The sequence below is a fragment of the Sphingopyxis sp. LARHCG72 genome, from assembly GCF_052871675.1.
In genome coordinates this window covers 113,682-226,369 of record NZ_JBIXJU010000005.1, presented here as the reverse complement: position 1 = coordinate 226,369, position 112,688 = coordinate 113,682, and the positions used below count along the sequence as shown (strand labels likewise).

At 65.1% G+C, this 112,688-nt stretch carries 109 protein-coding genes and 3 tRNA genes (2 of these 112 cut by a window edge); 54 read left to right on the top strand and 58 right to left on the bottom strand.

Annotated features, from left to right (window positions below; translation table 11 throughout):
* Positions 1-994, top strand: partial view of a ribonuclease R family protein gene (locus tag ACIPPQ_RS13315; protein WP_446544557.1) — the final stretch only. The gene continues 1,325 nt to the left of window position 1, outside the view; only the last 994 of its 2,319 coding nucleotides appear in the window; its start codon lies off the left edge, out of view; its stop codon occupies positions 992-994.
* A gap of 6 nt (positions 995-1,000) precedes the next feature.
* On the opposite strand, the gene ACIPPQ_RS13310 is transcribed toward ACIPPQ_RS13315, so the two are convergent.
* Positions 1,001-1,783: a helix-turn-helix domain-containing protein gene (locus tag ACIPPQ_RS13310; protein ID WP_446544556.1), complete on the bottom strand. Its 783-nt coding sequence runs from the start codon at positions 1,781-1,783 to the stop codon at positions 1,001-1,003.
* 118 nt (positions 1,784-1,901) lie between these two features.
* Between ACIPPQ_RS13310 and ACIPPQ_RS13305 the strand changes: the two genes are divergently transcribed.
* Complete coding sequence (locus tag ACIPPQ_RS13305) at positions 1,902-2,291, top strand: hypothetical protein (RefSeq protein WP_446544555.1); 390 nt, start codon at positions 1,902-1,904, stop codon at positions 2,289-2,291.
* A gap of 9 nt (positions 2,292-2,300) precedes the next feature.
* Here the strand turns inward: ACIPPQ_RS13305 and ACIPPQ_RS13300 are convergent, their stop codons facing one another.
* On the bottom strand, positions 2,301-2,753 hold the full coding sequence (locus ACIPPQ_RS13300) for a universal stress protein (RefSeq protein ID WP_327454899.1): 453 nt from the start codon (positions 2,751-2,753) through the stop codon (positions 2,301-2,303).
* 175 nt (positions 2,754-2,928) lie between these two features.
* On the opposite strand from ACIPPQ_RS13300, the gene ACIPPQ_RS13295 reads away from it, so the two are divergent.
* From ACIPPQ_RS13295 to ACIPPQ_RS13270, 6 genes are all read left to right on the top strand, one after another.
* A complete protein-coding gene (locus ACIPPQ_RS13295) occupies positions 2,929-4,242 on the top strand; it encodes a pyruvate dehydrogenase complex dihydrolipoamide acetyltransferase (RefSeq protein WP_446544554.1) in 1,314 nt (437 codons plus the stop codon).
* A complete protein-coding gene (locus ACIPPQ_RS13290) occupies positions 4,242-4,550 on the top strand; it encodes a hypothetical protein (protein WP_446544553.1) in 309 nt (102 codons plus the stop codon). Before ACIPPQ_RS13295 ends, ACIPPQ_RS13290 begins: the two co-directional genes overlap by 1 nt.
* A gap of 25 nt (positions 4,551-4,575) precedes the next feature.
* Complete coding sequence (gene lpdA / locus ACIPPQ_RS13285; RefSeq protein WP_446544552.1) at positions 4,576-5,973, top strand: dihydrolipoyl dehydrogenase; 1,398 nt, start codon at positions 4,576-4,578, stop codon at positions 5,971-5,973.
* Between the two features lie 21 nt (positions 5,974-5,994).
* Entirely contained in the window at positions 5,995-6,594 is a 600-nt protein-coding gene (locus tag ACIPPQ_RS13280) for a hypothetical protein (RefSeq protein ID WP_446544551.1), read from the top strand.
* Positions 6,591-7,211, top strand: a complete 621-nt coding sequence (locus ACIPPQ_RS13275) for a phosphatase PAP2 family protein (protein WP_446544550.1) — start codon at positions 6,591-6,593, stop codon at positions 7,209-7,211. Before ACIPPQ_RS13280 ends, ACIPPQ_RS13275 begins: the two co-directional genes overlap by 4 nt.
* Positions 7,212-7,284: 73 nt before the next feature.
* Positions 7,285-8,619 (top strand): Xaa-Pro dipeptidase, encoded by a 1,335-nt coding sequence (locus ACIPPQ_RS13270; protein ID WP_446544549.1) that lies wholly within the window; start codon positions 7,285-7,287, stop codon positions 8,617-8,619.
* A 4-nt stretch (positions 8,620-8,623) separates the two neighbouring features.
* Here ACIPPQ_RS13270 and ACIPPQ_RS13265 read toward each other — a convergent pair whose 3' ends face one another.
* Positions 8,624-9,403, bottom strand: a complete 780-nt coding sequence (locus ACIPPQ_RS13265) for a tyrosine-protein phosphatase (RefSeq protein ID WP_446544548.1) — start codon at positions 9,401-9,403, stop codon at positions 8,624-8,626.
* A gap of 2 nt (positions 9,404-9,405) precedes the next feature.
* On the bottom strand, positions 9,406-10,209 hold the full coding sequence (locus tag ACIPPQ_RS13260) for a crotonase/enoyl-CoA hydratase family protein (RefSeq protein WP_446544547.1): 804 nt from the start codon (positions 10,207-10,209) through the stop codon (positions 9,406-9,408).
* Between the two features lie 51 nt (positions 10,210-10,260).
* Between ACIPPQ_RS13260 and ACIPPQ_RS13255 the strand changes: the two genes are divergently transcribed.
* Both ACIPPQ_RS13255 and ACIPPQ_RS13250 read left to right on the top strand, forming a co-directional pair.
* The gene (locus tag ACIPPQ_RS13255) at positions 10,261-11,400 is read left to right on the top strand and encodes an acyl-CoA dehydrogenase family protein (protein ID WP_446544546.1); all 1,140 of its coding nucleotides are present in this window, start codon (positions 10,261-10,263) and stop codon (positions 11,398-11,400) included.
* A complete protein-coding gene (locus ACIPPQ_RS13250; protein WP_446544545.1) occupies positions 11,397-12,098 on the top strand; it encodes an acyl-CoA dehydrogenase family protein in 702 nt (233 codons plus the stop codon). Before ACIPPQ_RS13255 ends, ACIPPQ_RS13250 begins: the two co-directional genes overlap by 4 nt.
* Before the next feature lie 4 nt (positions 12,099-12,102).
* Here the strand turns inward: ACIPPQ_RS13250 and ACIPPQ_RS13245 are convergent, their stop codons facing one another.
* From ACIPPQ_RS13245 to ACIPPQ_RS13220, 6 genes are all read right to left on the bottom strand, one after another.
* Positions 12,103-13,233: a CaiB/BaiF CoA transferase family protein gene (locus ACIPPQ_RS13245; RefSeq protein ID WP_446544544.1), complete on the bottom strand. Its 1,131-nt coding sequence runs from the start codon at positions 13,231-13,233 to the stop codon at positions 12,103-12,105.
* 17 nt (positions 13,234-13,250) lie between these two features.
* Positions 13,251-14,501, bottom strand: a complete 1,251-nt coding sequence (locus tag ACIPPQ_RS13240; RefSeq protein ID WP_446544543.1) for an acetyl-CoA C-acetyltransferase — start codon at positions 14,499-14,501, stop codon at positions 13,251-13,253.
* 24 nt (positions 14,502-14,525) lie between these two features.
* A complete protein-coding gene (locus ACIPPQ_RS13235; protein WP_446544542.1) occupies positions 14,526-15,308 on the bottom strand; it encodes an SDR family NAD(P)-dependent oxidoreductase in 783 nt (260 codons plus the stop codon).
* 12 nt (positions 15,309-15,320) lie between these two features.
* Positions 15,321-16,526, bottom strand: a complete 1,206-nt coding sequence (locus tag ACIPPQ_RS13230; RefSeq protein WP_446544541.1) for an acyl-CoA dehydrogenase family protein — start codon at positions 16,524-16,526, stop codon at positions 15,321-15,323.
* Positions 16,523-17,617 (bottom strand): acyl-CoA dehydrogenase family protein, encoded by a 1,095-nt coding sequence (locus ACIPPQ_RS13225; RefSeq protein WP_446544540.1) that lies wholly within the window; start codon positions 17,615-17,617, stop codon positions 16,523-16,525. Before ACIPPQ_RS13225 ends, ACIPPQ_RS13230 begins: the two co-directional genes overlap by 4 nt.
* 109 nt (positions 17,618-17,726) lie before the next feature.
* Positions 17,727-18,908, bottom strand: a complete 1,182-nt coding sequence (locus tag ACIPPQ_RS13220) for an acyl-CoA dehydrogenase family protein (protein ID WP_446544539.1) — start codon at positions 18,906-18,908, stop codon at positions 17,727-17,729.
* A 121-nt stretch (positions 18,909-19,029) separates the two neighbouring features.
* Between ACIPPQ_RS13220 and ACIPPQ_RS13215 the strand changes: the two genes are divergently transcribed.
* The gene (locus ACIPPQ_RS13215; protein WP_446544538.1) at positions 19,030-20,010 is read left to right on the top strand and encodes an NAD(P)H-dependent flavin oxidoreductase; all 981 of its coding nucleotides are present in this window, start codon (positions 19,030-19,032) and stop codon (positions 20,008-20,010) included.
* A gap of 114 nt (positions 20,011-20,124) precedes the next feature.
* On the top strand, positions 20,125-21,216 hold the full coding sequence (locus tag ACIPPQ_RS13210) for a flavin reductase (RefSeq protein WP_446544537.1): 1,092 nt from the start codon (positions 20,125-20,127) through the stop codon (positions 21,214-21,216).
* A gap of 6 nt (positions 21,217-21,222) precedes the next feature.
* Here the strand turns inward: ACIPPQ_RS13210 and ACIPPQ_RS13205 are convergent.
* A tRNA-Ser gene (locus ACIPPQ_RS13205) sits at positions 21,223-21,312 on the bottom strand.
* Between the two features lie 147 nt (positions 21,313-21,459).
* Between ACIPPQ_RS13205 and ACIPPQ_RS13200 the strand changes: the two genes are divergently transcribed.
* From ACIPPQ_RS13200 to mazG, 10 genes are all read left to right on the top strand, one after another.
* Positions 21,460-22,521: a lytic murein transglycosylase gene (locus tag ACIPPQ_RS13200; protein ID WP_446544536.1), complete on the top strand. Its 1,062-nt coding sequence runs from the start codon at positions 21,460-21,462 to the stop codon at positions 22,519-22,521.
* 13 nt (positions 22,522-22,534) lie between these two features.
* Positions 22,535-23,494 carry a septal ring lytic transglycosylase RlpA family protein gene (locus ACIPPQ_RS13195; protein ID WP_446544535.1) on the top strand — a complete coding sequence of 320 codons (960 nt, stop codon included), beginning with the start codon at positions 22,535-22,537 and terminating at the stop codon, positions 23,492-23,494.
* Between the two features lie 11 nt (positions 23,495-23,505).
* A complete protein-coding gene (locus tag ACIPPQ_RS13190; protein ID WP_446544534.1) occupies positions 23,506-24,468 on the top strand; it encodes a D-alanyl-D-alanine carboxypeptidase family protein in 963 nt (320 codons plus the stop codon).
* A 75-nt stretch (positions 24,469-24,543) separates the two neighbouring features.
* On the top strand, positions 24,544-25,167 hold the full coding sequence (gene tmk / locus ACIPPQ_RS13185) for a dTMP kinase (protein ID WP_446544533.1): 624 nt from the start codon (positions 24,544-24,546) through the stop codon (positions 25,165-25,167).
* Positions 25,164-26,144: a DNA polymerase III subunit delta' gene (locus ACIPPQ_RS13180; RefSeq protein WP_446544532.1), complete on the top strand. Its 981-nt coding sequence runs from the start codon at positions 25,164-25,166 to the stop codon at positions 26,142-26,144. The genes tmk and ACIPPQ_RS13180 overlap by 4 nt, the downstream gene beginning before the upstream one ends.
* A 38-nt stretch (positions 26,145-26,182) precedes the next feature.
* The gene (gene metG, locus ACIPPQ_RS13175; RefSeq protein ID WP_446544531.1) at positions 26,183-27,766 is read left to right on the top strand and encodes a methionine--tRNA ligase; all 1,584 of its coding nucleotides are present in this window, start codon (positions 26,183-26,185) and stop codon (positions 27,764-27,766) included.
* A complete protein-coding gene (locus ACIPPQ_RS13170; RefSeq protein ID WP_446544530.1) occupies positions 27,766-28,542 on the top strand; it encodes a TatD family hydrolase in 777 nt (258 codons plus the stop codon). The genes metG and ACIPPQ_RS13170 overlap by 1 nt, the downstream gene beginning before the upstream one ends.
* A gap of 13 nt (positions 28,543-28,555) precedes the next feature.
* Complete coding sequence (locus tag ACIPPQ_RS13165; RefSeq protein WP_446544529.1) at positions 28,556-29,320, top strand: MBL fold metallo-hydrolase; 765 nt, start codon at positions 28,556-28,558, stop codon at positions 29,318-29,320.
* Positions 29,317-29,493, top strand: coding sequence for a hypothetical protein (locus tag ACIPPQ_RS13160; protein WP_294029530.1), 177 nt, complete (start codon positions 29,317-29,319; stop codon positions 29,491-29,493). The genes ACIPPQ_RS13165 and ACIPPQ_RS13160 overlap by 4 nt, the downstream gene beginning before the upstream one ends.
* 62 nt (positions 29,494-29,555) lie before the next feature.
* On the top strand, positions 29,556-30,329 hold the full coding sequence (mazG, locus tag ACIPPQ_RS13155) for a nucleoside triphosphate pyrophosphohydrolase (protein WP_446544528.1): 774 nt from the start codon (positions 29,556-29,558) through the stop codon (positions 30,327-30,329).
* Here mazG and hflX read toward each other — a convergent pair.
* The 7 genes from hflX to dusB all read right to left on the bottom strand — a co-directional run bounded on the left by hflX (position 30,313) and on the right by dusB (position 39,533).
* Positions 30,313-31,596 (bottom strand): GTPase HflX, encoded by a 1,284-nt coding sequence (gene hflX / locus ACIPPQ_RS13150; protein WP_446544527.1) that lies wholly within the window; start codon positions 31,594-31,596, stop codon positions 30,313-30,315. The genes mazG and hflX overlap by 17 nt on opposite strands.
* Positions 31,597-31,655: 59 nt before the next feature.
* A complete protein-coding gene (hfq, locus tag ACIPPQ_RS13145; RefSeq protein ID WP_414713281.1) occupies positions 31,656-32,159 on the bottom strand; it encodes an RNA chaperone Hfq in 504 nt (167 codons plus the stop codon).
* A 118-nt stretch (positions 32,160-32,277) separates the two neighbouring features.
* Positions 32,278-33,657, bottom strand: a complete 1,380-nt coding sequence (gene ntrX, locus ACIPPQ_RS13140) for a nitrogen assimilation response regulator NtrX (protein WP_446544526.1) — start codon at positions 33,655-33,657, stop codon at positions 32,278-32,280.
* Positions 33,647-35,938 carry a sensor histidine kinase gene (locus tag ACIPPQ_RS13135; protein WP_446544525.1) on the bottom strand — a complete coding sequence of 764 codons (2,292 nt, stop codon included), beginning with the start codon at positions 35,936-35,938 and terminating at the stop codon, positions 33,647-33,649. The genes ntrX and ACIPPQ_RS13135 overlap by 11 nt, the downstream gene beginning before the upstream one ends.
* Before the next feature lie 93 nt (positions 35,939-36,031).
* Positions 36,032-37,450, bottom strand: a complete 1,419-nt coding sequence (locus ACIPPQ_RS13130; RefSeq protein ID WP_446544524.1) for a sigma-54-dependent transcriptional regulator — start codon at positions 37,448-37,450, stop codon at positions 36,032-36,034.
* Complete coding sequence (locus tag ACIPPQ_RS13125) at positions 37,447-38,538, bottom strand: two-component system sensor histidine kinase NtrB (RefSeq protein ID WP_327454833.1); 1,092 nt, start codon at positions 38,536-38,538, stop codon at positions 37,447-37,449. Before ACIPPQ_RS13125 ends, ACIPPQ_RS13130 begins: the two co-directional genes overlap by 4 nt.
* A complete protein-coding gene (gene dusB, locus ACIPPQ_RS13120) occupies positions 38,535-39,533 on the bottom strand; it encodes a tRNA dihydrouridine synthase DusB (RefSeq protein WP_446544523.1) in 999 nt (332 codons plus the stop codon). The genes ACIPPQ_RS13125 and dusB overlap by 4 nt, the downstream gene beginning before the upstream one ends.
* A 94-nt stretch (positions 39,534-39,627) precedes the next feature.
* Between dusB and ACIPPQ_RS13115 the strand changes: the two genes are divergently transcribed.
* Positions 39,628-40,806: a bifunctional 2-C-methyl-D-erythritol 4-phosphate cytidylyltransferase/2-C-methyl-D-erythritol 2,4-cyclodiphosphate synthase gene (locus ACIPPQ_RS13115; protein ID WP_446544522.1), complete on the top strand. Its 1,179-nt coding sequence runs from the start codon at positions 39,628-39,630 to the stop codon at positions 40,804-40,806.
* Between the two features lie 3 nt (positions 40,807-40,809).
* Entirely contained in the window at positions 40,810-41,367 is a 558-nt protein-coding gene (locus ACIPPQ_RS13110; RefSeq protein WP_446544521.1) for a CinA family protein, read from the top strand.
* Here the strand turns inward: ACIPPQ_RS13110 and ACIPPQ_RS13105 are convergent.
* On the bottom strand, positions 41,310-41,789 hold the full coding sequence (locus tag ACIPPQ_RS13105) for a type II toxin-antitoxin system RatA family toxin (RefSeq protein ID WP_446544520.1): 480 nt from the start codon (positions 41,787-41,789) through the stop codon (positions 41,310-41,312). The two genes, ACIPPQ_RS13110 and ACIPPQ_RS13105, sit on opposite strands and share 58 nt — an antisense overlap.
* 7 nt (positions 41,790-41,796) lie before the next feature.
* Positions 41,797-42,744 carry a lipoyl synthase gene (gene lipA / locus ACIPPQ_RS13100; protein WP_327455025.1) on the bottom strand — a complete coding sequence of 316 codons (948 nt, stop codon included), beginning with the start codon at positions 42,742-42,744 and terminating at the stop codon, positions 41,797-41,799.
* Between the two features lie 62 nt (positions 42,745-42,806).
* Between lipA and ACIPPQ_RS13095 the strand changes: the two genes are divergently transcribed.
* The 3 genes from ACIPPQ_RS13095 (at position 42,807) to ACIPPQ_RS13085 (ending at position 44,832) form a co-directional block, all read left to right on the top strand.
* Positions 42,807-43,445 (top strand): carbonic anhydrase, encoded by a 639-nt coding sequence (locus ACIPPQ_RS13095; RefSeq protein ID WP_446544519.1) that lies wholly within the window; start codon positions 42,807-42,809, stop codon positions 43,443-43,445.
* A gap of 13 nt (positions 43,446-43,458) precedes the next feature.
* A complete protein-coding gene (locus tag ACIPPQ_RS13090; protein WP_446544518.1) occupies positions 43,459-44,037 on the top strand; it encodes a hypothetical protein in 579 nt (192 codons plus the stop codon).
* Between the two features lie 93 nt (positions 44,038-44,130).
* Complete coding sequence (locus tag ACIPPQ_RS13085; protein ID WP_446544517.1) at positions 44,131-44,832, top strand: DUF899 family protein; 702 nt, start codon at positions 44,131-44,133, stop codon at positions 44,830-44,832.
* Here ACIPPQ_RS13085 and ACIPPQ_RS13080 read toward each other — a convergent pair.
* Entirely contained in the window at positions 44,829-45,290 is a 462-nt protein-coding gene (locus ACIPPQ_RS13080; RefSeq protein ID WP_446544516.1) for a PaaI family thioesterase, read from the bottom strand. The genes ACIPPQ_RS13085 and ACIPPQ_RS13080 overlap by 4 nt on opposite strands.
* Before the next feature lie 5 nt (positions 45,291-45,295).
* Positions 45,296-46,975 carry an energy-dependent translational throttle protein EttA gene (ettA, locus tag ACIPPQ_RS13075; RefSeq protein ID WP_446544515.1) on the bottom strand — a complete coding sequence of 560 codons (1,680 nt, stop codon included), beginning with the start codon at positions 46,973-46,975 and terminating at the stop codon, positions 45,296-45,298.
* Between the two features lie 140 nt (positions 46,976-47,115).
* Here ettA and ACIPPQ_RS13070 point away from each other — a divergent pair, with 140 nt between their 5' ends.
* The 3 genes from ACIPPQ_RS13070 (at position 47,116) to ACIPPQ_RS13060 (ending at position 49,192) form a co-directional block, all read left to right on the top strand.
* Positions 47,116-48,537, top strand: coding sequence for a M28 family peptidase (locus tag ACIPPQ_RS13070; RefSeq protein WP_446544514.1), 1,422 nt, complete (start codon positions 47,116-47,118; stop codon positions 48,535-48,537).
* A gap of 205 nt (positions 48,538-48,742) precedes the next feature.
* Positions 48,743-49,099 (top strand): hypothetical protein, encoded by a 357-nt coding sequence (locus ACIPPQ_RS13065; RefSeq protein ID WP_446544513.1) that lies wholly within the window; start codon positions 48,743-48,745, stop codon positions 49,097-49,099.
* 16 nt (positions 49,100-49,115) lie between these two features.
* Positions 49,116-49,192, top strand: a tRNA-Pro gene (locus ACIPPQ_RS13060).
* Positions 49,193-49,209: 17 nt separating this feature from the next.
* Here ACIPPQ_RS13060 and ACIPPQ_RS13055 read toward each other — a convergent pair.
* Positions 49,210-50,685, bottom strand: coding sequence for a M20 family peptidase (locus ACIPPQ_RS13055; RefSeq protein ID WP_446544512.1), 1,476 nt, complete (start codon positions 50,683-50,685; stop codon positions 49,210-49,212).
* 143 nt (positions 50,686-50,828) lie between these two features.
* On the opposite strand from ACIPPQ_RS13055, the gene ACIPPQ_RS13050 reads away from it, so the two are divergent.
* Positions 50,829-51,206: a hypothetical protein gene (locus tag ACIPPQ_RS13050; RefSeq protein WP_446544511.1), complete on the top strand. Its 378-nt coding sequence runs from the start codon at positions 50,829-50,831 to the stop codon at positions 51,204-51,206.
* A 32-nt stretch (positions 51,207-51,238) separates the two neighbouring features.
* Here the strand turns inward: ACIPPQ_RS13050 and ACIPPQ_RS13045 are convergent.
* The 3 genes from ACIPPQ_RS13045 to ACIPPQ_RS13035 form a co-directional block, all read right to left on the bottom strand.
* A tRNA-Ile gene (locus ACIPPQ_RS13045) sits at positions 51,239-51,314 on the bottom strand.
* Between the two features lie 67 nt (positions 51,315-51,381).
* Positions 51,382-52,419 (bottom strand): polysaccharide deacetylase family protein, encoded by a 1,038-nt coding sequence (locus ACIPPQ_RS13040; RefSeq protein ID WP_446544510.1) that lies wholly within the window; start codon positions 52,417-52,419, stop codon positions 51,382-51,384.
* A 23-nt stretch (positions 52,420-52,442) separates the two neighbouring features.
* Positions 52,443-54,074, bottom strand: coding sequence for a histidine kinase dimerization/phospho-acceptor domain-containing protein (locus ACIPPQ_RS13035; protein WP_446544509.1), 1,632 nt, complete (start codon positions 54,072-54,074; stop codon positions 52,443-52,445).
* Positions 54,075-54,258: 184 nt separating this feature from the next.
* Between ACIPPQ_RS13035 and ACIPPQ_RS13030 the strand changes: the two genes are divergently transcribed.
* Positions 54,259-54,732 carry an Lrp/AsnC family transcriptional regulator gene (locus tag ACIPPQ_RS13030; protein ID WP_446544715.1) on the top strand — a complete coding sequence of 158 codons (474 nt, stop codon included), beginning with the start codon at positions 54,259-54,261 and terminating at the stop codon, positions 54,730-54,732.
* An 83-nt stretch (positions 54,733-54,815) separates the two neighbouring features.
* On the opposite strand, the gene ACIPPQ_RS13025 is transcribed toward ACIPPQ_RS13030, so the two are convergent.
* Positions 54,816-56,120: a tetratricopeptide repeat protein gene (locus ACIPPQ_RS13025; protein ID WP_446544508.1), complete on the bottom strand. Its 1,305-nt coding sequence runs from the start codon at positions 56,118-56,120 to the stop codon at positions 54,816-54,818.
* A 188-nt stretch (positions 56,121-56,308) separates the two neighbouring features.
* Complete coding sequence (locus tag ACIPPQ_RS13020) at positions 56,309-56,605, bottom strand: Hpt domain-containing protein (RefSeq protein ID WP_446544714.1); 297 nt, start codon at positions 56,603-56,605, stop codon at positions 56,309-56,311.
* Positions 56,606-56,674: 69 nt separating this feature from the next.
* Here ACIPPQ_RS13020 and ACIPPQ_RS13015 point away from each other — a divergent pair, with 69 nt between their 5' ends.
* Both ACIPPQ_RS13015 and ACIPPQ_RS13010 read left to right on the top strand, forming a co-directional pair.
* A complete protein-coding gene (locus tag ACIPPQ_RS13015) occupies positions 56,675-59,035 on the top strand; it encodes a hypothetical protein (RefSeq protein WP_446544507.1) in 2,361 nt (786 codons plus the stop codon).
* Between the two features lie 208 nt (positions 59,036-59,243).
* Positions 59,244-61,076: a hypothetical protein gene (locus tag ACIPPQ_RS13010; RefSeq protein ID WP_446544506.1), complete on the top strand. Its 1,833-nt coding sequence runs from the start codon at positions 59,244-59,246 to the stop codon at positions 61,074-61,076.
* Between the two features lie 92 nt (positions 61,077-61,168).
* Here ACIPPQ_RS13010 and ACIPPQ_RS13005 read toward each other — a convergent pair whose 3' ends face one another.
* The 10 genes from ACIPPQ_RS13005 to ACIPPQ_RS12960 form a co-directional block, all read right to left on the bottom strand.
* Entirely contained in the window at positions 61,169-61,540 is a 372-nt protein-coding gene (locus ACIPPQ_RS13005; protein ID WP_446544505.1) for a tRNA-binding protein, read from the bottom strand.
* A 4-nt stretch (positions 61,541-61,544) separates the two neighbouring features.
* Entirely contained in the window at positions 61,545-63,551 is a 2,007-nt protein-coding gene (locus ACIPPQ_RS13000) for an ATP-binding protein (protein ID WP_446544504.1), read from the bottom strand.
* Between the two features lie 5 nt (positions 63,552-63,556).
* Positions 63,557-63,949: a lysozyme inhibitor LprI family protein gene (locus ACIPPQ_RS12995; RefSeq protein ID WP_446544503.1), complete on the bottom strand. Its 393-nt coding sequence runs from the start codon at positions 63,947-63,949 to the stop codon at positions 63,557-63,559.
* Positions 63,946-64,974: a biotin synthase BioB gene (gene bioB, locus ACIPPQ_RS12990; RefSeq protein WP_446544502.1), complete on the bottom strand. Its 1,029-nt coding sequence runs from the start codon at positions 64,972-64,974 to the stop codon at positions 63,946-63,948. Before bioB ends, ACIPPQ_RS12995 begins: the two co-directional genes overlap by 4 nt.
* A gap of 18 nt (positions 64,975-64,992) precedes the next feature.
* Positions 64,993-65,442 carry a hypothetical protein gene (locus ACIPPQ_RS12985; RefSeq protein ID WP_446544501.1) on the bottom strand — a complete coding sequence of 150 codons (450 nt, stop codon included), beginning with the start codon at positions 65,440-65,442 and terminating at the stop codon, positions 64,993-64,995.
* On the bottom strand, positions 65,439-66,719 hold the full coding sequence (locus ACIPPQ_RS12980) for an O-acetylhomoserine aminocarboxypropyltransferase (protein WP_446544500.1): 1,281 nt from the start codon (positions 66,717-66,719) through the stop codon (positions 65,439-65,441). Before ACIPPQ_RS12980 ends, ACIPPQ_RS12985 begins: the two co-directional genes overlap by 4 nt.
* On the bottom strand, positions 66,716-68,863 hold the full coding sequence (gene scpA, locus ACIPPQ_RS12975; RefSeq protein ID WP_446544499.1) for a methylmalonyl-CoA mutase: 2,148 nt from the start codon (positions 68,861-68,863) through the stop codon (positions 66,716-66,718). Before scpA ends, ACIPPQ_RS12980 begins: the two co-directional genes overlap by 4 nt.
* Positions 68,864-68,951: 88 nt before the next feature.
* Positions 68,952-69,389: a methylmalonyl-CoA epimerase gene (gene mce, locus ACIPPQ_RS12970; RefSeq protein ID WP_446544498.1), complete on the bottom strand. Its 438-nt coding sequence runs from the start codon at positions 69,387-69,389 to the stop codon at positions 68,952-68,954.
* A 10-nt stretch (positions 69,390-69,399) separates the two neighbouring features.
* Positions 69,400-70,149 carry a hypothetical protein gene (locus ACIPPQ_RS12965; protein WP_446544497.1) on the bottom strand — a complete coding sequence of 250 codons (750 nt, stop codon included), beginning with the start codon at positions 70,147-70,149 and terminating at the stop codon, positions 69,400-69,402.
* Positions 70,150-70,272: 123 nt separating this feature from the next.
* Positions 70,273-71,805: an acyl-CoA carboxylase subunit beta gene (locus ACIPPQ_RS12960; protein WP_446544496.1), complete on the bottom strand. Its 1,533-nt coding sequence runs from the start codon at positions 71,803-71,805 to the stop codon at positions 70,273-70,275.
* 107 nt (positions 71,806-71,912) lie between these two features.
* Between ACIPPQ_RS12960 and ACIPPQ_RS12955 the strand changes: the two genes are divergently transcribed.
* Positions 71,913-73,322, top strand: coding sequence for a helix-turn-helix domain-containing protein (locus ACIPPQ_RS12955; RefSeq protein WP_446544495.1), 1,410 nt, complete (start codon positions 71,913-71,915; stop codon positions 73,320-73,322).
* On the opposite strand, the gene ACIPPQ_RS12950 is transcribed toward ACIPPQ_RS12955, so the two are convergent.
* The 3 genes from ACIPPQ_RS12950 to pgi all read right to left on the bottom strand — a co-directional run bounded on the left by ACIPPQ_RS12950 (position 73,319) and on the right by pgi (position 77,356).
* Entirely contained in the window at positions 73,319-74,335 is a 1,017-nt protein-coding gene (locus ACIPPQ_RS12950) for an NAD-dependent epimerase/dehydratase family protein (protein WP_446544494.1), read from the bottom strand. The genes ACIPPQ_RS12955 and ACIPPQ_RS12950 overlap by 4 nt on opposite strands.
* Before the next feature lie 60 nt (positions 74,336-74,395).
* Positions 74,396-75,742 carry a glutathione-disulfide reductase gene (gene gor, locus ACIPPQ_RS12945; protein ID WP_446544493.1) on the bottom strand — a complete coding sequence of 449 codons (1,347 nt, stop codon included), beginning with the start codon at positions 75,740-75,742 and terminating at the stop codon, positions 74,396-74,398.
* Positions 75,743-75,850: 108 nt separating this feature from the next.
* Complete coding sequence (gene pgi / locus ACIPPQ_RS12940) at positions 75,851-77,356, bottom strand: glucose-6-phosphate isomerase (RefSeq protein WP_446544492.1); 1,506 nt, start codon at positions 77,354-77,356, stop codon at positions 75,851-75,853.
* 213 nt (positions 77,357-77,569) lie between these two features.
* On the opposite strand from pgi, the gene lepB reads away from it, so the two are divergent.
* Genes lepB through era form a run of 3 tightly spaced genes read left to right on the top strand, consistent with a single transcriptional unit; the run spans position 77,570 to position 79,955 of the window.
* On the top strand, positions 77,570-78,388 hold the full coding sequence (lepB, locus tag ACIPPQ_RS12935; protein WP_446544713.1) for a signal peptidase I: 819 nt from the start codon (positions 77,570-77,572) through the stop codon (positions 78,386-78,388).
* Positions 78,385-79,065, top strand: coding sequence for a ribonuclease III (rnc, locus tag ACIPPQ_RS12930; protein WP_446544491.1), 681 nt, complete (start codon positions 78,385-78,387; stop codon positions 79,063-79,065). The genes lepB and rnc overlap by 4 nt, the downstream gene beginning before the upstream one ends.
* A complete protein-coding gene (gene era / locus ACIPPQ_RS12925; RefSeq protein ID WP_446544490.1) occupies positions 79,062-79,955 on the top strand; it encodes a GTPase Era in 894 nt (297 codons plus the stop codon). The genes rnc and era overlap by 4 nt, the downstream gene beginning before the upstream one ends.
* Here the strand turns inward: era and ACIPPQ_RS12920 are convergent.
* The 5 genes from ACIPPQ_RS12920 to plsY all read right to left on the bottom strand — a co-directional run bounded on the left by ACIPPQ_RS12920 (position 79,952) and on the right by plsY (position 87,165).
* The gene (locus ACIPPQ_RS12920) at positions 79,952-81,076 is read right to left on the bottom strand and encodes a lipase family protein (RefSeq protein WP_446544489.1); all 1,125 of its coding nucleotides are present in this window, start codon (positions 81,074-81,076) and stop codon (positions 79,952-79,954) included. The genes era and ACIPPQ_RS12920 overlap by 4 nt on opposite strands.
* A 65-nt stretch (positions 81,077-81,141) precedes the next feature.
* On the bottom strand, positions 81,142-83,694 hold the full coding sequence (gene topA / locus ACIPPQ_RS12915) for a type I DNA topoisomerase (RefSeq protein WP_446544488.1): 2,553 nt from the start codon (positions 83,692-83,694) through the stop codon (positions 81,142-81,144).
* An 84-nt stretch (positions 83,695-83,778) separates the two neighbouring features.
* Positions 83,779-85,365, bottom strand: a complete 1,587-nt coding sequence (locus tag ACIPPQ_RS12910) for a VWA domain-containing protein (protein ID WP_446544487.1) — start codon at positions 85,363-85,365, stop codon at positions 83,779-83,781.
* Positions 85,366-85,480: 115 nt separating this feature from the next.
* Complete coding sequence (gene dprA, locus ACIPPQ_RS12905) at positions 85,481-86,566, bottom strand: DNA-processing protein DprA (RefSeq protein WP_446544486.1); 1,086 nt, start codon at positions 86,564-86,566, stop codon at positions 85,481-85,483.
* Positions 86,563-87,165: a glycerol-3-phosphate 1-O-acyltransferase PlsY gene (gene plsY, locus ACIPPQ_RS12900; protein ID WP_446544485.1), complete on the bottom strand. Its 603-nt coding sequence runs from the start codon at positions 87,163-87,165 to the stop codon at positions 86,563-86,565. The genes dprA and plsY overlap by 4 nt, the downstream gene beginning before the upstream one ends.
* A 122-nt stretch (positions 87,166-87,287) precedes the next feature.
* Between plsY and murI the strand changes: the two genes are divergently transcribed.
* Positions 87,288-88,094, top strand: coding sequence for a glutamate racemase (murI, locus tag ACIPPQ_RS12895; protein WP_446544484.1), 807 nt, complete (start codon positions 87,288-87,290; stop codon positions 88,092-88,094).
* A gap of 6 nt (positions 88,095-88,100) precedes the next feature.
* On the opposite strand, the gene ACIPPQ_RS12890 is transcribed toward murI, so the two are convergent.
* Positions 88,101-88,619, bottom strand: coding sequence for a hypothetical protein (locus tag ACIPPQ_RS12890; RefSeq protein ID WP_446544483.1), 519 nt, complete (start codon positions 88,617-88,619; stop codon positions 88,101-88,103).
* Positions 88,620-88,856: 237 nt separating this feature from the next.
* Between ACIPPQ_RS12890 and hemA the strand changes: the two genes are divergently transcribed.
* The 4 genes from hemA (at position 88,857) to ACIPPQ_RS12870 (ending at position 92,261) form a co-directional block, all read left to right on the top strand.
* Positions 88,857-90,077 carry a 5-aminolevulinate synthase gene (gene hemA, locus ACIPPQ_RS12885; protein ID WP_327454745.1) on the top strand — a complete coding sequence of 407 codons (1,221 nt, stop codon included), beginning with the start codon at positions 88,857-88,859 and terminating at the stop codon, positions 90,075-90,077.
* Positions 90,074-90,763 carry a nitroreductase gene (locus ACIPPQ_RS12880; RefSeq protein ID WP_446544482.1) on the top strand — a complete coding sequence of 230 codons (690 nt, stop codon included), beginning with the start codon at positions 90,074-90,076 and terminating at the stop codon, positions 90,761-90,763. Before hemA ends, ACIPPQ_RS12880 begins: the two co-directional genes overlap by 4 nt.
* Positions 90,764-90,771: 8 nt before the next feature.
* Entirely contained in the window at positions 90,772-90,921 is a 150-nt protein-coding gene (locus tag ACIPPQ_RS12875; protein ID WP_446544481.1) for a hypothetical protein, read from the top strand.
* 89 nt (positions 90,922-91,010) lie between these two features.
* Complete coding sequence (locus ACIPPQ_RS12870; RefSeq protein WP_446544480.1) at positions 91,011-92,261, top strand: YceI family protein; 1,251 nt, start codon at positions 91,011-91,013, stop codon at positions 92,259-92,261.
* 7 nt (positions 92,262-92,268) lie between these two features.
* Here ACIPPQ_RS12870 and ACIPPQ_RS12865 read toward each other — a convergent pair whose 3' ends face one another.
* The 3 genes from ACIPPQ_RS12865 to ACIPPQ_RS12855 all read right to left on the bottom strand — a co-directional run bounded on the left by ACIPPQ_RS12865 (position 92,269) and on the right by ACIPPQ_RS12855 (position 94,425).
* On the bottom strand, positions 92,269-92,859 hold the full coding sequence (locus tag ACIPPQ_RS12865) for a GNAT family N-acetyltransferase (protein ID WP_446544479.1): 591 nt from the start codon (positions 92,857-92,859) through the stop codon (positions 92,269-92,271).
* A gap of 74 nt (positions 92,860-92,933) precedes the next feature.
* On the bottom strand, positions 92,934-93,389 hold the full coding sequence (locus tag ACIPPQ_RS12860; protein WP_446544478.1) for a hypothetical protein: 456 nt from the start codon (positions 93,387-93,389) through the stop codon (positions 92,934-92,936).
* Between the two features lie 46 nt (positions 93,390-93,435).
* Positions 93,436-94,425, bottom strand: a complete 990-nt coding sequence (locus ACIPPQ_RS12855) for a threonine ammonia-lyase (RefSeq protein ID WP_446544477.1) — start codon at positions 94,423-94,425, stop codon at positions 93,436-93,438.
* 65 nt (positions 94,426-94,490) lie between these two features.
* On the opposite strand from ACIPPQ_RS12855, the gene ACIPPQ_RS12850 reads away from it, so the two are divergent.
* From ACIPPQ_RS12850 to ACIPPQ_RS12830, 5 genes are all read left to right on the top strand, one after another.
* Positions 94,491-95,699 carry a saccharopine dehydrogenase family protein gene (locus tag ACIPPQ_RS12850; RefSeq protein WP_446544476.1) on the top strand — a complete coding sequence of 403 codons (1,209 nt, stop codon included), beginning with the start codon at positions 94,491-94,493 and terminating at the stop codon, positions 95,697-95,699.
* Positions 95,700-95,797: 98 nt separating this feature from the next.
* On the top strand, positions 95,798-96,886 hold the full coding sequence (locus ACIPPQ_RS12845) for an alpha/beta fold hydrolase (protein WP_446544475.1): 1,089 nt from the start codon (positions 95,798-95,800) through the stop codon (positions 96,884-96,886).
* On the top strand, positions 96,883-97,233 hold the full coding sequence (locus tag ACIPPQ_RS12840; protein ID WP_446544474.1) for a DMT family protein: 351 nt from the start codon (positions 96,883-96,885) through the stop codon (positions 97,231-97,233). The genes ACIPPQ_RS12845 and ACIPPQ_RS12840 overlap by 4 nt, the downstream gene beginning before the upstream one ends.
* 17 nt (positions 97,234-97,250) lie before the next feature.
* Complete coding sequence (locus ACIPPQ_RS12835) at positions 97,251-98,423, top strand: carboxynorspermidine decarboxylase (RefSeq protein ID WP_446544473.1); 1,173 nt, start codon at positions 97,251-97,253, stop codon at positions 98,421-98,423.
* Positions 98,424-98,449: 26 nt separating this feature from the next.
* Positions 98,450-98,845, top strand: a complete 396-nt coding sequence (locus ACIPPQ_RS12830) for a hypothetical protein (RefSeq protein ID WP_446544472.1) — start codon at positions 98,450-98,452, stop codon at positions 98,843-98,845.
* A gap of 6 nt (positions 98,846-98,851) precedes the next feature.
* On the opposite strand, the gene ACIPPQ_RS12825 is transcribed toward ACIPPQ_RS12830, so the two are convergent.
* Together ACIPPQ_RS12825 and ACIPPQ_RS12820 are read right to left on the bottom strand one after the other, a co-directional pair.
* Entirely contained in the window at positions 98,852-99,592 is a 741-nt protein-coding gene (locus tag ACIPPQ_RS12825; RefSeq protein WP_446544471.1) for a hypothetical protein, read from the bottom strand.
* A 57-nt stretch (positions 99,593-99,649) separates the two neighbouring features.
* A complete protein-coding gene (locus ACIPPQ_RS12820; RefSeq protein ID WP_446544470.1) occupies positions 99,650-101,311 on the bottom strand; it encodes an FAD-dependent oxidoreductase in 1,662 nt (553 codons plus the stop codon).
* A 252-nt stretch (positions 101,312-101,563) separates the two neighbouring features.
* Between ACIPPQ_RS12820 and ACIPPQ_RS12815 the strand changes: the two genes are divergently transcribed.
* Complete coding sequence (locus ACIPPQ_RS12815) at positions 101,564-102,760, top strand: type III PLP-dependent enzyme (protein WP_446544469.1); 1,197 nt, start codon at positions 101,564-101,566, stop codon at positions 102,758-102,760.
* Between the two features lie 112 nt (positions 102,761-102,872).
* Here ACIPPQ_RS12815 and ACIPPQ_RS12810 read toward each other — a convergent pair whose 3' ends face one another.
* Positions 102,873-103,763: a PhzF family phenazine biosynthesis protein gene (locus tag ACIPPQ_RS12810; protein ID WP_446544468.1), complete on the bottom strand. Its 891-nt coding sequence runs from the start codon at positions 103,761-103,763 to the stop codon at positions 102,873-102,875.
* A gap of 66 nt (positions 103,764-103,829) precedes the next feature.
* Between ACIPPQ_RS12810 and ACIPPQ_RS12805 the strand changes: the two genes are divergently transcribed.
* The 5 genes from ACIPPQ_RS12805 to ACIPPQ_RS12785 all read left to right on the top strand — a co-directional run bounded on the left by ACIPPQ_RS12805 (position 103,830) and on the right by ACIPPQ_RS12785 (position 107,699).
* Positions 103,830-104,129 (top strand): ArsR/SmtB family transcription factor, encoded by a 300-nt coding sequence (locus ACIPPQ_RS12805; protein ID WP_446544467.1) that lies wholly within the window; start codon positions 103,830-103,832, stop codon positions 104,127-104,129.
* 66 nt (positions 104,130-104,195) lie between these two features.
* Positions 104,196-105,521 carry an MFS transporter gene (locus ACIPPQ_RS12800; protein WP_446544466.1) on the top strand — a complete coding sequence of 442 codons (1,326 nt, stop codon included), beginning with the start codon at positions 104,196-104,198 and terminating at the stop codon, positions 105,519-105,521.
* 73 nt (positions 105,522-105,594) lie between these two features.
* The gene (locus tag ACIPPQ_RS12795) at positions 105,595-106,755 is read left to right on the top strand and encodes a CaiB/BaiF CoA transferase family protein (RefSeq protein ID WP_446544465.1); all 1,161 of its coding nucleotides are present in this window, start codon (positions 105,595-105,597) and stop codon (positions 106,753-106,755) included.
* 65 nt (positions 106,756-106,820) lie between these two features.
* A complete protein-coding gene (locus ACIPPQ_RS12790) occupies positions 106,821-107,252 on the top strand; it encodes an MAPEG family protein (protein WP_446544464.1) in 432 nt (143 codons plus the stop codon).
* Between the two features lie 12 nt (positions 107,253-107,264).
* The gene (locus ACIPPQ_RS12785) at positions 107,265-107,699 is read left to right on the top strand and encodes an MAPEG family protein (protein WP_446544463.1); all 435 of its coding nucleotides are present in this window, start codon (positions 107,265-107,267) and stop codon (positions 107,697-107,699) included.
* A gap of 1 nt (position 107,700) precedes the next feature.
* Here the strand turns inward: ACIPPQ_RS12785 and ACIPPQ_RS12780 are convergent, their stop codons facing one another.
* The 5 genes in view from ACIPPQ_RS12780 to ACIPPQ_RS12760 are tightly spaced (at most 60 nt apart) and all read right to left on the bottom strand, a layout consistent with a single transcriptional unit that may run on beyond the window.
* Complete coding sequence (locus ACIPPQ_RS12780) at positions 107,701-108,900, bottom strand: class I SAM-dependent RNA methyltransferase (protein WP_446544462.1); 1,200 nt, start codon at positions 108,898-108,900, stop codon at positions 107,701-107,703.
* Between the two features lies 1 nt (position 108,901).
* The gene (locus ACIPPQ_RS12775) at positions 108,902-110,254 is read right to left on the bottom strand and encodes an NAD(P)H-hydrate dehydratase (protein ID WP_446544461.1); all 1,353 of its coding nucleotides are present in this window, start codon (positions 110,252-110,254) and stop codon (positions 108,902-108,904) included.
* 32 nt (positions 110,255-110,286) lie between these two features.
* Complete coding sequence (locus tag ACIPPQ_RS12770) at positions 110,287-110,676, bottom strand: hypothetical protein (RefSeq protein ID WP_446544460.1); 390 nt, start codon at positions 110,674-110,676, stop codon at positions 110,287-110,289.
* Positions 110,673-112,532 (bottom strand): dihydroxy-acid dehydratase, encoded by a 1,860-nt coding sequence (ilvD, locus tag ACIPPQ_RS12765; protein ID WP_446544459.1) that lies wholly within the window; start codon positions 112,530-112,532, stop codon positions 110,673-110,675. The genes ACIPPQ_RS12770 and ilvD overlap by 4 nt, the downstream gene beginning before the upstream one ends.
* Before the next feature lie 60 nt (positions 112,533-112,592).
* Positions 112,593-112,688, bottom strand: the end of a protein-coding gene (locus ACIPPQ_RS12760) for an N-formylglutamate amidohydrolase (RefSeq protein WP_446544458.1). Its footprint extends 636 nt past the window's final position; 96 of the gene's 732 nt are visible here — the last part of the coding sequence; its start codon lies off the right edge, out of view — the gene reads right to left on this strand; it ends in the stop codon at positions 112,593-112,595.

Genomic DNA, 112,688 nt, shown 5'->3' with positions numbered 1-112,688 from the left:
CGAAATCCGCGTCCGCGACCGGCTCGATTCGATGCGGTTGATCGAGGATTATATGATCGCGGCGAACGTCGCCGCGGCGAAGGCGCTCGAAGCCAAGAAATCCCCCGTGATGTACCGCATCCACGAACCGCCGAGCCGCGAAAAGCTCGTTGGCCTGAAAGATTATCTCGAAACCTTCGAGCAGAGCTTCGCGCTGGGGCAGGTGATCACGCCCGCCGTATTCAACCGTCTGATCGACGGTTTTTCCGAAGACGACCGGTTGCCCGAGATCATGCAGGCGATCCTGCGTAGCCAGACGCAGGCCTATTACGGCCCCGCCAACGCGGGCCATTTCGGTCTCGCGCTCGGCAGCTACGCGCATTTTACCTCGCCGATCCGCCGTTACGCCGACCTGATCGTCCATCGCGCGCTCGTCGACAGCTACAAGCTCGAAGTACCCGGAAAGCCCAAGGATTTGCCCGCACGCACCGGTTTGGGCGAGGCCGACGCAAAGGGGCTGTCGCGCATTGGCGAAGCGATCAGCGCGCTCGAACGTCGCGCGATGGAGGCCGAGCGCGAGACAGTCGACCGCTATGTCGCGGCCTATCTCGCGAGCAAGGCTGGAGAAATTGTCGCGGCGCGGATCACCGGGGTGCAGCCCTTCGGCTTCTTCGCCACCGTCGACGGGCTTGGTGGAGACGGGCTGGTGCCGGTGTCGACCTTGGGCAGCGAACGCTTCTTCTATGACGAGGCCGCGCGCAGCCTCGACAGCGAGCATGGCCGCGTGAGCTACACCGTCGGGCAGCGGCTGGACCTTCGCCTGATGGACGCCAATCCGGTCAGCGGCGCGCTGCGCTTCGAACTTCCCGACGCCCCCGAAGGCGGCTTCCGCGCCCGCCCGCCGCGCCGCGACGGAGTGAAAGGGAAGGCGACCGGTAAGGACAAGGCCGGCAAGCATATGGTCGGCAAGCGCGGCCGCCCCGCGAATATCAAGCACAAGGGCAAGCGGCGCTAGGTTGGATTATTGTGTTGCCAGCGCCTGCAACAAGGCCGCGCTTTCGGCATCCGCCGGGAAAAAGGCTTCGATCGCCAGTTCGGACAAAGTGATATCGACCGGCGTCCCGAAGATCGTCACCGTCGAGACGAAGCGAATTTGCCCCAACGGCGTCTCGAGGATCAGCGGCACCGCGATCCCGTTCGCTTCGCTTCCGTCGTGCGCGTCGGCGCTGGCAGGATAGCCGGCCAGCTCTTCGCGCAGCGCGATCAGCCCGGCGTCGGCGCTCGCTTCGATCTGGTGGTCGAGCCGTTCGAGCAGGTGCGCGCGCCATTCGCCATGATTGGCGATATGCGGCGCGAGCCCGTCGGGGTGCAGCGCGATCCGCAGTACGTTCACCGGCGGCACGAACAGTTCGGGCGCCGCCAGCCGGGCAAGGATCTCGACCGCGCTGTTCGCCGCCACCATGTTCCAGTGCCGGTCGACCGCGAGCGCGGGATAGGGCTCGTGCCCCTTCAGCACATGCTCGACGATCGCCTTCATTCCCGCCATTTCGGCGCTGTCGAGCGGCCGTTCCTGATAGTCGGGGGCGTAGCCGCCGGCGAGCAGCAGCGCGTTGCGCGCGCGGTGCGGCACTTCGAGGCAGTCGGCGATCCGCTGCAACATCGCGGCGCTCGGCCGCGACCGCCCTGTTTCGATAAAGCTCAGGTGCCGCGTCGAAATCTCGCTGTCGAGCGCGAGGTCCATCTGGCTCATCCGGCGCCGGACGCGCCATTCGCGGAGCTGTTCGCCAAGCGATGCGGGTTTCATCGTCATTCTCCTTCGTAACGCGAGCTATACCCCGGCCTTCGGTTTTTCCATTACCTCAGGCGTAATCGACGGCATTCCTTTTCGGGTTCAATTGGGGCGGGTCGAAAGGAGAACCAACATGTCGATCCTCAATCTCGAGAACATCCTCATCGCCGATGCCATCACCTGCACGGGTGTCTTCGCTATCGGCCTGCTCGCCGCCGCCCCAGTCGGTGCGCTGCTCGGCCTGCCCGCAAACGTCGTCGCTATCGGAGGCTGGATTTGCCTCGCCGCAGCACTCCTGATGATCGTTGCGGCGCGGCAGGCCGTGCCGAGTGCCGCGCTCGTCAAGCTCATCGCGCTCGGCAACCTCGGCTGGGTTGCGGCAAGTTTTGCGGTCGTCGCGACCTTTGGCGCACAGATGACCGCACTCGGCATCGCGGTCGTCATCGCGCAGGCTTTTGCCGTGCTCGGCTTTGCGATCCTCGAATGGAAAGACGCCGGCGTGCCGCGCACCCTCGTCGTCTGACGCGGCGCGCTAACTCAGCGCATCGAGGCGGGAGATATCGATCCCGCCCGGCACCAGCATCACCGGACAGGGGAGGGTTCCCGCATCCTGTCCGGTGAAGTGCGCAACCAGCGGCCCCGGCGCGCCCGATGCCGCGGTCGCGAGCACAAGCGCCGCAATCTCGTCGCTCGCGCCGATCACTTCGCGGACCACTTCGGCGGGCTTGCCCGCCTTGATCAGGTTCTGCGGCGTGACGCCTTCCTGCATCACGGCATCGGCGGCGGTCGCCACCAGCTCCTCGGCATGTTCGCGCGCCTCGGCCTCGATCGTCGCCTGGACCCCGCCGAACGCGACAAAATCCTGCGGCGGGATGATGGCAAGGATGATTACCCCGCCGCCCGTCCGTGCCGCGCGCCGCGCCGCAAAACGCAACGCCAGCGACGCCTCCGGGCTGTCGTCGATCACCACCAGATATGTCCGCATCGCCCCGACCCCTCGTGTTTTTGCTTGGGGCCAAGACTGCGTCACATTCGTATGAAACGCAAGTTTGGCCCGCTGGACCTTGACCGAAGCAAGGCTTAAGGCGAGGGAACAATCCGTAGCGGCAGGCCGTGCCTGCAAGACTCGCCTTCAAGGTTCAAGAGGGACAAATCCGACGATGCCGATCGAACTCAAAATGCCCGCCCTTTCACCGACGATGGAGGAGGGGACCCTCGCCAAATGGCTGGTGAAGGAAGGCGATACGGTCAAATCGGGCGACCTGCTCGCCGAGATCGAGACCGACAAGGCAACGATGGAGTTCGAAGCGATCGACGAAGGCGTCGTCAGCCAGATTCTCGTCGCCGAAGGCACCGACAATGTGAAGGTCGGCACCGTGATCGCCGTGATCGCGGGCGAAGGTGAGGATGCGGGCAGCGCCAAGGCCGCACCGGCACCTGCACCCGCTGCAGAACCGAAGGCCGAAGCACCGGCGCCCGCCGCCGCGCCTGCGCCGACTGCTGCTCCGGCACCTGTCCCCGCGCCGGCGGCCGCTCCCGCCGCATCGGGCGACCGCATCAAGGCGAGCCCGCTCGCCAAGCGCCTCGCCGCCGAGCGCGGGATCGACCTGTCGACCGTCAAGGGCACCGGCCCCGGCGGGCGTATCGTCAAGGATGATCTCGATGGCGCCGCCGCAGGCGTGGCTGCGCCTGCCGCTGCCGCGGCGCCCGCAGCGACGGCACCCGCGGCCGCTCCGGCAGCCGCACCAGTTCCGGCAGCTGCAGGCGCGATCCCCGATTTCGGTATCCCGCACGAGGATGAAAAGCTGTCGGGCATGCGCAAGACGATCGCACGCCGCCTCAGCCAGTCGATGCAGGAAGCGCCGCACATCTACCTCACCGTCGACATCCGCCTCGACGCGCTCCTGAAGCTGCGCGGCGAACTCAACGCCAGCCTCGAAAGCCGCGGCGTCAAGCTCAGCGTCAACGACATGCTGATCAAGGCGCTCGCGGTCGCGCTCGAACGCGTGCCTTCGTGCAACGTCAGCTTCGGCGGCGATGTGATGCGCAAATACAGCCGCGCCGATATCTCGGTCGCGGTGAGCATCCCGGGCGGCCTGATCACGCCGATCATCACCGACGCGGGCGGCAAGTCGATGTCGAAAATCTCGACCGAAATGTCCGAACTCGCTGCGAAGGCAAAAGAAGGCAAGCTCCAGCCCAGCGAATATCAGGGCGGCACCGCTTCGATCTCGAACATGGGCATGATGGGGATCAAGCAGTTCACCGCGGTGATCAACCCGCCGCAGGCGATGATCATGGCGATCGGCGCGGGCGAGAAGCGGCCGTATATTGTCGATGATGCGCTCGCGATCGCGACCGTGATGTCGGCAACCGGCAGCTTCGACCACCGCGCGATCGACGGCGCCGACGGCGCGCTGTTGATGAAGACCTTCAAGGAACTGGTGGAAAGCCCGCTGGGCCTGGTGGCCTGATGCACGACAGCGACCAGGCGTTGCCCGACTATCTCGGGTCGCGCCAATCGGCGCTCGGCCTGCTGCTCGCATTCTTGGGGGCGGGCATATTGGTGGCGCTGATGGTGGTCACGCCGCAAATGCTCGGCGAACCGGGCGGTGCGCGCTGGAAGCCGTGGATATTGGGGATCGGTTTGTGGAGCGTGATAGCCGCGTTCATCGGTCTTCGTCTCCGCCGGAGCGGACCCAGCGCAATGCTGGTGGGGCTTGGCAGTCTGTGGCTCGCCCCCGCTTTGGTGGCGGGCGCATGGGCAGTGGTTTCAACGTAGATAATTCGCGGAAAGGAATAGTCGCTTGGCCGACACCAATTACGATCTCATCGTCCTCGGCTCGGGACCCGGCGGCTATGTCGCAGCGATCCGCGCCGCGCAGCTCGGGCTCAAGACCGCGATCGTCGAGCGCGAGAATCTCGGCGGCATCTGCCTCAACTGGGGCTGCATCCCGACCAAGGCGCTGCTGCGGTCGGCCGAAATCTATCATTATATGCAGCATGCCGGCGACTATGGCCTGATCGCGCAGCAGATCAGCGCCGACATCGATGCGGTCGTGAAGCGCAGCCGCGGCGTCGCGAAGCAGCTGAGCCAAGGCGTCGCTTTCCTGATGAAGAAGCACAAGATCACCGTGCATATGGGCGAGGGCAAGCTCACTGCGCCCGGCAAGATGGAGGTCAAGGGCGAGAAGGGCACCGAAACCCTCACCGCGAAAAATATCATCGTCGCGACCGGCGCCCGCGCGCGCGACCTGCCCTTCGCGCCCGCCGACGGCAAGCGCATCTGGACCTATCGCCACGCGCTCGTGCCGCCCGAAATGCCGAAGAAGCTTCTGGTCATCGGGTCGGGCGCGATCGGGATCGAGTTCGCGAGCTTCTACAGCGACATGGGCGTCGACGTGACCGTCGTCGAAATGCTCGACCGCCTCGTCCCCGTCGAGGATGCCGATGTGTCGGCTTTCCTCGAAAAATCGCTCAAGAAGCAGGGCATGACGATCTTCACCGGCGCCGGGGTCGAGGAACTGAAGGCGACTGCGACCGGCGTCACCGCGAAGATCAAGACCAAGGACGGCAAGGTCGAAAGCGCCGAGTTCAGCCACGCGATCGTCGCGATCGGCATCGTCCCGAACACCGAGAATATCGGGCTCGAAGCGCTCGGCGTGAAGACGACCAAGGGGCATATCGACACCGACGCGATGTGCCGCACCAACGTTCCCGGCATCTGGGCGATCGGTGACGTCACCGCGCCGCCGTGGCTCGCGCACAAGGCGATGCACGAATCGGTGATTTCAGTCGAGGCGATCGCAGGCGGCCATCCGCACGCGATGGACCCGCGCAATATCCCCGGCTGCACCTATTGCCGCCCGCAGATCGCCAGCGTCGGCCTGACCGAAGCGAAGGCGAAGGAACTCGGCTACGAGGTCAAGGCCGGAACCTTCCCCTTCATCGGCAACGGCAAGGCGATTGCCTTGGGCGAGGCCGAGGGCTTCACCAAGACGGTGTTCGACGCGAAGACCGGCGAGCTGCTCGGCGCGCACATGATCGGCGCCGAGGTCACCGAACTCATTCAGGGCTATACGATCGGCAAGACCGCCGAACTGGTCGAGGATGATTTCATCGGCACCGTCTTCCCGCACCCGACGCTCAGCGAAACGATGCACGAAGGCGTGCTCGCCGCATTCGGGCGTCCACTCCACATCTAGGGCCGGACGAGGCATCACCGCTTGAATCCGTCGATCCTTCATTTCTCCAGATCGGGCAGCTTCATCAAGATGCTGTTCTTTCTGGGGGTGGCGGCGATCGCCTTTGCGGTAGCAGGCCTGATGCACGCCGAGGGGGAGGTGCCGCCCGAAACCATGTACCTGCCCGGCGGGGTCGAACTTCCGGCGCCGGCAGCGCGTAAGGACCCGCTGGCGCCATTCAAGATACCCTTGCTGGTCGTCGCGGGGGGCGTGTCCCTTTTCTACGCCGGGCGGCACGGCCTGCGCACAGCCACGCGCGCGGTAGCCGCAAGGACCGAGGGCGGCCGCCTCCATCTTCATTCGAGTTATGGCGGCGAGGGCGATCCGGTACCCGTCGAGGCGATCACCGACGCCATCTTCGATCGCGCCGACCGCTTGCCGGGAGACGCTTCAGGGCCGGCAAAGCTCGGTGCACGGTTGCGGCACGGCCTCTACCTTCGCTACCGCGCCGGTAATGCAACCCGCGAAATGCGGCTGATCGACAACGATATCGAAGGCGGGACCGAACAGCTACGCCGCTTTGCGGCCCATCTCGATGTCTGGCGCCACTCGCGGCGCGGCCGAATGGTGGGCGAAGGATGACGGAAACCTCCCGGCTATTGTGGGTATCGGCCGCGTTGATCGCGGCGGTGATCCTGCTGGGCTTCGCGGTAGGCGCGGGCTGGACCGCTGCCGCCGACTGGCAAATCTCGCATCTGCTGTCACTCCGCATCGACGAAAGCGACCCCGCTTTCATCGTCTTCATGCAAGGCGCCAGCTGGATCGGCGGCGGCACGCCGCGCTGGATCATCGTCATCCTGCTGTGCGGGCTCGTCTGGCACTGGTGCGGCCCGCGCTGCGCGGTCGCGCTCGGCGGCGCGTCGCTGCTCGCCAACCTCGCTTCCAGCCTGCTCAAGCTCGGCTTCGGCCGCGCGCGCCCCGACCTGATCGATCACCTCGACCATCAGACGAGTTTTTCCTACCCCAGCGGTCATGCGACGAGCGCCGCGGTCGTGTACCTGCTCCTCGCTTGGCTCGCGCCACCGCGCTGGCGCGCCTTCGCCTGGACACTCGCGGCGACGATGATCGTCCTCAACGGCTTTTCGCGCATCATGCTCGGGGTCCATTGGGCGAGCGATATCGTCGGCGGCACGATGCTTGGGACGGCGTTCGCGTTGCTCGGCGCATGGTGGGTCGCGAAACAAAAGGCCATGGCCTGACGCATTTTCCGCTGTCCTAATAAGTCCTGTTTTGCCATCCAGTTCATGGGCACCAACAACAGGCGGGTCAGATATGCAATCGCGAGTGAAGTTCGGCAGTTTTCTGCGGGGAATCGTTTTGGGTTCGACGGCGTTTTTCGCCGCCTCGATCGTCCCTGCACAGGCGCAGGAAGCGGCCGGACAGACGGTGATCACCGCCGCGCGCTATATCGACGTCCTCACCGGCAAGACGGTTGAGTTTCCCGCGATCTTCGTCGGCACCGACGGCCGCATCACGAACATCGCAGATGCGCGCACCGTACGCTGGGGATCGAATGTCAAACACGTCGACCTCGGCGACAAGACCTTGCTTCCGGGCCTGATCGACATGCACGTCCACCTCGATGGCCCCGCCGACATCGGCGGCTATCGCGGGCTCGAATTCACCGACAGCTTCTGGGGCATGACCGCGGTCAAGAATGCCAATGACATGCTAGGCGCGGGCTTCACAACGGTGCGCAACGTCGGGTCGAGCGACCGCAACGATATCGGGCTCAAGCAGGCGATCGACGCCGGCTATGCGACGGGTCCGCGCATCGTCCCCGCGGGCTATGCGCTCGGCGCGACCGGCGGGCATTGCGACAGCACCTTCTTGCCGCCCAGCCTCGAAAAGAAGGACGGCAAGGAAGAGGGGATCGGCGATACGCCCGATGAGCTGCGCTATCAGGTCCGCCGCCAGCGCAAATATGGCGCCGAGGTGATCAAGGTCTGCGCCACGGGCGGCGTCTTTTCGCGCAACACCGAACCCGGCCAGTTGCAAGTCTCCGAAAAGGAACTGGCGGCGCTCGCCGACGAGGCGCATCAATGGGGTCTGCGCGTCGCCGCGCACGCGCATGGGGCGGCGGGCATCCGCGCCGCCATCGCGGCGGGGATCGATACGATCGAACATGTCAGCCTCGTCGACGACGAGGGCATCCGCATGGCGGTGGCGCGCAAGCAGCCGGTGTGGTTCTCGATGGATATCTTCAACACCGAATATACGCAGGCCGAAGGCGCGAAGAATGGTGTGCTCGAGGATAACCTCCGCAAGGACCGCGAGATTGCCCAGATCCAGCGCGACAATTTCCGTAAAGCCGTCAAGGCCGGGGTGCGTATGGTCTTCGGTTCCGACGCCGGGGTCATGCCGCACGGGCAGGTCGGCGGCCAGTTCCGCGTGATGGTCGAATATGGCATGACCCCGCTGCAGGCGATCCAGGCCGCGACGAAGAATGCCGCCGAGGCGCTCGGCCGCGAGAAGGACGTCGGCGCGATCGCGGTCGGACGCTATGCCGACATCGTCGCGGTCGACGGCGATCCGCTGGCCGACGTGCGCCAGCTCGAAAGCGTCGATGCGGTGGTGAAGGGCGGGGTGCTGGTGCGGGGCCAATAGGCCCTTACACCACCAGCCGGTCGACCAGCGCCTCGCGCATGTCGGGAGTGAAGTTCAGCACCGCCTCGGCATAGGTCGGGATGTCGCCATGGTCGCGGCGCACCGTGGCGAGCGCGGCGTCGAGATAGGCCGGGTTGACCGACATCAGAGCGCGGATTGCGTCGTCGTGAATTTCGGCGCCGTAACGCGAGCGGATATGCGCCGCGCCCTGCGCGATCCGTTCCTCGATCTTGCCCGCGGTGTTGGTCAGCAGATAATCCTGCATCAGATCGTCCTCGTGGACGCCGAGCAGCCGGTGGACGATGGCGACCGCAAAGCCCGTTCGGTCCTTGCCCGCCACGCAGTGGACGAGGCTCGGTGCGTCATATTCGGCGAGGGCGGAGAGGTAGAGCCGTAGCGTCGCGACGAGCGCGGGGCGGTATGGCATGCCGGCATAGGTATCGATCATCCGGTCGCGTGCCGTCTCGACGTCGATTGTTCCACCCGCCGCCTGCAGATGGGGGGCGAGGCCCGCAGTCACGCCGCCCGCGAACAGCACGCGGGCCGAGAAGGTCTCGCTGCGCCGGCACGGGTGCAGCTCGCGCTCGTCGTCGCCGCGCAGGTCGATCACCGTCTCGAGCCCCAGCGCATCGAGCGCATCGAGATCGTCGTCGGTCGCCGCCTCATGATGCGCCGAACGCCACAGCATCCCGTCGCGCAGCCGCCCGTTACCATCGACGGCATAGCCGCCATAATCGCGGAAATTGTGGACGCCGGCCAGTGGCAGGACACGCTCGGCAATCATCGTCATTCTCCCGTAAACACCGGCGGGCGCTTCTCGATAAAGGCGTCGATCGCCTCGCGATTGTCGGCCGTCTCGTGCACGATCGCCTGATAGGCGGCGCTGAGCTCCAATATGTCGCTCATCCGGCTGTGCTGGGCCTCGCGAAGCAGTCGCTTGGTCAGCCGCAGCGCGCGCGGCGGATTGCACACGATCCGTTCGGCAATCGCGACGGCACGGTCCAGCAGGTCCGCGTCGGGGACGACCTCCGTGACCAGACCATATTCCTTTGCCTGCGCCGCGTCAAAACGGTCGCCGGTCAGGAAGAGTTCGGCGGCGCGAGGATAACCGAGTATCTTCTGGAGCAGCCACGCCCCGCCGTCGCCGGGAACAATCCCGACCTTGACGAAGCTGCACGCGAACTTGGCACTCTCTGCCGCGATACGGATGTCGCAGGTGCAGGCGAGGTCGGCGCCTAGCCCGATGGCATGGCCATTGATCGCGGCGATCATCGGAATCTCGCAATCCATCAGCGCGCGGATCACCGCCTGCACCCCCCTGCGATAGTTCGAGCGCGTGGAATCGGGCTGGTCGAGGACGCCGATGCCCTGACGATCCTTCATGCCCTTCAGGTTCCCGCCGGCGCTGAATGCCTTGCCGCTGCCGGTCAGGATGATCGCGCTGACGCTGCGGTCTTCGCCAAGGGTGCGCAGCGTGTCGATGATGTCCTGACAATCCTCGTGGGTGCCGATCGCATTCATGCTTTCGGGCTTGATCATCGTCAGGATCGCGATCTTTCCCCGCCGCTCGACACTCAAAAATTCACCCATCTTCAATAATCCTTTGCTGCCTAACCAAAGCTATTGCATGGCTGGTGCGACATGCAAGGCTTTGCGCTCTATCCTTTCGATCCGCCTGGCGACATTGCCGCACTGCGCGCCGATTTGCGGGGCTGGCTTGCGGCGAACCAGCCGCAGGGCGACGTGGTGGCGCGGGCGAATTGCTGGGCCAGTTTCGACCGGGATTTCAGTCGTGCGCTCGGCGCAGCCGGCTATGTCGGGATGACGCTGCCGGCGCGCTATGGCGGCGGCGACCGCCATCTGCTCGAGCGTTATGTGGTAATCGAGGAATTGCTCGCAGCGGGCGCCCCCGTCGGCGCACACTGGATCGCCGATCGCCAGACCGGCCCGCTGATCCTGCGTTACGGCAGCGAAGAACAGCGCGAACGTTATCTGCCGGGCATCGCGAAGGGCGAGCTCTATGCCTGCATCGGCCTGTCCGAACCGGGCGCGGGTTCCGACCTCGCGGCGGTTCGAACGACAGCGCATGAGACCGCTGACGGTTGGCGCATCAACGGCCAGAAGATCTGGACCACCGGCGCGCATTTCTCGCACATCATGCTCGCGCTCGTCCGCACCGAAGAGGGCAGCGAACGCAACGCGGGGCTCAGCCAGTTGCTGATCGATCTCGACACGCCGGGGATCACCATCCGCCCGATCATCGACATGGCGGGGCATCATGATTTCAACGAAGTCTTCTTCGACGATGTGCTCGTGCCGCACGGTGCGCTCGTCGGCGAGCGGGGGCAGGGGTGGAAGCAGGTCACCGCCGAACTCGGTCTCGAACGCTCGGGCCCCGAACGCTATCTGTCGAGCCACGCGCTGTTCGTCGCGCTGATCGATGCCGCGGGCCCCGATCCCGATCCGGCGGTAGCGACGCTTATCGGCGAACTCGCGGCCGAGATGTGGACGCTGCGCCAGTTGTCGATGTCGACCGCGGCGAAGCTCGCGGCGGGCGAGGACCCGATGGTCGAAGCGTCGGTGGTCAAGGAACTGGGCAATGCCTTCGAACAGGATATGCCGCGGCGTGTGCAGGCGATCATCGACTGCAACTGGGACGATGACACCGATCTGGCGAAACTGCTGCGCGCATTGCTTATCGCATCGCCGAGCTTCTCGCTGCGCGGCGGAACACGCGAGGTGATCCGCGGGATCATCGCACGCGGGCTGGGCCTGCGATGAGCGCCGCGCGCGACATGCTGTGCGACACCGCACGCGCGGCCTTTGCCGAAGCGGCGAAGGCGGGGATTGCTCCGGTTGACGAAGCGGGCTTCGGCTTGCTGCTTGTTCCCGAAGAACAAGGCGGGTTTGGCGGTGATTGGGGCGATGTGAACGCGGTGCTGCAGATCGCCGGGGTGGTCGTCTCCGATCTGCCGGTCGCCGCATTGATCGTCGACGCGCCGCTCCTCCCCGCCGCGACGGTCAGCCTGATGGCGGGCGCGATGGGACAGGCGCTATCGCTGTCGATCGACCATGTGAACATGCGTCAGCAGTTCGGCCGCGCGCTCGGCAAATTTCAGGCGGTGCAGCAATCGCTCGCGGTGATGGCATGCGAGGTGCGCGCTGTCGAAGCCGCCGCAGCGGCGCTGGCAGCGCGGCTCGACGCAGTGAGCCTCGATCCGTCGGCCGCCGATTTCGAGATTGCAGCCGCGAAGCTCCGTGCCAATCGCGCCGTCGGTGTCGTGACGTCGATTGCGCATCAGGTGCACGGCGCGATCGGCTTCACCGAGGAATATGATCTCCACCGCGTGACCGTCCCGCTGATGCGCTGGCGCGGCGAGCATGGGAACGATGCCTTTTGGGCGACGCGGTTGGGCCGTCAGGTTGCCACCCTTGGCGGACGCGGCCTCTGGGAAGCGATGACCGCGCGCAGCGCCTGACCTCTTAGCGCAGCGCGCCGCCTTCGCGCAGCGCGGCAATTTTCCCGGCATCATAGCCCAGACCCGCAAGCACGGCGTCGCCATCGGCGCCGACAGCGGGCGCCGGGCGCGGTGTGTCGTTGACCGTCGCCGAATAGCGCGGAGCGGGGGCGGGCTGGACTGCGCCGCCGACGGTCAGGAAGGTTTCGCGCTCGACATTGTGCGGATGCTGCGGCGCTTCGCTCAGCGACAAGATGGGCGCGAAGCAGACGTCGGTCATCTCCATGATCGCGCACCATTCGTCGCGCGTCTTGGTCTTGAACAGCGCGGTCAGCTTTTCCTTCAGCGGCCCCCATTTCGACGGATCGAGCTGCGCGTCGAAATCGGCATCGTCGACCAGCCCGGTCTTTTCGCGCAGCAGCGCATAGAATTGCGGCTCGATCGACCCGATCGAGATGAATTTGCCGTCGGCGCAGGCATAGCTGTCGTAGAAATGCGCCGCGCCGTCGAGCATGTTAACGCCGGCTTCGTCCTTGAGGCGCCCGGCGGCGAGGAAGCCCCAAGTCATACCCGCAAGCAGGGCAGAGCCATCGGTCATCGCGCAGTCGATCACCTGGCCCTCGCCGGTTTTCGCCGCATGGACGAGCGCGCTCGACATACCGAATGCGAGCATCATCCCGCCGCCGCCGAAATCGCCGACATAATTGACGGGCGGGACGGGCTTTTCGCCCGCGCGCCCGATGCCGTGAAGGACGCCCGAAAGCGAGATATAGTTGATGTCGTGCCCCGCCGCCTGCGCATAGGGGCCGAACTGGCCCCATCCGGTCATGCGGCCGTAAACGAGCTTCGGATTATCCGCGAGCAGCACGTCGGGGCCGAGACCGAGCCGTTCCATCACGCCGGGCCGATAGCCCTCGATGATCCCGTCGGCGCTCTTGCACAGCTCGCGCGCGATCCGCACTGCGTCCGGGTTCTTCATGTCGAGCGCGATCGACGTGCGATTGCGGCTCAGCGGATCGCGCGGGTCCATGAAGCCGCCGGGGCGATCGATACGGATCACCTCGGCGCCATGGTCGGCGAGCATCATGCCGCAGAAGGGGCCGGGACCGATGCCGGCAAACTCGATGATTCTGATACCCTTCAGCGGCCCGGTCATGATGCTCTCCCTGTCTCTCAGATACGTTCGATGATGATCGCGGGTGCCATGCCGCCGGCGGCGCACATGGTGACGAGGCCATAGCGGCCGCCCGAGCGTTCGAGTTCGTCGAGCGCGGTGCCGATCAGGATCGAGCCCGTCGCGCCGATCGGATGACCGAGCGCCATCGCGCCGCCGTTGATGTTCACCTTCTCGCGGTCGAGATCGAGGTCGCGGATGAACTTTTCGGCGACGACCGAGAAGGCTTCGTTGATTTCCCAGACGTCGATGTCTTCCTTCTTGAGGCCAGCCTTTTCGAGCACTTTCTTCGCCGCCGGGACCGGGGCGTTGAGCATCAGCGTCGGGTCGTCGCCGATATTGGCGTAAGCAACCACGCGCGCCCGCGGCTTCAGTCCATGCTTGTCGGCATAATCCTTCGATGTGAGCAGCAGCGCCGCTGCGCCATCGACGACGCCCGACGAATTGCCGGCGTGGTGGAAATGCTGGATTTCGACATCGGGATAGCGGCGATTGACCTGCTTGCGGAAGGTGAATCCGCCGCCAAGGTCGAAATCCGCAAGGCCGGTGAAGGCGGGCTTGAGCGACGCGAGGCCCTCTGCGGTGGTTTCAGGGCGCGGAAACTCCTCATGGTCGAGCGCGACGCTGCCGTCGGTGTTGAGGACCGGTACCACCGACTTGGCGAAACGACCTTCCTTGATGGCGCGGTCGGCGCGCTGCTGGCTGACGAGCGCGAGCGCGTCGAGCGCCTCACGACTGATCCCTTCGATCGTCGCGATCGCGTCGCCGCAGACGCCCTGATGCGACTGCGGGTGCAGTTCGTCGAGCGCTTCGTGACCCGAGCCCATCAGGCGCGGCGGCAGGCCGGCGTTCGCTTGCTCGGCGGCATAGGCGGTGGTGTAGCTCATCATTTCGGTGCCGCCCGCGATGACGCAATCTTCCATGCCGCTCATCACGCTGGCGGCGGCGAAGTTCACCGAGCTGATGCCGCCGCCGCAGAAACGGTCGAGTGTCGTGCCGCTGGCCTTGGTGTCATAGCCCGCCGACAGCGCCGCCATGCGGCCGAGGTCGCCACCCTGCTTGCCGTTCTGGCTCGACGTCGACCAGACGATGTCGTCGACGGTTGCGGTATCGAGATTGTTGCGGTCGCGGATCGCGGCGAGCACCGTCGCGGCAAGATGCTGCGGGTGGAGGTGCGACAGCGCGCCTTTGCCGGGTTTGCCAACCCCACGCGGGGTGCGGACGGCGTCGATGATATAGGCTTCGGCCATGGGATTATTCCTTTCGGGGAGAGATTAACGGGGGGCCATGCGGATTGCGCCGTCGAGGCGGACCGCCTGGCCGTTGAAATAGGTGTTGCGGACCATTTCCATTGCGAGGCTCGCATATTCCTCGGCCTTGCCGAGGCGCTTGGGGAAGGGGACAGAGGCTTCGAGGCTTTCCTTCACCTTCGGGTTCATATTGTTGAGAAGCGGGGTGCCGAACACGCCCGGCATGATCGAATTGACACGGATACCGAGGTCCATCAGGTCGCGCGCCATCGGCAGGACGAGGCCGTTCACGCCGGCCTTTGCCGAGCCATAGATGACCTGGCCGATTTGGCCGTCCTGCGCCGCAACGGAGGCGGTCAGCACGATCGCGCCGCGTTCGCCGTCTTCCATTTCGGGTAAGCTGGCCATGCCTTCGGCCGAGATCGACGCGACACGATAGCTCGCGGTCAATATGCCTTCGACGCCAAAGGCATAATCGGCGGTCGGCGTACGGCGATAGCCGCCGGATTCCTTGTCATAGGCCAGCGTCTTGCCGCGGCGCGAGGTCATCGCGCAATGGACGCAGACGCGCTCCTGCCCGTGCGCCGCACGCGCCTTGGCGTAGCCGTCGAGCACCGATTGCTCGTCTGTGATGTCGACATGGACGAACAGGCCGCCGATCGACGCCGCGACCTCTTCGCCAAGGGCGTCGTTGATGTCGAAGATGGCGACCTTCACCCCGGATGCGGCCAGCGCTTCGGCAGTGGCGCGGCCGAGGCCCGAGGCGCCGCCGGTGACGACGGCGGATATGCTGGAATCGATTTTCATGGGCGCGCCTCCTCAGGCCGGAATCTGGTTGAAGGGAATGCCCTTGTCGGGGCGATGGTCCTGCGGCAGGCCGAGCACCTTCTCTGCAATCGTGTTGAGCAACGTCTCGTCCGACCCGCCAGCAATGCGACCGGTGGGGGCATTGATCCAGCTCGACGCCCAATCTTCTTTTTGCGAGGCATGTTCGTCAAAAAGGAAGGCATCGCTGCCCTGAAGGTCGAGTGCAAGCTCCGACAATTTCTGGCGCGAGCGCACTGCGACGAGCTTGTTGAGCGAGCCTTCGGGTCCCGGCATCATTCCCGCCTGCATCATCAGCCGCGCGCGGACATTGATCGAATCGAGCCCCGCGCGCATTGCATGATTGCGCGCGATCTGCTGGCGGATGCGGCCGTCCTCGATCGCGGGACGACCGTTCAGCTGAACATCCTTCGCCAGCTCGACGAACAGGTCGAGATGGGGGCCGAAGCCCGCGCTGTCGGTCGCGACATAACGTTCGATCATAAGCGTTGCGATGGCGACCGCGAAACCGCCGCCAACCGGCGACATGCGATGATCGTCGGTGATCTTCACATCGTCGAAGAACACCTCGTTGACGTGGCTGTCGCCGCCCGCAAGCTTGATCGGCCGGACGGTGACGCCCGGCGCCTTCATGTCGACCCAGAAATAGGTGAGACCCTTGTGCTTCGCGACGGTCGGGTCGGTGCGCACGACGATGACGCCATAGTCGCTGTAGTGCGCCCAACTCGTCCAGACCTTCTGGCCGTTGATCTTCCATCCGTTGCCGTCGGGCTCGGCCTTCGTGCGCAGGCCCGCAAGGTCCGACCCGCCGGAGGGCTCGGAGAAAAGCTGGCACCAGATTTCCTCGCCTTGCAGCGCCTTCAGTACGCGTTCCTTGACGAAGTCCTTGTCGCTGCCGAATTGCATCAGCACCGGCACGGGCATGCCGAGCGATATGCCGAAATAGAAGCTCGGGAAGCCGTGTTTCATTTCCTCGGCGTCGAAGGTGACCTTTTCGAGATGACCGAGCCCTTGGCCACCATATTCGACGGGCCAGTTGATCCCGGCATAGCCGGCGTCGAACTTGGCTTTCTGGTAACGGCGGCCGAGCGCGAGATCATCGGCTTCGGACAGGCCCTTGCGCGCGTCGCGGCCAAAGGCCGGCGCCACCGACTGGAGCCAGGCCGCGGCCTTGGCGCGATAGGCTTCGAGATCGCTCATGCCGCTTCTCCCGCCAACTGGTCGACAAGCACATCTTCCCAGAACAGGCTGCTGCCCTGCTCGATCGCGAGGCTGCGCGCGCGGCGCATGTGGAGGTGGAGGCCGATTTCCCATGTCACACCGATGCCGCCATGGATCTGGATGCAATCGCGCGCCGCGGTGTCATAGGCCTCGGTCGCCGACAGCCGCGCCGCTGCCGCTGCTGTGATGAAATCGGCCGCACCTTCGCGCGCCGCCGCGTGGATGCAGTTCGCGCGCGCCAGTTCGACGAGCCCGTAGAGTTCGGCAATGCGATGCTTCACCGACTGGAAAGCGCCGATCGGCTGGCCGAAGGCGCGGCGCGTGAGGGCATAGTCGCGCGCGATTTCCATCAGCACCTCGGCGCCGCCGGTCTGCTCGTGCGCCGTGATGACGCCCTGCAGCGCGAGGATATGAAGCGCGGCATCGCGCGCGGTGCTGCCAACAGCGAGCGTTTCGGCCGGTACGCTGCCGAAGTGGAGGTCGGCGATCAGGCGGCTGTTGTCGAAGCTGGGAACGGCGGAGCGCTCAGTCCCCGCCAGATCGACCAGCGCGAGCACCGGCATCCCCGGTCCGTTCGCAAAGACGACCGCGACATCCGCCGCGAGCCCCGCTGAAACACCGCGAACCGTGCCGTCCAGCCGGTCGCCGGTAAGGGTTACATCGGGGCGGGCAGGCAGCGCATCCGGGCCGGCCGCAAAAGCGATCGCACCGATCGTTTCGCCGCTCGCCAACCCCGGAAGCCAGCGTGATTTTTGCGCGTCAGAGCCAAACAGCTCGATCGCCTTGGCGGCACCGAAGCTCGACGTCAGGAACGGCGCGCCGCTGATGCTGCGCCCGGCCTGATGCGCGATCAGGCCCAGTTCGATCAAGCCAAGACCCAGACCGCCTTCCGCTTCGGGAAGCGCCAGCGCGGTCCAGCCCTGCTCCTTCGCGGTGGCCCAGAAGGGGCGATGATATTCGCCGACACTCTCGAGCAGCGGCAGCAGCGCGTCCTTGTCGATACGCGCTTCCAATACGCGCCGCGACTCGGTCGCGATCGCCTGTTGGCCTTCGTCATAGAGGATCGTCATGCGCGCACCCGTCCTTCTCCCATTATCTTGTCCGCCGAGTGAACCGGACGTTGACGTAAACGTCAAGCATTTTGACGTTACGCTTTCAGCCCGACAACTGGTGGTCGTGTCAGGCCAGCCCGGCCTTCCAGTCGCGCTTGATCTTCTTGGCGAGGCTCCATTTGTGGACTTCGGTCGGGCCGTCATAGATGCGGAAGGCGCGAACCTCGCGGAACACCTGCTCAACGATCGTCTTGTCGGTGACGCCGGTGCCGCCCATCACCTGAACGCACCGGTCGGCGATGCGCATCAGCGCCTCGGACACGGCGACCTTCGCCATCGAGCTTTCGACCGTGCCGAGCGACCCGGTATCGAGGACGCCCGCGCACCAGTCGATCATCAGCTCGGCCTGTTTCAGGTCGATCATATTTTCGGCGAGCATGAAGCCGACGCCTTCATGATCGATCAGCGACTTGCCGAACGCCTCGCGGCGGTTGGCATAATCGGTCGCGATCTCATGTGCACGAATGCACGCGCCGAGCCAGCGCATACAGTGCGACAGGCGGGCAGGGGAGAGGCGGACCTGCGCGTAGCGAAAGCCTTCGCCGGCCTCGCCCAGCATCTGGTCGGCGGGGACGCGCAGATTGTCGATGGTCAGCGTCGCGTGACCGCCGGGCATCGAGCTGTCGATCGTGTTGGGCACATGATCGATACGGATCGCGGGGTCGGGAAGGTCGACGAGGAACATGCACGCGCCCTGTTCGGCCTTAGCCATCACGATGCCGACGCGCGCGCCCTGTGCGCCGGTGATGAAGGTCTTGCGGCCGTTGATCACCCAGTGATTGCCGTCGGGATGGCAGGTCGTCTTCATCATCGACGGATCGGACCCGGCGCCGCCGTCCTCGGCGGGTTCGGTCATGAAAAAGGCCGAACGGACAAGCCCCTCGACCATCGGCTTCAGGAAGCGCTCCTTGAGTTCGGGGCTGCCCTCCTTGCCGAGAAGGTACATATTGCCCTCGTCGGGTGCCATCGTGTTGCACGCGAGCGGCCCGAGCGGCGACAGGCCGCTCTTGATCAGCACCACCGCGGTCTCGCGCTGGTTCAGGTGGCTGCCGTCGTCGAAGATATGCGGCGTCAGCACGCCCGCGGCGCGCGCATGTTCGCGCATCTCCATGACCAGCTCGTCGGTCGGCGCGCCGTGATGATCGCGGCGGGGATCGCTCTCGTAGGGGATGATCGTTTCGCGAACGAACGCTTCGACCTTTGCGGCGATCGCCCGCGCCCGATCCGATATGCCTTCGCCCGCCGTCATTTCGATTCCCTTCGCTATCTAACTATTTTCCTAGTCAACCCGACGTTGACGTAAGCGTCAAGTTATTTCATGGACCGGAACGAAGATGCCGTAAGGGCAGGACCGGACAGGAGAGATCGATATGGCTTTCAAGACACGCATCACCGAAATGCTGGGTATCGAGCATCCGATCGTCCAGGGCGGGATGCAGAGCGTCGGCTATGCCGAACTGGCGAGCGCCGTGTCGAACGCCGGCGGTCTCGGCATCATCACCGCGCTGACGCAGCCGAGCCCCGAAGCATTGCGTGAGGAAATCGAACGCTGCCGCGCGATAACCGACAAGCCCTTCGGCGTAAACATGACCGTCTTCCCGACGATTAATGCCCCCGATTACAAGGCCTATGCGCAGGCGATCATCGACGGCGGGGTCAAGATCGTCGAGACCGCGGGCACGCAGGCGGTGCGCGAGATCTGGGAGATGCTGAAACCCCATGGCGTCACGATCCTCCACAAATGCACCGCGGTGCGCCACGCATTGTCGGCCGAACGCGCGGGCTGCGATATCATCTCGATCGACGGTTTCGAATGCGCGGGCCACCCGGGCGAGGACGATATTCCCGGCCTGATCCTGATCCCCGCCGCTGCCGACAAGGTGAAAATCCCGATGCTCGCCTCGGGCGGCTTCGGCGACGGCCGCGGGCTCGTCGCGGCGTTGTCGCTCGGCGCCGAGGGCATCAACATGGGTACACGCTTCTGCGCGACGGTCGAGGCACCGATCCACGACAATGTGAAGCAGGCCTATGTCGACAATGACGAACGCGGCAGCTTCCTGATCTTCCGCAGCCTCAAGAACACCGCGCGCGTCGGCAAGAGCGAAGTGAGTGAAGAGGTGGTGCGCCGTCTCGCGGTGCCCGACGCGACCTTTGCCGACGTCGCCGAACTGGTGAACGGCAAGGCGGGCCGCGAACTGCTCGAAACCGGCGACCTCACGAAAGGCGTGTTCTGGGCGGGCATGGTGCAGGGGCTGATCCACGACATCCCGACGTGCCAGCAGTTGATCGATCGCATCATCGCCGAGGCCGACGCGATCGTCGACCAGCGGCTCGCGTCGATGCGCGCCTAATTGGCCCGCCGCGCTGGCGCGGCGCGGCAGCTTTCGATATGATCCGATTCTTCGTAATTTGATCGTATCGAATGCCGCCGGCGCCCGTGCCCGCCGGCGCGGCAAGGGGGATGTTTGAGCCTCATCGAATATAAGGGTTTCGGCGGCGTTCTCCTGTCGGCCGACATGCTGGGTGACGAAAACGACCCCGCGGTGCTGCTTATTCCCGACCTCGGGCAGGACCGTGCCGCCTGGCGCGACGTCGCCGAGGCGCTGGTGCTTTCGGGGCGCCGCGTCGTTAACCTCGACCTGCGCGAAGCCGGTGAAGAAGATGAGCTTGCGCCGCATATCGAGGATATGCGCGCGGTGCTCGCGCAAATGGGCTCGCGCCCTGTCGTCGTGACCGCCGGGCGCGGCGGATGGATCGCGACGCGCGCGTTGGCGCTCGATGGTGCCCTGCTCGCGGCCGGACTGGTGCTGGTTGACATGCCCGTCGACGAAGACGCCATCGCGAGCGATGTGCCCGCGCGGCTGGCGGTCCCCGCGCTCGTCGTCCGTGGCGGCTTCTCTCCCGCGCAGTGCAGTGCGGTCAGCGACACCTTCAACGCCGCGCTGCCCATGGGCGAGAGCGCCGATATCAACGAATGCGACCTCGAACTCGCGTCGGATCGCAAAGAGGCGCTGCTCGGGCAACTGCTCGAATTTCTCGAACGGCGCCAGCCGCGCGAGGCAATGGAGTTCAAGGCAGGATCGGACCCGCGGACGCTGCGCGATGCGATGGGCTGTTTTGCGACCGGCATCACGATCGTTACCGCGCTCGACGGTGCAGGGACTCCGGTCGGGCTGACCGCGAACAGCTTCACCTCGGTTTCGCTCGACCCGCCACTGCTGCTGGTATGCATCGCCAACACCGCCGGAACCGCCCCCGCCCTGCGCGACGCCGCGCATTTCGGCGTCAACGTGCTCCAGATCGGCCAGCAACCGACGTCGAACCGCTTCGCCGCGAGGGGCGAGGACCGCTTCGCTAACCAGCCATGGGCACCGGGTCAGACGGGGGTGCCGCTGCTCGGCAGTTCGCTCGTATCGTTCGAATGCCAGCGCGAATCGCTGCACGAGGCGGGCGACCATTTCATCCTCGTCGGCCGCGTCGTGCGCGCGCAGTTCGAACCGCACCGCGATCCGCTGCTCTATTTCCGCGGTAAGTACCGGCGGCTGCATTTCGCCTGATAGAAGTGGCGGACAGGGTGGGATTCGAACCCACGGTGAGCTTGCACCCACGGCGGTTTTCAAGACCGCTGCCTTAAACCACTCGGCCACCTGTCCTTGGCTCGCCGCCATAGCGTGCGGGCGCGATGCGGCAAGCGAAACCTTGCCCGCTCGCCCCACCGCGCGAATGACTCGGCTCGTCCCGCCGCCGCCTAGCCAAGGCGCTCGCATCTGTGCGAGACACGCCCTATGGGTGGGGACATCATGCACGCTATACGTTTCAAAATCGGACGCCTTTTCCAATTCGCCGCGGCCTTCGTGTCGGCCTGGATGCTCACCGCTTCGGCGCCGCTCCATGCGCAAAGCGGGGACCCCGGCTTCGATACCTACGTCCAGTCGCTGTGGCCCAAGGCGCAGGCGCGCGGCGTATCGCGCGCTACCTTCGATCGGGTGACGTCGGGATTGCGCTACAACGCGCGCGTCGTCGCGCTCGATCGCGACAATCTCGGCAGCCCGCCAAGCCCCAACACGCCGATCCCGTCGTTCGCGCCCTACAAGGCCAAGCATGTCGATGCTGCGCGCATCGGCGGCGGGCGCCGCGTCCACGACCGTCTACTCCCGCTCTTGTCGCGGATCGAGCAACGCACCGGCGTACCGACGAGCATCATGATCGCCATCTACGGCCATGAAACCGCCTATGGACAGGTCACCGGCAATTTCGACTTGCCCGAAGCGCTGGCAACTCTCGCCTATGAAGGGCGCCGCCGCAGCCTGTTCGAACCCGAACTGATCGCGACGATGGTGATGGTCGAACAGGGCGTTCCGCGCAGCGCACTGAAGGGCAGCTGGGCCGGGGCGTTCGGTTATCCGCAGTTCCTTCCGTCGGTTTATCTGCAGGTTGCCGAAGACGGCGACGGCGACGGTGTCGCGCGCATCTGGTCGAGCGAGGCCGACGCGATCGAATCGATCGGTTCCTATCTCCGCCGTGCCGGATGGCGTGCCGGACAGCCGTGGGGCGTCGCGGTGACCGTGCCTGCGAGCTTCAATCGCGGCGCCGTCGCCAATCGCCTGACGCCGACGCGCTGCCCCCGCGTTTTCGACCGCCACAGCCGCTGGCGCTCGATGGCCGAATGGCGCGCCGCGGGGATTCAGCCGCTCAGCGGGCGCTGGCCCGACGGCAATGTGCAGGCGACCTTGCTCGAACCCGACGGCCCCGGCCGCACCGCCTATTTGCTGACCGGTAACTATCGTGCGATATTGGACTATAATTGTTCCAATTTTTACGCACTGTCTGTGGGGTTGCTGGCGGATGAAATCGATCGTTAGAAGCGGGGGCCTGATGGCCGGGGCGGCGCTGATGCTCTCCGGATGCGGCAGTGTCGATGGCAAGCGTGAGGGACGGCCGATGGCAAACCCGGCACCGGCCGCCACCGTGGCGGGCGTTTCCGATGTGCCAGTAAAGATCGGCGATCCATACACGATCGGCGGGGTGACCTATACGCCGGCCGATATCCCCGATTATGACGATGTGGGCTATGCGAGCTGGTATGGCGAGGAGCTCGCCGGGCGGCCGACCGCCAACGGCGAAACCTTCGATCCCGCGGCGATCAGCGCGGCGCATAAGACTTTGCCGCTGCCGAGCTATGTCGAGGTGACGGCGCTCGATACCGGGCGGACGATCCTCGTGCGCGTCAACGATCGCGGCCCGATGGTCGGCGACCGCCTGATCGACCTGTCACGCGGCGCCGCCGAGCAATTGGGCCTCACCGACGGGGTTTCCGCCGTGCGCGTCCGCCGCACGAACCCGATCGCCGCCGAACGCGCACAGCTTCGCGCCGGAAAACCGGTTCCCGAACGGCTTGGGACCCCCGACTCGTTGCTCGCCATTCTGCGTAACAAGGCGAAAAGCCTGCCGATTCCCAAGGGCGTCGCGGCTTCGGCCGTGGCGACCGCGCCGATCGCTTCGGGTGCCGCCAAGCCGGGTGACGATCGTTTCATCCTCGAAGGCCCTGGCACGGTAATGCCGCCGCCCAAACCGGCGCCCGCGGCAAAGCCCGCGCCGACGACCAAGCCGGCTACAATCGCGCCTTCAGGCAAATATGCCATCCAGGTTGGAGCGTTCAGTTCCGAAGTCCGCGCCACTGCCGCGGCGAAATCGGTCGGCGGCCATGTGACCAAGGCCGGTAACCTCTGGCGTGTGCGCGTTGGGCCGTTCGCGAGCGACGCCGACGCGCGCGGTGCACTTGGCAAGGTGAAGGCCAAGGGTTTCCGCGACGCGGTTGTCCAGCGCGACCGTTGACGACACGGCGCGTGGCGAAACAGGGTATCCCTGTAAAAGGCGCCGCCGCGGCGCTGGCGGCCTTCGTGCTGGCATTCGCATTTCCTGCAACCGCCGCCGCAAGCGACGCCCGTCCGAAAAGCGCGCCGATCAGCCGGCCACCCTATGTCACGCAGGCGCCGATCGTGATGCTCAAGGATCTCGATTCGGGCACTATCCTCTTCTCGCGCGGCGCCGAAAAGCGCTTTGCCCCGGCGTCGATGGCCAAGGTGATGACCGCCTATGTCGTGCTCGATCTGGTCAAAAAGGGTGAACTTGCGCGTGAAAAGCAGTTTACCGTAAGCGAAGCGACGTGGAAGAAATGGAACGGCCGTAACGGCGGTTCGACGATGTTCCTGCGCCCGAACGAGAAGGTTTCGGTCGACGACCTGCTCAAGGGACTGATCACCGTTTCGGGTAACGACGCCGCGGCGGTGCTGGCGATCGGGATAGACGGCAGCGAAGACGCATTTGTCAAAAGAATGAATGCTGTAGCCAGCAAGGTTGGAATGACATCGAGCCGTTTTGGAACGCCCAGCGGCTGGCCCGACGGCGGTGTCACCCAGGTCAGCGCCGCCGACCTCATCACACTCGCCGACCGCTTGATCCGCGATCATCCCGATGGATATGCGCGTTATTTCTCGATCCCGAAGTTCCAGCATGGCAAATCGCCCGAGGGCAAGCCGATCATCCAGCCGAACCGCAACCCCATCCTCGGCCGTTTCGAGGGGGCTGACGGGTTGAAAACGGGCCATACAGCCGAGGCGGGCTACTGCTTCCTCGGCTCGGCGAAACGGAAGGGCCGCCGCCTGGTTATGGTCGTCGCCGGCATGGGCAGCGAGAAAGCGCGGCGTGACGAGGCCGAGCGGCTGATGGAATGGGGTTTTGCTTCCGGCAATGCGCCCGCGACAACGCAAACCGCGCCGAAAGGCGGGGCAGCCGCTACGCGGAGATGACAAAGGCCATCCGCCGGGCTACCGCCGAACCATGCACGGGCGGCATCTCATCCTTTCGAATTGCGCGATAGCTACATGACGCGCGGGCGCTTCATCACGCTCGAGGGTGGCGAAGGCGTCGGCAAATCGACGCAAATCCGTGCGCTCGCCGCCGCGCTGGAGGCGCGGGGCGTCGAAGTCGTCGCGACGCGCGAACCGGGCGGCAGCGCGGGGGCCGAGGCGATCCGGACATTGCTGATGGAAGGCAGCGACGACCGCTGGGACGCGCGCAGCGAAGCCTTGCTCTTTGCCGCGGCGCGCGCCGATCATGTCGCGCGCCTGATCCGCCCGGCGCTGGAGCGCGGCGCGTGGGTGCTTTGCGACCGCTTCGTCGATTCGAGCCGCGCCTACCAGGGCGGCGGGGGCGGGATCACCGACGCCGACCTTTTGATGCTCCATGGGTTCGGCTCGGAAGGGCTGCTTCCCGACCGCACCTTCCTGCTCACGGTAAGTGCCGCTGAGGCCGCGCGCCGCCTGACCGAGCGCGGGGGCTCTGATCGCATGGGGAACAAGCCCGCCGACTATCAGGCGCGCCTTGCCGCGCGCTTCGTTGAAATGGCCGAGGCCGAACCCGCCCGCTGGCGGATCGTCGATGCCGATGTCGCCGCGAGCGACGTCACGGCGGCAATCCTTGCCGACCTTGCGGAATGGCTGCCATGATCGGCCATCAGGACGCAGAAAAGGCCTTTCTCGAGGCATGGCAGGGCGGGCGCCTTCACCACGCCTGGCTGCTCGCGGGTCCGCAGGGGATGGGGAAGGGGGCCTTTGCCGAGCGTGTCGCGCGCTTTCTCGTCACCCACGGCCCGGGTGGTGGCGGCGAGCCGCTGACGCTGGACGATCGCGGCGAGGACGCCGCGGCGCGTCTCGTCGACGCCGGAAACCATCCCGAAATCCTTCGTCTCGCGCGCCAGCCGAAAGACAAAGCCAAGGAACTCGCGCGCAACATCACGATCGAGCAGGTACGGCAGATGATCCGCCGCCTGCATCTGTCGCTGTCGCTCGGCGAGTGGCGTGTGATCATCGTCGACGCCGTCGACGATCTCGAGACCGACGGCGCCAACGCGCTGCTCAAGACGCTCGAGGAACCGCCCGCCAAGACGCTCTTCCTGCTCGTGAGCCACTCGCCCGGACGGTTGTTGCCGACGATCCGGTCGCGGTGCAGAAGCCTGCGTTTTCAACCCGTTGACCGTGACGTCATGACAGCATGGCTGCACGAATTGCGCCCGATGCTCGACACCGCCGAGGTGCGCGCGATCGTTGCCGCGTCGGGCGGTGTGCCGGGCAAGGCGCTCGCGCTGATCGACAGCGATGTCGCGGCGATGGAGAAGAAGCTGCTCGCGATTGCGACGTCGGGGGATCCCGAAAACCGGCTGCGCGAGGCGCTCGCGCGCGAGGTCAGCGGAACGAGCAATCGCGCTCGGCTCGAACTGGTGATCGATATCGTGCCCGGGCTGCTCGCGCGCCTCGCGCGCGAGCGTCCGGTTGGAGACATCGCCCCGATCCTTGCGCAATGGGACCGCGTGCAGCGCACGGTGCGCGATGCGATCCGCGGGTCGTACGACGGAGCCATGGTCGGGTTCGAAATCGGCAATTGTCTCGCCGAACTCGCGCCGCGGCACGGGCAGGAAGCACGCTGACGCTTTCCCTCGCGCGCGCCAGCCGCTAAGGCGCGCGCATGTCCGAAAATAACGAACCTTTCTATATCACCACCGCGATCAGCTATCCCAATGGCCGCCCGCATATCGGCCACGCCTATGAAGCGATCGCTACCGACGTCATGGCCCGCTTCCAGCGCGCGCGCGGCCGCGACGTGCGGCTGATCACCGGCACCGACGAACATGGGCTGAAGATGTTCCAGACCGCGCGCGACCAGGGCCGCGCGACGATCGATCTCGCTGATGAAATGTCGGCATATTTCCGTGAGATGTATGCCAAGCTGAATATCAGCTATGATAATTTCATGCGCACGTCCGACGCGGCGCATCACGCGGCGTCGCAGACGATCTGGAAAGCGATGGAGGCGAATGGCGACCTCTATCTCGACCGCTACGAGGGCTGGTACTCGGTTCGCGACGAGGCTTTCTACGACGAGAGCGAGCTCACCGACGGGGAAGGGGGCGCCCGCCTGTCGCCGCAGGGAACACCGGTCGAATGGACCGTCGAGGAAAGCTGGTTCTTCCGCTTGTCTGCTTATCAGGACCGGCTGCTCGCGCTCTACAACGACAATCCGGACTTCATCCGCCCCGAAAGCCGCCGCAACGAGGTGCTGCGCTTCGTCGAGGGCGGGCTGAAGGACCTTAGCGTTTCACGCACCAGCTTCGACTGGGGTGTGCCGGTTCCGGGTTCGCCCGGGCATGTGATGTATGTGTGGGTCGACGCTTTGACCACCTATCTGTCGGGCCTCGGCTATCCCGACCCCGACAGCGATTTCGGCAAATTCTGGCCGGCGAATATCCATATGATCGGCAAGGATATCGTTCGTTTTCATACGGTTTACTGGCCAGCTTTCCTGATGAGTGCGAATTTGCCGCTGCCGAAACAGGTGTTCGGCCACGGTTTCCTGCTCAACCGGGGCGAGAAAATGTCGAAGTCGCTCGGTAATGTCGTCGACCCGATGACGCTCGCCGAACAGTTCGGCGTCGATGCGCTGCGTTATTATCTGCTACGCGAAGTGAGCTTCGGTCAGGATGGCAGCTATTCGGCCGAGGCGATCGTGCGCACCGCGAACGCCGATCTCGCGAACAGCTTCGGCAATCTGGCACAGCGCAGCTTGTCGATGATTTTCAAGAATTTGGACGGCAAGATTTTCGCGGACTATGCGCCCGCGCAGGACGACATGGACCTGCTCTCGGAATTGGACGACATGGCAAAGGTGCGTCTGCCGCGCGAATTCGAGCAACTCGCTTTCTCGATCGGGATCGAGGACTGGCTCCGCGCCGTCTTCGCCTGCAACCAATATGTCGACACGCAGGCCCCGTGGGCGCTACGCAAGACCGACCCGGAGCGTATGCGCGCGGTCCTCATGACTTTGTTCCGGGCGGTGCGAACGCTTGCGATCGCCATCCGCCCCGTCGTGCCCGCCGCGGCCGACAAATTGCTCGACCAGATGGGCATTACCGAAAATGCGCGTGATTTTGCAGCGCTCGCCGACAAAGACTGGTTCGCAAAGCTCGCGGCGAGCGGTTTCGCGGTCGGTCAACCGGTGCCGATCTTCCCGCGCCTCGAACTCCCTGAGAGCGAAGGGGAAGGGGAGGCCTGATGCTCGTCGATTCGCACTGCCACCTCAATTACAAGGGACTTGCCGAGCGGCAGGGCGAGGTGCTGGCGCGTGCGCGGGAGAAGGGCGTTACCGCGATGCTCAACATTGCGACGCGCGAAAGCGAGTGGGACGATGTGCTCGCCGCGGCCGAGGCGAATGACGATGTCTGGGCGAGCGTCGGCATCCATCCGCACGATGCCGACCATCACCCCGACGTCGATACCGCCAAGCTGGTCGAGCGCGCCGCGCATCCGCGGGTGATCGGCATCGGCGAAACCGGGCTCGACTATTATTACGACAAAAGCGACCGTGTGCGACAGCAGGACAGTTTCCGTCGCCACATCCATGCGTCGCAGCAAACCGGCCTGCCGATCATCGTGCACACGCGCGACGCCGAGGAAGACACGCTGGCGTTGCTCGGCGAGGAGATGGGCAGGGCCATTTTCCCCGGCGTCATCCACTGCTTCACGGCGAGCGACGATTTCGCGCGCAAGGCACTCGATCTCGGCCTCTATGTCTCGATCTCGGGAATCGTGACCTTCAAGAACGCCGCCGATCTTCAGGCGACCGCCAGATGGTTGCCGCAGAACCGACTGCTGATCGAAACCGATTCCCCCTTCCTTGCCCCCGTACCGCACCGCGGCAAGCCGGGAGAACCGGCTTTCGTCGCCGACACGCTTGCCTTCCTTGCCGATCTTCGCGGCGAAGACGGCGATGTACTCGCGGCTGCGACAAGCGCCAATTTCTACGCGCTTTTCAATAAGGCGGCGCCATGACGTCACACGCGCTATGAAGCTCAGGATCCTGGGTTGCGGGACGTCTTCGGGCGTGCCGCGGATCGGCAACGACTGGGGGCAGTGCGATCCCGACAATCCGCGCAACCTGCGCAGCCGTGCATCGATCATGGTATCGCTCGGGGGCTTCCGGATCCTCGTCGACACCAGCCCCGACATGCGCCTGCAACTGCTCGACGCAGGGATTGGCGAGATCGATGCCGTCATCTGGACCCACGAACACGCCGACCACACGCATGGTCTCGACGATCTGCGGCAGGTGATGCACCTCCGCCGGTCGGCGGTGCCGGTCTATGCCCGCGACCATGTTCTCGACATCCTCAAATGGCGCTTTACTTATGCCTTTGCGGGCAATGCCGGCTATCCGGCGTCGGTGGATCCGATCGACCTCCACGACCATCAATCGATCGGCCCGATCGAGGTTTCGGCGATCGAAATGCCGCACGGCCCGATCAAGGCGACCGGGCTCATCTTCAGCGACGGCGCTCACAAGATCGCCTATGCGACTGATTTTTCAAAATTTACTGACGAGATGGTCGATTTCTTCCAAGGCGTCGACCTGTTCGTGATCGACGCGCTGCGCCGCTATCCGCATCCGACGCATCCGCATCTGGCGATGACGCTCGAAGGACTGGCCAAGGTTGGCAATCCGCGCGCCATCATTACCCATATGGACAATACGATGGATTATGACGACCTTGCGGCCGAATTGCCGCCGGGCGTCGAGCCCGGATATGACGGACTGGAGGTGCAGCTATGACCGGTGACACGACTGTCCAGATCCTGTGGTTCGCCGGCGCGTTCGCGCTGGTGCTCAGTTCGCTGCTGGCGCGGCGATTGCCGATGGCCGACTGGATCAAGATGGCGCTCGCATGGGTAGCGATCTTCGGGCTCGTATTTCTGGTGATCCGGACATGGCAGGCGGTGACGTGACGCGGGGGCTCTTCTCTCCTGCAGCATTGTATTTAACATAATATATATTATCGGATAATCATATGCCTGACTTGGCAACTGCATCCCCCATCGATCGCCTGCTCGCCATCATGCGCCAGCTGCGCAATCCTGATGGCGGTTGCGAATGGGATCTCGCGCAGGATTTCTCGACAATCGCGCCCTACACGATCGAGGAAGCCTATGAAGTTTCCGACGCGATTGCCGGTGGCGATCCGGCGGTGATTTGCGACGAGCTTGGCGATCTGCTGCTCCAGGTCGTCTTTCACAGCCAAATCGCGACCGACGATGGCCTGTTCGGCTTCGACGATGTCGCCAATGCGATCAGCGACAAGATGGAGCGCCGGCATCCGCATATCTTCGGCGACGCCAGAACCGGCGATGTCCGCCAGCAATGGGAGCAGATCAAGGCCGCTGAGCGTGCCGCGGATGGCGCATCGAGCGCGCTGGACGGCGTCGCGTTGTCGTTGCCCGCATTGCTGCGCGCGCAAAAGCTGCAGGGCCGCGCCGCGCGCGTGGGTTTTGACTGGCCCGACACCGACGGGCCGCGCGCGAAGATCGACGAGGAACTGGCGGAAGTCGCGGAAGCGAACGACGCCGCCGAGCGGTATGAGGAAGTCGGTGACCTGCTGTTCGCGGTGGTCAATTACGCCCGCAAGCTGGGCGTCGACGCCGAGGGCGCGCTACGCGATGCCAATCTGAAATTCGCACGGCGCTTTGCCGCCATGGAAGATCGCGCCGGCGGGAGCCTCGCCGGGCTATCGCTCGACGAGCAGGAAAATCATTGGGTCGCGGTCAAGGCTACGGAGCGCCCGTAGCCGGCCATAGCCGCTCGAACCGCGCGCTGTCGGCCGGATCGAGCCGGACGGTCAGCACATGCCCCTCTTCCTGAGGCTCGTCGGCGAGAACCTCTCCCCGCGCATGGAGCCACGCCGCGGCCTCGCCCTGACTGTACGACAGGTAGATGCGCTGGACCTTGTGTAGCGCAGTCAATTGCGACGCCATAAGCATCCGCGCCGCCTCGACCCCCTCGCCCGTGACCGCCGAAATCACCGCGACGTCGGGGCGCCGCGCCGCCATTTCTTCGATGTCCGCCCGGCGGTCATTATCGGCGGTGTCGATCTTGTTCCAGATTTCAATCTGCTGGATCGCGGGCGTGGCATCGCCCTCCCCGCCATCCTGCGGCCCGTTGACGCCGAGCGAGTCCAATATCGCGCGGACGTCGTCGTATTGGGGTTCGCTGTCGGGATGGACTATGTCGCGGACATGGACGATCAGGTCGGCGGTCGTCACCTCCTCCAGCGTCGCGCGAAAGGCCGCGACCAGTTCGGTGGGGAGGTCGGAGACGAAGCCGACCGTGTCCGACAGGATCGCCTTGTCGATGCCCGGAAGACGGATTTCGCGCATCGTCGGGTCCAGCGTCGCGAAGAGCATATCTTCCGCCATGACGTCACTGCCCGTCAACCGGTTGAAAAAAGTCGATTTCCCTGCGTTCGTATAGCCGACGAGCGCGACCACGGGCCAAGGCGCGCGCTGGCGCTTCGAGCGCTGGAGCTGGCGTGTGCGCCGTGCATCCTCGAGGCTACGCCGGATGCGCGCCATGCGGTTGCGGATCATCCGCCGGTCGGCCTCGATCTGCGTTTCGCCGGGGCCGCCGAGAAAGCCGAAGCCGCCGCGCTGGCGTTCGAGGTGGGTCCAGCTGCGCACCAGCCGCCCCGCCTGATAATCGAGATGCGCCAGTTCGACCTGGAGCCGACCTTCGGCCGTTGCGGCGCGCTCGCCGAAGATTTCGAGGATCAGGCCGGTGCGATCGATGACCTTCGTCCCGAAGGCGGTTTCGAGGTTGCGTTGCTGGATCGGGCTGAGCGCGGCGTCGACGACGACAAGCTGGACGCCCTTTGCGGCGATATCGGGCGTGATCGCCTCGATCTGCCCGACCCCGAGCAAGGTTGCGGCGCGCGTCTGGCGCAGGCGCAGTGTGTGGACCGCGACGACGTCGAGCCCGATCGCGAGGGCGAGCCCCTTCGCTTCCTCTGCGCGCGCGTCGAGGTCGCGCGCAAGGCGCTGGCTATGCCATTCGGGCACGACGATAAGCGCGGTGGCGCCGCGCGTTACCTCGTCTTCCGTGTCGATTATCGGGTCGATCAGGCGTCGTCCGCTTCGCCGTCAGCCTCGCCATTGTCGGTCAGGTTGATCGGCCCGTTCGGCTGAACGGTCGAAATGGCGTGCTTGTAGACGAGCTGCACCTGCCGCTCGCGCTCGAGCAGCATGCAGAACAGGTCGAAAGCCACGATATCGCCCTGCAGCATCACGCCGTTGACGAGGAACATCGTCACCGATTCATCGGACTTGCGGACCGCGTTGAGGAACACGTCCTGCAGCGCCTTGCCCTTGCTGGCCGGTGCGTCGCGCAGATTGTCGCCGAGCAGCGACAGGTCGAAATCGTGCGACGGCATGACGGTCGAAATCGCGTGCTTGTAGACGAGTTGCGACTGGCCATCGCGGCGAAGCAGCAACGAGAAATTGTCGAACCAGGTGATGATGCCCTGCAATTTGACGCCCTTGACCAGGAACATGGTCACCGGGGTCTTGCTGCGGCGGAGGGCGTTGAGGAAAATATCCTGGAGATTCTGGTTTTTATCGGACACATTTGCCTCCTGTTTTTGGCGGTGAAACCGCGGGTAAAATGCCGGTTTTCCGGCTCAAAAAGACCTTCTTCTGATGCCAATATGCGGCAAAGCACGGGCGAGGTCTAGCGCAAAGCCGCTATCCCTCGCCGTCCGAACTCTCGGTAAGCCCCAAAAGTTTCAGTTTGCGGTGCAGTGCCGAGCGCTCCATGCCGATAAAGGTCGCGGTGCGCGAGATATTGCCCGAAAAACGGTTAATCTGGATGCGCAAATATTCGCGCTCGAAATTTTCGCGCGCTTCCTTCAGCGGGATCGCGGTGATCGATTCCGAATTGGGCAGGATATCGGTCCCGCCGCGCACCAGTTCCGCGGGCAGCATGTCGGCATCGATCCGCGCCAGCCGGTCGCTGGGCGCGAGGATCATCACGCGCTCGATGACGTTGCGCAGTTCACGGACATTGCCGGGCCATTCATGCGCCTGCAGCGCCGCCATCGCCTCCGAGCTGATCTCGGGCGGCGGCACGCGGCGATCGGCCGCGTAGCGGCGGACATAATGGTCGCACAGGCTGGCGATATCGTCGCGCCGCTCGCGCAGCGGGGGGATATGCACCGGCACGACATTGAGCCGGTAATAGAGATCCTCGCGAAAGCGACTTTCGGCGATTTCGGTCATCAGGTCGCGCGCCGAACCCGAAATGATGCGCACGTCGACGCGGATCATCGTGCGCCCGCCGACGCGCGCGAAGCTCTGGTCGGTCAGGACGCGCAGGATCTTGCCCTGCGTCGTGAGCGGCATGTCGGCGACCTCGTCGAGGAACAAGGTGCCGCCATGCGCCTGTTCGAGCAGCCCGACGCGGATCGAGCCATCCTCCGCCTCGGATCCGAACAATTCGGTTTCGACCGTTTCGGGGTCCATGCGCGCCGACGAAATGACACGGAACGGCGCGGAGTGCCGTCCGCTCCAGCCATGCAGCACGCGCGCAGCGACTTCCTTGCCGACGCCCGGGGCGCCGGTGATCAGCACGCGGCTCCCCGTCCCCGCCACGCGCTTCAGCGTCGCCCGGACATTGTTGATCGCCGCGCTCGTCCCCGTGAGTTCGTCCGACGGGCCGGCCTTTTCGCGGAGTTGTTCATATTCGAACTTCAGCCGCTCGCTTTCGGTCGCGCGCGCAACGAGATGGAGGAGGCGCGACGCCTCGAACGGCTTTTCGATGAAATCGAACGCGCCGCGGCGGATCGCCGCGACCGCGGTGTCGAGCCCGCCATGGCCCGAAATGACGATGATCGGCAGCGTCGGGTCGAACGCCTTGATCGCCTCGACCAGCCCCAGCCCGTCGAGCCGCGAGCCCTGCAACCAGACGTCGATCAGCGCGAGCGAGGGTCGCCGCTGGCGGATCGCTTCCAGCGCCGAATCGCTGTCGGAGGCGGTGCGCGCCTCGTAACCTTCGTCTTCCATGACGCCGGCGACGAGGTCGCAGATGTCGCGTTCGTCGTCGACGATCAGAATATCAAGCGCCATGATCTTCTCTGTCCTGTCGGTTCCGCATCCGTCCCGGAACCGATTCTGCCTGCCCCATGCTGCCATCTCCGCCCTTGCCGACCAGCGGCCGCAGGCGGTCGGGGTGCAGCGTCAGCGTGACGCACGTCCCCCGCCCCGCCGGATTGTCGGAAAATTCCAGTTCGCCATAATGTTGCTCGACGATCTTCTTCACGATCGCGAGGCCGAGCCCCGTTCCGCCCTGCCGCGTCGTCATATAGGGTTCGGCGATCGCGTCGCGGGCTTCGGGCAAGCCGATCCCATCGTCGGTGACGCGAATGACGATCACGCCATCGGTCCCGACCTCGAGTTCGGCCGCGACATGGCCTGTCGCAATTGTGTCCGAATTTTTGTATTTCTCTTCAATCGCTTCGACGGCGTTTTTGACGATATTGGTCAATGCTTGCGAGAGCAGGCGGCGGTCGCAGACGAGCGGATCGATCTCGCCCGGGGTTTTGACGGCGAAGGCGATATCGGGTTTGGCGACCTCGAACAGGAACACCGCCTGCCGCAGGATGTCGCGGACATCCTCGACCCCGAAGGTCGGCTTGGGCATCCGGGCGAAGCTCGAAAACTCGTCGACCATCCGGCGCATGTCGTGGACCTGGCGGATCACCGTGTCGGTGAGCTTGCGGAACGTCGCCGCGTCCCCCTCGACCTTGTCGCCGAAGCGCCGCTGCAGCCGCTCGGCCGCGAGCTGGATCGGGGTCAGCGGATTCTTGATTTCATGCGCGATGCGCCGCGCGACGTCGGACCAGGCGGCGCGGCGCTGGTCGAGCAATTGCTGGGTGATATCCTCGAAGCTCAGGACAAAACCATCGCCCTGTGCGACCGCCTTGGCGGCGAGCGTCGCGGGTTCGGCGTCCTTGCGCGAAAGCTGCACGATCGCTTCGCGCTCTTCCCCGGTCAACAGCCGCGCCAGTTCGGGCGCCACATCCGCCAGCGGGCGCCCGGTCAAGCATTCGGCCGACTGGCATATCAGGCGTTCGGCAGCGGCGTTGGCGAGCAGGATGCGGTGGTCGGCGTCGACCGACACGACCGCCGAGGATACGCCGCTAAGCACGGCTTCGATAAAGCTGCGCCGTGTTTCGAGCTGTTCGTTGACGCTGACCAGCGTTCCGGTCTGGAATTCGAGCTGCTCGGTCATACGGTTGAATGCGCGTGTCAGCACCGCAATCTCGTCATCGCGAAGCGGCGGGGTGACGCGAACCGACAAATCGCCTTCGGCTGCGGTACGTGTTGCGCCGATCAGCGTGCCCAGCGGGCGTACGATGCGGTCGGCGACGACGATCGCGGCGATCACCGCCAACGCGAGCAAGAGAAGCGAACCGAGATAGAGCGCGCCGTTGAATTGCAACTGCAGGAGCTGCGACCGTTCGAACAGGCCATTATAGTCGGCAAGCACCGTCCGCGCGCGTTCGGACTGCTTGAACGCGGGGACATTACCGTCGCGCGACGCATAGACATAGGCGCGCCGCTGCCCCGGAAGCCGCGTCGCCGCCTCGATCCGGTCGGGTTGCACGATCACCACGACTTCCTCGCCGGCATCGAGCCGCTTTACCATCGCGGGCGACAGGCGGTTTTCGGCCGCGCGGTTATCGGGGTCGATCATCGCCGCGGTGCGTGCGATCCCGTCGTTTCCGATCTCGATAATCGCCGATTCGTTGAGGTTGCGAACGACGACCTGCTGGAAATAATAGTTGGAAAAATCGGGCGCATCGATCGGAACGCGGGCGAGCAGGCCGCCAAGGTCGGTCGCCATTGCGATGGTGTTGGCCCCCACTTCGCGCTGATTGTCCTGATAATAACCTTCGGCCAGGCTGGCGGCGTTCTCGAACATCCCGCGCGATCGATCGGAAAACCAGAAATCGACGCCATATTGGAAAAGCAGCGAGGCGAAGATCACGACGAGCAATGTCGGCGCTGCCGCGATCAGCGAGAAGAGCGCGACCAGCCGGACGTGAAGGCGTCCGCGACCGCCCGCCATCGAATGCACTGCGCGCGCGCGCGCCACGCGGCTGCCGACAAGGACGATCAGTGTCATGGCGGGCACGAGGTTGGCGACCATGATCGTCGCCACGAGCGCGGGGGTAAGCAGTCGTTCGCTCTGCGCATCGCCCGTGATGAAGATATAGGTTGCGATGGCGACGCTGACGATGACCGCCAACGTATAATATTCGGGCGCGGCAAAGCGCCAGATTCCCGAGCGCGCTTCCTCGCCGTCAGAGTCCGTGTCGAACGCCAGGGAGGACGATTGCGCCATTGTGGCCGTGTTACGACAATCCTGTTGCATAGAAAACACACAATTTGCCTGTGTGTCGCCCAATTGCCCCGATTTCGCGACTGTCGCAGCGTTTCAAGGGTGCGCCGGGTCGATGTCGAGCTGTCCGAGGCGCTTGCGCAGCGTGTTGCGGTTGATGCCGAGGCGGCGGGCTGCCTCGAGCTGGTTGCCGCGCACGTCGCGCAAAATGCGGCGGAATAGTGCGGCTTCGACGATCGCCTCAAGCTGCGCATGGATGTCACCGTCGCTTACGGTATCCGCCATCTGTTCGCGCGCCCAGTCGTCGACCGCGCGGGCGATGAGTGCCGCGGGCTCGACCGCGCCGCCGACCTCGCCATTTTCGTGGAGCACCGTTTCGACGTCGCGCACGGTGACGACGGTGTCGCGCGAAAGCACCGCGAGGCGCTGGACGACATTGCCGAGTTCGCGGACGTTGCCCGGCCAGTCATAGCGTTCGAGCCATTGCATCGCGGCAGGGGCGAACTGCCGGTCGGGTAAGCCCGAGCTGCGCCCGGCATCGACGAAGTGGCGGACGAGCGCGGCGATGTCGCTGCGCCGGTCGCGGAGCGGCGGTAAGGTGACCGGAATGACGTTGAGCCGATAGAAAAGATCCTCGCGGAAGCGGCCATCGGCAACGAGCGTCCGCATGTCGCGGTGCGTCGCCGCGATGACGCGAACATCCGCGCGGAGCGCCTGACTGCCGCCGACGGTCGAATATTCGTTGCTTTGCAGTACGCGCAGCAGCCGCGTCTGCGCCTCAAGCGGCATATCGCCGATCTCGTCGAGGAAGAGCGTGCCGCCAGCGGCCTGCTCGAAACGCCCGGCGTTGCGGCTGTGCGCGCCGGTGAACGCGCCCTTTTCATGGCCGAACAGCTCGGCCTCGATCAATTCGCGCGGAATGGCGGCCATGTTGATCGCGACGAACGGCCCGTTACGGCGGAGCCCCGTGGCGTGGATCGCGCGCGCAACCACCTCCTTGCCGGTTCCCGATTCGCCGAGGATCAGCACGGCGAGGTCGTTCGACGCGAGCCGCGCGATCGTGCGGTAAACCGCTTGCATCGCAGGGGCACGCCCGACCAGGCCATGGCTGTCGGCGGGCGCGGCCGCGACGCCTGCAGCCGGTTCGGCGCGGCGCTCCAGCGCGGCGCGGACGCTCGCGGTCAGTTCGTCGAGGTCGAAGGGCTTGGGCAGATAGTCGTAACTGCCGATTCCCGTCGCGCGTACCGCGGTGTCGAGGGTGTTCTGCGCCGACAGTACAATCACCGGCGTCGCCGGATCGACTGTGGCGCGCGACAGCGAATCGATGCCGTCGCCGTCGGGCAGGACGACATCGGTGATGATCAGGTCGGGACGGTTATCGGCCAGCCAGGCGTTGCGCTCGGCGAGGCTCGCGACCGACGCGAAATGGCCGCATTCGCCGACCAGCGTCTCGCGAATGATCATCGCGATAGCCGGATCGTCCTCGACCAGCAGGATCGTCTTGCCCTGGCTCATGCGCCCCGCCCCTTTTGCGCAACCGGAAGGTGGACCCGAAAGCGCGTCCATTCACCGTCGCGCATATGCTGGACGGTGCCGCCCATGTCGCGCGCGAGCTTGGCGACGAGCGCGAGACCGAGCCCCCGCCCCTCGCGCTTCGTCGTCACGAACGGATCGAACAGGTCGCCGCGGATATCGGCGGGTACGCCCGGGCCATTGTCGCTGACGCTGACCTCGATCGGCAGCGCGATGCGCCCGCGTCCGTCGCCATTGTCGATCGACAGGCCGTGACGATAGGCCGTCGTCAATCGGACGACGCCATCGTCGCGCCCGCCGAGCGCCTCGCAGCCGTTGGTCAGCAGGTTGAGCAAAATCTGCACCATGGCGTCATGGTTCCCGTGCACCAGCGGCAGCGACGGGTCGAAATCTTCGGCAAAGCGGACGCCCGGAAACTGACGCGCACGGGCGGTTTCCATCGCCTGATGGATCGGCTGGTAAAGGTTGATCGGACCGCATGCGATCGGCTGCCCGCGCGAGAAATGCTCCATCTGGTCGATCAGCGTCGCGATGCGGTCGACTTCGGCGCAGATCAGCGTCGTGAAGCGCTCGCCGCCGGCGTCGGTTTTCCGCGCCAGCAATTGCGCCGCCCCCTTGATCCCGGCGAGCGGGTTCTTGATCTCGTGCGCCAGCATCGACGCCGCCGCGCCGGCTGCGCGCCCCGAACGGCCGATCGCGCCGCCCATCAGTTCGGCGTCGCTTTGCGACGGCACCAGCGCGAGGATGCGGTGGCCGCTGTGGCCATAGGGGACCATCTGCATGTCGACGAAGATCGACTTGCGACCGCCGAGGGAGATTTCGGCGCGGTGCGCGAAGAGCGCCGACGTCGAGGCGTCGTTCATGCGCTGGCGATAGCTGCGGTCCATCTCGATGACGTCATAGATGACGCGGCCGACCATCGCCGAGCGGCTGACATTGCAAAGCTGTTCGGCAGCGGCGTTGACGAACAGCACGACCCCGCCGCCGTCGATCAGCAGCGTGGGAACGGGGTGCGACTGGATCAGCTCGTCATGGTCGAAGCTCGGGATGCTCGACGTGAGCGCGGTCACGCGGCCGCCTTGCTCAGGAACGGCGTGTAGAAGCGCTCGAGCGCGTCGAGCACGTCGCGGCTGCTGGGGATCTGGTTGACCTTGTTGCGAAACTCGGCCGAACCGTGGAGGCTTTTCACGTACCAGCCGAGATGCTTGCGCGCCATATTGACGCCGGTCACCTCACCATAATGGTCGATCATCGCGCGGTAATGCGATGTAATGACGTCATATTGCTCGTCGATCCCCGGATCGGGGCGTTCGGCCTCGCCGCGGAGCGCCGCCATGACCTGGCCGAGCAGCCAGGGGCGGCCATAGGCGCCGCGACCGATCATGACGCCATCGGCGCCGCTTTGCGCGAGCGCGGTGCGCGCATCGTCGGCCGAGCAGATGTCGCCATTGACGATAACCGGGATCGACACGGCATCCTTGACGCTGCGGACAAAGCCCCAATCGGCCTCGCCGCGGTACATCTGGTTGCGCGTGCGGCCGTGGACGGTGACGAGCTTTGCGCCGAGATCCTCGGCGATATGCGCGAGTTCGGGGGCGTTTAGGCTGTCGTGACACCAGCCCATGCGCATCTTGACCGTCACCGGCACCGACACCGCCTTGACGCAGCTATCGATCAACGCCGCAGCGAGCTTCAAATCGCGCATCAGCGCCGAGCCGGCATCGCCATTGGTGACCTTGCGCACCGGGCAGCCCATGTTGATGTCGATGATCGACGCGCCGCGATCCTCGTTGAGCTTCGCCGCTTCGCCCATTTCATAGGGGGTGCAGCCGACGAGCTGCATCGATACTGGCTCTTCGACCGGGTCCCACGCCGCTTTCTGTATCGACTGGCGCGTTTCGCGGATCGCGGCCTGGCTCGCGATCATCTCGGTGACGTTGAGCCCCGAACCATAATAGCGCACGAGCTTGCGGAACGGCAGATCGGTGACGCCCGTCATCGGCGCGAGGATCACGGGATCCGCGATGGTGATGTTGCCGATCTGGATGGGCCGCAGCGGCGCCATGGCGAAACCTTCGTCGATTGCCTAAAAAATAAGCAGCGCCCCTACACGCTAAGCGGCTTTCCCGCAAGCCGCGGCTGCGCTAACCGCGCGGACGATGAGCGAGTCCACCCTTCCCTCTTCGCCGCGTGTGGCGGTGGTGCTGCTTGCGGGCGGCCAGGGGACGCGCGCGGGCTTCGGCCACCCGAAACAGCTGGCGATGCTGGGCGACAGGCCCGTGCTGCGCTGGAGCCTCGATGCCTTTGCCGCCCATCCGGCGGTTGCAAGCGGCGTGCTGGTCGCAAATGATGACGTCGTGGCGGCAATCGGCGGCCTCCCGGACGCTTGGATTTCCGCCAATCCCGGCTTGGAACGCCAGCAATCGGTCGGCAATGCGCTCGCCGCGCTGGCCGGCTGGGGCGACGATGCGCTGGTCCTCGTTCACGATGCGGCGCGGCCGGGCGTGACCGCCGAGGTAGTCGATCGCCTGCTCGCAGCGCTTGGCGATGCCGAAGCGGCGATCCCGACGCTCCCGGTTCCCGATACGCTGGTCGAGCAGGCCGCGCATCTTGCCGGTGACGTGGTCGACCGCAGCGCGCTGGCGCGCGTCCAGACGCCGCAGGCGTTCCGGCTTGGCACATTGCGCCGCGCGCACGCCGAAGCCGTCGAGGCGGCCGCGACCGACGACGCGCAGCTCGTCCGGCGGCTTGGCCTGCCGGTTGCCGCGGTGGACGGCGATGCCCGCCTCTACAAACTGACATATGCCGAGGATATGGCGATCCTGAACGGCTTGCTGGGGATCGATCGAATGATGCGCACCGCCGTCGGCATTGGCTATGATGTTCACCGCTTGGTGCCTGACAAGCCGCTGTGGATCGGGGGAATAGAAATCGCGCATAGTCATGGACTTGAAGGCCATAGCGATGCCGACGTCGGACTCCATGCACTGACCGATGCGATCCTGGGTGCGCTTGCCGACGGCGACATCGGCGACCATTTTCCGCCGAGCGACCCGCAATGGCGCGGTGCTGAATCGTACCGTTTCCTCGCCTTTGCGGCCGAGCGCGTGTCGGCGCGCGGCGGGCGCATCGATCATGTCGACCTGACGATCATCGCCGAAGCGCCGAAAATAGGCCCGCACCGCGCCGCGATGCGCACGCGAATTGCCGAAATCCTTGCGATTCCGATCGAACGGGTTAGTGTGAAGGCAACAACGACCGAGCGGCTCGGCTTTACCGGCCGCCGCGAAGGGATCGCAGCACAGGCCACCGCGACCCTGCAACTTCCGGAGAATTGAAACGTGCCGACCGACGCTGAATCGCGCCTCACCGCGCGCGACGAGCTTGCCACGAGCGTGCTTGCGGAGAACCGCGCCGCGGGCCGCAAGATCGCCGTCGCCGAAAGCTGCACCGGGGGCATGGTCAGCGCCGCGCTGACCGACATCGCCGGCAGTTCGGACGTGTTTTCGGCGGGCTTCATCACCTATTCGGCGCACGCCAAGCGGACCCAGCTCGACGTCAGCGGCGAAATCCTCGAAACCTTCGGCGAAGTCTCGCTCGCGACCGCCTGGGCGATGGCTGCGGGGGCGCTCGCGAACAGCGACGCCGATGTCGCGGTTGCGATCACGGGGATCGCGGGCCCGGGCGGCGGATCGGAAAAGAAACCCGTCGGGCAGGTCGTGTTCGCCCGCGCGCTACGCGGACAGGATCCCGACGATTATTTCACCCAGCGCGTGCAGTTCGAATCGACCGATCGCGCCGCGATCCGCCAGGCGGCAACGCTGTTCGCGCTCGACCTGCTTCAACCCGCCAAGGACGAGCTGCGGCCGTCGGAGGATATCGTCCTTCCCGCCCCGTAAAGTTCGTCGGCGCGCGCTTCGAACGCCGCGATCATCTTGCGCAGCGCCTTGTCGAACATCTGTCCGGCGAGCGCCTCGAACATCCGGCTGCGGAACGAGAAATCGACGAGGAAATCGACGCGGCATCCCCCGCCCTCGGCCGGCTGGAAATGCCATTCGTTGTTCAGATGCTTCATCGGTCCGTCGATGTAGCTCACGCAAACCTCGTGCGGCCGTTCCTTGTGGACGCGGCAGGAAAAGCTTTCGCGCAGCCCCTTGAAGCCGACGATCATGTCGGCGACGGCCTCATGCTCGCTGTCGCTCCGCACGCGCAGCGCGATCACCCACGGCAAAAATTCCGGGTAACGCTCGATATCGGCGACGAGCGCGAACATCTGCTCGTCGCTATACGGCAGGACGCGGGTTTCGTGATGCCGTGGCAAAGGCTGGTCAGTCCGCCTTGACGCGAGCCAGCTGTGCTTCGCGCGCGGCGCGCATCCGCTCGAAATCGTCGCCGGCGTGATAGCTCGAACGCGTCAGCGGAGACGAGGCGACCTGCAGGAAGCCTTTGGCGCGCGCGATCTGCGCATAGGCGTCGAACGCCTGCGGCGTCACGAAGTCGATGACCTTGGCATGCTTCGGCGTCGGCTGGAGATACTGGCCCATCGTCATGAAATCGATGTCGGCGCTGCGCATGTCGTCCATCACCTGATGGACCTCCATCCGTTCCTCGCCGAGACCGAGCATGACGCCGGATTTGGTGAAGATCGACGGATCGCGGCGCTTGACGCTTTCGAGCAGGCGAAGCGACGCATAATAGCGGGCGCCGGGGCGGATCGTCGGATAGAGCCGCGGAACGGTTTCGAGATTATGGTTATAGACGTCGGGCCGCGCATCGACGATCGCCGCGACGGCGCTTTCGGGCTTGTTGCGAAAGTCAGGAGTCAGGATTTCGATCGTCGTCTGCGGCGTTTCGCGGCGCAGCGCGTTGATGACCTTCACAAACTGGCTGGCGCCGCCGTCGGGCAGGTCGTCGCGATCGACCGAGGTGATGACGATGTGGCTGAGCCCCATCTTCGCCGCCGCGATCGCCGTATGCTCGGGCTCGAGCAGGTCGACGGGGCGCGGCATCCCGGTCTTGACGTTGCAGAAGGCGCAGGCGCGCGTGCAGGTGTCGCCGAGAATCATCACCGTCGCGTGCTTCTTGGTCCAGCATTCGCCGATGTTCGGGCAGGCCGCTTCTTCGCACACCGTATGCAGGTTGAGTTCGCGCATCAGCTTGCGCGTTTCGGCATAACCGGGGCTGGTCGGCGCCTTGACGCGGATCCAGTCGGGCTTGCGCGCGCGCTGGCTGGGAGTGGTGGCAGGCTGCTGGGCGGGCGATGCGGGAGCGTTCATGCCGCCCACATAGTCGTGCACGCGCCTCTTCTCAACCTCTCTACCTATGCTAAGGGCGACGCATGACTCACTTTGCAGATATGATCGAGGGATATCGCCGTTTCCGTAACGGTGGTTGGGCTGAACAACGCGAACGCTGGGAGCAGCTGGCCGAGGGCCAATCGCCCAAGGTGATGGTCATCGCCTGTTCGGACAGCCGATCCGAACCGTCGCAGATTTTCGACACCAACCCGGGCGAAATCTTCGTCGTGCGGAACGTCGCGGCGCTGGTGCCTCCATTCGAAACGACGCCCGGACGTCACGGCGTCTCGGCGGCCCTCGAATTTGCCGTTCAGTTCCTGAAGGTCGAGGAAATCGTCGTGATGGGACACGGCATGTGCGGCGGCTGCCACGCCGCGCTGCATCGTTCGATGGCGGGCGCCGAACCGGGCCGCGGCGGCTTTATCGCCGACTGGATCGCCATGCTCGACGAGGCGAGCGAGCAGGTGCGCAGCGAACATCCCGCGATTGACAATCGCGAAGCCGGCCGCGCGATGGAGCTTGCGGCGGTGCGCGTAAGCCTTGACAATCTGATGACTTTTCCCTGCATTCAGGAAAAGGTACGGCGTGGTACGCTGACCCTGCGCGGCGCCTTTTTCGCGATCAGCGACGGCGTATTGCATGTGATGGACGAAGCGACGGGAGAATTTTCTCCCGCCTGAGCAGGAGGGCGACATGAGCAAGAATGCATTCTGGGTGACCATGATTTTTGTCGCGGCGATTGTCGGGGCATTCCTGGGACCTGCTCTTGCACAGTCGCTGTCGACCGGCGCGATGATGACCTTTTCGATCGTCACGCTGGTCGCGATCGTCGGGCTGATCGTCTGGTCGCTGTCGAGCAACAAATCGGGCAAGAAGGCCGATACCGCCGCGCTCGCCGACGCCCGGGCGATGCGCGCACCCGAAGGCAAGGCGCGCATCTATGTGACGCGCCGCGGTTTCGTCGCCGCGCTGCAAGGGATGAACGTCACGCTCGATGAAACCGCCAGGGGCCAGATCAAATCGGGGCAGATGCTGATGGCGGACGTCGAGCCCGGTACCCACCGGCTCCATGCCGCGATGGCAAAGGGCATCATGGCGAACGCGGGGGCGATGGAGATCGAGGTCGCCGCCGGCGAAGTCGCCGTCATCGACGCGATGTTCGAGATGAGCGCGCTGAAAGGCGACGCCAAGCTGACCCGCCTCGACGGCGCGAAGGCGCGCGAGAATGTCGAGGCCACCAAATTGATCCTCTGGGAAGTCGCCCCCGCCTGATCGGCGACGAAACGACGCCAGTCTGCGGGCAGCGGTGAAAGACCGCTGCAACAATCATGCAAATCGAACGTTCTCCCGAAAAAGGAGAATTGGATGGCTCTTCGCCAGACCTTGCTGGCTGCGCCGGCGCTTGCTTCGCGCAGACATGCTTTCGCGTGCGAAGATGAATCATATACCAAAGCCCGCAAATCGCTGCTCGCCGAGGAAATCGACCTGCGCCGGCGGATCGCCCGCGTGGCGGCGCAGCGCCGGGCGCTCCCGCCCGGACCATTGATGAAGGACTACCGGTTCAGGCTGAACGACGGGATCGAACTCGGTCTTGCCGACCTGTTCGGCGGCCGCGATACGCTGGTCGCCTATTTCTGGATGTACGGACCCGAACGCGAACGGCCCTGCCCGATGTGCACCAATTGGCTCGGTTCGGTCGACGGCAATATCAACGACATCAGGCGCCGCGTTGCGTTCCACGTCTTCGGGCGCAGCCCGGTCGAACGCCAGCAGGCATTCGCGGCCGCGCGTGGGTGGCAGGCGCTCGATTTCGTGCAACTGGTCGGCGATGATTATGCTAGGGATTTCAGGCTTCTGAATGCCGAGGGGGGCGAGAATCCGATGCTGGCCGTCTTCCGGAAGGATGGCGACGAGGTCCGGTTGTTCTGGAAAAGCGAAATGACGGCCGAAATGGCCGATCCGGGGCAGGATCCGCGCGGCGCGCCCGATATCGCCAGCCTGTGGAATATCCTCGATCTGACGCCCGCAGGCCGCGGGACCGACTGGTATCCCTCGCTGGAATATTAGGGAATCGCGTAGGTCACATTCGCCTGTCCGACGGGCTTGCCGGCATCGTCGGTCCAGATACGCACGTCCATCACCGCCAGCCGTTTGCCGAGGCGCAGCATATAGGCGTCGGCGAACAGCGGCCCCGGGCGGCATGGGCGCAGGAACTGGTAGTTGAGCGCGCTTGTCACCGCCATCGCGACCGGGCCGATATGCGCGAGGACGAGCGCATAGGCCGCCATGTCGGCGAACCCCATCTGCGTCGGACCCGAGATCAGCCCGCCGGGACGCAGCGCATTCTCGTTCGGATCCAGCCGCGCCTGGATATGGCCGGGCGCGGCGGAGACGACATGGCCGCGCGAACCCGGCGCCGAATGCGGGAAGGCTTCCGCCATGAAGGCGTTGAGCGCGTCCGCGTCAAGGCGGATCGCGTTCGACGAGATTGGCTCCGAAATCGGCGGCTGCCCCTCCCCGCTCATGCCGGTCAGCGCGTCAGCTTCTTGTACGACGTCGCGTGCGGGCGCGTCGCGTCGTCGCCGAGGCGGCGGATCTTGTCCTCTTCATAGGATTCGAAATTGCCTTCGAACCATTCGACGTGGCTGTCGCCCTCGAACGCGAGGATGTGCGTCGCGAGGCGATCGAGGAAGAAGCGATCATGGCTGATGACCACGGCGCAGCCGGCGAAATTTTCGAGCGCTTCTTCGAGCGCTGCCAGCGTTTCGGTGTCGAGATCGTTGGTCGGTTCGTCGAGCAGCAGGACGTTGCCGCCCTGTTTCAGCATCTTCGCCATATGCACGCGATTACGCTCACCGCCCGACAGTTGGCCGACCTTCTTCTGCTGGTCGACGCCCTTGAAGTTGAAGGCGCCGACATAGGCGCGCGTCTGCATCTCGTGCTTGCCGATGTTCATCAGCTCGTGACCGCCCGAGATTTCCTGCCAGACATTGTTGTCGGGCTTCAGGTCATCGCGGCTCTGGTCGACGAAGCCGAGGCGGACGGTGTCGCCGATCGTCACCTTGCCCTTGTCGGGGGTTTCCTGCCCCGTGATCAGCTTGAACAGCGTCGATTTACCCGCGCCGTTGGGCCCGATCACCCCGACAATGCCGCCGGGCGGGAGCGAGAAGCTGAGGTTTTCGAACAGGAGCTTGTCGCCATAGGCTTTCGAGATACCCTCGACCTCGATGACCTTGCCGCCGAGGCGTTCGGGGACCTGGATGACGATCTGTGCCTTGCCGGGGATGCGCTTTTCCTGCGCCTCGACGAGCTGGTCGAAGCTCTTGATACGCGCCTTCGACTTGGCCTGGCGGGCCTTCGGCGATTGCCGGATCCACTCGAGTTCGTCCTTGATCGCCTTCTGGCGACCGGCATCCTCGCGCGCTTCCTGTTCGAGGCGCTTGCCCTTCTTTTCGAGATAGGTCGAATAATTGCCTTCGTAGACAAAATAGCGGCCGCGATCGAGTTCGAGGATCCAGTTCACGACATTGTCGAGGAAGTAGCGGTCGTGGGTGACGAGGATGACGTTGCCCGGATAATCGACGAGATGCTTTTCGAGCCACGCGACGCTTTCGGCGTCGAGGTGGTTGGTCGGTTCGTCGAGCAGCAGGATCGAGGGCTTTTCGAGCAGCAGGCGGGTCAGCGCGATGCGGCGCTTTTCACCGCCCGACAGATTCTCGACGCTCCAGTCGCCCGGCGGGCAGCGGAGCGCTTCCATCGCGATTTCGAGCTGGTTGTCGAGCGTCCAGCCGTCGACCGCGTCGATCTTTTCCTGCAGGCTGCCCATTTCTTCCATGAGCGCGTCGAAATCGGCGTCGGCGGGCGGATCGGCCATCAGCGTGCTGATCTCGTTGAAGCGGTCCATCATGTCGGCGACGCCGCGGACGCCGTCCATGACATTTTCCTTGACCGTCTTGGTCGGGTCGAGCTCGGGCTCCTGTGCCAGATAACCGACGGTGATCCCCTCGCCCGGCCAGGCTTCGCCGGTGAATTCGGTGTCGATGCCCGCCATGATCTTCATCAGGGTCGATTTACCCGTGCCGTTCGGGCCGACGATGCCGATCTTGGCATCGGGATAGAATTGCAGGCTCAGGTCCTTGAGCGTCGGCTTTTGCGCGCCGGGATAGGTCTTGTTCAGACCCTTCATCACGAAACTATATTGGGCGGCCATGGAAATGCTCCGGTATGGGCTGGGCCGCGCGCGCGGCCGGGAGAGTTGAGTTGCGCGCCGGTTAGCGAATGGGCGCGCCCTTGGCAATCATTGGGGCAATCGGCGCTTGCGCGCGCGAGGCGCGCCGTTACGAAAGCGGCATGAAAATCCTCCGCACCTGCACCGGCCTTGCCGGGACCGCCTTGCTCCTTGCCACAGCCGGCGCATCGGCAGCGCCCTCTGAAGCCCCGACCGCGATCATATTATCTGCTCCGGCGTCAAGCGCTGCCGCAGCCGCAGAGCAGGGCGACGACATTGCCTGGTCGATCGTCGAGGATCTGACGACCGAGATCGGACCACGAATGGCCGGCACGGAAGCCGAATCCGCAGCACGCCGCTGGGCGATGTCGAGACTGAAGAGCATGGGCTTTTTCAATGTGCGCGAAGAGCGGTTCGACATGCCTGTCTGGGTTCGCGGCACCGAGGAGGCTTGGCTGACGGATCCCTTCCTGCCCCAGAAGCTGACCATTGCGGCCCTCGGCAATAGCGCGTCGACCGGCCCGAATGGGATCGAAGGGACTATCGCCGCTTTCGCAAGTTTCGACGAACTCGCCGCCGCTTCGGATGACGAAGTGAAAGGCCGCATTGTCTTCGTCGACAACCAGATGGAGCCTACCCAGGACGGTAGCGGCTACGGCTATTACGGCCGAGGCCGTTTCAACGGACCCAATGTCGCAGCGAAAAAGGGCGCGAAAGCAATCGTGATCCGTTCCATTGGAACCGACAGCCACCGGAACCCGCATACCGGCGTCACCAGTTTCGATGCGGGCGTGAAGCCCATCCCGGCGGGCGCGCTGTCTAACCCCGATGCCGATCAACTTGTCCGGCAATGGAATCGTACGCAGACCGGCGCCGCCGCCGACCAGCTCCAGATCAAACTCGTGCTGACCCCGCAGAATCTCGGCACGAAACAATCGGGCAATGTCATCGCCGAAGTACCGGGAAGCGACCCTGCGGCCAGCCCTGTCATCATCGCCTGCCATCTCGACAGCTGGGACCTCGGGACCGGTGCGATCGACGATGCTGCCGGTTGCGGGATCATCACCGCGGCGGCGAAACACGTCATGACCGCCAGCCAGCCGCGCCGAACGATCCGCATCCTGTGGGCGGGCGCCGAAGAGGTCGGCGTGTTCGGCGGCAAGGCCTATTTCGACGCGCATGGGAAAGAGAAGCACGCCGTCGCGCTCGAATCCGATTTCGGTGCCGACCGGGTGTGGCGGATCGACTTCAAATTGCCCGATAGCGCCAAGGCGCTGTCCGACCGGATCGCGGCCGCCGTGATGCCCTTTGGCGTCGTGCGCGGGAGGCAGCCAGCGAACGGAGGCGCCGATATCGGCGCGCTCGTGCAGGCGGGCGTTCCGGCGATCGACCTGGCACAGGATGGGACACGTTATTTCGATATCCACCACACGCCCGACGACACGCTGGACAAGGTGGACCCGGCGCAATTGCGGCAGAATGTCGTGGTTTGGACGGCGGTTCTGGCGATTCTCGCCAACAGCAGCGATAGCGAGCTTCCATGACTGTTACGGAGAAATGACAGATTTCCGCGCGCGCCGACCATCTCAATTATTTTTGTTGACGATTCATGCGGAACGGCTAAATCCCGCGGCTCGCGGTACGGGAAGTTTTCCCGGACGCGTTAAGGCATTTTAGGGAGCCCACACATCATGAAGAAGTTTGCTGCTATCGCCGTTGCTGCCAGCATGTTCGCCCTCGCCGCTTGCGGTGAAAAGGCTGCTGAAGAAGCCACCACCGAAGCTCCGGCTGCTGAAGCTGTTGCTGAAGAAGGCGCTGACGCCGCTGCTGCTGGCGCTGAAGCCGCTGCCGCTGGTGCCGACGCTGCCGCTGCTGGCGCTGAAGCCGCTGCTGCTCCGGCCGACGCCGCTGCTGCTCCGGCCGCTGCTGCTGCTCCGGCTGCTGACGCCAAGGCTGCTGCCGCTGCCCCGGCTGAAGAAAAGAAGTAAGTCGCAGCCCTTCGGGGCGTTGACTGAAACGAGAAACGGGCGGTCTTCCTTCGGGAAGGCCGCCTTTTTCTTTGCCTTCTGTCCGGGCGGGATAGACTTGGGCGTCCGCGCTGTCTAAGGCGCGGTCCAGTAGTCGGGGAGTAGCGCAGCCCGGTAGCGCGCCTGCTTTGGGAGCAGGATGTCGCAGGTTCGAATCCTGTCTCCCCGACCACTATCTTCCCAAAGCGACTACCCGGCCGAGGTCGCAATCAGCCGCGCATAAAAGTCGATCATCCGCTTGAAGCTGTCGATCGTCATATGTTCGTTGGTGCCGTGGATCATCGCCGTTTCCTTCAGCGTGAAGTGCATCGGCATGAACCGGTACACATCCTCGGAAATCGGCGCCATGCTGCGGCTGTCGGTCGCCCCGACCACCAGGAAGGGCGCAACGACGGCATCGGGTGCATCCGCGCGGGCAGCGGCGACCACATATTTCCACCCCTGCGAGCTGCTCGACGACACAGGCGACGGCTCGTTTGGCGGCTTGACCCAGCTGAGTTCGACCGGCGCATCGCCGACTGCTGCCTTCGCGCGTGCCATGACGTCGGCCGAGCTGTTCCATGGCGCGATGCGATAGTTGATCAGCGCACTCGCCGACTGGGGCAGCACATTCTCCTTCGGGCTTCCCTCCAGCATCGTCGGCGCGATCGTCGTGTGGAAGGCCGCGGCCGACGAGGGCGATGCCGAAAGCTGCTTCTTGAGCACCGGACCGAGCAGCCACTGGTTCGCGACCGCCAGCTTTGTCGTGCCGCCCTTGTGCGCCGCGAGCGCCTCGACCATCGCCGCGCCGGGACCGCGCATCTCGATCGGGAACGGGTTTTCGGTGATCGCCAGTACGGCGCGCGCGAGCGTCGTCACGCCGGTTTCGGGAGGCGGCATCGAGCTGTGCCCGCCGGGCGCGTTGGCGGTGACCTTGAGCGTCGCATAGCCCTTTTCGGCGACGCCGATCAGGATCGCGGGGCCGTTGATCACCGGCGTATCGCGCAGCACCACGCTGCCTTCGTCGAGCGTATAGAGCGCGCGCACGCCCTCGGCCTTGAGTTTTGCCGCTGCCGCCACGGCGCCCGACCCGCCGGCTTCTTCATCATGCCCCGAAACCAGATAGATGCCGCGCCTGGGCTGGAATCCCTGCACGGCGAGCGCTTCCAGCGCCTCGAACAGCCCGATCAGCGAGCCCTTGTCGTCGACGGTGCCGCGGCCCCATACGGCCTTTTCGGCGATCGTCCCGGCAAAGGGCGGATATTTCCAGTCCTTTTCGGTCCCCTCGGTAACCGGCACGACGTCCTGATGCGCCATGACGATGATCGGCGCGAGCGAAGCGTCGCTGCCCGGCCAGTGATAGATGAGCGTGCGGTTCGGCAGGATCGTCCGCGTCATTACGCGGTGCGTCGCCGGATAGGTGGTAGCGAGCCAGCCGTGCAGCCGGTCCCATTCGGCGATATCGTTTTCGGCGGGATCCTGATGCGAGATCGTCCTGATCTGCGCCGCCGCGCTCAGGTGCGCGACCGCCGCGTCGAGATCATAGGCCGGTGTCGCAGCAAGCCGGATATCGCTGCCATCGGCGATGTCCTTCGGCTCGAATGTCGTGGTGCGTACAGCCGCCGTCCCCGCCACGATTGCCGCAATCGCCAGCCCCCCGATCAGTATCGTCCGCCGCTTCCCCATGTCCCTCTCCTTCTGTCGGCGCAATGGACCGCCATCGGTTTCGATTTGCAAGGGAAATGCAGACTTGCGTCCCGATCGGGGCGTTAAGAACGGGTTCATGGCCCGCGATGGAAGTTGGGCTGGTCCATCTTGGGGAGGCCGCCATGCGTTTCGTCGTCGTAGCCGCACTTTTCCTTGTTCCCGCAGGCGCGCAGGCCCAGTTCATGCCGCGAGCGCCCACCGGAAGCGAGCGCATGCCTGGAATAACCGATATGGGCACGCGGCCCGCCAGCTCGGCACCCGGTCACGATCTGCGCGAAACCCGTGAGCGGATCGGTCGAGGCCGCGATGATGGCACGCTGTCGAAACGCGAGGCGCGAGGTTTGCGCCGCGAAGCGAGCCAGATATCGTCGCTCGCCGAACGTTATGCACGCGACGGCCTGTCCGATTCCGAACTGCGGGAACTGGAAATGCGCGCGCAGGTGTTGAAGGATCTTACCGCGGCGCAGCGACTCCAGGGAAGCAGCAGGAAAAGGCCATAAGGGTGCCGAACGCTCGGGCGCGATAGGAAAAATGGTGGGCCCGGCAGGACTCGAACCCGCAACCTAGCCGTTATGAGCGGCCAGCTCTAACCATTGAGCTACAGGCCCCCCTTCCACCCGGCGGGGGATGTGCGGGCGATAGCGGAGGGTGCGCCGGATTGGCAAGCGCCAACGATCAGGAGGCTGGTGTCCGGAGCGCCTCGCGGTCGGCCATCGCCAGTATCTCAGCCGCCGTTGTCGCCTCGACGCCGCGCCGGGCGAGGTGATCGAGGACGATATCCCACCAGCGATAGAAAAGCGCGAGGTCGGCATCGCTGCGGACATAGGGCGTGTTTCCCGGCTGCAGCGAAGGCGAGTGGAAGGAAAAATTCAGCACGGGCAGACCCTGTTCGATGGCGATGTCGATGGCCTTGCATGCACGGCTGGCCGGGATGCCTTCGGGGGTCAGTGCGATGCGCTCGACGAGGCCCAGCCGGGCCAGCGCTGCCCCCGCGTGCGTGCCGCGCCGCGCGAGCCGGTGATAGAGGCTGCGCCCTGTCCCGCCGAGCGCGCCGCCGAAGACGGTCGTCACCGGCATTTCGAGGACTGCGCCCTTGGCGGTGCGAACCCACCAGGGATGGAGCGGCGCGGCGCGATAGTCGGGACCATGTCCGGCGCGATAGTCGAACCCCGACCGGACCGATGTGTCGCAGCGGAACCCGAGTTCGGCGAGCATCGCCGCGGTATCGGGGCCAAGTCCGTAGCGGCCCGCGCGGTAGACGGTGGGCGCGGCGCCGAAACGGTCGCGAATCGCATCGCGCAGCGCCGCCATCTTCGCGCGCTGCAGATCGGCGGGCAGATTGCCCGTATAGCTGTTGTGCGCGTTCACATCCTCGTCGTGCGGCGGCGTGACCCAGGGATGAAGCTGCGCGCCGATTTCGCAAGCCCCGGCGCCGTGCGCCGCGCCAAGGATGTCGACCGCGCGGTCATCGGCGACGATCGGCCAGTCGACGAGATAGATGGGCTTCACGCCCCCGTGTTCGAAATAGCGCTGGCAATCGGCGAGCGCGGGTACCGAATCTAGCCGGTATCCCGTGCGGGCAAAAGGCGCAGCCCAGTCGAAATCCTCTTCGGTGTCGATCGTGACCCAGAAGCGCGGGCGCGCGCCCGCTTCGAGCCCGATCAGCTCGGCCGCGGCCGGATATGCAAAGAAATTGCCCGCAGGCTGCACCATGTCCCCTTTGCCCCGCCCCCGGGTTATTCGCCTTGCTGGACTTCCAGCTCGACCTCGGCCTTGGAGTTGGCCGACGGCAGGTGCAAGGTCAAGGCGTTATGCCCGATATCGAGCCGTCCGCCGCTGCCACGCGCGAGGCTGTCGACGAGGCGCAGCGAAAAGCCGAGGCTGAGCACCGCGGCGCCGGGCGCTTCGCCCTCGGGACTGAAGCCCGGGTCGAGCAGGTCTGCGGCGGTCGCGAAACGGATCGTCGCCGGACGGACGATACGCAATTGGAGCATGTCGTCGTGGCGCGATTCGGTGACCAGTTGCCCGACCAGAATCGCACCCGGTTCGGATACATCGATCAGTGCGGTCAGCAGGCGGCCCACCATGCGCCGGATATCGGCGTCGCTCGCCAACCCCAGGAACGGCCCCCCGACGCGCGAAATGCTGAGGTCGACACGCTGGTCGGCAAGGAGCGCGGCGAGGTCGCTCTCGACCTGCGTCACGATCGCACCGATATCGACGACTTCTTCGTGCGGCTGTGCGACGACACCCGCGCTGCTTCGCGCCGCGGTCTCGAGATCGTCGATGATCGATTGAACCGACGCGGCATCGGCGACGATCGTCTCGGCCATCGTGCGATAGCTGTGGCTTACCGGCCCGAACATCTGCCCCGAAATAATCTGGGCGAACCCCGAAATGGCGTTCAGCGGGCTGCGCAGCTCGTGGATCAACTGGCGGATCGAGTCGCCCGAATCCTCGGACACCGTCCGGCCATAAGGCGTTTCGTTGCGCTGCGGACGCCGCGCGCTCGCCCGATAGCCACGAAACTGCCCCGTCGCCGGATCGAACCAGGGAAGCGCCGAAAAGCGCCATTCGCCGGCCTCGGCTGGGGTGCCTTCGAGCAACATGCGCGCGTTGATGATTTCGGCGCGCTGGCGAAATGCGCCCGCGGCGACGCCGTCGGTGCCCGGTTCGCCGCCAAATGCCGCTTCGGCGATCGACAGTCCGATCACCGCGCCGCGGGTCACGCCATCGACCCAGTGGACGACGCCGTCAGGGCCGGTTTCGAACAGGAAAGCGGCGCGCGGTGCGCGTGGGGCTTCGGGCTGGCTGCGGGTCGACTGATATTTGTCGATCCGGCGCACGAGTTCGCTGATCTGGCTCGGGCCGCTCTCGGGAGCGACTTCGGGCGCGACGGCCGTTTCGGCAGCCGGGACGAGCTTGTCATCGGCGAGCACGTCGGGCTGCGGCAACGCGACCGACGCGCTGCCGAGGCTCGCCAGCGCGCGGGTGACGGCGCGCGGCAGGTCGCGGCGTCCGGCAAGCACCGATCGCGCCATCGCGCCCGTCGCGGGCAGCAGCGCCAGCCAGTCGGCCTCGGCGAGCCGCGCCTCGCGCAGCATGATCGCCGACACCGCCGGAACATCATTTGCATAGAGCGCGACGAGCGGCGCAAAGCGGCCGTGGCGGGCGATCGCGCGCGCGCAGTCGCGGCGGACGGATTCGGGGACGCGTGGCCGGAGCACGGCGAGTGCATGGAGGCTGCGCCGGATATCGTCATCGCCCAGTTGATTGCCGCGCTGAGCCAGAATATCGGTGAGTTGCCGCCACGCGACAATACTCGCGCGGCGATCCGCCGGCGCCTGACGCAAGATGGTCGCAATCATCGAGTCAGCAGTCACGCGAAGTCAGCCCCACACCTTCGGTCGTTGGTTAGCATATGCTTACCGGCTAGCGTGAATCATCCGGTCATGAAAGTGCCTTCACTCTTCGCGTCACATTGTGGGACAATTGCATTCGCCTGAAATAATATTATGGTCGCCGCAGTTTTGGAAAGCGGATGTTTCAATGATGGCGAGTCAGAAATTCGATCAGATTGATTTGCAGATACTGGGCGAACTGCAAAAAAACGGGCGGATGACGAATGTCGAACTGGCACAGATGGTGGGGCTGACGGCTCCGCCATGCCTCCGCCGCGTGCGCGCCCTGGAGGAGTCGGGGGTCATCCGCTCCTATCATGCGGACCTCGATGCGGCGAAGCTCGGCTATGGCATCACCGTCTTTGCGATGGTCAGCCTGCGCAGCCAGGCCGAATCGGATTTGAAGGCGTTCGAGGATTATGTCGGCGGGCTCGCCGAAGTGCGCGAATGCTATATGCTCAACGGCGAGATCGACTTCCTGCTGAAAGTCGTCGCGCGCGACCTCCAGAGCTTCCAATCCTTCCTGACCGCGCACCTCACCTCTGCGCCGAACGTCACGAGCGTGAAGACGTCGCTGACAATTCGAACCGCGAAGCAGTTTGCCGGAATTCCGGTCGAACCCTGACCTTCAGGGCCGAACCCGATCCAACAAAAAGGGCGCCGTTCCCATCCGGAACGGCGCCCTGATCTTGTGCGTGAACCGGGAGCTTAGCTGCCGGTAGCCGGAGCGGCCGCGGGCGCCGCCGCGGGAGCAGCGCCGGCCTTGGCGCGGATCGTCCAGAGCTGCGCGAGCCGCTGGCGGTTGCCCTGCACCTTGGCGAAGCTCGCAGCGGCGGCATCGCCCTGCCCCGCCAGCGCCTGCGCGACGCCCAGGCGGAACTGGGCAAGATTGTCGCCCGGCGCCGCTTTCAGCGCGGCTTCGTAAAGCGGAATTGCCTTCGCCGCGTCGCCGTTGCCGACGAGCGCATCGCCGACCGACCGCGCGACCTTCGCATTGGCAAGCGTCGCCGGCTTGGCGGCGTCGGCTGCTACCGCCGCGGCGTCGGTCGCGGCGCGCGGTCCCTGCGATTCGAGGATCGAACCGAAATGGCTGTCATTCTTCGGGACCGCACCGCTGTTCTGGCCCTGCTTGATGACCGCGACGACTTCGCCCGGGAAACCGGCTTCGGTCGCGAGCGCCGCATATTCCAGATATTCGGGACGCTGGATCATCGAATTGGTCGCGCGCATCAGCCGCAGGATATCGAGATTGAGCTCCTTGTCGCCACCCGACTGCTGCAGCAGGATGTACAGCGTGTTGCGCCAGGTGGCGGCGGTGGGATAATCTTGGACGCGCATCGTCAGCACGTCGAGCATCTCGTTCGTGCGGTTTGCCTTCTGGAATGCCTGCGCCGGGCGGACATACAGTTCTTCCGACGGCTTGGCCCCGGCGGCGCGTGCGGTATCGATGCCGGCCTTGGCGATTTCCCAGCCTTTGTCGATCTGCCCGCCGTTAAGATAGGCGTCCATCAGCATCGGGGCGAGCGCGGCTTCGGTCGAGCCGGCAGCCTTTGCAGCTTCGAGCCGCTGGATCGCCTTGGGGTAGTTCTTTGCGGCATAGGCGAAATTGCCCGAGTAGAAATTATAGACGGCGACATTCTCGGGCGGCGTCAGGCCCGAATCGATCATCGCGTCGAGCCCCTGCCCCTGCAGCGCCTGGTCCTTGCCGAGGATGCCGGCCTGCAGCTGATAGAAGGCGACCAGATATTTGTCGTCGGGCGTCGTCGCGCTCGCCTGCCCTTCGGCCAGCGCCGCCTGCAACGCCGCGGCGTCTTTCGCGCCTGTCGCATCGGTCATCTTCTTGAGCGCGGGCGCGAAGCCCTTGCTCGCGGACAGGCCTTTGCCTTTCGCCGCCTCTTCCTTTTTCGGCTTTTCTTTCTTTTGCGCGGCGGCCGGCGTCGCGGTCGTCATCAGCGCGCAGCCCAGCACGGCAGCCATCGCCGTTGCGGGCATCGAGCGGAAACGGTTGAACATCGAAATCTCTCCTTTGAACTCGGCCGGCTTCGAGCGCTCATCCAGTCTGGCGCACGCAGGTTCGGCCGCGCTTCGGTAACGCGGCTAACCCCGTCGCGTTGCCAAGGCAAGACAGCGGATATCGATATTTCATTGGAGGCAAGCGGCTGAACGGGAATTGAACCCGGTCTGCCGGTAACCGCGCCTCGTCAGGCGAGCGCGTCGATCGTCTTGTTGATCTCGCGCAGGACCGCGGGGTCGCCCGGCGCGCCGGCCATCGCCTCTTCGGCCAGTTCGATCAGCGGGATGATCCCGAACGTCGCGGCGAGCCCCTTCAAACGCAGCGCGGCGGCCTCCCAATTGGCGTCGCAGCGGGCGCGGCGCATCAGGTCGGCGAGGTCGCGCGCGCTGCCGGTGAAGGCCAAACGCAGGTCCATTGCCATCGCGGGGTCGTCGCCGAACGCCGCGCTGAGATACCGGTCGAGGGGGCCGCTGTCGAAGGACATTCCCACAGGGTTGGCATCCTGTGGTTAAGTTTCCGTTTCATGGCGGGCATTTGGTGCTAAGATGTCCGGATGACGGGGCAAAAGAAAATCGTCGGATTGTGGCGGGATTCCGCGGCAAACCAGGAAGCGGACAGCGCGGCGCCAGCAGAGGCGGCCGCGCTCGAAACCATGGTCACGCCCGAAGCGGCTGCACCTGCCGAACGGGATTGGCTCGACATGTCGTCGCTCAGCGATACCGAAACGATTGAAGATGCGCCGCCCGCACCGTCAGCGTGGCGCGAACGTACCGTCCCCGCCCTGCTCGCCGTCATGGCGATCGGTTGGACATTTTTTGCGCTGACCGTCGCGACCGATGGCTTTGCGCGCGGCCCCGCCGTCGCCGACTGGCCCGCGCTGGTTGCGACCATCGCAATGCCGCTGACGCTGCTCGCGGTGCTGTGGATGGTGCTGATGCGCTCGGGGCGGTCCGAACAGGCGCGCTTCACGCGCATCACCGCCGCGCTTCGCGAAGAGAATCTGGCGCTCAACCAGTCGATGCATTCGCTCGGCCTGCATCTGGCAGACGCACAGAGGCAGCTCGGCGAGCAGGCGAAGATCGTCCAGCAGCTCGGCCTCGATACCGTGATGCGGCTCGGCGAAAGCAGCGACAAACTGGCAAGCAACGCGTCGGTAATCGCCAATGCACACGACCAACTCGCGCGCTCGGGCGATGTCGCGATGCAGCGGATGGACGGGCTGCTCGCCGGCCTGCCGCGGATCGACGATGTCGCGCAGCGACTGGCGGTCAATTTCCGCGAAGCCGGCCTCGTTGCCCATCAGCAGGGCGCCCACCTTGAAGCGAAACTCGCCGCGCTGGGTGAGGAAGCGTCGAAGACCGCGCACGCTGGCCAGGCTTCGACCGCCGCGATTCTCGAAGCGATCGTCGCACTCCAGGAACAGACGAAGGAAACCGAAACCGAACTGCTCGCCGCATCGGCCCATGTCACCGACGCGCAGGGCGCGGCGCTGGCGCGGCTGACCGGCGTCGCCGCTTCCGCACGCGATGACATGGCATCGACCGTTGCCGCGATGACGGGCCAGATCGAGGCAAGCTGGCAGCAGTTCCGCGAAGGCGTTGACACCGCCGCCACCGAAATGGACGGCAAGCTCGCCGCGGCGCGCGAAGCGGGCGATGCGATGGGCGCGCAGCTTTCAGCGCACGCCGACGCAAGCGACGCACTTGCCTCGCGCATCACCGCGCATGTCGCCGATGTCGGCGAACAGCTCGAAATCCTCGATGTCAGCGTCAGCGCGAGCACCGGGGTCATCGGCCGCGCGATCGACGATACCAAGGCACAGCTCGGCGCCTTCATGCAGGAAGTGCAGAGCGGCAACGCGTCGGCGCACCAGCTCATCACCCACGCCGAATCGCTGCTGCTCGCGCTCGATGCTGTAACGCGCGAGCTCGACGAAACCGTGCCGCACGCGCTCGACCGGATCACCTCGCACGGCAAGACGACGCAGACCGCACTGTCGCAGCTGCGCCCGATGCTCGAAGCGTCCGAACTCGTGGCGCAGTCGACGGCCTCACACGTCAACGCGGTGCAGGCGACGCTCAAGTCGAACGAGGAGCAGATGGCGGGCCATGCGGCCAGCCAGCAGGAGCTGGTCGACCGCATCAACACGTCGCTCGCCGACGCCGAAGCCGCGCTCGCCAAGCTGCGCGACGGGGCCGACGAATTTGCCGAACAGGGCGGCGCGCGGATGATCGCGACGCTGGGCGAGGTTCGTGCGACCGCCGATTCGGCCGCCGCCGAAGCGCGGCTGACGCTGGAGAAGCTTGTCGCGAGCGCGCGTGAGACGATGCAGGCTACCGCCACCGATGCGATCGACGCCGCGTTCAAGAACGAGGTGATGGCGCAGCTCACCGCGATCGAGGATGCTTCGGCGCGTGCAGTCGCCGCCGCGAACGGCGCCGCCGACCGGCTGATGCGCCAACTGATCACGATTATGGACACGAGCGCCAGCGTCGAGCAGCGCGTGAGCGAGGCCGAACAGGCGATTGCCGCATCGGATCGCGATTCGCTTGCAAAGCAGGTTGGGCTGCTCACCGAAGCGCTCAAATCGACCGCGATCGATGTCACCAAGATCCTGTCGAGCGAAGTCAGCGATACCGCGTGGGACGCCTATCTGAAGGGCGACCGCGGCGTATTCGCCCGGCGCGCGGTGAAGCTGGTCGAGAATAGCGAGGCGAAGGAAATCCTGCGTCTTTATCAGGCCGACGACAGCTTCCATGCGTCGGTCAACCAGTTCATCCACGATTTCGAAGCGATGCTGCGCCTGCTGATCGGCGCGCGCGACGGGTCGGCGATCAGCGTCACCCTGCTCTCGTCGGATATCGGCAAGCTGTATGTGGCGCTGGCGCAGGCGATCGACCGCCTGCGGAACTGACTACGAATCTGACAGGGTGTGGCTAGCGACCGAATGTCGCCGTTCCGACGCGGTGTCGCGAATGTCCGCTCACGCCGAATCCAATCATTCGGCGGCCGGACGCGAAATGACCGGCTGCTCGCATGCCGATTTGTTGGAAGATAGCTCAGGTCAGTCGGAAGGCACGCTTCTAACTAGGCTTTAGCAATTTCTGACTATTCCTCCTGCCATGCATCGATTTGAGAAAATATGCCTGATCGCTCTGCTAAGCGTTACGGCGCTGGCTTTGGTCGCGCTCGCTATCCCGGGTTTAGTTACCCTCGGCTTTTTCTTGCTGATCCTACCCGGCCTCATTCTGGCCATTTCCCCCGCGATATCACTCTACGGTTGGCTGTTTGCGGCACCCTACGCCGCGCTGCGCAGCGTCGGCCTGGCCGGTTGGCGGGCGGCGCTCGTCGCGCTTCTCGTGCCATTGGCCTTTGGGTTCGGACGGCCGGCGCCAAGCAACGCTGAGACGCGCGCCAATCTCGCGGCGGCGAGCATCGGCGATATACCTCCCGCACAGCCACTCTCTATCGGCGGGACCGTGGCGCTGGTGCGGGACGCCAGCACGGGCGGATGGCATAAGGCTGACAACGGCTGCGACGATCTGTGCCTGCGCCTTCTTTACAACCGCAATGCCAAGATCGTGTACCTCGGTCAGCGGAACCGCCGCGGCTTGGCGTTCACCATCGAGCGCCGCCCGGTCTGTCCGCCGTTCGCCTTCTCGCAGGACGTGCTCAAATGGCACAGCTGGCCAAGTCGCGCGTCAGGCAACAAGCGCATGGCATGGCCGCCGCCGCCCGGCCTCAAGGAAGTCGTCGAGGCACGTATTGCGGGCGGCGAGTGTCTTGTGCGCCTCAGCGGCACCATCCGCATCGATTGGGCCATCGAACGCGTAGCGCTGGCTCGCAACCATAAAGTAGAACCTTGGTCGATGGCGGCGGGCGAGGCGCATGGCGAACGCATCACCGTCTATCGGCGCGAAGGCGCGAAGATGAGGCCAGCCGCCCGTTTCACCAACGCCTACGCCTCGGCGCTTTCAGTGCCCCTAATGCCTGAATTGGGCAACAAATCGGGCTGGGGTTGGGGCCACACCATCACAGGCGATAGCCGCTGGGATTGGGATAGCGTGGCCGCGCTTCGCAGTCTCGTCGCCTTTAATCCTGATATTCCGGAAGGCACGTCATCCGAGCGAATGCGCGAATTGCTTGCCACCGCGCTTGCCGACCCGCGACGCGCACGCGATGACGCAGGACTGTTGCTGGCGAATTCGGTAATGGTCGATATCGCCCGAAACGGCCCGAAAGCAGGGGACGCTGCGTTGCTTGCCAGCGCCATCGCCGACGATCGCTTCACGAAGATCGAGCCACGTTATGAAATCGCCAAGAAGCTGGGCCCGGACTATGCGATGATTGTCGATCGAGCCATCGCCCGGCTCGGGCGGCTGCCAACGAGCGATCCAATGACCTCCCCTTATCGGGCCCTCGACACGATCATCGCGCAAATGCCCGAAGAATGGTTCGCGTCGCCGCCACCCTCACTCACCGACCTCCTGCGCGACCCGGTCATCGCCGCCCGAGCTGAAGGGATTATCTCCAAGCTCGAGGCAGGGGGTGCGGCGGCGGTGCCGCTACTAGCCGAAATCGTAACGCGCGGGGCCGAGCGGGTATCGGGCATCAAGGACAAAGGCTACGCCCGCCACGATGTGTCGGCCGGTATAGATGCCGCCGTCGCCACGCTTTGCCGCATCGGCGATCCCGCGCGCAGATCGCTCGGCCCGATAATAACCGCCAAGCAGAAGCTGCTGGCCTCCAGCGACAAATGGCCCGACCCCAACCCCGGCAAATATAGCCCTCTTTGGCAAGGCCAGAAAGTTCACGACCGCTTCGTGGTTACGCTCGTCACCTTTGGAGTGCCGCTATCGGAATTTCGGCCACCCGACGAACCCGGTGTAACAGTCAATGGCAGCTGGCAGGAATACATCCTTCGCGGGGTCGATGACCACAATTGCTCGCTCTGATCATGCGCAGGCTCGATAATCGGCCGTTCGTTTAACATCTCTCCCTATAGGCGCCGGTCTGCTTCCCACCCCAAAGCCGACATCGAATTTCCCTAAAACAGCCGCGAGCCGTCAGGGACCTTGCGGTCGGGCGCGAAGAGAATGACCGCGCCCGCCTCGTCGGCGAAGCCCAGGGTCAGCACCTCCGACATGAACTTGCCGATCTGGCGCGGCGGGAAGTTGACGACCGCGGCGACCTGCCGTCCCACAAGCTCTTCGAGCGCATAGCGGTCGACGATCTGCGCGCTGCTCTTCTTCACCCCGATCGCGGGACCGAAGTCGATCTTCAGCTTGAACGCGGGCTTGCGCGCCTCGGGAAAGGGCTCCGCCTCGACGATCGTGCCGATACGGATGTCGACGCGGAGGAAATCGTCGAAGCCGATCGCCTCCGCTGCCGGAGCGCCCTGATCGTGGTTGACGTGCATGGCGTCATTCCATCTCGAGGATCACCGCGTCGACCGCCAGACTGTCGCCTTGTGCCGCGTTGACCGTCTTCACGACCCCCGACTTTTCGGCGCGGAGGATGTTCTCCATCTTCATCGCCTCGACCGTCGCGAGCGGCTGGCCCGCTTCGACCTTGTCGCCCTCGCCGACGTGGAGCGTCACGAGCAGGCCCGGCATCGGGCAGATGAGGAACTTCGACAGATCGGGCGGGATCTTCTCGATCATGTGCGCCGACAGCGGCGCAACATGCCAGGGCAATACGCGCACCTCATGGATGCGACCGCGCGTCGTCATGCGCCAGCCGGCGCGCGTCTTCGCGACCTTCACCGCCAGTTCGCTGTCGTCGATCTCGGCGACGACGAGCCGGTCGCCCGGCGTATATTCGAGCGCGATGTCGATCGCTTCGCCATCGACCTTGATATGCTTGTGGCCGAGTTTGACCTTGTGCGCGGTGCCGCCCACCGTGACCTGCCATTTCGCGGGCGGGTCGAGCCGGTCGCCGAGCTGGCCGTCGGTGCGCCGCGCGCGGTCGGCCTCGGCGCTCGCCATGAAGCCCGCGATCGCAGCAAGCGCACGGACAATCTCGTCGCCCGCGTCGGCGCCGTGGAAACCCTCGGGATATTCCTCGGCGATGAAGCCCGTCGTCAGTTCGCCCGAACGAAACCGCGGGTGCTGCATGATCGCCGAGACGAAATCGATGTTGTGACCGAGCCCTTCGAGCTCGAAACGGTCGAGCGCCGCGATCTGCAGGTCCGCGGCCTCGTCGCGCGTCTTGCCCCAGGTCACCAGCTTGGCGATCATCGGGTCATAGAAGATAGACACTTCGCCGCCCTCCTCGACCCCCGCATCGACGCGTACGCCATCGACGCCGCGTTCATCGCCTTCCCACGCCGGGACAGGGGTGCGGTAGCGGACGAGGCGTCCGGTCGACGGCAGGAAGCCGCGATACGGGTCTTCGGCATAGACGCGGTTCTCGATCGCCCAGCCGTCGATCTTGATGTCGTCCTGCGTCATCTCTAGCTTTTCGCCCGCGGCGACGCGGATCATCTGCTCGACGAGGTCGATGCCGGTGATCGCTTCGGTCACCGGATGCTCGACCTGCAGGCGGGTGTTCATTTCGAGGAAGTAGAAGCTCTCTCCCGTCGGGTCCGCGCCGCTGACGATCAGCTCGACCGTGCCCGCGCTGTAATAGCCGACCGCCTTCGACAGCGCGACGCACTGCTCGCCCATCGCCTTGCGCATCTTTTCGGTGACGAAGGGCGACGGCGCTTCCTCCACCACCTTCTGGTGGCGGCGCTGGATGCTGCATTCGCGCTCGTTGAGGTAGAGGACGTTGCCGCGCTGGTCGCCGAGAATCTGGATCTCGATATGGCGCGGGTTGAGGATGAATTTTTCGATGAAGACGCGGTCGTCGCCGAAGCTGTTGAGCCCCTCGCGCTTGGTCGCTTCAAAGCCCTCGCGGACGTCCTTTTCGTCATAGGCGAGGCGCATGCCCTTGCCGCCGCCGCCGGCCGAGGCCTTCATCATCACCGGATAGCCGATCTCGTTCGATATCTCGACCGCATGCTCGGTGTCGCGTATCTCGCCGACGAAGCCGGGGACGACGTTGACGCCCGCTTCCTTCGCAAGCTTCTTCGACTCGATCTTGTCGCCCATCGCGGCGATCGCACCCACCGGCGGGCCGATGAAGGCGATATTTTCCTTCGCCAGCGCCTCGGCAAAGCTCGTGCGCTCGGAGAGGAAGCCATAGCCCGGATGCACCGCCTCGGCGCCCGTTTGCTTGCACGCCGCGATGATCTTGTCGGCGATGAGATAGGATTCGGAAGCGGGCGACGCACCGATATGAACCGCCTCGTCGGCCATCTGCACGAAAGGCGCGCGCGCGTCGGCGTCCGAATAGACGGCGACGGTCGCGATGCCCATGCGGCGGGCGGTCTTGATGACGCGGCAGGCGATTTCGCCGCGGTTGGCGATCAGGATCTTCTTGAACATGGCCCTCAATATTCCTCGATCAAATCTTTGAGTTGCTTGGTACGCGCATCGGTCAGCTGGGTCTGGCAACCGCTGATCATCATCGGTTCGGCCGAGCCGCCGCGCATCGTGTAGCCCTCGCCCGCGCAATGCTGGTCACGATAGGTCAGCCAGGCGCGCTGCGCGGCGAGCAGCGTGTCGAAATAGCCGGGACGATTGTCCTGCGTGCGGTCGAAGTCGGCGTCGATGGCTTTCATCCGCGCGGCCGTCACCTTCCACTGCGCGTTCATCGCGGCGTCGGCGCGCTCGAACTCCTTATAAGCACAGGCGTTGAGTTCGAACTGCGCCATCGCATTGTCGCAATCGATCTCGGGCTCCTGCGCGGCGGCTGCCAGGGCGAAGAGGGTGGTGAGGATCATTCCGCTGCTTCCATCTGCGCGCTCTGCCGCATCGGCTCTTCGCCCTCCATCGGGCGCAGCCCGAGCTTGGCGAACAGTGCCGCGTCCTTGCTGTCGCCGGCGTTGGCGGTGGTGAGCAACTTGTCACCGGTGAAGATGCTGTTCGCGCCCGCCATGAAGCAGAGCGCCTGCGTCGCCTCCGACATGCTCTCGCGGCCCGCCGACAGGCGGACCATGCTCATCGGCATGGTGATGCGCGCGACCGCGACGGTGCGGACGAACTCGATATCGTCGATCTTGGCGAGCGGCGTATCCGCCAGCATGTCGCCGAGCACGGTGCCCTTCACCGGCACCAGCGCGTTGATCGGCACGCTGCCCGGATGTTCGGGAAGCGTCGCGAGCGCGTGGATGAAGCCGACGCGGTCCTGCCGGTTTTCGCCGAGGCCGACGATGCCGCCCGAGCAGACGTTGATCCCGGCGCTGCGCACCTCGTCGAGCGTGTCGAGGCGGTCCTGGAAGGTGCGGGTCGAAATGATGTTCGCGTAGTTCTCGGGGCTCGTATCGATATTATGGTTGTAATAATCGAGCCCCGCGGCGCCGAGCTGCTGCGCCTGTTCCTTCGACAGCATCCCCAGCGTCATGCAGGTTTCCATGCCCATCTGGCGCACGCCCTCGATCATCTCGACGATCGCGGGCATGTCGCGGTCCTTGGGGTTGCGCCAGGCCGCGCCCATGCAGAAGCGCTTCGATCCCGAATCCTTCGCCTGCGCTGCCGCCTGAAGCACCGCACGCACGTCCATCAGCTTGGTCGCCTTCAGCCCGCTGTCGGCGCTTTTCGACTGCGAGCAATAGCCGCAATCCTCGACGCAGCCGCCGGTCTTGATGCTGAGCAGCGTGCAGAGCTGGATCTCGCCGCGCGCATGGTGACGGCGGTGGACGCCTTGCGCCTCCCACATCAGCTCGTCGAACGGCAGGTCGAACAATTCGGCGATTTCCTCGCGCGTCCAGTCGGTGCGCGGCAGGTCTTCGGGGGGAGAGAGAGTCATGGAGAAACGGCCCTTTTTTTATCGGCAGAAGCGCTTGCGCGCCGCGAGATAGAATTCATACGGCGGGGTTTCGCCATACAGAGGTTCGAAACGACCGCTCGCCCAGATTTTGCGATCGGCAAAGCGAACGCGGACAACGCGCCGGTCGGCTTCCTCGCCATATTTTCCGGTGCTGTAGAGGATCAGTCCGATGTCGGCTTTTGCTGTCGTGCAGTTGAAGCTGATAAGCCCCTTATTGACGAACTTTTCGCTGGTTTCGAAATAGACGTCGCGCCAGCCGCCGTCCGCCTTTTCGAGCCGTCCGTACCAGGTCGTGAAATAGACGGCGTCGATCTGCTGGCGGTAGAGATATTCGACGGTCACACCGGGCCGGTAATCACTCGGCTGCCCGCCCTTCTCCTCCGCCGTCGCGCCGGGAGCGGCAAACGCCAGCGTCGCGACCGCAAGAGGCGACAGGAGGCGGATCACGCGGCCCCCTCCAGCGCCTGCGCCAGGTCGGCGATGATGTCGTCGATATGCTCGATCCCCACCGAAACGCGGACGACATCGGGGCCGGCACCCGACAGCGCCAGTTCTTCTTCCGAAAGCTGGCTGTGCGTCGTCGATGCGGGATGGATGACCAGCGAGCGCGTGTCGCCGAGGTTCGCGAGGTGGCTGAACAACTTGACCGACGACACCAGTTTCACGCCCGCATCGTAGCCGCCCTTCAATCCAAAGGTGAACACCGACCCGGCGCGACCGCCGAGATATTTATGCGCCAGTTCGTGATAGGGGCTGTCGCGCAGGCCGGCGTAGGATACCCAGCTAACCGCCGGATGTTCCTGCAGCCATTTTGCGAGCTGGACCGCGTTGCTGCAATGACGCTCCATGCGGAGCGCCAGCGTTTCCATACCGGTGAGCGCGAGAAACGCGTTCATCGGCGCGAGCGCAGGGCCAAGGTCGCGCAGGCCGAGCGTCCGTGTCGCCAAGATGAAGGCCAGATTGCCGAAAGCCTCGGTAAATTTCAGCCCGTGATAGGAAGCGTTCGGCTCGCTCAGCGCCGGATATTTTCCGCTCTTCGCCCAATCGAACGACCCCGCATCGACGATCACGCCGCCGATTGCATTGCCGTGGCCGTTCAGGAACTTCGTCGTCGAATGGACGACGATGTCGGCACCGTGCTCGATCGGCCGGCACAGGATCGGCGTCGCCATCGTATTATCGACGATCAGCGGCACGCCTGCATCGTGCGCGACCTTTGCGATCGCCTCGATATCCTGGACGACCCCGCCGGGGTTGGCGAGGCTCTCGATGAACACCGCGCGGGTGTTTTCATTGATCGCGGCGGCGACATTGCCCGCATCGTCAGCGTCGACGAAATGCGTCGTCCACGCCATCTTGCGAAAGCTCTGCCCCAATTGGTTGAGCGATCCGCCATAGAGCTTGCGCGCCGCGACAATTTCGCACCCCGGCTCCATCAGCGTGTGGAATGCCAGGAACTGTGCGGCATGGCCCGATGCCACCGCCAGCGCCGCCTGCCCGCCCTCCAGCGCCGCAATCTTGCCTTCGAGCGCGCCGTTGGTCGGGTTCATGATCCGGGTGTAGATGTTCCCGAATTCCTGCAGGTTGAACAGCCGCGCGGCATGATCGACGTCGTCGAACACATAGGACGCGGTCTGATAAATTGGCGTAATCCGCGCCTTGGTCGTCGGATCGGGCGCGGTTCCGGCATGAACCGATAGGGTTTCGGGCTTTTGTCCGGTCACGCAGCATCCTCCAGCGGCGGCATATTATGGCCGAGCAGGCGCAGCACGTCGGCGGCGCATTCGACCACGTTCGAGCCGGGGCCGTAAATTCCCTGCACCCCTGCGTCACGCAGATATTGGTAATCCTGCGGCGGGATGACGCCGCCCGCGATCACCTTGATATCGCTGCGCCCGGCTTCCTTCAATTTGCCGATCAGTTCGGGGATCAGCGTCTTGTGGCCCGCGGCGAGGCTCGATGCGCCGACGACATCGACACCGCTTTCGAGTGCGAGCACGACGGTTTCATCGGGGGTCTGGAACAGCGGTCCCGAGACGACGTCGAAGCCCATGTCGCCGAACGCCGAGGCGATGACGTTGGCGCCGCGGTCGTGGCCGTCCTGCCCCATCTTGGCGACGAGCAATTTGGGTTTGCGTCCCATGCGACGCTCGACCGCCTTCACGCCGTCGAGCACCTGCTGCCAGCGGTCGTCGCCCTCATAGGGGGCGGCGTAGACGCCTTTCACCGGGGTCGGCTGGGTGCCGTAACGGTCGAAGCTTTCCTCCATAGCCGACGAGATTTCGCCGAGCGTCGCACGCGCGCGCGCGGCTTCGACCGCGAGCGCGAGCAAATTGTTCTCGATGCTCGAAGGCTGCGCGGCGCCGTCGCGGAGCGCCTTGAGGGCGGCGGTACACGCCGCTTCGTCGCGCGATGCCTTGATGCGGTTGATCCGCGCGATCTGGCCTTCGCGCACCTTGGCGTTATCGACCTCGAGCGTTTCGAGCAGGTCTTCGTCTTTCAGGCGATATTTGTTCACCCCGACGATCACGTCGTCGCCGCGGTCGACCCGCGCCTGCCGCGCCGCGGCGGCGGTCTCGATCATCGCCTTGGGCCAGCCGGCTGCCACAGCCTTGGCCATGCCGCCTTCCTTCTCGACGCGCTCGATGATCTCCCACGCCTTGTCGACGAGTTCCTGCGTCAGCGCCTCGACATAGTAAGAGCCGCCGAGCGGATCGACGACCTTGGTCATGCCCGTTTCTTCCTGGATGACGATCTGCGTGTTGCGCGCGATACGCGCCGAGAAATCGGTCGGCAGCGCGATCGCTTCGTCGAGCGCGTTGGTGTGGAGGCTCTGCGTCCCGCCGAGCATCGCCGCCATCGCCTCGATCGTCGTGCGCATGACGTTGTTGTACGGATCCTGCTCGGTGAGGCTGACCCCCGATGTCTGGCAGTGCGTGCGCAGCATCTTCGACCGCTCGTCCTTGGCGCCGAGGTTGGTCATCACGCGGTGCCACAGCACGCGCGCGGCGCGCAGCTTCGCGATTTCCATGAAGAAGTTCATGCCGATCGCGAAGAAGAAGCTCAGGCGCCCGGCGAACTTGTCGATGTCGAGGCCCGAAGCGACGCCGTAGCGCACATATTCGGCGCCGTCGGCGATGGTGAAGGCCAGCTCTTGCACCTGCGTCGCGCCGGCTTCCTGCATATGATAGCCGGAGATCGAGATGCTGTTGAACTTGGGCATCTCGCGGCTGGTGTAGCCGAAGATGTCGCTGATGATCCGCATGCTCGGCTCGGGCGGATAGATGTATGTATTGCGGACCATGAACTCCTTGAGGATGTCGTTCTGGATGGTCCCGTCGAGCAGCTTCCGATCGACGCCCTGCTCCTCGCCCGCGACGATGAAAAAGGCGAGGATCGGGATGACCGCGCCGTTCATCGTCATGCTGACCGACATCTGGTCGAGCGGGATGCCGTCGAAGAGGATCTTCATATCCTCGACGCTGTCGATCGCGACCCCCGCCTTGCCGACGTCGCCGACGACGCGCGGATGGTCGCTGTCATAGCCGCGGTGGGTCGCGAGGTCGAAGGCGACCGACAGGCCCTTCTGCCCCGCGGCGAGATTGCGGCGATAGAAAGCGTTCGATTCCTCGGCGGTCGAAAAGCCCGCATATTGCCGGATCGTCCACGGCCGCCCCGCATACATCGACGCACGCACGCCGCGGGTGAAGGGCGCGAAACCGGGCAGGCCGGGATCGGCCGTCACGTCTTCGGCCGTATAGAGCGGCTTGACGTCGATCCCCTCGGGCGTCGCCCAGGTCAGGTCCTTGCCCTTCACTTCCTTGTCGGCGGCGGCAGCCCATTGGTCGATGGTCGGCTTGTCGGTCATATGCAGTCTCGTTTCATTTTCGTCATGCCGGACCTGATCCGGCATCCATGGACCCCGGATCAAGTCCGGGGTGACGAAGGAATAAAGGTCAGTGCGCCGTTTTCGGCGTCTCCATAACTTCGGTCAGCACCCCGCCCATATCCTTGGGGTGGAGGAAGAAGATCAGCGTCCCGTGCGCGCCGATCCGCGGTTCGCCGAGCACGCGCTTGCCCATCGCCTCGAATTCGGCCTTGGCGGCGTGGATGTCGGGCACTTCGTAACACAGATGATGCTGTCCACCCGCGGGGTTCTTTTGCAGGAAGGCCGCGATCGACGCGTTGCCCGGCAAGGGTTCGATCAGCTCGATCTGCGTGCCGTTCAGGCCGCTGTCGGTCGGGGTATCGATGAAGCAGACTTTTACCCCCTGTTCGGGCAGGTCGAACGGCTCGTGGATCTGCGTCGCCCCCATCACGTCGCGATAAAAGGCGATGCTGTCGGCGATCGACGGCGTCGCGACGCCGATGTGATTGAGGCGACCCAGTTTCATGTCATTCTCCTCAGCAACCCGGAATCTGGTCTTTGCCGACCAGCTCATACTTGCCGTTTTTCAACACATATTGCTGCTTGATTGCGCGCGTGCCCGCATAGGTGACTGTAAAGCTCTTGTCGGGTACGGCCGCGGTGATCTGGCCGTCGAAGCCCTGTTCCTTCTGGTTCAGGCCGGCGCCCGAGCTCATGCTGTCGGTAAAGCCGCCGCGATCGAGGGGGGCGCCCGGTGCAAGCTCGGTTACTGTCGCGCTGCTGATCGCGCAGCCCTGCCACACGCCGCCGCCCGATGTGACGAGATAGGGGTTTTTGCCGAGCGCATCACTGAAGGCCCATGCCGTCGCGGCGTTGCCGACGCTGCCGACCGAGCCGAGGTTCAGCCACTCGCCCTTGCGTTGCCAGCCCGACGGGCCGCCCTGCAGATAATGGATCGCGTTGATCCCGCCTTCGCTGTGCCCGGCATCTTCGAGGCTACCGAGGCTGAGCAGCACGCCGACATTGTTCGGGAGCAGGTGGATGGCGGCGGGCCGGAACTGATAGGTTCGCCCGTCGATCTCGCGCGTCGCCGTCGCTTCGGCCCCTTTCGGAAGCCCGAAGGCCGCCCGGAACGCGAGGCTGATCGTAGTGCTCTCCTCGCTGTTCAGCGTCACCGGAAAAGCGGGCTTCGGCTCGCCGACGGGGGTGTCGGGATCGAACGCAAACGCCGCCGGCGAAGCGAGCAGGGCGGGAACAATCAGGGCACCAAGAAGGAATTTACGCATCTTCAAACCTCTTTCGGAATCAAGGACATGACGGCCATGTTCTAGCCGCCTCCCGTCCTTGCCTCCAGTCCGGTGCTTTCTATGTGCCGGACGTCACACATCGCGACAAAAACGCGATTGCGGTCACAGCGGAATATTGTCGTGCTTCTTCCACGGGTTTTCGAGTTGCTTGTTCCGCAGCTTGCGGAGCCCCAACGCGATCCGCTTGCGCGTGTTGTGCGGGTGGATGACCTCGTCGATATAGCCGCGCGACGCCGCGACGAACGGGTTCGCGAAGCGGTCCTCATATTCCTTCGTGCGCTGCGCGATCTTTTCGGGGTCGCCGATGTCGCTGCGGAAGATGATCTCGACCGCGCCCTTCGCGCCCATCACCGCGATCTCGGCGGTCGGCCAGGCATAGTTGAGGTCGCCGCGCAGATGCTTCGAGGCCATCACGTCGTACGCGCCGCCATAGGCCTTGCGCGTGATCACGGTGATCTTCGGTACCGTCGCCTCGGCATAAGCGAAGAGCAGCTTCGCGCCATGCTTGATGATGCCGTTATACTCCTGCGCGGTGCCGGGCAAGAAGCCGGGAACGTCGACGAAGGTGATGATCGGGATCTCGAACGCGTCACAGAAGCGCACGAAGCGTGCGGCCTTCTTCGACGAATTGATGTCGAGCACGCCGGCGAGCACGAGCGGCTGGTTCGCGACGATGCCGATCGTGCGCCCCTCGATCCGTCCGAACCCGCAGATGATATTCGCGGCGTGCGCCGGCTGCACCTCGAAGAAGTCGCCCTCGTCGACTGTTTTCCGGATCAGTTCGTGCATGTCGTACGGCTGGTTCGCGTTCGGCGGGATCAGCGTGTCGAGGCTGGGCTCGGCGCGGTCGTAGGGATCGCTCGTCGGGCGTACCGGAACGCCGCTGCGGTTATTCTCGGGCAGGTAATCGAAGAAGTCGCGCGCCGCGAGCAGCGCCTCGATGTCGTTCTCGAACGCCAGGTCGGCAACCGAGCTTTTGGTCGTGTGCGTGATCGCGCCGCCGAGCTCTTCCTGCGTCACGACCTCGTTCGTCACCGTCTTCACAACGTCGGGCCCGGTGACGAACATGTAGCTCGAATCCTTCACCATGAAGATGAAGTCGGTCATCGCGGGGCTGTACACCGCGCCGCCCGCGCACGGGCCCATGATGAGCGAAATCTGCGGGACGACGCCCGATGCGAGGACGTTGCGCTGGAAGACCTCGGCATAGCCGCCGAGCGACGCGACGCCCTCCTGGATGCGCGCCCCGCCGCTGTCGTTGAGGCCGATCACCGGGGCGCCGACCTTCATCGCATTGTCCATCACCTTCATGATCTTTTCGGCATGGCGCTCCGACAGCGAGCCGCCGAAGACGGTGAAGTCCTGGCTGAAGACATAGACGAGGCGGCCGTTGATCGTGCCGCTGCCCGTGACGACGCCGTCGCCGGGGACGATCTGGTCCTGCATCCCGAAATCGGTGCAATTATGTTCGACATAGGTGTCGAGTTCTTCGAACGACCCTTCGTCGAGAAGCACGTCGAGCCGTTCGCGCGCGGTCAGCTTGCCCTTGGCGTGCTGGGCATCGATGCGCTTTTGCCCACCCCCCATGGCGGCGGCGGCGCGGCGGCGTTCCATTTCGGCGATATTGGCGGACACTGGCTTCTCCATCGGTCGGGAGAGCGTCGTCTGCCCGCTTCGCGGCGCAGAGGCAAATGCGAATTTGCAAAGTTGCAAAGTCCAGTTTTGCAAACTAGGTTGCGCGAATGGCCCCTCGCCGCCTCTTTGCCGGCCGCCAGCTTCGCGAGTTGCGCGAAGCACGGACGCTCAAGCAAGCCGACTTCGCGGCACGGCTGGGCATATCCGCCTCCTACCTCAGCCAGATCGAGCATGACGACCGCCCGTTGACCCCGGCGTTGCTCGACCGGTTGCAGGGCCTTTTCCCTCTCGAATGGGAGGAAGTGGCGCATGATGCAGACGACCGCCGACAGGGCGCGCTGCGCGAGGCGGCCGCCGATCCGCTGTTCGCCGCGACGCCGATGGCGCCCGAACAGCTCGAACGCGCGGCGCTGCAGCAACCGCAGCTCGCCGACCAGTTCGTCGCGCTGCATGCCGCCTATCGTCGCGCCGGGCAACGTTTGCAGATTATCGACGAGGCGCTGACCGGTGGCACCGCCGAGGGTAGCCGCCTGCCGTGGGAAGAGGTGCGCGACTGGTTTCACGACGCGGGCAATTATGTCGACAGCATCGACCGCGCCGCCGAGGCGCTGGCGGAGCAGCTTCGGGGGCGCGATCCTTCGCCCGCGATCGAGGCGATCGAACGGCGGCTGCGCGACGCGCTGGGCATTTCGATCGTCTACCAGCAGGCGCAAGCCCTGCGCGATTTCGACGCGACGATGCGCCACTTGGTGATCGATCCGTCACAGCCTGCCGAGACCCGCCGTTTCCAGCTCGCGCACCAACTGGCGGCGCTTGCGCTCACCAAGGAAATCGCGGCGGTGGTCGAAGCTTCGCCGCTGCGTACCGCGGCGGCGAGGCAGCTTCTCCACGTCGGCCTCGCCAACTATGCCGCGGGCGCGGTGCTGATGCCCTATGCGCCCTTCCGCGCCAGCGCGCGCGCGGTGCGGCACGATATCGACCGGCTGCGTCTTGCATATGGCGTCAGCTTCGAACAGGCGTGCCATCGCCTCTCGACGCTCCAGCGCCCCGGGGCGCGTGGCATCCCGATGTTCTTCTGCCGCGTCGACATGGCAGGCAACATCACCAAGCGGCACAGCGCAACGCGGCTGCAATTCGCGCGCTTCGGCGGCGCCTGTCCCCTGTGGATCGTCCACGAAGCGGCGGCGATTCCCGACCGCATATTGTTCCAGCTCGCCGAGACGCCCGATGGCCTGCGCTATGTGTCGATGGCGAAGGGGCTGGTGAAGCCGTCGGGCAGCTACGCGCGCAGCCCGCGCCGCTATGCCGTCGCGCTGGGGTGCGAGGCGCAATATGCCGCCGAGTTCGTCTATGCCGATGGGGTCGATGTTGCCGCGCCGCAAGCCGCGACGCGCATCGGCCTGTCGTGCCGCATCTGTCCACGCGACGATTGCGACCAGCGCGCCTTTCCGCCGAGCGACCGCCCGATTTTGGTCGACCCCGACCGCCGCGACGTCGTGCCGTACCGGATCGGTTAGGGCTTCACGATTCCGCGCTCGATCAGGCTATGCGCCGTCGCGAGGATCGCTTCCTCGGGCGGGCGCATCGTCCAGCCGAGCGTGGTCATCGCATGGCTGCTGTCGCCGCCGCGGACATTGCCAAGTTCGGCGACGAGCTGCTTGAGTTCGGGACGAACAAGCGCGAACAGCTTGAGCAGCCAGTCGGGCATCCTGCGCGCCGGCACCTTCCGCGCCCGTTCGCCGAGGCTCGCGCGGAGCAGGTTCGCGACATCGATCATCTTCAGAAATGGTCCCGAGCACACGTAGCGCTCGTCCCGAATGCCGGGCGCGGTCAGCGCGCGGTAATGGAGGTCGGCAACGTCGCGGACGTCGATGATCCCGAAGCCGATGTCGGGGCACATCGGCACCTTGCCCTCGAGCAATTGCTTCACCAGTTCGATCGAGGTCGAGAGATCGTCGGACAGTAACGGTCCGAACACCGCCGCGGGATTGACCGAGGCGAATTCCATATCGCCGCCCTCGACCGCAACCCAGTCGCGCGCCGCACGTTCGGCGACGGTCTTCGAGCGCGGATAGGGCATGACGTCGGGGTTATCGAGATTGGTCCAGTCGGCTTCGTTGTAGAGGTCGCGGCCCTTGCCATGGCCATAGGCAATGGCGGCCATCGACGAGGTCAGGACGAAGCGCCGGACCCCTGCGGCTTTCGCAAAGCGCAATGCGCGAAGAGCGCCCTCGCGCGCGGGTAGGATCAGTTCGTCGGGATGCTTTGGTACGCCCAGCGGAAAAGGCGACGCGACATGCGCGACATGGCTGCACCCCGCCATCGCATCGGCCCAGCCGGCGTCATTTTCGAGGTCGGCGGCAAAGAAGCGGAGCTTGTCGCTATCGACGTCCAGCCAACCGCGGACTTCGGGTTCGCGCCTCGGGCTGCGAACCGTCGTGTTCACGGTCCAGCCATTCGCGATCAGCTGCCGGATCAGGAAGCCCGCGATATAGCCGCTGCCCCCGGTGACCAGTGCCGTTCCCGCCATGCGCCCCTCCCCTCGCTCATTTGCGGGGAAGATAGCGCATTCGGGTTGCAGGCCGAAACCTTATTTCAGCAGCACCAGCTCCTCCGCCATGCTCGGGTGCAGCGCGACGGTGTTGTCGAAATCGGCCTTGGTCAGCCCCGCCTTCACCGCGATCGCGGCGGCTTGCAGGATTTCGGGGGCGTCGGGGCCGATCATGTGGAGGCCGACGACCTGGTCGGTCGCCGCGTTCACGACCATCTTGTAAAGGGCGCGCTCGTTGCGGCCCGCAAGGACATTCTTCATCGCGCGAAAATCGCTGGTGTAGACGCGGATCGAGCCGAGCTTGTTGCGTGCCTCGGCCTCGGTCATCCCGACCGCGCCGATCGGCGGATGGCTGAACACCGCGCTCGGGACATTGGCATAGTCGACCAGCGTCGGCTTGTTGCCGAAGAAGGTGTCGGCGAACGCCTGCCCCTCGCGGATCGCGACCGGCGTGAGTTGGATGCGGTTGGTCACGTCGCCGACCGCGAAGATGCTCGGCACCGACGACTGGTTGCGCTCGTCGACCTTGATCGCGCCATGCTCGTCGAGTTCGACCCCCGCCTCTTCGAGGCCGAGACCCTTGCTGTTGGGAACGCGCCCCGCTGCGACGAGCACCGCGTCGGCCTGGATCGCGTCGCAATTTTCGAGGTTCACGGTGAGCGACCCGTCGTCATTGCGCTCGATCGACTGGAACGGCGCGTTGAAACGGAATTCGATGCCCTTGGTCATCGAAATCTGGAGCAGCCGGTCGCGGATCTGTTCGTCATAGCCGCGCAGGATCGTGTCGCCGCGATTGACGATCGTCACCTTGCTGCCGAACTCGTTGAAGATGCCGGCAAATTCGTTCGCGATATAGCCGCCGCCCGCGATCACCACGCGCTTCGGCAGTTTTTCGAGATGGAAGACTTCGTTCGAGGTGATCGCATGTTCGCTGCCCGGAAATTCGGGGACATGCGGCCAGCCGCCGGTCGCGATCAGGATCCGCTCGGCACTGATTTCCTGCCCGTCGGCAAGCCGTACCTTCTGCGGCCCCACGACGGTCGCGCGCGTCTTGAAGACGGTGACCTTGTGGTTCTCGAGCGTCTGGCCATAGAGCCCCTCGAGCCGGGTGACTTCGGCGAGGACATTGTCGCGCAGGCGGTCCCAGTCGAATTTGCAGTCGGGAACGTCCCAGCCGAACTGGCGCGCATCCTTCAGGTCTTCGGCGAAATGCGCGCCGTAAACGAGCAGTTTCTTGGGCACGCAGCCGCGGATGACGCAGGTGCCGCCGACCCGATGCTCCTCGGCCACCGCGACGCGCGCGCCGTGCGAGGCGGCGATGCGCGAGGCGCGGACCCCGCCCGACCCGGCGCCGATGACAAACAGGTCGAAGTCGAAATTGCTCATGGGAACCCCTGCTCTGGATGGCCGTATGCTATGCGCAGCGAGCGCCTATGTGGTTACGCCGCGCCGCGATGCCAATCGAATTTTGCGCTCACAGCAAGCGGAGCCTCCTCACTCCCCCAATGCGGCGTGCATCAGCGCGCGCGTCGCCGGGTCGAACTCGACCGTTCCTTCGGCGAGGCCCTTCGCCATTTCCTTGCCCAGCTCGACCCCGAACTGATCGAACGGGTTGATCCCGAGCAGCACGGCGTTGGCGAATACGCGATGCTCATAGAAAGCAATGAGCGCGCCAAGGCTGTGCGGCGTCACCTGATCGAGCAGGATCGTCGTCGAGGGGCGGTTTCCCGGATAGTTGCGCGCGCCGTCGGTGCTTGCCCGCCCCGTCATCAGCGCCGCGCCCTGCGCGATGCAATTGGCGACGAGCGTTTCGTGGTGGGCGTCGTCGAGCAGATGGTCGGGCTCGCGCGCGACGACGAATTCGACCGGGGTCAGGTGCGTGCCCTGATGGAGGAGCTGGAAGACCGCGTGCTGCGCGTCGGTGCCGACGCCGCCCCAGGTGATCGGCGCGGTCTGCTGCGCGAGGGGCTTGCCGTCGAAGGTCACCGACTTGCCGTTCGATTCCATCTCGAGTTGCTGGAGATAGTCGGGAAGCAGGCGCAGCCGCTCGTCATAAGCGAACACCGCGCGGGTCTGGCACTCGAGCCGGTTGGCGTAAATCTGGTCGGCGAAGGCCGCGAGCAGGCAGACATTGTCAGCGCCGTCGGCGAGCCGGAAATGGCGATCCATCTCGGCCGCGCCCTCCAGCAGGTCGGCAAAGGCGTCCCAGCCGAGCGCGAGCGCCGCCGGAAAGCTGATCGACGACCAGAGCGAATAGCGGCCGCCGACACTCTCGTTGAACGGCAGGATACGCGTCTCGTCGACGCCCCATTCGATCGCGCGTTCGGGCATCGCGGTGAGCGCGATGACGCGGCCCAGCGGGTCGTCGACCCCGCCCTCTTCCAGCCATTGTAGCGCCGACGCGGCGTTGAGCAGCGTTTCGGTGGTGGTGAAAGTCTTCGATGCGACCGCGACCAGCGTATGTTCGGGGCTGAACTTTCGGAACGCTTCGTCCAGCGCGGCGCCATCGACGTTCGAGACGACCGCGACATCGTAGCGCGAGCCCTGCCGCCCGAGCGCGTCGATGAGCAGGTCGGGACCGAGCGCGGAACCGCCGATCCCGATATGCAAAAGGTGCCGGATTTCGCCGAATGCGCCGGCTTCGATCGCATCGACCATCATCCGCATCCGCTGGTGCAGCGCCTGCGCGGCGTGGACCGACTCCGGCGCCCCGTCGCCGCGTTCGGCGCTATGTTCGGCGGCGCGTCCCTCGGTCGGATTGGCGATGCCGCCCGAAAACAGCGTCTTGCGACGCCCGGCGAAGTCCTGCACCTCGGCCAGGCCGGACAGGATCGCGATCGCCGCACCGTCGAGATGCGTCTTGGCGAAGTCGAAGCGGATGTCGGCGACGTTGCGCACCAGCACCTGAAGCCGGGCTTCGGGATCGGCCGTGACAAGCTCGGTCAGCTTCGTGGGCTGCCATTCGGCGAGGGCTTGCCATGCGTGATCGGCTGTCGTCATCGGAACTTCCTTGGTTTCGGACCGCATCGAGCGGGAACGGGATATCGACTCTTCTCTAAGCCCGCCGCCCGTCGCGCGCCAGTGGCGTCCGCCGATATTTGCTTGACGTGGCAACCTATTCATCGCCAATGCCGCGACATGACCAACGCCAGCTTTACCGCCGATGTGACGCCCCCGACGGGACCCGCGCCGTCCGCCCCCACCCCGGCCCCCGTGTCGGCGAAGGAAGAGGCGGTGGACACTGTCCGCTTCCTCGCGCTGCTCGCGATCGCGGTACTGATTTTCCGCAGCTTTTTCCTGTCACCGTTCAACATCCCGTCGGAATCGATGCAGCCGCGGCTGCTGATCGGCGACTATCTGCTCGTCAACAAGATGGCCTATGGCTATTCGAAATACAGCCTTCCGTTCAGCGTGCCCCTGATCCCGGGCCGTATTTTCGCGCGGACCCCCGAGCGCGGCGACGTTGTCGTGTTCAAGGCGCCGCCGGTTGCCGACAATGACTATATCAAGCGCGTGATCGGGCTGCCCGGCGACAGCGTTCAGGTGAAGGAAGGCATCGTCTGGCTGAACGGCAAGCCGCTGAAGCGCGAAACCATGCCCGACTTCGTCATCCCGGTGACCCCCAACATGGTCGAAGCGTCGCGCGCGACGGGCACCCTGCCCTGCTACTCGCCCGAATTCGAGGAAGTCGCCGCCGACGGCCAGCGCCAGTGCCGCTACAAGCAGTTCCGCGAGACGCTGCCGAGCGGCAAGAGCTATGCGATCCTCGACATCACGACGATCCCTGAGGACAACACACCGCTCGTCGTCGTCCCCGCGGGCCATTTGTTCCTGATGGGCGATAACCGCGACCGCAGCGCCGACAGCCGTTTCCCCGCAATGGAAAATCAGGGCATCGGCCTCGTCCCCGAAGAAAATCTGGTTGGCCACGCGCTGGTCGGCATGTTCTCGACCGACGGATCGGCAAGCTGGCTCAACCCGATTAGCTGGTTCACCGCGGCGCGCTGGGAACGCATCGGGGAAGGTTTTTGAGCGACCCCCTCGACACCGGGGCGCTCGCCGGGATTATCGGCTGCACCCCGGACGACACGGCGCTCTACGATCTGGCGCTTACGCATGGCAGCACCGGGCGCGCCGATTACCAGCGGCTCGAATTTCTCGGCGACCGCGTGCTCGGGCTCGTTATCGCGTCCGAGCTCTACACGCGTTTTCCCACGGCGAGCGAAGGCGAGATGTCTTCGCGGTTGCACGTGCTCGCGTCGGGCGCGACCTGTGCCGCGATCGCACAGCGGCTCGACCTCCCCGCGCTGATCCGCTTCGGCGCGCAGGCGCGCAACGACGGCGGGCGATACAGCGACAATATCGCCGCCGACGCGATCGAGGCACTGATCGGTGCTCTCTACCTAGACCAGGGCGCGGACGCCGCGCGCCGCTTCATCCTTACGCATTGGAGCGAGATGATCGACGGCCAGCAGGCGGCGCCGAAGCATCCCAAGGCGGCGCTGCAGGAATGGGCGTTGGCGCGCAAGCGCCGTCCGCCCGAATATGAAATCGTCGCGCGCGAAGGCCCCGACCATGCGCCGCGTTTCCGCGTCGCGGTCAGCCTCGGCAAGCTCGCGCGAGCCGAAGCCGAAGGCGCATCAAAACAGGCAGCGGAAAAGGCGGCAGCCGCCGCATTGCTCGCCGAACTCGAAGGATTAAAGGAATGACCCACCGTTGCGGATTTGTCGCCGTCGTCGGCGCGCCCAACGCGGGCAAATCGACGATCGTCAACGCGCTCGTCGGCCAGAAGGTCGCGATCGTCAGCCCGAAGGCGCAGACGACGCGCACACGGCTGATGGGCGTCGCGATGGACGGCGAAACCCAGATCGTCCTGATCGACACCCCCGGCATCTTCGCCCCCACCCGGCGCCTCGACCGCGCGATGGTTGCGGCGGCGTGGGGCAGCCTCGAGGAAGCCGAGGCGATCCTCGTGATGGTCGACGCCGCGGCGAAGCTGACGGGCCGCGTCGAGCGCGTTCTCGAAGGCATCGCGAACCGGCCCGAGAAGAAATATCTGGTCCTGAATAAGGTCGACCTGACCAAGAAGGACAAGCTGCTCACCATCGCGACCGAACTCAACGGACGCGTCGCGTTCGACGAAACCTTCTTCATCTCGGCGAGCAGCGGCGACGGGGTGCCCGAACTCAAGGCGCATCTGGCCGCGTTGATGCCCGAGGGGCCGTGGCATTTCCCCGAAGACGAGGTCAGCGACGCCCCCGAACGGATGCTCGCGGCCGAAATTACGCGCGAGCAGCTTTATCGCCAGCTCCACGAGGAACTGCCCTACCAATCGACCGTCGAGACCGAGAAGTTCACGAACCGTCCCGACGGCAGCGCCGAAATCCACCAGCAGATCCTCGTCGCGCGCGACAATCAGCGCGCGATCATCCTCGGCCACAAGGGGGAGCGGATCAAGGAAATCGGCAGCCGCGCGCGCGCCGAGCTGACCGAGCTATTGGGCCGCAAGGTCCACCTGTTCCTGCACGTCAAGGTCAAGGCGAACTGGGACGAGGACCGCGGCGTCTATCGCGACATGGGGCTCGACTGGGTCGACTAGATCCGCCGGCAATCGTTCGGCGGCGGATTGCCGTCGAAGCGCGAGGTGATCCAGCCGATCGTTTCCTGTGCGCTGTCCTTCGCGCTCGCGCCATGATCGCCGGTCATGTCGATCCATCGCGTCGGGGTCCCGCGCCTGCACACCGCCTTGGCGAACTTGCGTGTCACGGCAGGCGCAATGATGGTGTCGTTGCTGCTCTGCGCGATCAGCAACGGTCCCGGCACCCTGGCGGGATCGACGCTGTTCGCGCGCTCGAAGGAAGCGAAGGGTTCGATCTTCGCAATATCCTTGTTCTTGGTGGCACGGGCGATGGTCAGGATACCGAGGATCGTACCCAGCTTCGGCTTCGCGTTGAAACTGACGCAATTATTCTCGCTTAGCCGGCGAATGATGCCCTGATTGGTGCGGTTGGTAATGCTGTCGAGCGAGAAGCCGTAGAGCGTCGACCAGCTGTGCAGCGCAAAGGACAGGAGCAGCGCGCGCGCATTCTTGTCACTTCCCTGTGCGAGGTTCGCAGCAAGCTCGGTTGGCGGGGCGGCCGCGGCTGTGCCGACGAGGGTCAGGTCGGGTGCGTAACCGCGAGCCGCGATCGCAGTCCACAACGCGGCGTGGCCGCCTTGCGACTCCCCCCATACGGCAAAGGCATTTCCTGCCGCCGCGCCGGGTATCTCGCGTGCGGCGCGAACCGCATCGAGAACCGCATTGGCGGTATCATGCCCGACAAGGAACGGGTGCACCGTCGGGCTCGCGAGGCCGATATAGTCGGGCGCGACGACGACATAGCCGCTGCGGACGGCGTTCATGCCCGCGCTGTAAGGAAAGAAATCGGGGCTGAGCGACGGCGCGCATTTTTCGGCTACGCCCCATGCGCCGTGGGTCCAGGCGATGACCCGGCGCGGCCGCGATGGAATCGCCTCCATTGGCGCGGCGACGATGCCGGTGACGGCAAGACGCTGGCCGCTGCCGTTCATCGTCCAGTACTGGACGCGCCAAGCCTGCGTTCCGGGCGGCGTATCGGCCATCGGCTGGGCCGAAATCAGATAGCGTGATGGCTGGGCTGCGGCGGGCAAGGAAAGCGCGGACAGGATGGTGAGCAGGATCACGGCATAGAAATGGCGCATCGAAATACCTCCCGATGCGCCACCCTATCACGGCTCTGCAGCGGCGCAAACGCCGCGCGTTAACGTTACTCGGCTGCAGCCTTTTTCTTCGCCGGAGCCTTCTTCGCCACGGGCTTCTTCGCCGCCGCCTTCTTCGGCGCGGCCTTCTTCTTGCCCTTCGCAGGGCCCTTCGCGGCGCGCGCGTCGATCAGCGCAATCGCCTCTTCGAGCGTGAGCGTCGCCGGGTCGGCGCTCTTCGGCAGCGTCGCGTTCGTCGTTCCGTCGGTCACATAGGGGCCGAAGCGCCCCTCCATCAGCTTCATCTCGCCGCCGCTCGTCGGATGCGGGCCGAAGGTGTTGAGCGGCTCGGCCTTGGTGCGCCCGCGCCCGCCACCGGCAGCCGCTTCGGCGATCCGCACGACCGCTGCGTTCATGCCGATGTCGAAGATTTCGGCGGTGCCGGTCAGCTTGGCATATTTGCCGTCGTGGAGCAGATAGGGGCCATAACGCCCCAGCCCCGCCATGATCGGCTTGCCGCTTTCGGGATGCACACCGACCTCGCGCGGCAGGCTGAGCAGCCGCAGCGCATAATCGAGATCGAAATCTTCACCCGGGATGTCCTGCGGGATCGACGAACGCTTCGCCTCCTTGCCATCGCCGAGCTGGATATAGGGACCGAAACGCCCGCTGCGCTTCGTCACTTCCAGTCCGGATTCGGGGTCGGTGCCGAGCGTCTCCGGCCCGGTGTCGGCTTCGCCGTTGCCGCCCGGCTGCGCGAATTTACGCGTGAATTTGCAGTCGGGATAGTTGCTGCATGCGATAAACGGCCCGAACTTGCCGCCGCGCAGCGCGAGCCGCCCGGTGCCGCAATTGGGGCAGAGGCGCGGGTCGCTGCCGTCGCCCTTGTCGGGGAAGAGATAGGGGCCGAGGAATTCATCAAGCGCCGCGGTGATCTCCGACGGCTTCTGTTCCATCACCTCGCCAGTGCGCGGCTTGAAGTCGCGCCAGAAGCGTTCGAGCACCGCCTGCCACTGCGCACGTCCGCCCGAGACGTCGTCGAGTTCTTCCTCGAGGCCCGCGGTATAGTCATATTCGACATAGCGTTCGAAAAAGCGTTCGAGGAAGGCGGTGAGGAGCCGCCCGCTCTCTTCGGGAATGAAGCGGTTCTTTTCGACCGTCACATAGGCGCGGTCCTTCAGAACCTGCAGGATCGCCGCCCAGGTCGACGGGCGCCCGATCCCCAGCTCTTCCATCTTCTTGACCATGCTGGCTTCGGAATAGCGCGGCGGCGGCTGGGTCTCGTGGCTTTCGACCTCGACCCCCGTCTTCGCGGGCGCATCGCCCTTCGCCATCGCGGGCAGCAGGCGCGCGTCGTCATCGTCACCGCTGTCGTCCCGGCCTTCGTCGTACAGCGCGAGAAAGCCCGGGAATTTGATCACCTGTCCGGTCGCCCGCATCACCGTCTTGCCGGTGCCGTCGGCGAGGTCGATGCTCGTCCGCTCCAACCGCGCCGAGGCCATCTGGCTCGCCATCGCGCGCTTCCAGATCAGCTCGTAAAGCCGCGCATGATCGCCGCTGCCCGCCTTGTCCTTCGAAAAGTCGGTCGGACGGATCGCTTCGTGCGCTTCCTGCGCATTTTTCGCCTTGGTCTGATAGATACGCGGCTTGTCGGGAACATAGCCCCCGTCATAGCGGTTCGCGATCGCGGCGCGCGCGGCGCTGATCGCCGCACCGTCCATCTGCACGCCGTCGGTACGCATATAGGTGATCGCGCCGTCCTCATAGAGGCCCTGTGCGACGCGCATCGTGTGGCTGGCCGAGAAGCCGAGCTTGCGCGCGGCTTCCTGTTGCAAGGTCGACGTCGTGAAGGGCGGCGGCGGATTGCGCGTCAGCGGCTTGGTTTCGACCGCATCGACGGTGAAATGCCCTGCCTTCACATCGGCTTCGGCCGCGCGTGCATCGGCTTCGCTGGTGATCGACAGCCGTTCGACCTTCTCGCCGCGCCACTGCGCAAGGCGCGCCTTGAAGGGCGTTCCCGACATTTCGAAAAGGCCCGTGATCGACCAATATTGCTGCGCAACAAAGGCTTCGATTTCGCGTTCGCGTTCGACGATCATGCGCAGCGTCACGGACTGGACACGGCCCGCCGATTTGGCGCCGGGTAGCTTGCGCCACAGCACCGGCGACAGCGTGAAACCGACGAGGTAATCGAGCGCGCGGCGGGCGCGATAGGCGTCGATCAGATCGTCGTCGAGCGCGCGCGGATGCGCCATCGCGGTGAGCACCGCATCCTTGGTAATCGCGTTGAAGGTCACGCGGTCGACCTCGGCGGGCAGCGCCTTTTTGCTGCGCAGCAATTCCTGCACGTGCCAGCTGATCGCCTCGCCCTCGCGATCAGGGTCAGTCGCGAGGATCAGGCGGTCGGCACTCTTTGCCGCGTCCTGGATTTCCTTCATCCGCTTCGTCTTGTCGGGATACAGCTGCCACTGCATCGCAAAGCCGTCGTCGGGATCGACCGACCCGTCCTTGGGCGGCAGGTCGCGGACGTGACCATAGGACGCCAGCACCTTGAAATCGCGCCCCAGATACTTCTCGATCGTCTTCGCCTTCGCAGGCGATTCCACAATTACCAATTGCATTAAAAAACTATCCCCGTCACCGGCTCTCACATGTACGCGCGAGGGTGGCGGGGATAGCTTGATTCCGTCAAGCCGGATTTTTCGTCAGCCGTCCTGCCATTTGAAGTCGGCGGGCAGGATGCATTTGCCCGCGTCATATTTGCCGACGCTGCGGATGATCTCGTTATCGTCCGGCTCGATGCGGCGGCCGCTGATCTGGCTGTCGATCACACGGCGGACCAGCGCGTCGAGCTTGGTCACCAGGTAACAGTCGATCGCCGGCGGCGCGTGCGGGTTGCCCACGCCGCTGTCGTCGGTCAGGAACAGATAGCGCGACTGCGTTGCCGCCGCCATCGCGCGCATCGCATATTCGGCCTTGTCGGCGACGCCCGACGCGGCGACCGGGGTGATATGGATCCGCTTGGCGCGCGCGGCTTCGGCCGCAGCCCAGGTTCGGGCGAACTTGTCGTCGTGCGGCGGCGCGTCGGCGACGAGCAGCAGCGACTTCACCGCATCGGGACGCCAGTCCTGCCCGACCGCGCGGATCATCGCCTGATCCATCGCCTCGGGATAGTCGCCGCCGCCATTTGCTTCCTGCCGCGCCAGCGCGCCCTGTACGCGACCGATGTCGCGGTCGAAGGCGACCGTGCGCGTGACATAATCGTCGCCGAGATCGCGATAGAAGACGAAGCCGATCCGGATATCGAGATCGCGGTGCTTAGCCGTAATCGCGCCGATGATCGAGCGGAGTTCGGCCTGAAGATAGTTGATTTCGTCGCCCATGCTGCCCGTCGTGTCGACGACAAGCATCAGATCGAGCTTGGTCGCCTTCGCCGCTGCCTGGCTGGCGGTCAGGCCGACAAGTTGTCCGCCCGCGGCGTTGCTCACGAACACGGGCCGCGCGTCGGCGATGGTCCGCCCCGCCTTCCGCGCGGAAACGGTGATCCGTTCGCTCAGGCGGTCGACGCCGGGAAAGAAGACCGCGCTGCCGTCTGCCTGCGTTGCCATGGTAATGCTGTTGCCGTCGCTGCAGGTTACGATGACGTCGGCGAAGGGGATCGGTTGCCCGCTGCGGTCATTGACCTTCACCGTCACAACGCGCGTCGTGTCGACACGCGGCAGATTGCGGACCTCCTGCCCCAGATCGCCGTTGCGGTTGACGTAGGAGGCGTAAAGTTCGGGGTTGAGAAGATCGTCATGCTCGCCCGCGGTCAATATGCCCGATTGCGGCTGCGGTTGCGGCCTGGGATAGGGTCTGGGCGGCGGAAGGCGGGAGTCTGGCACCGCCGGTTCGGCCGAACGCTCGGCCGCATAATCGGCGGAATCGATCGTCGTGACAGGAGATGGCGCTTCCGTCCCCGGAGCCGGGATGCGCGAACCGGTTACGACAACCTCGGCAGCGTCGTCGGCGCTGGAATAGACCGGCGGCGGAGGAGGAGGAGGAGCCGGTGCAGGGACGGCGGTCATCCGGTCCTCACGATCGCCCTTGCTGCGACCGGTCGTTTTCATACCGCCATTCGCCTGTTGCGGCTGCGTCCGAACCTCGGGGGCGAGCTGTGGCAGCGGCGCTGCGTTCCGGCAGAACCCCCGATCCGGCGCAGGTACCGAATGCGCCATCGCCAGCGGGATCGGCGCGGGAGCCGAACCGAATACCGCAAACATCGTGACACCCGTGAGCAACCGGCTTCGCATCGTCGAACTCCCCGCCATGTGATGCAATATCATCAAACTGCGGAGTCGCCGCTGAACCGTGACTGAACCGCGATGAAGCGTTAGATCTTCGGCGGTTGGGTCGCTGTGCGAGCGATCACACGAGTGAAATCTTCGCGCCGGCGTGGCGTTCGACGCGACCGGCAAGCTCAAGCTCGAGCAGCACCAGCTGGACGGCGGCTGCCGCCTGCCCCGACTGGCGCACCAACTCGTCGACCGCGACCGGCGTCGGCCCGAGCAGGTCGATCAGCGCCCGCCGCTCACCCTCGCTCGCATCTGCCTGCGCCGCGGCGACGGCGAAGCGCTGCGCGGGTTCGCGCACCATCCGGGCGTCGATCGGCCCGACCGCTTCGAGCACGTCGTCGACCGTCTGGATCAGAGTCGCGCCTTCGCGGATCAGCATGTTGCATCCTTGCGCGCGCGGATCGAGCGGCGAGCCGGGCACCGCCATCACCTCGCGTCCATAATCGCCCGCGCGGCGCGCGGTGATCAGCGAGCCCGATCTGGGTGCCGCCTCGATCACCACCGTGCCGTGTGCCAGTCCCGCGATGATCCGGTTGCGCGACGGGAAATGGCGCGCGAGCGGCTCGGTGCCCGGCGGCTGTTCGGCGACCAGCAACTGGTCGCTGGCGATCTTTTCCTGCAGCGCCGCGTTTTCGGGTGGAAAGGCGATGTCGATCCCGCTCGCAATGACGCCGACGGTTGCTCCGCCGAGCGCACCGACATGCGCGGCGGTATCGACACCCCGCGCCAGCCCGCTGACCACCGTCACCTCGTGTGCAGCAAGGTCCGCGCCAAGCTGGCGCGCGAAGCGGCACGCGACGGCGGAGGCGTTGCGCGCGCCGACGATCGCGACGCACGGCCGCCGCAGTATCGCCGCGTCGCCGCGCACGACGAGCACGGGCGGCGCGCCTTCGACTTCGCGGAGCAGCGGCGAATAATCATCCTCGTCGACGAAGATATGGCGGGCGCCGAGGCTCGCTACGCGATCGAACTCGCGCTCGGCGATATCGGCGGGCGCGATGCGCGCCTTCCCTGCCCCGCCGCGCAGCACGAGGTCGGGCAGCGCGGCGAGCGCGGCTTCGCCCGATCCGAAGCGTTGCATCAACTGGTGCCAGCTTACCGGTCCGACATGCGGCGTGCGGATCAGCCGCAGCCGTGCCAGCCGCTCGGCGTGGGTCACGCCCCGTCTTTCTTTCCGCCGATGCGCGGCTCGGTGCCGGCGCGCAGCCGCGCGATGTTCTCGCGGTGGCGCCAAAGCACGATCACCGCCAACCCCGCGAGACCGATGGCATAGACCGGATAGCCGAGCGCGAGCGCGGCAACGGGCGCCGAAACTGCGCCCAACATGCCGCCAAGCGACGAGATGCGAAGCAGCAGCACGGCGCCGAGCCACACGACCGCAAAGACCAGCCCGATCGGCCAGGCGAGCGCGAGCGCGAGGCCGAGCAGCGTCGCAACCCCCTTGCCGCCCCGGAAGTTCAGCCAGACGGGATAGCAGTGGCCGATCATCGCGGCGGCGCCCGCGATCATCGCGGCGTGATCGCCGAGTTCGGGAGCAAAATAGCGCGCGAGCAGCACCGCGACCGCACCCTTGGCGCCATCGAGGATCAGCGTTGCCGCCGCGAGGCCCTTGCGTCCCGTGCGCAGGACATTGGTCGCGCCGATATTGCCCGACCCGATCTGGCGCAGGTCGCCCGCGCCGAACAGCCGTGTCAGGATGACACCAAAGGGGATCGAGCCGAGAAGATAGCCGGCAGCGACCAGGTAAAATATCGTCATGGCAATCCCCGCTTCGTTCCCCGCCTATGTGGCGATGTTACGGGCAGCAATCAACGGATTCGGATGCGATGGGTATCAAAATGGATTTGATAGCGGTCGCTCCGGCCTGCTAGGCGGGCGCGATGCACGCCCCGCCGCCCGATGCCCCGATCCTTTTCTTCGACAGCGGCCTCGGTGGGCTGACCGTCCTCGGACCGACGCGCGCGCTGCTGCCGACCGCACCCATCGTCTACGCTGCCGATTATGCGGGTCTGCCTTATGGCAAGAAAAGCAACGAGGAACTCGCCGCGCGCGTCCCGGCGCTGCTCGGCCGCCTCGTCGAGCGATATCAGCCGCGCCTCGCGGTAATCGCGTGCAACACCGCGTCGACGATCGCCTTGTCGCACGTCCGCGCCGCGCTCGACGTGCCGATCGTGGGCACCGTCCCCGCGATCAAGCCCGCCGCGGAGATGACGAAAACGGGCGTCATCGGCGTGCTCGGAACCGAAGCAACGGTGCGCCAGCCCTATGTCGACGACCTGAGCGCGCGGTTCGCGCGCGACAAGACCGTGCTCCGCCATGGCAGCCCAGGCCTCGTCACCGGCGCCGAAGCAAAGCTGCGCGGAGAGAGCGTCGATCCCGCCGTCATCGCCCGCGCCGTCGCGGGTCTTCGCGACCAGCCGGGAGGCGATGCGATCGACGTCATCGTCCTCGCCTGCACGCACTTTCCGCTCTTGCACGATGAACTGCAGGCGGCTGTCGGCCCCGGCGTCCGGTTGATCGACGGCGCCGAGGGCATCGCCCGCCGCGTCGCGCACCTGACCGACGGCCAGCGCTGGCCCGAAACCGCGACGCCCGGCATCGCGGTGTTCACGCGCAGCGAAGACCGCCCGCCGCCCTCGCTCGCCGCGCTCGCGCCTTACGGTATCGGCGCGATCGAGACCATCTAGCCGCGCCTATTCGTTGCCGGCGGCGCACGCTGCCATCCAGGCGCGCTCTCCGGGTTCGGGTCCCTGCTCACCCGGATCGGCGACCTTCGGCATCCCGACGAGCCGGCTTGCCCCCGCGCAGGGGTGCAAATCGCGGCTGCCGAACAGCCTTCCGTTGCACAGGCCCAGTTTCCGGTTCGTGGCTTGCCAGCCCACTTTTTCGGCACCCTCGGGCGCACGCCCGCTGCAATAGGTGTCGGTTTCCGACCCCGGCTCCCCGCAAATCTTCTCGATCTGCGTGACATTCGCTTTCGCCGTGCCAACGAAGCGCTGTTCGTAATAGGCGTTGGTCGCGAAATAGCGCTGGACCCCGCACACCCGGTTCCCGCGCTGGGCAAGCATCGTATATTCGCAGATCTCCGCGCCCTGATAGGTGTCGCAGGACATCCACGCCCCCTCGAACGGCGCGGGCGTCAACGCCGGCGCAGCGGTTGACGCAGCGACCCCCGCGGTGATCGTCAGGATGACTGTTGTGGCGAGGCGCATATCGATTATTCCTTCCTCTGGAGTTCGGTTTCTCCCCTGCACGCGACGCGTCGACGGCGCGGTGCGGACGATCACAATGCCCCCGTACAGCGCCAGCCGGTAGGACAATTTGCCCTATAGCTGCGAATCGTTCGCACTGGATTTCGGCCGGATTCGGCGTTATTGGCCCGCATGTTAATAGCCGCCGGAGGGAGCGGCTCAAGAGCCTGGACTGGCACCTGACTGCGGGGCTGAAACGTGAACTATAACGATATTTTTGCACGCGCGATCGACCGGCTGCACGAAGAAGGACGCTACCGCGTCTTCATCGACATCTTGCGCAACAAGGGCGCTTTTCCCAACGCACGCTGCTTCGCCGGCCACAACGGGCCGAAGCCGATTACCGTGTGGTGCTCGAACGACTATCTCGCAATGGGCCAGCATCCCAAGGTCATCGCGGCGATGGAAGAGGCGCTGCACGACGTCGGCGCGGGATCGGGCGGCACGCGCAATATCGGCGGCAACACCCACTACCATGTCGACCTCGAACATGAACTCGCCGACCTGCACGGCAAGGAAGGCGCGCTGCTCTTCACCTCGGGCTATATCTCGAACGAGGCGACGCTCGGCACGCTCGGCAAGCTGCTGCCGAACTGCATCATCTATTCGGACGAATTGAACCACGCCTCGATGATCGCGGGCATTCGCAATTCGGGCTGCGAAAAGCGCGTGTGGCGCCACAACGACCTCGAACATCTCGAAGAACTGCTGGCCGCCGACGATCCGGAAGCGGCCAAGCTGATCGCGTTCGAAAGCGTCTATTCGATGGACGGCGACGTCGCCCCGATCCACGCGATCTGCGACCTTGCCGACAAATATAACGCGCTGACCTATTGCGACGAAGTCCATGCCGTCGGCATGTACGGCCCGCGCGGTGGCGGCATCAGCGATCGCGACGAAGCCGCAAGCCGCATCACCATCATCGAAGGCACGCTCGGCAAGGCGTTCGGCGTGATGGGCGGCTATATCGCGGCCGACAAGAATATCATCGACGTGATCCGCAGCTATGCGCCCGGCTTCATCTTCACGACCAGCCTGTCGCCGGTGCTCGTTGCGGGCGTGCTCGCGAGCGTGCGGCACCTGAAGGCGTCGAGCGTCGAACGCGACGCGCAGCAGGAGGCTGCGGCCTACCTCAAGCAATGCTTCCGCGATGCGGGCTTGCCGGTGATGGATTCGACGACGCACATCGTTCCGCTGATGGTCGGCGATCCGGTGCGCGCGAAGAAGATCAGCGACATATTGCTCGCCGAATATGGCGTCTATGTGCAGCCGATCAATTTCCCGACCGTGCCGCGCGGCACCGAACGCCTGCGCTTCACGCCCGGCCCGGCGCATGACGAGGCGATGATGCGCGAGCTGACGCAGGCGCTGGTCGAAATCTGGGACCGCCTCGAACTGCAGCTCCAGAAGGCCGCGTGACGCTCTCTGCCGGTTATGACGAAGTCGTTGTCGGGCGCCGCTCGATCCGCGGCTTCCTCGACAAGCCCGTTCCGAAAGCCCTTGTTGCCGAAGTGATCGAGGTCGCGATGCGCGCGCCCTCGTCGTTCAACAACCAGTGCTGGAACTTCTCGGTCGTCACGGGCGATCCGCTCGCGGCGATCCGGCAGGGCAACACCGACGGCATTCTCGCGGGCAAGCCCGACAGCCGCGAATTCCGCCGCTTCGACGGCATCGCCGACGACCATCGCGGCCGCCAGATCGAGATCGCCAAGCAACTCTTCGGTGCGATGGGAATCGCGCGCGAAGACAAGGACGCGCGGCAGGACTGGGTGCTCCGCGGTTTCCGCCAGTTCGACGCGCCGGTCAGCATCGTCGTGACCTATGACCGCGTCCTGCTCGGCAGCGACATCGCACCCTTCGACTGCGGCGCGGTGACCAACGCGCTCGTCAACGCCGCCTGGTCGCGCGGGCTGGGCTGCGTCATCAACAGCCAAGGCATCATGCAAAGCCCCGTCGTGCGCGAACATGCGCGCATCCCCGACGATCAGGTCATCATGATCTGCGTCGCGATGGGCTGGCCCGACGCCGATTTCCCGGCGAATGCGGTGGTATCGAACCGCAAGAGCGTCGAAGAGGCGGTGCGTTTCGTCGGCTTCGACGATTAGTTCCACGGATGCTGGCCAAGCTGCTGGAGATGCTGGGTCTCGTCATCGACGCAGGTATTGGGGTTCCGGAAAACCAGCGTGAGCGTGTCGGGTGCCTCATGGGGCTCGCAGTGGTGATTCCGGTGGCAATCATCCTGCTCCTCGTTTCATTGATCTGACGCACCCGAGCAGTCGCGACTCCTTCGACAAGATCGCGCCGACGCGATAGGGTGGGGTCCGAATCCCTCCCCGGTCGCGAAAGATTATCATGCCCGCACAGCGTTATAGCTATACCGCCATCACGCTTCACTGGCTGATCGCGCTACTGCTGGCATTCCAGATCGCGCTCGGATGGGCGCTCGAGGGCAATAACAGTCCTGAACTCTTTGCGCGCTATCAGCTGCACAAGTCGATCGGCATCTCGATCCTGCTGCTCAGCCTCGCCCGCTTCGCAGTTCGCCTGTTTGTCTCGCGCCCGCCCGCGTCCGATGGTCCGGCGTGGACGCGCGCGCTCGCGAATATCGTTCACTGGCTTTTCTACCTCGTGATGATCCTCGGCCCGATCACCGGCTGGCTGCTCGTTTCGACGGCGAAGGTGCAGGTCCCGACCTTGCTTTACGGCATTATCCCCTGGCCCCACCTGCCCGTCGGCCGTGCTTGGCACGAACCCGCCGAAAGCATCCATGGGGCGATGGCGTGGCTCGCGATCGGGCTGTTCGCGCTCCACATCGCGGGCGCGCTGCGCCACCAATGGCTGCTCGGCAAACCCGAGCTCCAGCGGATGCTTCCCTTCGCGCGCGGCAAGGCGGTCGGTGTTGCGATCGGGGCGCTGGCGCTGGTCGGCGCGGCCTTCGCTGCGGGCAATCTCGTCTATCCCGATCGGCCGCAGCGGGTCGCAGAAAAGCAATTGGCAGCACCCGTCGCCCAGCCCGGCGCGCCTTCGGTTCCTGCACCGAAGGTCGAGGAAACGCCCGAAGCCGAAGCGACCGAAACGGCGCCCGAAGAGACCGCGCAGCCGCTCGCGGACTGGACCGTCGCGTCGGGCGGCCGCCTTGGCTTCACCGCACGCTGGAACGGTGAGGCGGTGAACGGCAGGTTCAGCCGCTGGCGCGCCGCCATCCGTTTCAGCCCCGACGAGCTCGCCAAATCGACCATCCGCGTGACCGTCGACCTCGCATCCGCCGACACCGGCGACGGGCAGCGCGACGATTCGCTCAAAAGCAGCGATTTCTTCAACGTCCCGGCACAGCCGAACGCGGTATTCAGCGCCCGCGACATCCGGCACCTCGGCGGCGAGCGGTATGAAGCACGCGGCACGCTCGACCTGCGCGGGGTCAGCAAGCCGGCCACGATACGCTTCACGCTGCGCATCGACGGCGACCGCGCGCGGGTCGCTGGCACCGCACGTATCGACCGCACATCCTTCGGTGTCGGTCAGGGCGAATGGGCCGCAACCGACGCCATCGCGGCGGGCGTCGACGTCGCCTTCTCCTTCACCGCGACGCGCCCGGCGTCCTGACGCCGGTTCAGGCGGGCGGGCGCATCATACCCCAGAAATGCGGCCCGCCGCCGGCTACATCCCATTCGACCTGCGTGACAAAGCCCAGCCGCTCGTAGAGCGGGACATTCGCCGGCGTCGCCGTCTCCAGCCAGCAGGGCAGCCCTTCGGCGTCGGCGACCGCGGTTTGGGCGCGGATGATGCGCCCGCCATGACCCTTGCCCTGATGTGCGGTGCGCACGCCGACATAGTGGAGATACCAGAAGCGCGCCTTCGGCCGATGCGCGTCGATGCTCTCCTGCACCTTCAACCCGCGCGGCAGGGCGGTGCCGAAGGTCGCAACGAGCGGGATGACGGTGCGAAGGAATTCGAGCGTTCCGCTATGCGCCTGTCCGGGCGCGCGCCACAGCGCGGCCGCTTCGTTGCCCGTCGCGCGCAGCGCCAGCCCTGCGCGCATATCGGCGGGAACGAGGGTCCGAAACAGGCTGCGGAGCGCGCGGGCACGATGATCTGGGTCGGGCAGGATCCATGACAACGCCGGATCGGTCTGGAACGCCTGCGCCAGCGTTTCGACGAGCGCAGTCTGGTCCATCCGGTCAGCCCGAACAATCGCGTTCATTTTACCCCCTCGTCATTCCCACCTCTACGGGACTAACGGAATTCCTGCCCTCGCGGGAATGACGAAGTTGCGGTTCAATCGCGGCAATAGCCTTCGCCCTGTTTGACGATCAGGCATTCCTTCTTACCGGCGAGATATTTGAGGCCGGTTTCGTCGCCGCTGCCCCGGCGCAGACTCAATTCCTCGGCGCCACGCTTGAACTTGATACCATGCTCGCTGTCTTCGCCGTCATAGCTCCCCTTGGTGTCGAGGTCCGACTGCATCTCCAGCTTGTACTTGCCGGGTTCGGCGGGCGTGATCGTCGCATACATGCCCTCCACCCCGGTCCATTTGCCGGCCCAGCTTGCAAAGCGGTGCGGTGCGGTGGCGGGATCGGTCGCCTCGGCGCCCTCGGGCGGCACGGTTTCGACCGGGACTTCGGTCGTCGTTGCGTCGGTCGGCGCGGGCGCAGGCGCTTCCGCCTTCTCGCATCCGCTCAGAACAGCCAGCACCGCCGCGCCGGCCATGATCAAGCCTGTTTTCCTCATCATGTCTCTCCTTCCCCGCTTCAACGCGCCGAGGGAAACAAATATCCCGTCATTCGGCAAGAATTTCCGCATAATGCCTGGGGTCGACATTGCCTCCCGACAGGGTGACGAGCGTCGCATCGCCGAGTTCGACCTTGCCCGCGAGCACCGCCGCAAGCGCCGCCGCCCCGCCGGGCTCGACGATCAGGTGCAGCTTTTCGAATGCCACGCGCATCGCATGGCGCACTTCGTCGCGGGTCACCACGACCCCGCGTACGCCGCGCGCCTGCAGCACCGCGAAATTGATCGGCCAGGTCTGCGGTGTCTGAAGCGCGTCGCACTCGGTGGGAAAGGCGAGGTCTTCGACCGACAGAATTTCGCCCGCTTCGAGCGAACGGGTGACATCGTCCCAGCCCTCGGGCTCGACCGCCACGACCTCGGCATAAGGGCACGCCAGCGCAAGCCCCGCCGAAAGCCCGCCGCCGCCGCAACAGGCGACGATCTTGTCCGGTCCCGCAATCCCGCGCGCGGCGAGCTGCGCGTGCGCCTCGATGCCGGCGCTGCCCTGCCCTTCGATGATCCACGGGTCGCCATAGGCATGGACGAGCGTCCCGCCGCGCTCTTCGAGCAGCTTTGCCGCGACGGCATCGCGCGATTCGGTGACGCGGTCATAGAGAACGACCTCGGCGCCGAGCGCGCGCGTCGCCGCGAGCTTCATCTGCGGCGCGTTGCTCGGCATGACGATCGTCGCGGGGATACCGAGGCGTTTCGCCGCCCAGGCGACACCCTGCGCATGGTTGCCGCTCGATACGCCGACGACGCCCGCCGCCGCTTGTTCGGGCGTCAAGTCGCTCAGGCGGTGCCACGCCCCGCGAATCTTGAAAGCGCCAACGGGCTGGAGGCATTCGGCCTTGCACCAGATCGTCTTGCCGCCGATGTCCATCGGCAGCAGCGGCGTCAGCGGCAGGAGTTCGGCGACCTTGGCGGCGGCGCGTTCGACGCCCGCAAGCGTGGGCGCCCGGTTCGGGTCGAGCAGGGGATCGGGGCTTTGCTGTGTCATAGCTTCGTCCTATAGGGCCGGTCATACAAGACAAGGCGGCAACGGTCCGCGACAGGAGATTTTTCATGAGCAAGGTTCTGGTGATCGGCGCAGGCGGCGTCGGTTCGGTCGCGGTGCACAAGATGGCGATGAACCCCGACATTTTTCCCGACATCACGCTGGCGAGCCGCCGCAAGTTCAAATGCGACGCGATCGCCGAATCGGTTAAGGAACGTACCGGGGTCACGATCCAGACCGCAGAGGTCGACGCCGACCATATCGACGCGACCGCGGCGCTGATCCGCTCGATCGGCGCGACGCATGTCGTGAACCTTGCGCTCCCCTATCAGGACCTCACGATCATGGAGGCGTGCCTGTCGACCGGCGCGCATTATATGGACACCGCCAACTACGAACCGCGCGACGAGGCGAAATTCGAATATCACTGGCAGTGGGCGTATCAGGACCGCTTCAAGGACGCAGGGCTAATGGCCCTGCTCGGCTCGGGCTTCGACCCCGGCGTGACCAGCGTGTTCACGACCTGGCTGAAGAAGCACCATTTCGACCGCATCGACACGCTCGACATTCTCGACTGCAACGGCGGCGATCATGGCCAGCATTTCGCGACCAACTTCAACCCCGAAATCAACATTCGCGAAGTGACCGCGGTCGCGCGTCACTGGGAAAATGGCGACTGGGTCGAAACCCCGCCGATGTCGGTGAAGCAGAAGTTCGACTTCGAAGCGGTCGGCGAGAAGACGATGTACCTCATGTATCATGAGGAGATCGAAAGCCTGAAGACGCACCTGCCTGAAATCAAGCGCATCCGTTTCTGGATGACCTTTGGCGAGGCGTATATCACGCACCTCACCGTGCTGCAGAATGTCGGCATGACGCGTATCGACCCGGTCATCTACGAAGGCCGCGAGATCGTCCCGCTCCAGTTCCTGAAGGCCGTTCTGCCCGAACCGTCGAGCCTCGGCGAGACGACCAAGGGCAAGACCAACATCGGCGTGATTGCGACCGGCCTCGGCAAGGACGGCAAGGAAAAGACGCTCTACCTCTGCAATATCTGCGATCACGAAGAGGCCTTTGCCGAAACCGGCAACCAGGCGGTGAGCTACACCACCGGCGTTCCCGCGATGATCGGCGCCGCGATGATGGTCACCGGCACGTGGAGCGGTGACGGCGTGTTCAACATGGAGCAGATGGATCCCGATCCCTTCATGGACATGCTGAACAACCATGGCCTGCCCTGGCAGGTGAAGGAACTGGATGCGCCGCTGGATTTCTGAGTCCATTCCCTTTTTCGTCATTCCTGCGAAAGCGGGAACCCGGTAGCGACGGCAGAACCGGGTCCCCGCGTTCGCGGAAATGACGAAAGGGTGTTTTCATGACGTTCCGTATCGCGGCCTTTGCGCTGCTTGCCGCTCTCGCCACTCCCGCGTTCGCACAACCCGATGACGCCTATGCACCTGCACGCGCGATCGTTGCCGACATCGGCAAGATCGTCACGCCGAACGGGGTACAGGAGACGTTCGAAGTCACGCTCGGCGGCGCGCGGCAGATCGTGAATGTCCGCGGCTCCGACCGCGACAATCCGATCCTGATCTTTGTCCACGGCGGTCCCGGCGCGGTCGAAATGCCCTTCGCATGGGCTTTCCAGCGCCCGTGGGAGGACGTGTTCACCGTGGTCCAGTACGACCAGCGCGGTGCCGGGCGCTCGTACCCGCTCAACAATCCAGCGGCACTTGCCCCGACGATGACCCCCGATCGCTACCGCGACGATGCTATCGAGCTGATCGAGCTGCTGCAAGAGCGGTACGGCAAACGCAAGGTCGTGCTGATGGGCCACAGCTGGGGCTCGATCGTCGGCCTGTCGGTCGCGATCAAGCGACCCGACCTCCTCTATGCCTATGTCGGCGTCGGTCAGGGCATCGATTTTCGCGAAGGCGAAAAGGCCGGTATGGCGTGGACGCGCGCGAAGGCCGTGGCGGCCGGGAACAAGGAGGCTGTGACCGCAATCGATGCGCTCGCCCCCTATCCGGACGTCGATTTCACGATCGCCAAGGCCGACGGCTGGCGCAAATATGCGATTCCCTACGGCTCGCTCATGTACGCCAAACCCGACCTCGATCTCTATTTCCAGACCCCGCGCCTCTCGCCCGAATATAGCGAGGCCGACCGGCAGGCCTGGGGCAAAGGCAGTCTCTTTTCGGTGATGACCTTGTGGCCGCGGCTTGCCGGTGTCAGTTTCAAGCCGGTGAAGACGATGGACGTCCCGATCGTTTTCCTGCTCGGACGGCATGATTATACCGTACCATCGCCGGTCGCGGCCGACTGGTTCGCACAGGTCAAAGCGCCCTCGAAGAAGCTCGTCTGGCTCGAACATTCGGCGCATATGCCGATGGTCGAGGAGCCGGGGCATTTCTTCGCCGCGCTTCTTCAGGACGTGCTGCCGCTGACGAAAGACAAGAAATGACCACCTATCTTGCGCCGATCGGGCTGCTATTCGTCTCGAACATCTTCATGACCTTTGCCTGGTACGGGCAACTCGGCGCGGTATCGCGGCCGATCTGGCTCGCGGTGCTGATCGCGTGGGGAATCGCCTTTTTCGAATATTGCCTCGTCATCCCCGCGAACCGTATCGGCTATGGCGTTTACAGCGCTGCCGAACTCAAGACCTTGCAGGAAGTCATCACACTGGTCATATTCGCCGGGTTCGCGGTCTTCTGGCTCGGTGAGAAGCTGACGGTGAATCATCTCGTCGGCTTCGGTCTGATTGCGGCGGGAGCGTTCTTCATCTTCAAGGGACCGATTACGGTCTGACAGGATTTTACAGCGACATGGAAACCCGTGCCGGCGACCCCGGAGCCTTTGCCCGCTTCGACCTGAGCCGCGTCCCCTCGCCCGCCTTCGTCGTCGACGCCGCGAAAGTGCGCGCCAACCTCGCGCTGCTGCGCCATATCGGCGACGCATCCGGCGCGCGCGTGCTCGCCGCGCTAAAAGCTTTCTCGATGTGGTCGTTGGGGCCGACGGTCGCCGGATATCTCGACGGTGTCTGCGCTTCGGGGCTTTATGAGGCGAAGCTCGGCCGCAGCGAATATGGCGGCGAAGTCGCGACCTATTGTGCGGGCTACAAGGAAGCCGACCTGCCCGAGATCGCGGCGCTGTCGGATCACCTCATATTCAACTCGCCGGGGCAGATCGCGCGTTTCCGTCTGCTTCTAGACGAGCTGCGCGAGCGCGGCGAAAGCTTCGACGTCGGCCTGCGCATCAACCCGATGCACAGCGAGGGCGAGGTCGCGAAATACGACCCTGCCGCGCCGTGCAGCCGTCTTGGCTTTCCGATCAGCCAGTTGCTGCCCGAACATATGGAGGGCGTCGACGGCGTCCATATGCACAGCCTGTGCGAGCAGGATTTCCCGCCGCTCGAGCGCACCTGGAACGCGGTGCAGCCGATGCTGCGCCCCTTTTTCAGCCAGCTCAAGTGGATCAATTTCGGCGGCGGTCATCATGTCACCCGCGCCGATTATCAGGTCGACGACCTGATCGCCTTCCTGAAGCAGGTGCGCGCCGCGACCGACTGCGACGTGATGATCGAGCCTGGCGAGGCGATCGCGCTCGACGCCGGCATCCTCGTCGGCGAGGTCCTCGACCTGTTCGACAACGGCATGCCGATCGGGATCACCGATATTTCGGCGACCTGCCATATGCCCGACGTGATCGAGGCGCCCTATCGCCCCGCGATGCTGGGCGAAGGCAGCGACGGTATGCCGACGCGGCTCGGCGGCCCTTCGTGCCTCGCCGGCGACGTCATCGGCGACTATCGCCTGCCCGGCGGCGCGCGCATCGGCCAGCGCTTCGCCTTCCTCGATCAGGCGCATTATTCGATGGTGAAGACGAACACCTTCAACGGCGTGCCGCTCCCGTCGATCTGGCTGTGGGACAGCGAGACCGACGAACTGAAGCTGATCCGCGAATTCGGTTACGAGGATTTCAAGACGCGGTTGGGCTGATACAGGCGATGCCGGATCCCCTGGACATGACCGGACTTTGGACGGGACAATATTGGTATCCCGAACCCTGGATTCATCCGACGGGATTTGTCGCGACGATTAACGACAACGCAGGTTCGTTGTCGGGCACGACGACAGAAGCCTCCGAATTGATCGACGGGGACGAACGCGCCGACATTCGCGGCACGCGAAAAGGCGCTGCGGTAGACTTTCACAAATATTATGACGGCGACGGGGCCTATGGCCATTCGGTGAGCTACGACGGCGTGCTGAGCAGCGACGGGAAGCAGGTCGAGGGCCGCTGGGCAATCGACGACTATTCGGGCACCTTCGTCATGCACCGCAACCTGCAGTCGTTCGAGAGTGAAGGATTCGAAGAGTCCAGAAAAGTCGGCTTAACCGTCGAGACACGGCCCCGCTAACGCGGGTCAGAAATGCGAACCGTTGAAGATCAGCGCGACCGGGCGGCCGCGTTGATCGGTCGCCGCCAGCGCATTCCAGACATCTTCGCACTCGAACCCGCATGATATCGTGCGCTCTTCGTGGCGCGCGGCAATCTTGTAGCGTCCGGCAGCGGCCTGGCGGCAGCCGTTGGCGGTCCGCGCCTTGGCGAAAGCCGCATTGCGGATGGAATCATTGCCCTTGTACGGGATCGCCTTCACCGCAGCGCGCGCACCGTCGATCGACGGGCACTGATAGAGCATTCCCATCCCGACCGGGTCATAATCGAGCACACCGCCGGGAATGAACTCCGACAGCCAGCGCTCATAATCGGTTCGCGGATGCTTGTCGTTGCCAGTTTCATCGACGATCCCGATGACGCGCACACCGCTCGCATTGACGCCGCGATAGACCAGATGCGTCTCTCTGCCCCCCGCAAGCGGCAACGTCCGCCGCGCGATCACCTGCTGGATCGTGATGGTCGATTTGGCGTCCGGGCTGCTCTGCGAACAGCCCGTCGCGGCGAGCCCCTTGAAGAACAGGGTTGTATCGATCGTGTGGTTCTGCGGCGCCGGCTGAACGCCGTAATAACTGCCCAGCATCTCGCGCGCGGCGGCCTCGCCCGGGCAGATGACGGTCGAGAAATCGTTCCTGATATCGGTTTTTGCGGGCAGCGGCTCACTCGATCCCTGCGCTGCCAACATGATTGCAAAAGCTGCAAGGACCATCGATGCCCCCTTTTTTCGTTTCAACGACAGGAGCTTATCGTCCAGAACGGAGCAAGGTCAACCGGCGGGCGGCGCGATCTCCGCCAGCGCCTGATGGATATCGCTGACCACCACCGATCCTTCGCCGACCGACGAGGCGACGCGCTTGACCGATCCCTTGCGCACGTCGCCGATTGCGTAGATCCGCGGCCAGCTCGTCTCGTACCGGCTCGGCATACGGTCGAGCGACCAGCCCGCCTTGACGAGTTCGAGCGGCGCGATGTCGGCGCCGGTCTTCACGAAGCCGCGCTCGTCGCACACCATTTCCCTCGGCAGCCACGTCGTGTTGGGGCTGGCACCAAGGAAGAGGAACAGGAAGCCGCAATCGCAGTGATCTTCTGCGCCGGTCTCGCGGCAGCGGTAGGTCAGGCCCTCGAGCCGGTCCTCGCCGCGCAGCGCGACGACGTCGGTCGACCCGATGATTTCGATGTTCGGATGCTCTTCGAGCCGTTTGACCAGATATTCGGACATGGTTTCGCGCAGGCTCGACCGGCGGAAAATAACATGAACCTTCTTCGCGACGCTCGCCAGATAGATCGCGCCCTGCCCTGCCGAATTGCCCGACCCGACGACGGTGACCTCGGCGTCGCCGCACAGCTGGGCCTCCATCGGTGTCGCCCCATAATAGATCCCGCGCCCTTCATAGGATTCGATGCCGTCGATCGGCAGGCGCTGATATTGCGCGCCGCTGGCGACGACGACCGCGCGGCTGCGCAGCTTGCGCCCGTCGGCGAGGTGAAGGCAATAGGCGTCGTCACCGTCGCGGCCGATCGAAGCCGCACGCACGGGCGCAACGATCCGCGCGCCGAATTTCTGCGCCTGCACTGTCGCACGCCGCGCGAGCTCGTTGCCCGAAATACCGGTCGGGAAACCGAGGTAATTCTCGATCTTCGACGAAGTACCCGCCTGTCCGCCGGGCGCCAGCGAATCGAGCGCGATCACCGTCAGCCCCTCCGATGCGGCATAGACCGCCGCCGCCAGTCCGCCGGGGCCGCTGCCGACGACGAGCACATCGGCGGTCGCGCCGTCGGGGAGCAGGTCGAGCCCGAGCCCCGCCGCAAGCTGTTCGGGCGTCGGCTGGACCAGCACATCGGCCGCGCCCAATATGACCGCGGGGAGCTGCTCGCTCGTCAATCCGCGTTCGGCCATCAGATGCGCTGCGACAGGGCCGTCTGCCGGATCGAACCAGCGATGCGCGACACCATGCTTCATCAACAGGTCGCGCAGCGCATAGACGCTGCGATCCATCGCGGCGCCGATGACGATCGTCACCGCAAAGCCGCGATGATTGCTGAACTCGCGCCGCGCCGACAGGACGCGAACGAAGATGTCCGAATAATGCGAATTGCCCGCGATCAGCCGCTGGAAGTCGGGGTGCGCGATGCGGAGAATCTCGCCGTCGGCGCCCATTTCGACGCGCGACAGGTGGCGCTGCCCGGTCAGCACCGACAGATCGCCTGCGAACTGGCCGTGCTCCATCCAGCCGACGCGTTTGCGTCCTTCGTCGGTCGACGCGAAGATATCGGTGTGCCCCGACAAGGTGACGATGCAATCGGGCGCCATCGCCCCTTCCGCGACCAGCAGGTCGCCGGCCTTGTGCGATTCGACGGTGCCGAAGCCGCGCAGCTCGTCCAGTTCCGCGTCGGTGAAGTTGTGATTGACCTCGGAACGGGAGACCATGCGCGCATATCCTTTCGGGCTCGATGAACGTTCACCTCTAGCGCCGCCGCGGGTTCTTGTCTCGCTTTTGCCCCGCTCGGCGTACGTTCGCCCCGGTTCGCCCCCAGTGTTACCGCCTTATTACAAAATTGCGCGATAGGGTCTTTACAGGGGGGACCCCCCTGCATATATCGCCCTCCGCTGCCCCAGGGGGACTTCCAATAACCGCAAGGCAGCCTTTGTGTTGAACGTTATTTTTGGGGGTCCCTTGAGTTGCACCAGCATCATAGCGCCCACGGGCTGATTCAGGCACTTTCGCCGGTCGAACCTGTTACGCTTGTCCGCCCGCACGCCGCGCGGCGCGCAGCGCGTTTCTTCATCGAGCGATTTCCCGGCACGACCATGTACGCGGTCAAGGCGAATCCGTCGCCCGACCTGTTGCGCGTGCTGTGGGATTCGGGTGTCACGCATTATGACGTCGCCTCGATCGCCGAGGTGCGGCTCGCTGCGCGCACGCTTCCCGACGCGACGCTCTGTTTCATGCATCCGGTAAAGGCCGAGGAAGCGATTTCCGAAGCCTATTGGAAGCATGGCGTGCGCACCTTCTCGCTCGACACGATGGACGAGCTCGAGAAGATCGTCCGTGCAACCGAAGGCGCGCAGGATCTGAACCTGCTCGTGCGCCTGCGCGTGTCGTCCGATCATTCGAAGCTCAGCCTCGCCGCCAAGTTCGGCGCAGAGGCCGATGAAGTCGTCGAACTGCTGATGGCGACCCGTCAGGCCGCCGATGCGCTCGGCATCTGCTTCCACGTCGGCAGCCAGGCGATGACGCCGCATGCTTATGCGCAGGCGATGGAACGCGTCCGTGCGGCGATCGTCGCGGCATCGGTCACGGTCGACATCATCGATGTCGGCGGCGGTTTCCCGTCGTCCTACCCGGGCATGGAGCCCCCGCCGCTCGACGCCTATTTCGAGACGATCCATCGCAGCTTCGAAAGCTTGCCGATCAGCTACTCGGCGGAACTCTGGTGCGAGCCGGGCCGCGCGCTGTCGGCGGAGTATAGCTCGCTGATCGTGCGCGTCGAAAAGCGCCGCGGCGAGGAGCTGTACATCAACGACGGTGCGTACGGCGCGCTGTTCGATGCCGCGCATGTCGGCTGGCGTTTTCCCGTCTCGCTGCTGCGCGACACCGACAGCGAAGCCGAGATGGTGCCGTTCAGCTTCTATGGCCCGACCTGCGACGATCTCGACCATATGGCGGGGCCGTTCTTCCTGCCCGCCGACATCAAGGCCGGCGATTTCATCGAAATCGGCATGCTCGGCGCCTATGGCTGCGCGATGCGGACGAAGTTCAACGGCTTCGGCGCCGACGAGACGCATGTCGTCAGCGATGAGCCGATGGCAAGCCTCTATACCGGCAGCGAAGCCGAACCCGAGCGCCGCAGCGCGACGGTGACCAAGCTGTTCTGAACGGGAACGCTTCCAACCAACAAGCAAGGGGCTGGCGCAGCGATGCGACCAGCCCCTTCTTCATACAGCTCGAAATACGACACGATCAGAGGCGCCGCCAAGCCCGGTAGTCTCACCCGTAGTCGATCTCGCCCCTCATCACCGGAACGCAGTTTCCACGAAGTGTCGCCCGGACACCGTCCTGCGTCCGGCGCGCGGTGACCTCGAGCAGGCTGGGCCTCCCCATTTCGATGCCCTGATGGATTTCGAACCGAGCCTCGTCGGTAGCGGGTTCGAGCGACAGGAGCAGGCCGGCGAGCGGTGCGTTCGCGCTTCCGGTTGCGGGATCTTCCCACGTTCCGGCAAGCGGAGCGAACATGCGCGCGTGGAGCGTTCGGCCCTGCTTACTATAGACATGGACCGACAGGCGCGTGCCGAATTGCGGGTGCTCCGCGAGCGTATCGCGAAAGGCCGCCAGATCGGGGTCGCATCGCGGCAGCGCCGCCTCGTCCAGCTCGGCAATGACATAGGGGTTGCCGACCGACGCAAGAATCGGGAGATGCGCCGTCGTGAGGATATCGTCCGGAGCCAGCCGCAACATCCTCGCGACGACCTCGGGCGCCACAGTTTCGCCAAGGCTGAGCGGCTGGGGCGCCGCGACTCTGGCCCCGACAGGTACCCCGCCCGCATCCCGTTCGACCTCGACATCTACGATCCCGGCGGGGACCTCGAACGTCGCCGTCGCAAGATCGGCGTCGGCGGCGGCAAGGACGAATGCGGTTCCGACCATCGGATGCCCGGCGAACGCCATTTCCTCGGTGCGGTTGAAGATGCGCACGCGCGCCGTGTGTCTCGGATCGGCGGGCGGGAGGACGAAGGTCGTCTCGCTCAGGTTGAACTCCGCCGCGACGGCCTGCATCACCGCATCGGACAGGCCTTCGCCGCCGATCACGACGGCCAGCGGATTCCCGCCGAACCGCGTGTGGGTGAACACGTCGACAGTGGAAAAGGGCAGCAAGGACATGGCGTGACTCCGTTCGATTGGTCGTGCCGCGTTGACATATAGTTCGTTAGTTGGCAAATTAACAATATGACTGATGCCGACCTCTTCCGCGCGCTGGGGAATGAACGCCGCCTCCAGATACTTGCCTGGCTGAAAGACCCCGCTGCGCATTTTCCACCGCAACGCGACGGCGATCTGGTCGACGATGGGGTCTGCGGGCAATCGATCGCGGAAAAGCTCGGCATCAATGCATCGACGCTCAGCGAGCATATGCGCGTTCTGCAGGGCAGCGATCTGGTGACCGCAAAGCGCATCAAGCAATGGACATTCTACCGCCGCAACGATGAGCGGCTGCGTGCCTTGGCGGCGTTGGCCGGAACGATCTAGGTCGCTGACCAGCCGAACAAATTTTCGAATGGCCTGATCCGGAGGCGCTGCTAGATTGCGCCGCCCATGCAGCCCTTCCATCATCTCCTCGCCAACAATCTGGTGGCCAACATCACCAACTTCACGGTGTGGTTTGCGCTGACCTTCTGGACCTTTCTCGAAACCCAGTCGGTGTTCGCGACGGGGATGATTGCGGGCATCTATCTGGTGCTCACCGCCGCGCTCGGCATCTGGTTCGGCAGCCTCGTCGACCATCATGGCAAGCGCAACATGATGCTGGTGTCGAGCATCGCCTCGCTGATCCTCTACGCGATCGCCTTCGCTGGCTATGCGCTCGACCCCGCCATTCGCGCTGCCGAAGTGTCGAGCGTCACGCTCTGGCTGTTCATCCTCGTCTCGATGTTCGCGGTGATCGTCGGCAACATTCGCATGATCGCGCTGCCCACGCTGGTGACGCTGCTGGTGCCCGAGGATCGCCGCGACAAGGCGAACGGCCTCGTCGGGATGGTCAGCGGCATCGGCTTCCTCACCACCTCGGCGATCAGCGGCTTTCTCGTCGCATGGGGCGGGATGGTCGCAACGCTCGCCTTCGCGGTCGCCTTTTCGCTCGTCGCCATTATTCATCTCCTCTTCGTCCATGTCGACGAGCCGCGCGACGATGAGGCGCATGATGCGCCGCGCCGCATCGACCTCGCCGGAACGCTGCGCGTCGTGCTCGGCATCCCTGGCCTCCTCGCGCTGATCCTCTTCTCCTGCTTCAACAACCTGCTCGGCGGGGTCTTCATGGCGTTGATGGATGCCTATGGCCTGTCGTTGATGAAGGTCGAGCAATGGGGCCTGCTGTGGGCCGTCCTGTCGTGCGCCTTCATCCTCAGCGGCGTCGTGATCTCACGGACTGGGCTCGGCAAGAACCCGATCCGCACGCTGCTCCTCGTGTGCCTAGTTGAATGGATGGTCGCCGCGGTCTTCACGATCCAGTCGTCGATCCCGTTGCTGGCGATCGGCTGTTTCATCTGGATGTTCCTCGGCCCCTATGCCGAGGCGGCCGAACAGACGGCGTTGCAGAAAGTCGTCCCCTTCGAGCGGCAGGGCCGTGTCTTCGGTTTTGCCCAGTCGGTCGAGCAAGCGGCCTCGCCGCTCACCGCCTTCCTCATCGCGCCGCTCACCCAGTTCATTTTCGTGCCGCTGATGACCGACGGCGCGGGCGCCGATGCGATCGGCGACTGGTACGGCCGCGGCCCCGAACGCGGGATCGCGATCGTCTTCACCATCGCCGGCCTTCTCGGCGTCCTCCTGACGCTGGCGGCGTTCGGCTCGCGATCCTATCGCCGGATCTCCGCCGCCTATGCTGCCGGAAATGGCAGTAGCGAAACCGCCGCACCTGCCGCTTAGGGAAAGTTGCGGAAGCCTCTTCCGTTTTACTTTGCAATCATTCTATCCTGCGCCCCGAGGAAGAGGAGAAGCCATGCCCATGCTGTCGGGGATCCGCATTATCGATCTGACGACCGTGATTTTCGGTCCCTATGCGACGCAGATGCTCGCCGATCTGGGCGCCGAGGTGATCAAGGTCGAAACCCCCGGCCTCGGCGACATTTCACGCTATCTGGGCAGCGGCGTTCCCGACCCGACGATGGGATCGATCCATCTGACGGTGAACCGCGGCAAGCGCTCGATCGCGCTCGACCTCAAGAAACCCGAGGATGCGGCGGTCTTGCGCGACCTCGTCGCGAGCGCCGATGTCTTTTTCCACAATGTCCGCGGCAAGGCGATTGCGCGGCTCGGGTTCGATTATGACGCGTGCAAGGCGCTGAAGCCCGACATCATCTATGTCCACGGCACCGGCTTTGCCCAGGACGGACCCTATGCCGACCTGCAAGCCTATGACGACGTCATCCAGGCCGCGAGCGGCACTACCAGCCTGTTGCCGCGCGTCGACGGCGACCCGCGCCCGCGCTATTTCCCCTCGCTTATCGCCGACAAGGTCGCGGGCCAGTTCGGTGCGCAGGCGATCCTCGCCGCGCTCATCCACAAGCTGCGCACCGGCGAAGGCCAGCATGTCGAAGTGCCGATGTTCGAATGTTTTTCCTCCTTCATGCTCACCGAACATCTGCGCGACGCGGCGCTCGACCCGCCGATCGGCCCCGCGGGCTATCCGCGTCAGCTCGACCCGACGCGCCAGCCCTTCCCGACCCGCGACGGCTATCTCGCGATCGTGCCCTATACGCCCGAATCGACCGCGCGGCTGATGGCGCTGCTCGGAAGTGCAGACCTGCTCGAAACGCCCGAATATGAAGCCGCCAAGGCGAAGGGGCAGCATATGCCGATCATCTACAGCGAGATCGCGCGCAAGACGCCGGCAAAGACGAGCGCCGAATGGCTTGCGCTCTTCGCCGACAACGACATTCCGGCGATGGCGGCGCGCGACCTTCAGGACATCAGGGAAGACCCGCATTTCGTCGCAACGGGCTTTTTCCGGCACCGTACCCACCCCGATGTGGGCGCCTTTCACGAGATGCAGCCGCCGGTGAAATATGGTGCGATGGCGCCGCGCGACCTCGGTTTCGCGCCGCGGGTCGATGGCGACGGGGCCGTCATCCGCGCGGAACTGGCGACCGGCAAGGCCTGAACGTCTGGCGTTGCATTGTCGGCGATGCGCTCTAGCATCCCGGGTCGAAACAAGGGGGAGCCTCTATGCCTGAAAGCCTGCTCGCACCCGGCGCGGTCCTCGCGCTGTGGACACTCATCATGCTCGGCTGGGTCGCCGCGACGCGTTTTCCCGCGCTCGCCAAATCGGGCATCGACCTGAAAGCCGCCCCGCCGGGCGGCCGCGGGGCCGACCTCGAGACCATCCTCCCGCCGCAGGTGAACTGGAAGTCGCACAATTATACGCACCTGCTGGAACAGCCGACGCTCTTCTATGCCGTGATCGTCTTCCTCCACCTGTCGGGCGGCAGCACCGACCTGACGCGCGGGCTTGCGTGGGCCTATGTCATTTTGCGCATCGTTCACAGCCTGTGGCAGGCGCGCGTGAACCGTGTGCCCATTCGTTTTGCGATCTTCGGGCTGTCGACCTTCTGCCTGCTGGCATTGTCGTTGCTGGCCGTGATCGCCACTTTGGGTTGAGGGGGAAAGATTATGGAAACGAACGCTATTTTGGGGCCTGTCGCAACGCTTGCGCTCTGGTCGATGGTCATGTGGGTGTGGATGTACGCGACGCGCATCCCGGCGATGAGCCGCGCGAAGATCGATGCTGCCAAGATGGTCGGCGGCACCGGCAAGGGGCTCGACGAGGTACTGCCGCAGGAAGTGCAGTGGAAGGCGCACAACTACAACCATCTGATGGAACAGCCGACGGTGTTCTACGCCGTGGCGCTCGCGCTTGCGATCGGCGGCATGGGCGGCGGGCTCAACGCGCAGATTGCATGGGCCTATGTCGCCCTGCGCATCGTCCACAGCCTGATCCAGGTCACCGTCAACCGCGTGCTATGGCGTTTCGCCGTGTTCGCGCTCGCCAGCCTCGCGCTCCTCGCGCTGTGCCTTCACGCCTTCATGGGCTTTGTGCTGCACTGATCTAGCGTGAAAATCGCGCGGCCAGTTCCACATGGGTTGACCAGCGGAACTGGCCGACGGGCTGCACCCAGTCGAGGCTATAGCCGCCCTCGACCAGCATCTTCGCGTCCCGCGCGAAGCTTGCGGGATTGCAACTGACATAGGCGATCGCCGGGGTTGTCGAACCCGCGAGCTGCTTCACCTGCTCCTCCGCGCCCGCGCGCGGTGGGTCGAGGATGACCGCACCGAAGCGATTGAGCTCGGCGGGTACGAGCGGACGGCGAAACAGGTCGCGATGTTCGGTCGCGACGAGCGCACGGGCGCGGTTCGCGGCGCCCGCCAGCGCCGCAACTGCATCGCGCGCACCTTCGGCAGCATAGACTTTGCGTCCGGCCTGTACCGACAAGGCAAAGGTGCCGACGCCTGCGAAGAGGTCCGCGACTGCCCCGGCGTCCCCGATTGCCTTCTTTACCGCGTCGGTCAATGCCGCCTGCCCGGTCGCCGTCGGCTGCAAAAAGGCAAAGGGCGGCACCTCGACCGTGACATCGCCAAAGCGCATCGTCGGCGGCTCGGGCTGCCAGAGGATTTCCAGCCCGTCGCCCTGATCGATCGCAAAGCGCGCCAGTCGATGCGCGCCCGCAAAATCCTGCAGCGCCATCGCCGCGTCGAGCCCTTCGGCCTTCACGCCTTCCAGGATCAGTTCGACACCTTGGTCGAGCATCTGCAGCTTGACCTTCACCGGGCGGCGCGGCTGCGCGATCGTCACCAGCAGTTCGCGCACGGGTTCGATCAGCGCGAAGAGTTCGGGCAGCAACAGCGGACACATCCGCATATCGACGATCTGGTTGCTCTGCGCGGCGTTGAACCCAATCGCGACCTGCTTGCCCGTGCGGAGCGCGGTCAACGCGGCGCGCCGGCGGCTTTGCGGCGGCGACAGGACAGCGGGCAGGACCTCGCCAAAGGCGACATCCTGTCCCTCCAGCCCGCCAACCACGCGGTCACGCACAAAATCGGCGAGCGCAGGCTCGGCGACATGCTGCAACTGGCAGCCGCCGCATTTGCCGAAATGCCGGCACACGGGTTCGGTACGGTTCGGGCCCGGGATGATGATCCCGTCGTCGCGCACGCGGTCGCCCGGGACGCCGCCCATGACATGGCGGCCGTCGGCGGTCACGCCATCGCCGCGTGCGGCGATGCGCTCGATCAGCGCAGCTTCGCTCATGTCAGTCCCTTATCAGATCGTCGGCTACAAGGCCGGGGCCTATACGCGCGGCTTGCGCGATATGCCAGCCCACCGCGGCGACCGCGGCATCGAAAGCATCGCCGCCCCGTGCGAGCATCGCTCCGCAGGCGCCCGCGAGTACATCGCCCGTCCCCGCCGTCGCCAGCCAGGGGCTGCCGGGCCAGGCCGCCGCGACACGGCCGTCGGGTGCAGCGATGATCGTGTCGGCGCCCTTGTAGATGACGACGGCCTGCGTGCGGACCGCGGCGGCTTTCGCGCGATCGATCTTGCTGCCGTAAGCTTGCGGAAAAGCGCGCCCGAACTCGCCCTCGTGCGGCGTCAGGATCGCCTTGCGCGGCGTCTCTGAAAGCCGCGGCAACGCCGCATCGATCGCCGCCGCATCGAGCACAAGCGGCTTGCCCGAATCGAGCGCTGCTTCGACGTCGAACAGCAGTGCATCGCCCGCCGGATATCCCGGACCGATAACGACCGTGCCGACGCGCGGATCGCTCAAGCGTTCGCCGAATTTCGCGTCACTCTCGGCAATGATCGACGCGAAAGGTGCATGCGCATTGCCTTCGAGCACGACATAGCCCGCCCCCGCACGGAGCGCCGCGGCAGCGGCCAGCCCCGCAGCTCCGCGCATCGGCCCGCCAAAGACCAGCACCATGCCACGCGTAAATTTATGCGCTGTCGCATCGGGCGTGTGCGATTGCGACTTCGGCAAGCTCCGCATCGTCTTGCTCGCCGAGATGCCGATCGGTGCGAGCAGGACGCGGCCGCAAGCCGGTGCGGTCGGCAACAGCAGATGCGCGGGCTTGAGCGCGCCCAGTGCGAGCGTCACATCGGCGGGAAGCGGCGGGATCCAGTCTTCGATGCCGTCGCTGTCGACCCCACCCGGAACGTCGACCGCCAGGATGCGCCGGTCGGAAAAATGCCCGAGAATCGCGGCGAGGTCGCCTGCGATCGGCCGCGACAGCCCGACGCCGAACAGCGCGTCGACGATCAGCGGCGCGGGCGCGAGGCGGCCATCGAGTTTCTCGACGGGTCCGCTCCAGCTCGCCCTTGCAGCCTTTGCGAGGCCGGTCGTCGGGTCACCGAGCGCCGCGACGCGAACCGAAGCTCCACGCGCTGCAAGCTGCCGCGCAGCGACATAGCCATCGCCGCCATTGTTGCCGGGACCGCACAGGATCAAAGTCGGCGCGCCTGCCGCCATCCGCCAGGCGGTATCGGCGACCGCCGCGCCGGCGAGTTCCATCAGCTCGGACAGTGACGTGCCCTGGATCGCGCACGCCGCCTCGGCCTCGCGCATCGCCTTGGCGGTCAGGATCGGGGCATCGGCGGGGACGGACATGCTCCCGCCCTATCACGAACGCGCGAACGCGCCTACTTCGCGCCGCCGGTGTTGGCGGGCAGGCGGTAGCGGTCGTTGCCGACAGCGACTTCGATGACATTGTCGCCGACGATCGTCACCTTCGCAGGCTCGGCTCCGTCGGCCGACACGACGCCGCGCCCGTCGGTGGTGATCTGGAGGCGGCGGTAGCCGACATTGCCGCGCCCGACGACGAGGATTGCCCCGCCCTCACCGCTCATCTCCTCGACGGTGCAGGTGCGATCGAACAATTTGGCGCCTTCCAGTGCGCATTCGATGCGACCACTCTCGACCGCCGCCTTCGATCCGCGTGCCTCGGCTTCGGCCAGTTCGCGATTGTCGGGCGCGCGGTCGCAGCCCGCAAGCGCGATCAGCGCCGCAAATGCCCACCCAAGTCTTTTCATCCCTTGCCCTTCAGCTGCGACAGGTCGCGCACCGCGCCGCGCGCGGCGCTCGTCGTCATCGCGGCATAGGCCTGAAGTGCTACCGAAACCTTGCGCGGGCGCGGCTTCGCTGGCTGCCACGCCGCATCGCCCTTTGCGTCCATCGCGGCGCGGCGTTCGGCGAGCACGCTGTCGGCCACTGCGAGCGTGATCGTGCGCGACGGAATGTCGATGTTGATGAGGTCGCCATTTTTGACCAGTCCGATCGTGCCGCCCTCTGCCGCCTCGGGCGAGACATGGCCGATCGACAGGCCCGACGTGCCGCCCGAAAAACGTCCGTCGGTGATCAGCGCGCATGCGGCGCCCAGCCCCTTCGATTTGAGGTAGCTCGTCGGATAGAGCATTTCCTGCATTCCCGGCCCGCCCTTGGGGCCTTCGTAGCGGATGACGACAACGTCGCCCGCCTCGACCTGTCCGGTCAGGATACCCGCGACCGCCGCGTCCTGGCTTTCATAAACCTTGGCCGGACCCGAGAATTTCAGGATGCTCTCGTCGACGCCCGCGGTCTTCACGATACAGCCGTCGAGCGCGATATTGCCCGACAGCACCGCGAGCCCGCCGTCCTTGCTGAACGCATGGTCCGCCGAGCGGATCACGCCGGCTTCGCGGTCGAGGTCGAGCGCGTCCCAGCGCCGGTCCTGGCTGAATGCGACCTGCGTCGGCACACCGCCCGGCGCCGCGAGGAAGAATTTCTGCACCTCCGGGTCGTTGGTGCGCGAGATATCCCATTTGTTGAGCGCATCGCCCAGCGTCGCGCTGTGCACCGTCGGCAGATGCGCGTGGAGCAGCCCAGCTCGTTCGAGCTGACCGAGGATCGCCATGATCCCGCCCGCGCGGTGGACATCCTCCATATGGACGTCGCTTTTCGCCGGCGCGACCTTCGACAGGCACGGGACGCGGCGCGACAGCCGGTCGATGTCGGTCATGGTAAAATCGACCCCCGCCTCGAACGCCGCAGCGAGCAGGTGCAGCACCGTGTTGGTCGATCCGCCCATCGCGATGTCGAGGCTCATCGCATTTTCGAACGCCTCGAAGGTCGCAATATTGCGCGGCAGGACGCTATCGTCGCCTTCCTCATAATGGCGCTTGCACATCTCGACCGCGATCCGCCCCGCGCGCAGGAACAATTGCTTGCGGTCGGCGTGCGTCGCGAGCGTCGATCCGTTGCCCGGCAGCGACAGCCCCAGCGCCTCGGTCAGGCAGTTCATCGAATTCGCGGTGAACATCCCCGAGCAGGACCCGCACGTCGGGCACGCCGCGCGCTCGATCTCGGACACTTCCTCGTCGGTATATTTCTCGTCGGCAGCGGCGACCATCGCATCGACGAGGTCGAGCGCGACCTCCTTGCCCTTCAGCACGACCTTGCCCGCTTCCATCGGCCCGCCCGAGACGAATACCACGGGGATGTTGATGCGCAGGGCCGCCATCAGCATGCCCGGCGTGATCTTGTCGCAGTTCGAGATGCACACCATCGCGTCGGCGCAATGCGCGTTGACCATATATTCGACGCTGTCGGCGATCAGGTCGCGGCTCGGCAGGCTGTAGAGCATCCCGTCGTGCCCCATCGCGATCCCGTCATCGACCGCGATCGTGTTGAATTCCTTGGCAACCCCGCCCGCCGCTTCGATCTCGCGCGCGACCATCTGGCCGAGGTCCTTCAGGTGGACGTGACCGGGCACGAACTGCGTGAAACTGTTGACCACCGCGATGATCGGCTTGCCGAAATCGCTGTCCTTCATCCCCGTCGCGCGCCAGAGCCCGCGCGCGCCCGCCATGTTGCGGCCGTGGGTGGTGGTGCGCGAACGATATGAAGGCATTTCTGGGCAATCCTGATAATAATATTTCAAAAATATGCGAAGAGACGCGCCTCTACACGCCTATCCGGCCAGATTCAATGCAACTTTGCTGCACATGCGAGAAAGCCGTTCGCCAAACAGCGCCTGTCCGGCGGCATCAGCGACCAGATCCTGCCG

Bases quoted from the DNA above. Each gene is read 5' to 3' on its own strand.
- ACIPPQ_RS13310 (WP_446544556.1), bottom strand. From the start codon at position 1,783: ATGAAACCCGCATCGCTTGGCGAACAGCTCCGCGAATGGCGCGTCCGG.
- ACIPPQ_RS13305 (WP_446544555.1), top strand. From the start codon at position 1,902: ATGTCGATCCTCAATCTCGAGAACATCCTCATCGCCGATGCCATCACC.
- ACIPPQ_RS13300 (WP_327454899.1), bottom strand. From the start codon at position 2,753: ATGCGGACATATCTGGTGGTGATCGACGACAGCCCGGAGGCGTCGCTG.
- ACIPPQ_RS13295 (WP_446544554.1), top strand. From the start codon at position 2,929: ATGCCGATCGAACTCAAAATGCCCGCCCTTTCACCGACGATGGAGGAG.
- ACIPPQ_RS13290 (WP_446544553.1), top strand. From the start codon at position 4,242: ATGCACGACAGCGACCAGGCGTTGCCCGACTATCTCGGGTCGCGCCAA.
- ACIPPQ_RS13275 (WP_446544550.1), top strand. From the start codon at position 6,591: ATGACGGAAACCTCCCGGCTATTGTGGGTATCGGCCGCGTTGATCGCG.
- ACIPPQ_RS13270 (WP_446544549.1), top strand. From the start codon at position 7,285: ATGCAATCGCGAGTGAAGTTCGGCAGTTTTCTGCGGGGAATCGTTTTG.
- ACIPPQ_RS13265 (WP_446544548.1), bottom strand. From the start codon at position 9,403: ATGATTGCCGAGCGTGTCCTGCCACTGGCCGGCGTCCACAATTTCCGC.
- ACIPPQ_RS13260 (WP_446544547.1), bottom strand. From the start codon at position 10,209: ATGGGTGAATTTTTGAGTGTCGAGCGGCGGGGAAAGATCGCGATCCTG.
- ACIPPQ_RS13255 (WP_446544546.1), top strand. From the start codon at position 10,261: ATGCAAGGCTTTGCGCTCTATCCTTTCGATCCGCCTGGCGACATTGCC.
- ACIPPQ_RS13250 (WP_446544545.1), top strand. From the start codon at position 11,397: ATGAGCGCCGCGCGCGACATGCTGTGCGACACCGCACGCGCGGCCTTT.
- ACIPPQ_RS13245 (WP_446544544.1), bottom strand. From the start codon at position 13,233: ATGACCGGGCCGCTGAAGGGTATCAGAATCATCGAGTTTGCCGGCATC.
- ACIPPQ_RS13240 (WP_446544543.1), bottom strand. From the start codon at position 14,501: ATGGCCGAAGCCTATATCATCGACGCCGTCCGCACCCCGCGTGGGGTT.
- ACIPPQ_RS13235 (WP_446544542.1), bottom strand. From the start codon at position 15,308: ATGAAAATCGATTCCAGCATATCCGCCGTCGTCACCGGCGGCGCCTCG.
- ACIPPQ_RS13230 (WP_446544541.1), bottom strand. From the start codon at position 16,526: ATGAGCGATCTCGAAGCCTATCGCGCCAAGGCCGCGGCCTGGCTCCAG.
- ACIPPQ_RS13225 (WP_446544540.1), bottom strand. From the start codon at position 17,617: ATGACGATCCTCTATGACGAAGGCCAACAGGCGATCGCGACCGAGTCG.
- ACIPPQ_RS13220 (WP_446544539.1), bottom strand. From the start codon at position 18,908: ATGACGGCGGGCGAAGGCATATCGGATCGGGCGCGGGCGATCGCCGCA.
- ACIPPQ_RS13215 (WP_446544538.1), top strand. From the start codon at position 19,030: ATGGCTTTCAAGACACGCATCACCGAAATGCTGGGTATCGAGCATCCG.
- ACIPPQ_RS13200 (WP_446544536.1), top strand. From the start codon at position 21,460: ATGCACGCTATACGTTTCAAAATCGGACGCCTTTTCCAATTCGCCGCG.
- ACIPPQ_RS13195 (WP_446544535.1), top strand. From the start codon at position 22,535: ATGGCCGGGGCGGCGCTGATGCTCTCCGGATGCGGCAGTGTCGATGGC.
- tmk (WP_446544533.1), top strand. From the start codon at position 24,544: ATGACGCGCGGGCGCTTCATCACGCTCGAGGGTGGCGAAGGCGTCGGC.
- ACIPPQ_RS13180 (WP_446544532.1), top strand. From the start codon at position 25,164: ATGATCGGCCATCAGGACGCAGAAAAGGCCTTTCTCGAGGCATGGCAG.
- metG (WP_446544531.1), top strand. From the start codon at position 26,183: ATGTCCGAAAATAACGAACCTTTCTATATCACCACCGCGATCAGCTAT.
- ACIPPQ_RS13170 (WP_446544530.1), top strand. From the start codon at position 27,766: ATGCTCGTCGATTCGCACTGCCACCTCAATTACAAGGGACTTGCCGAG.
- ACIPPQ_RS13165 (WP_446544529.1), top strand. From the start codon at position 28,556: ATGAAGCTCAGGATCCTGGGTTGCGGGACGTCTTCGGGCGTGCCGCGG.
- ACIPPQ_RS13160 (WP_294029530.1), top strand. From the start codon at position 29,317: ATGACCGGTGACACGACTGTCCAGATCCTGTGGTTCGCCGGCGCGTTC.
- mazG (WP_446544528.1), top strand. From the start codon at position 29,556: ATGCCTGACTTGGCAACTGCATCCCCCATCGATCGCCTGCTCGCCATC.
- ntrX (WP_446544526.1), bottom strand. From the start codon at position 33,657: ATGGCGCTTGATATTCTGATCGTCGACGACGAACGCGACATCTGCGAC.
- ACIPPQ_RS13135 (WP_446544525.1), bottom strand. From the start codon at position 35,938: ATGGCGCAATCGTCCTCCCTGGCGTTCGACACGGACTCTGACGGCGAG.
- ACIPPQ_RS13130 (WP_446544524.1), bottom strand. From the start codon at position 37,450: ATGAGCCAGGGCAAGACGATCCTGCTGGTCGAGGACGATCCGGCTATC.
- dusB (WP_446544523.1), bottom strand. From the start codon at position 39,533: ATGGCGCCGCTGCGGCCCATCCAGATCGGCAACATCACCATCGCGGAT.
- ACIPPQ_RS13115 (WP_446544522.1), top strand. From the start codon at position 39,628: ATGAGCGAGTCCACCCTTCCCTCTTCGCCGCGTGTGGCGGTGGTGCTG.
- lipA (WP_327455025.1), bottom strand. From the start codon at position 42,744: ATGAACGCTCCCGCATCGCCCGCCCAGCAGCCTGCCACCACTCCCAGC.
- ACIPPQ_RS13095 (WP_446544519.1), top strand. From the start codon at position 42,807: ATGACTCACTTTGCAGATATGATCGAGGGATATCGCCGTTTCCGTAAC.
- ACIPPQ_RS13090 (WP_446544518.1), top strand. From the start codon at position 43,459: ATGAGCAAGAATGCATTCTGGGTGACCATGATTTTTGTCGCGGCGATT.
- ACIPPQ_RS13085 (WP_446544517.1), top strand. From the start codon at position 44,131: ATGGCTCTTCGCCAGACCTTGCTGGCTGCGCCGGCGCTTGCTTCGCGC.
- ACIPPQ_RS13080 (WP_446544516.1), bottom strand. From the start codon at position 45,290: ATGAGCGGGGAGGGGCAGCCGCCGATTTCGGAGCCAATCTCGTCGAAC.
- ettA (WP_446544515.1), bottom strand. From the start codon at position 46,975: ATGGCCGCCCAATATAGTTTCGTGATGAAGGGTCTGAACAAGACCTAT.
- ACIPPQ_RS13070 (WP_446544514.1), top strand. From the start codon at position 47,116: ATGAAAATCCTCCGCACCTGCACCGGCCTTGCCGGGACCGCCTTGCTC.
- ACIPPQ_RS13055 (WP_446544512.1), bottom strand. From the start codon at position 50,685: ATGGGGAAGCGGCGGACGATACTGATCGGGGGGCTGGCGATTGCGGCA.
- ACIPPQ_RS13050 (WP_446544511.1), top strand. From the start codon at position 50,829: ATGCGTTTCGTCGTCGTAGCCGCACTTTTCCTTGTTCCCGCAGGCGCG.
- ACIPPQ_RS13040 (WP_446544510.1), bottom strand. From the start codon at position 52,419: ATGGTGCAGCCTGCGGGCAATTTCTTTGCATATCCGGCCGCGGCCGAG.
- ACIPPQ_RS13035 (WP_446544509.1), bottom strand. From the start codon at position 54,074: ATGATTGCGACCATCTTGCGTCAGGCGCCGGCGGATCGCCGCGCGAGT.
- ACIPPQ_RS13030 (WP_446544715.1), top strand. From the start codon at position 54,259: ATGGCGAGTCAGAAATTCGATCAGATTGATTTGCAGATACTGGGCGAA.
- ACIPPQ_RS13025 (WP_446544508.1), bottom strand. From the start codon at position 56,120: ATGTTCAACCGTTTCCGCTCGATGCCCGCAACGGCGATGGCTGCCGTG.
- ACIPPQ_RS13020 (WP_446544714.1), bottom strand. From the start codon at position 56,605: ATGTCCTTCGACAGCGGCCCCCTCGACCGGTATCTCAGCGCGGCGTTC.
- ACIPPQ_RS13015 (WP_446544507.1), top strand. From the start codon at position 56,675: ATGACGGGGCAAAAGAAAATCGTCGGATTGTGGCGGGATTCCGCGGCA.
- ACIPPQ_RS13010 (WP_446544506.1), top strand. From the start codon at position 59,244: ATGCATCGATTTGAGAAAATATGCCTGATCGCTCTGCTAAGCGTTACG.
- ACIPPQ_RS13005 (WP_446544505.1), bottom strand. From the start codon at position 61,540: ATGCACGTCAACCACGATCAGGGCGCTCCGGCAGCGGAGGCGATCGGC.
- ACIPPQ_RS13000 (WP_446544504.1), bottom strand. From the start codon at position 63,551: ATGTTCAAGAAGATCCTGATCGCCAACCGCGGCGAAATCGCCTGCCGC.
- ACIPPQ_RS12995 (WP_446544503.1), bottom strand. From the start codon at position 63,949: ATGATCCTCACCACCCTCTTCGCCCTGGCAGCCGCCGCGCAGGAGCCC.
- bioB (WP_446544502.1), bottom strand. From the start codon at position 64,974: ATGACTCTCTCTCCCCCCGAAGACCTGCCGCGCACCGACTGGACGCGC.
- scpA (WP_446544499.1), bottom strand. From the start codon at position 68,863: ATGACCGACAAGCCGACCATCGACCAATGGGCTGCCGCCGCCGACAAG.
- mce (WP_446544498.1), bottom strand. From the start codon at position 69,389: ATGAAACTGGGTCGCCTCAATCACATCGGCGTCGCGACGCCGTCGATC.
- ACIPPQ_RS12965 (WP_446544497.1), bottom strand. From the start codon at position 70,149: ATGCGTAAATTCCTTCTTGGTGCCCTGATTGTTCCCGCCCTGCTCGCT.
- ACIPPQ_RS12955 (WP_446544495.1), top strand. From the start codon at position 71,913: ATGGCCCCTCGCCGCCTCTTTGCCGGCCGCCAGCTTCGCGAGTTGCGC.
- ACIPPQ_RS12950 (WP_446544494.1), bottom strand. From the start codon at position 74,335: ATGGCGGGAACGGCACTGGTCACCGGGGGCAGCGGCTATATCGCGGGC.
- gor (WP_446544493.1), bottom strand. From the start codon at position 75,742: ATGAGCAATTTCGACTTCGACCTGTTTGTCATCGGCGCCGGGTCGGGC.
- pgi (WP_446544492.1), bottom strand. From the start codon at position 77,356: ATGACGACAGCCGATCACGCATGGCAAGCCCTCGCCGAATGGCAGCCC.
- era (WP_446544490.1), top strand. From the start codon at position 79,062: ATGACCCACCGTTGCGGATTTGTCGCCGTCGTCGGCGCGCCCAACGCG.
- ACIPPQ_RS12920 (WP_446544489.1), bottom strand. From the start codon at position 81,076: ATGCGCCATTTCTATGCCGTGATCCTGCTCACCATCCTGTCCGCGCTT.
- topA (WP_446544488.1), bottom strand. From the start codon at position 83,694: ATGCAATTGGTAATTGTGGAATCGCCTGCGAAGGCGAAGACGATCGAG.
- ACIPPQ_RS12910 (WP_446544487.1), bottom strand. From the start codon at position 85,365: ATGCGAAGCCGGTTGCTCACGGGTGTCACGATGTTTGCGGTATTCGGT.
- plsY (WP_446544485.1), bottom strand. From the start codon at position 87,165: ATGACGATATTTTACCTGGTCGCTGCCGGCTATCTTCTCGGCTCGATC.
- murI (WP_446544484.1), top strand. From the start codon at position 87,288: ATGCACGCCCCGCCGCCCGATGCCCCGATCCTTTTCTTCGACAGCGGC.
- ACIPPQ_RS12890 (WP_446544483.1), bottom strand. From the start codon at position 88,619: ATGCGCCTCGCCACAACAGTCATCCTGACGATCACCGCGGGGGTCGCT.
- ACIPPQ_RS12875 (WP_446544481.1), top strand. From the start codon at position 90,772: ATGCTGGCCAAGCTGCTGGAGATGCTGGGTCTCGTCATCGACGCAGGT.
- ACIPPQ_RS12870 (WP_446544480.1), top strand. From the start codon at position 91,011: ATGCCCGCACAGCGTTATAGCTATACCGCCATCACGCTTCACTGGCTG.
- ACIPPQ_RS12865 (WP_446544479.1), bottom strand. From the start codon at position 92,859: ATGAACGCGATTGTTCGGGCTGACCGGATGGACCAGACTGCGCTCGTC.
- ACIPPQ_RS12860 (WP_446544478.1), bottom strand. From the start codon at position 93,389: ATGATGAGGAAAACAGGCTTGATCATGGCCGGCGCGGCGGTGCTGGCT.
- ACIPPQ_RS12855 (WP_446544477.1), bottom strand. From the start codon at position 94,425: ATGACACAGCAAAGCCCCGATCCCCTGCTCGACCCGAACCGGGCGCCC.
- ACIPPQ_RS12850 (WP_446544476.1), top strand. From the start codon at position 94,491: ATGAGCAAGGTTCTGGTGATCGGCGCAGGCGGCGTCGGTTCGGTCGCG.
- ACIPPQ_RS12845 (WP_446544475.1), top strand. From the start codon at position 95,798: ATGACGTTCCGTATCGCGGCCTTTGCGCTGCTTGCCGCTCTCGCCACT.
- ACIPPQ_RS12840 (WP_446544474.1), top strand. From the start codon at position 96,883: ATGACCACCTATCTTGCGCCGATCGGGCTGCTATTCGTCTCGAACATC.
- ACIPPQ_RS12835 (WP_446544473.1), top strand. From the start codon at position 97,251: ATGGAAACCCGTGCCGGCGACCCCGGAGCCTTTGCCCGCTTCGACCTG.
- ACIPPQ_RS12830 (WP_446544472.1), top strand. From the start codon at position 98,450: ATGACCGGACTTTGGACGGGACAATATTGGTATCCCGAACCCTGGATT.
- ACIPPQ_RS12825 (WP_446544471.1), bottom strand. From the start codon at position 99,592: ATGGTCCTTGCAGCTTTTGCAATCATGTTGGCAGCGCAGGGATCGAGT.
- ACIPPQ_RS12820 (WP_446544470.1), bottom strand. From the start codon at position 101,311: ATGGTCTCCCGTTCCGAGGTCAATCACAACTTCACCGACGCGGAACTG.
- ACIPPQ_RS12810 (WP_446544468.1), bottom strand. From the start codon at position 103,763: ATGTCCTTGCTGCCCTTTTCCACTGTCGACGTGTTCACCCACACGCGG.
- ACIPPQ_RS12805 (WP_446544467.1), top strand. From the start codon at position 103,830: ATGACTGATGCCGACCTCTTCCGCGCGCTGGGGAATGAACGCCGCCTC.
- ACIPPQ_RS12800 (WP_446544466.1), top strand. From the start codon at position 104,196: ATGCAGCCCTTCCATCATCTCCTCGCCAACAATCTGGTGGCCAACATC.
- ACIPPQ_RS12795 (WP_446544465.1), top strand. From the start codon at position 105,595: ATGCCCATGCTGTCGGGGATCCGCATTATCGATCTGACGACCGTGATT.
- ACIPPQ_RS12790 (WP_446544464.1), top strand. From the start codon at position 106,821: ATGCCTGAAAGCCTGCTCGCACCCGGCGCGGTCCTCGCGCTGTGGACA.
- ACIPPQ_RS12785 (WP_446544463.1), top strand. From the start codon at position 107,265: ATGGAAACGAACGCTATTTTGGGGCCTGTCGCAACGCTTGCGCTCTGG.
- ACIPPQ_RS12780 (WP_446544462.1), bottom strand. From the start codon at position 108,900: ATGAGCGAAGCTGCGCTGATCGAGCGCATCGCCGCACGCGGCGATGGC.
- ACIPPQ_RS12775 (WP_446544461.1), bottom strand. From the start codon at position 110,254: ATGTCCGTCCCCGCCGATGCCCCGATCCTGACCGCCAAGGCGATGCGC.
- ACIPPQ_RS12770 (WP_446544460.1), bottom strand. From the start codon at position 110,676: ATGAAAAGACTTGGGTGGGCATTTGCGGCGCTGATCGCGCTTGCGGGC.
- ilvD (WP_446544459.1), bottom strand. From the start codon at position 112,532: ATGCCTTCATATCGTTCGCGCACCACCACCCACGGCCGCAACATGGCG.